The organism is Agrobacterium sp. CMT1, assembly GCF_037203725.1.
Taxonomy (GTDB): Bacteria; Pseudomonadota; Alphaproteobacteria; order Rhizobiales; family Rhizobiaceae; genus Agrobacterium; species Agrobacterium pusense.
This window is the reverse complement of sequence record NZ_JBBCAR010000002.1, coordinates 395574-483678: the sequence shown is the minus strand read 5'-3', so window position 1 is coordinate 483678 and position 88105 is coordinate 395574. Positions and strand designations below refer to the sequence as shown.

Here is an 88105-nt window from a genome sequence, read left to right as displayed (position 1 = left end):
CCCTCTCCCAAAAGAAGGCTTTCTTGCGTTTTGGGCATAGCTCAACGATAGCACAAATCCAGCCCCGAGCACGCGCGCAAGTGGGCGCACCCAAACACAGTCGAACACTCCGAAAACAACCCGGCTTAACAAAGTCCCGGATGCGACCCTGGCCCGAAGCCGTGCAATCTGAAGCCATACAGGAAGCCGCTCGTTCCAGGCGTCCCTCCGGGGAGGACCCGACCGGATGGCTTGTGATGTTGGCGTGCCTCAAGCGGTTTCTGTACGCCAACGCCTGACACCGCTTCTGTCTTAGCGGCCAATTCCACATTCGGGATTGCCATGGAACCGAAACTGGCGATGATGCGCCATCCTCGAGACACAGAAGAAGAAGCCGTGAACGACGATCCGTTGCAAATCCTCAAGACCGTTTACGGCTATGACAGCTTCCGTGGGCGACAGGCGGAAATCATTCGGCATGTCATGGCTGGAAACAACGCCTTCGTGCTGATGCCGACGGGTGGCGGAAAGTCACTGTGTTACCAGATTCCGGCGCTCGCCCGCAAAGGCATGGGGCTGATCGTCTCGCCGCTGATCGCGTTGATGGTCGATCAGGTGGCGGCGCTTCGGCAGGCCGGCGTGCGGGCCGAGGCACTCAACTCCGACCTTTCGCCAGAAGAGCGGCGGGCGCTCTGGCAGGCCATGCGCTCCGGAAATGTCGATATTCTCTATGCTGCGCCGGAAACCCTTCTCAAACCGGAAGTTCTCGAGGCACTTCAATCCATTGATCTGTCGCTGATCGCTGTCGACGAGGCTCACTGCCTTTCGCAATGGGGGCACGACTTCCGTCCGCCCTATCGCCAACTCGATCTGCTTATCGAGCGTTTTCCGAATACGCCGCGCATGGCGCTGACGGCAACAGCCGATGAGCCTACCCGCGCCGAAATCCTCGGCCATCTGGATATCAAAGAGGATGATGCCTTCATCGCGGGTTTCGATCGTCCCAATATCCGCTACGCGATCATGGAAAAGGATAATCCCCGCGCTCAGCTCAAACGTTTTTTGAAAGACCGGGAAGACCAAAGCGGCATCGTTTACTGCCTGTCGAAACGCAAGGTCGAGGAAACGGCCGCCTGGCTGCGCGAAGAAGGACGTGACGCACTGCCTTATCATGCCGGCATGGACAAAGCCGCGCGGGAGGAGAACCAGACCCGTTTCCAGCATGGTGAAGCCGTCATCATCGTTGCGACGGTGGCCTTCGGCATGGGCATCGACAAACCGGACGTACGTTTTGTCGTCCATATTGATCTGCCCGGCAGCATTGAAGCCTATTATCAGGAGACCGGCCGTGCAGGCCGTGACGGTCTCCCCTCCGACGTGCTCATGCTCTACGGTTATGAAGACATTGCGTTGCGTAATCGTTTCATCGAGGAATCGGACGCCGCGGATCAGCGCAAACATATGGAGCGGCAGAAGCTGGATGCGCTGCTCGGTCTTGCGGAGACGGCAAGCTGCCGCAGGCAGATATTGCTTTCCTATTTCGGCGACAGATGCGAGCCGTGCGGCAATTGCGATACATGCACAGAGCCGCCGGATCTGTTCGACGGTGCCATAGCCGCACAAAAACTGCTTTCCTGTATTTACCGCACCGGAGAAAGATTCGGACAAGCCTATGTCATCCGCGTCCTGCTGGGCCTCGAAGACGAAAAGATTTCCCGATTCGGGCATGATCGCATAACCACTTATGGCATCGGTAAGGAGCACGACAATCGCACTTGGCGCGCCATTCTTCGCCAGCTGGTCGCGTTGCGACTGATTGATGTCGATTTGTCCGGACATGGCGGATTGTCCATTTCCGCCGACGGGAGGCAGTTCCTGCGTGAAAAACCGTCGCTGATGCTGAGAATACCATCTGCGCCCCGTGCAGCCCGGCAGCAGGCGCCGCGAAACGCCGCATCTGCCGCCCTGCCAGACGCTGACCGCGGCCTCTTCGAGGTTCTGCGCGCAAAACGCATGGAAATCGCCCGCGCACAGAACGTTCCGCCTTATGTGATTTTTCACGATAAGACGCTCATCGAGCTTGCCGCCGCAAAACCTGTCTCCGTGAAGGATATGGCGCAGATTCCAGGCGTGGGGGATACCAAACTGGAACGTTACGGTCCGGCCTTTCTTGAGGCGATCATGCAGCATGCCGCCAGCGACTGACCGGCCGACACCCAGAGGAAATCCCGTCGGAATAAGTCACATGAGCCGGGTCAACCGGTCGTGTCTTTAAACAGAACGTTCTGATCGATGAGGTAGCGAGAAAACAAGGGCAGGCTGGCGCCACCGATTGCACGCGCCTGGCTGCCGACGGCGCCTTCGACGATCTCCGGCAGCGTGACGCCCTGAAGATCGTGGCGTTTGAGCGCCTCCCGGGTGGCGGCAACGATCCTTGTCCTGACCCAGTCCGGAAAGCCGCCATCAATGATGACGCTGGAAAAATCGATGATGGATGCTGCGGCGATGACAGCCTGGGCTAGGGCTGCCGCAGTTTTTCCGATCCAGCTTTCCAGCGGCTCGCCAAAATCGATCCATTCGTCGGGCGAGAACCAGAGGGGTCGCGGATCGATGCCCCTTTCGCGCAGCATGTTCTCAAGAACGAAGATGGAAGCGATTTTGAGGAGCTGAACGGTATTACCATCCTCCCCTTGGACGGGCAGTGGGCCGATTGCGCCTGCGGTACCGGTCTTTCCGGAAAACAGCGCTGAATTCAGGACCACGCCGCCGCCTATGAAGGAGCCGATAAAGACGTAGAGAAAATCGGTATAGTTCTGGCCGGCGCCAAATACCAGTTCAGCACCGCAGGCGCTGGTTGCGTCATTCTGCAGGAACACCGGGTAGCTGACGTTTTCGGCGATGCCCGCCCGAATATCGACATCCCGCCACCGTTCCATCTCAATCTGCGGCGCCCCGACCTCCTGCGCCCAGTTCCAGAGTTCGAACGGGGCGGCGATACCCACACCGGCTATTTTCTGCCGTTCTGCGGGGGAAAGCTTCGATTCTAGTTCCGCCATACCCTCGATCACGAAGGGTAATATCCATTCCGGCAGCGGATAGGGGTAGGTCCTGCGGAGCTTGAGCCTGATGTGGCCGACAAAATCCATCAACACCAGATCGACGCTGCGCCGGCCGATCTTGACACCGAAGGAGAACACGGCGTCGGGATTGAGGCGCATTGGGGTCGATGGTTGGCCGACCCTGCCGCGCAGCCTTTCGCCGCGAATGAGAAGCCCGTCCTTTTCGAGTGAGCGCATGATAACCGAAACGGTCTGCGCGGACAGACCGCAAAGTCTGGCAATTTCGGCTTTTGACAACCCGCCATGGCGGCGAACGAGGGAGAGCACAAGCCGCTCGTTATAAGCGCGCACACCGATCTGGTTGGCGCCACCGCTCATATCCATGGTAGTGGGCGGCGCTTGCTGCGCCGTCTCGACAGATTGTCTCATAATGTCATCCTCCCGCCTTCCATATCTGCCGCGGCCGATACAGCTGGCTTTATGGCAATCTTGCTATCGCAACGTAAACGTCATTGGCGATATTCCTCCATGCCGGACCTCAGAATGCCACACAGAATTAATAATTCAATCGGATTTATTTATTGACAGCCGTTTCCTTTGGTGGTTCCATCGGAGCTAACGATCATTGTTCTCGGAGGAGACGAGATCGTCGGGTAGCCGAATAGGTGCTCAAATATCCATTGGGAGGATCTCATGAAGACCACTGTTTCCGCTCTTCTGGGCGCGCTTGCGCTTGGCGTTTCTTTCGCTTCCGCCGCTTCCGCCGCCGACACATCTGTTTGCCTCATCACCAAGACCGACACCAATCCATTCTTCGTCAAGATGAAGGAAGGCGCGACCGCCAAGGCCAAGGAGCTTGGTGTGACGCTGAAATCCTACGCAGGCAAGATCGACGGCGATTCCGAAAGCCAGGTCGCAGCGATCGAGACCTGCATCGCCGATGGCGCCAAAGGTATTCTGATCACAGCATCGGATACTAAAGGCATCGTTCCGGCCGTGCAAAAGGCACGTGATGCGGGGCTTCTGGTCATTGCCCTCGACACGCCTCTGGAGCCCGTCGATGCCGCTGATTCCACCTTTGCCACCGACAATCTTCTGGCTGGCGAGCTGATCGGTAAGTGGGCCGCCGGCACGCTGGGCGACAAGGCCAAGGACGCAAAAATCGCCTTCCTCAACCTCACCCCTTCCCAGCCGACTGTGGATGTGCTGCGCAACCAGGGCTTCATGAAGGGCTTTGGCATTGATGTGAAGGACATCAACAAGATCGGTGACGAGAACGACCCGCGTATCGTCGGCCACGATGTCACCAATGGTAACGAGGAAGGCGGCCGTGCGGCGATGGAGAATCTGCTGCAGAAGGACCCGACCATCAATGTCGTCCACACCATCAACGAACCTGCGGCTGCCGGCGCTTATGAGGCGCTGAAGGCCGTCGGCCGTGAAAAGGACGTGCTGATCGTTTCCGTCGATGGCGGTTGCCCGGGCGTCAAGAACGTCGCGGAGGGCGTTATCGGCGCGACCTCGCAGCAATATCCGCTGCTGATGGCGGCGCTTGGCGTCGAAGCCGTCAAGAAGTTTGCGGACACGGGTGAAAAGCCGAAGCCGACAGCAGGCAAGAACTTTGTCGACACCGGTGTGACGCTGGTAACCGACAAGCCGGTCAAGGGCCTCGACTCGATCGATACGAAGGAAGGTCTCAACAAATGCTGGGGCTGATGCCTCACCGTTGAAACCCGCGGGGGCATTCGTGCCCCCGCCCTTGGGCCAGAATGAATATCAGGCACGATCCGGGGGATCGGACAAAGGAACAAACGAGCGCGTTGCGCGCCCTTCGGGGATGACACAGGCCGCTTCAACACTTTGAAATCTACGCATCACTCTCTTTGGAGATAGACCTCGGTGTCAGGGCGGATGCGATGGAGCGATCGGGAGGAAAATCCATGAGCGATCAGCCGGTGCGGGCTCAGCCGCATAATGAATTTGAAAAAGTGCTTTCGGGAAGCTCGACGCAGGTCGCCGCTTTCGATACGCACGACAAGAGCGCGCTGGAAAAATTCCAGCACTTTCTCCATTCCAGCCCGGCGGCCGTGCCGCTTATTGTTCTGGTGCTGTCGCTGATTATTTTCGGCCTGCTCCTTGGCGGCAAGTTTTTCTCGGCCTTCTCGCTGACCCTCATCCTGCAGCAGGTCGCGATCGTCGGCATCGTCGGCGCGGCACAGTCGCTGGTCATCCTGACGGCGGGCATCGACCTTTCGGTCGGCGCGATCATGGTTCTGTCCTCGGTCGTCATGGGGCAGTTCACTTTCCGTTACGGTCTGCCAGCGGAGCTCTCCATTCTCTGTGGTCTCGCCGTTGGCGCATTTTGCGGCTTCATAAACGGCGTTCTGGTTTCGCGCATGCGCCTGCCGCCTTTTATCGTCACGCTTGGCATGTGGCAGATCGTGCTCGCGACCAACTTCCTCTATTCCGCAAATGAGACGATCCGGGCTCAGGACATTGCCCAGCAGGCACCGATCCTGCAATTTTTCGGCGCCAATCTTCGTATAGGCAATGCGGTCTTCACCTACGGCGTCATCGCCATGGTTCTGCTTGTTGCTCTGCTCTGGTATGTCCTGAACCGCACCGCCTGGGGCCGCCATCTTTATGCCGTGGGTGACGATCCGGATGCCGCAGAGCTCGCCGGTGTCAACGTCAAACGTATGCTGACCACTGTTTACACCCTGTCAGGCCTCATCTGCGCCTTTGCCGGTTGGGCTCTCATCGGCCGCATCGGGTCGGTTTCGCCGACTGCTGGCCAATTCGCCAATATCGAATCCATCACGGCGGTGGTTATCGGCGGTCTGTCACTGTTCGGTGGACGCGGCTCCATCATGGGCATGATCTTCGGCGCCCTGATCGTCGGCGTCTTTTCGCTCGGCCTCAGGCTTATCGGGACAGACCCGCAATGGACCTATTTGTTGATCGGCGTCCTCATCATCTTGGCTGTCGCAATCGACCAGTGGATCAGAAAGGTAGCAGGCTGATGACAAAAGAACCCATTCTCACAGCACGCAATCTCGTTAAGCGCTATGGCCGTGTGACCGCCCTCGATCACGCCGATTTCGATCTCTATCCGGGCGAAATCCTGGCCGTGATCGGCGACAACGGCGCCGGAAAATCCTCTCTCATCAAGGCGATTTCAGGCGCGGTTACGCCCGATGAGGGGGAAATCCGGCTGGAGGGCCAGCCTGTGCAGTTCCGTTCGCCGATTGAGGCGCGCAAGGCGGGTATTGAGACCGTCTATCAAAACCTGGCCTTGTCTCCTGCACTTTCCATAGCCGACAATATGTTTCTTGGCCGGGAAATCCGTAAGCCCGGCATACAGGGCAGCCTCTTCCGCGCGCTGGATCGTCCGGCCATGGAAAAATTCGCCCGCGAAAAACTGTCGGAACTCGGCCTGATGACGATCCAGAACATCAATCAGGCGGTGGAAACCCTCTCGGGCGGTCAGCGCCAGGGCGTCGCGGTGGCACGTGCAGCCGCCTTCGGTTCCAAGGTCGTGATCCTCGACGAACCGACTGCCGCGCTTGGGGTCAAGGAAAGCCGCCGTGTCCTAGAACTTATTCTCGACGTGCGTTCCCGCGGCCTGCCGATCGTTCTGATCTCGCATAACATGCCGCATGTTTTCGAGGTTGCCGACCGCATCCATATCCATCGGCTTGGCAAGCGCCTGTGCGTCATCAACCCGAAGGACTATTCCATGTCGGATGCCGTCGCCTTCATGACCGGTGCCAAGGAAGCACCGAAGGAAACGCTCGCCGCATGACGCTGAAGCTTGAGACGATCGTCGAAGAGGTTCTTCAGCGGGCAGAAGGCCACTCCCGTTTCATCGTCGCGATTGCCGGTCCCCCTGGGGCCGGCAAATCCACGTTGGCGGATGCTCTTTGCGACGCCTTGCGCGCACGGGGCGAAACGGCCGCCATTCTGCCCATGGACGGCTTCCATATGGACAATGGCATCCTCGAAGAGCGAGGACTGCTGCCAAGGAAGGGTGCGCCGGAAACATTCGATGTGCGTGGCTTCCTCGATATCGTCTCCGCCGTTCGCAAGGGCGGGCAGGAGGTGCTTGTCCCGGTGTTTGATCGCTCCCGTGAAATCGCCATTGCGTCTGCCCGTGCGATTGCTCCGGAAACACGCTTCATCCTCGCCGAGGGCAATTATCTGCTGCTGAACGAAGCGCCCTGGACAAACCTTTCCGGGAGCTTTGATCTCACTATCTTCGTGGGTCCGTCCGTCGCGGTGCTGGAAGAGAGGCTGCGAAACAGATGGCTGGGTTATGGTCTCGATGCAGCTCAGATCCACGCCAAGCTTTTCGCAAACGATCTTCCCAACGGGAAAAGGGTGATCGAAAACGCCCGTCCCGCCGATATCCACATCGATATCTGGGAATAGATTAACATCTTCATCTCCCACGCGGTGTGTCCGGCCCGCCGTTAAGTCATTGTTGACCATGTGTTGAATCTTTTTGATCCACAGGGCGCGGCTTTTGTGTGTCTATTTATTGACGAGAAAATTTCCTCATATACTATATGTGGTGTTCGAGGTTCTTCCGATTCGCAAGGATTGGGAGCTAAGACGGGAATTCGGTGCGTGACGCCATCGTGGTGAAGCAAGGCCGAAACTGCCCCCGCAACTGTAAGCGGCGAGCATCGTTCCGATTTGAGTCACTGGAGCTGAGCGCTCCGGGAAGGCCGGAATAGATGTTGTGACCCGCAAGTCAGGAGACCTGCCTTGAGCGCAAACGTCCACGGGCGGGGTGTCCGGAGGAAGGTGTAGACGCAGATGATTTGCGTGCGCCCTTTTCTGCCCCCTCCAGAACAAGCTTCGGGGTGAAGTCATGCCAGTGCATATTTTTGAGTTGCTACGCTCGTCTGCGTAGGGAGTGATTTTTCTGCGGCTTTCAGCAGTTCCAGGAGAACCCAGTCGGATTTCCCAAGGAAACTCCGAGAGAGCACGCCCCACCTGAATGACAAAACCACCGCCGCCCGATTGCGATTGCAATCGGCAACGCTTTGCCGCGTCCAAAATGGCTTCGAAAGGGAAATTATGACCATCACCGTTTACAGCAAACCGGCCTGCGTCCAGTGCACCGCCACCTATCGCGCACTCGACCGCATAGGCGTTCCCTATGAGATCGTCGATATTTCCGAAGATGCGGACGCTCTCGATCATGTCCGTGGTCTCGGTTACATGCAGGTTCCGGTGGTGGTTGCCGGCGAACGCCATTGGGCGGGGTTCCGGCCGGACATGATCGGCTCGATCGGCTGAGGCGGCGGGCGATGGGTCTGATCGTCTATTATTCCAGTCGTTCCGAAAACACCCATCGTTTCCTTCTGAAACTGGGGCGGCGGTTGCTTCGCCTGCCGCTCGGCGCTGAGGATGACGTGCCTCAGGTGTCGGAACCCTATGTGCTCGTCACGCCCACCTATGGCGGCGGCGGCACCAAGGGTGCCGTGCCGAAGCCGGTCATCCGGTTTTTAAACGAGCCCTCCAACCGCAATCTCATTCGCGGCGTCATCGCGGCGGGAAACACCAATTTTGGCGCAGCTTTCGCATCCGCCGGAGATATCGTCTCGCGCAAATGCGCAGTGCCGTTTCTCTATCGCTTCGAGCTTCTCGGCACTGAGGAGGATGTCGCCAACGTCAAACATGGATTGGAACGATTTTGGACACGCTGACCGCTAGCGCGCTGCGCAAGGACACCAAACAGCCAACAGCCGCAAGCCAGACGCCGCTCGATGCAGGCCTGGACTACCACGCGCTGAACGCGATGTTGAACCTTTATGACGAGAACGGAAAAATCCAGCTCGACAAGGATCGTCTTGCTGCCCGCCAATATTTCCTCCAGCACGTCAACCAGAACACGGTGTTTTTCCATAACCTCAGGGAAAAGCTCGATTATCTGGTAGCGGAGGGCTACTACGAACAGGAGGTGCTGGACCAGTATTCCTTCAATTTCGTTCGTGACCTCTATGACGAGGCCTATGCCCGAAAATTCCGCTTTCCGACCTTCCTCGGTGCGTTCAAATATTACACCTCCTACACGCTGAAGACCTTCGACGGAAAACGTTATCTGGAGCGTTACGAGGATCGCGTCTGCATGGTGGCGCTTTCCCTTGCGCGCGGTGATGAGCAGCTGGCACGCAATCTGGTCGACGAGATCATTTCCGGCCGCTTCCAGCCAGCGACCCCGACGTTCCTGAACGCGGGCAAGAAGAGCCGCGGCGAGCTGGTCTCCTGTTTCCTGCTGCGCGTGGAAGACAATATGGAAAGCATCGGCCGCTCCATCAATTCGGCGCTGCAGCTCTCCAAGCGCGGCGGCGGCGTTGCCCTTTCACTGACCAATATTCGCGAGGCTGGCGCGCCGATCAAACAGATCGAAAACCAGTCCTCCGGTGTCATACCCGTGATGAAGCTGCTGGAAGATTCGTTTTCCTATGCCAACCAGCTCGGTGCCCGCCAGGGTGCGGGTGCTGTCTATCTGCATGCCCACCATCCCGACATCATGCGTTTCCTCGATACCAAGCGTGAAAACGCCGACGAAAAAATCCGCATCAAGACCCTGTCGCTCGGCGTTGTCATCCCCGACATCACCTTTGAGCTCGCCCGCAACAACGAGGATATGTATCTGTTCTCTCCCTATGATGTGGAGCGGGTCTACGGCGTGCCCTTCACCGAAATCTCGGTGACGGAAAAATACCACGAGATGGTCGCCGACAGCCGCATCCGCAAGAAGAAGATCAAGGCGCGCGAATTCTTCCAGGTGATCGCCGAAATCCAGTTCGAGAGCGGTTATCCCTACATCATGTTTGAGGATACGGTGAACCGCGCCAATCCGATTGCCGGTCGCATCAGCATGAGCAATCTCTGCTCGGAAATCCTGCAGGTCAGCGAAGCGAGCGCGTTCAACGCCGATCTCTCCTATAGTCACATGGGCAAGGATATTTCCTGCAATCTCGGTTCATTGAATATCGCCGCGGCAATGGATTCGGCCGATTTCGGCAAGACCATTGAAACCTCCATCAGGGCACTGACGGCGGTGTCGGACATGAGCCACATCTCCTCCGTTCCGTCTGTTGAAAAGGGAAATGACGAAAGCCATGCCATCGGGCTCGGTCAGATGAACCTGCACGGTTATCTGGCGCGCGAGCGCATCTTTTATGGCTCGGGGGAAGGCATAGATTTCACCAACATCTATTTCTACACCGTGACGTATCACGCTATCCGCGCCAGCAACCGGCTGGCGGTGGAAAGAGGCCAGAGCTTCAAGGGCTTTGAAAACTCCAAATATGCCTCGGGCGAATATTTCGACAAATATACCGACCGGGAATGGTTGCCTGCGACGGAGAAAGTCCGCGACTTGTTCGAAAAGGCCGGTATCGCCATTCCGACGCAGGAAGACTGGAAGGTCTTGAAGCAGGAGGTCATGGCATCAGGCCTCTATAACCAGAACCTGCAGGCAGTGCCGCCGACAGGCTCGATCTCCTATATCAACCACTCCACATCATCCATTCATCCGATCGTTTCGAAGATTGAAATCCGTAAAGAGGGAAAGATTGGTCGCGTTTATTACCCGGCTTCTTATCTCTCGAACGACAATCTCGAATATTACCAGGATGCCTATGAGATTGGCCCGGAAAAAATCATTGATACCTACGCGGCGGCTACCCAGCATGTCGATCAGGGCCTGTCTCTGACGCTGTTCTTCCGTGATACGGCCACGACCCGCGACATCAACCGGGCACAGATTTATGCCTGGAAGAAGGGCATCAAGACCATCTACTACATCCGTTTGCGCCAGATGGCGCTGGAAGGCACGCAGGTTCAGGGCTGCGTTTCCTGCACGCTCTGATTTGAGGGACAAGACAATGAACATCGCCGTAAAACCTGTGTCCCGCATCCGCGCGGTCAACTGGAACCGCATCGAGGACGACAAGGACCTGGAAGTCTGGAACCGCCTGACCTCGAATTTCTGGCTGCCGGAAAAGGTGCCGCTTTCCAACGACATCCCCTCCTGGGGAACACTGAGGCCCGAGGAGCAGAAACTGACGATCCGTGTCTTCACCGGCCTGACATTGCTGGACACAATCCAGAACGGCGTCGGCGCGGTGCGCCTGATGGCAGATTCGGCAACACCGCATGAGGAGGCGGTTCTCTCAAACATTTCATTCATGGAAGCGGTGCACGCCCGGTCCTATTCATCGATCTTCTCGACGCTCTGCCTCACGCCTGACGTCGATGATGCCTATCGCTGGTCGGAGGAAAACGAGTTCCTGCAGCGCAAATCCGCACTCATCATGCGGGAGTATGACAGCGGCGATCCGCTGAAGAAAAAGATCGCCAGCGTCTTTCTGGAAAGCTTCCTGTTCTATTCCGGCTTCTACCTGCCGATGTTCTGGTCAAGCCGCGCCAAGCTTACCAACACGGCGGACCTGATCCGCCTGATCATCCGCGACGAGGCCGTGCACGGCTATTATATCGGCTACAAGTTCCAAAGGGCGATAGACCGTCTTAATGAAAACGAAAGGCATGAGATCAAGGATTTCGCCTTCGACCTGCTTCTTGAGCTTTACGATAACGAGGCAAAATATACCGAGGACCTCTATGACGGCGTCGGCCTGACCGAGGACGTCAAGCAGTTCCTGCACTACAACGCCAATAAGGCCCTGATGAATCTGGGTTACGAGGCACTGTTTCCCGCCGAGGCTTGCCGGGTCAATCCGGCGATCCTTTCAGCGCTCTCGCCCAATGCAGATGAGAACCACGACTTCTTCTCCGGCTCCGGCTCGTCCTACGTCATCGGCAAGGCGGTCGCGACCGAGGACGAAGACTGGGACTTTTGAAACCTTTGGGTAACCCGCAGTATTTTTACTGCGGGTTCACCACCTGGCTGGCAAGCCGGAAGGGGCTCGATACGGTCGCGCCGATAGCATCGAACACGAAAGCGCCCGCACGGCCGATGCCGTTTTGTCCATTGCCGTTGCGGCTTGCCTCCAGCTGCGGCACGAGTGACGCCAAAGCAGCATAGCGGTCGTGGTTGAGCGGGTCGGACGCCTTCAGCTTGGAAATATCCACGAACTGAACGCCCTCCTTGAGGGCGGCGTCCTGCACCTTCGGATCCGTGACGTCAAGTGCGCCGATCCGCGTGACGTCTGCGCCCAGTATGGAGGAGGCTTTCAGGGCGCGGTCGTCCTTGGAAACCAGAACGGTGAGCGGCGGGTTGAGCCGGCCAACCACCTCGATCTGTTTGCGGAAGACATCGGCATCGATGTCGGGCGCGGCAAGAACCACCTGCAGCTTGGCAATAACGTCGCTTCGCCCCTCGAAACGCAATTGGCGTAGCGCTTCCATGACCAGCCAGCCGCCCATGCTATGGCCGAAAACGACAATGTTCTTGCGTGGAGAACGGCGTGTGAGGTCTGTCAGCAGATTGGCGAGTGCGTCACGGGAGTAGGTCGCCGATTCCTTGTCGGCGACGTAGCCGGCGACATTCGCCTGCGAGGGCCAGGAAAATACCAGCGGCACACCATCCAGATTGGCATCGGCTGCCATCTGCGCTGCCCGGAAAAGCGCTTCCTGATAGCTGTAATTATAGCCATGCACGAAAAGCGCAATCTGCTTGCCGGAGCGGGTGATATCTCCGAGGTCATCGTTGAAACGAGCCTTGCTCAACATCTGCGCCCGTGTGACGACAAAATCCTTCTTCGCGTCGGGTTTGCCGGTCGACCACTCAATTTTTCCGCTCTTGTGGGTGGGTGGTATCGAAATGTCGAAGCGGGCATAATTCGGTTCGGCCGCTCTGAGCGCACTGAAGCCCTTTTTGGCCTCCTCGCTTTTTTCGCGCGTGCTTGCCACATAGGCGGTCACGATTTTGGCATCCTTCGCCCTGGTGTCGACCGCTTGCAGCACGTCCGCTCCCGGCCGTCCGGCGCAGGAGGAAAGAAGACCGAGCATGATAAAAAGAGGCAGGAGGAGACGCATGGAAGAGTTACCGGTGATAACGAACCGGCTATAAATAGCCGCCCGCTAAAAAAGTTGCCACTACTGAATAATTCGCATGGTTTCGGCGCTAGGCAATAAACATGGACAAGAGCCGCCTTGCCATCGGGGCAGCTTCGTTTTAGGCCGTAACCATGACGAACAAGGTCTCGCTTTCCCGACTGAAACTCACGGACTTCCGCAACTACGCGGCGGCATCGCTTTCCCTGGATGACCGCCATGTGGTGCTGACCGGCGACAATGGGTCCGGCAAGACCAACCTTCTGGAGGCGGTGTCGTTTCTGTCGCCCGGACGCGGACTTCGCCGCGCGGTTCTGTCCGACGTCACGCGCGTGGGTGCGCAAGCTACCGGCTTTTCGATTTTCGCAGATGTCGATGGCATGGATGGTGAGGTCGCGATCGGCACGGGGATTGAAGGCGATGGCGAGGTGGTGTCGCGCCGGCTGCGGCTGAACGGCACGGCAGTCAAATCCGTCGATGAATTGACCGACCATCTGCGCGTCCTGTGGCTCACCCCCGCCATGGACGGCCTTTTTACAGGCTCATCGTCTGACCGCCGGCGTTTCCTTGACCGACTTGTGCTATCGCTTGATCCCGCCCATGGTCGACGCGCCAGCGATTTTGACAAAGCGATGCGTGGGCGTAACAGACTGCTTTCCGAGGGCCGTTTTGATCCGGTCTGGCTGGATGGTATCGAAAAGCAGATGGCTGAACTCGGCATCTCCATGGCGGTTGCCCGTTATGAGATGCTCGGCCTGCTCCGGAGTTTGATCGAAGGGCGGACGGGCGATGCGGCCTTCCCCTCTGCGACGCTGTCGCTTTCCGGCTTTATGGATGATGGCCTGAACCGTCCCGCCGTCGATCTGGAAGACGAATATGGCTTGATGCTGCGTGAAGGTCGCTACCGGGACGCCGCTGCCGGGCGCACGCTTGATGGGCCGCACCGTGTCGATCTCTTCGTGCGGCATGCGGAAAAGGACATGGAAGCCGAACGCTGTTCGACGGGGGAGCAGAAGGCGCTGCTGGTGGGTCTGGTGCTCGCGCATGCGCAGCTGACCGCCAACATGACGGGTTATGCACCGGTTCTGCTGCTGGATGAGATTGCCGCTCATCTGGACGAGGGCAGGCGGGCGGCATTGTTCGATCTCATCCACGCGCTGGGGGGACAGAGTTTCATGACTGGAACGGATGCGGCCATGTTCTCCGCCCTTGGCGAGCGGGCACAATTCTTCAATATATCCCACGGGAGCATCACCGCATGAAGGCAAAGAGAGGGAGTGCGACATGGACCCGCTGAGCCCGGAAGAAATAGAACGCTACAAACGCCATATCCTGCTACCGGAAATCGGCGGTGCAGGCCAGCAACGGCTGAAGGCCGCGCGCGTGCTGGTCATCGGGGCGGGTGGTCTCGGTGCGCCGGTGCTTCATTATCTCGCCGCCGCCGGCGTCGGCACACTCGGCATGATCGACGATGACGTCGTGTCTCTCTCCAACCTTCAGCGCCAGGTGATCCACGATAGCGGGACGATTGGCGAGCAGAAGACGGAAAGTGCCCGAAAGGCCATTGCTCGCCTCAATCCTCATGTGCGTACAATCGTGTATGAAGACCGCTTTTCGCAGGTCTGGGCGCATGATCATTTGCAATCTTTCGATCTCCTGATTGACGGATCGGACAATTTCGACACTCGATATTCCGCAGCGGACGCGGCGGAAACGGCAAAAAGGCCGCTGGTGACGGGCGCCGTTGGCCGTTTTGATGGTTCTGTGACGGTGCTGAAGCCCTATGAAACAAATGCCGAAGGCACGTTGCTGCCCGGCTATCGTGACCTGTTTCCCGAGCCGCCGCCGCAGGGGCTCATCCCGAATTGTGCGGAAACAGGGATTGTCGGCGCGCTGACCGGCGTTATCGGCACGCTGATGGCCATGGAGGCGATCAAGCTGATCACCGGTGCCGGCGAACCGCTGATTGGCCGTCTGCTCCTCTATGACGCCCTGTCGGCGCGTTTCGAAACAGTGCGATACAAGCGGCGTCAAGGGACAAAGAAAACATGATGGAAATCAAAAGAATTGGCGACGACTTCGACCGCTGGCATGAATTGCTGGCGCTTATCATGACGTCCTTCGCTTACATGGATGGCGTCATCGACCCACCATCTTCAGCCCATCGCCTGACGCCTGAAAATCTTGCCGAAAAGGCAAGGGCGGAGATTGCTTTCGTAGTTTTGGACGGGAATGACCTGCTGGGCTGCCTTTTCTGCAGGCCGGAGCCGCCATCCTGTCTTTACGTCGGCAAATTGTGCGTTTCCCCGAAAGCGCAGGGAAAGGGCATCGGTAAAATGTTGCTGGAGCAAGCCGAGGCCCTGGCCCGTGAACTGGCGCTGCCGGCGCTACGGCTGGAAACCCGGATTGAGCTTGTCGCCAATCATGCAAAGTTCGGGGCTTGGGGTTTCGTCAAGACGGCAGAAAATGCCCATGCGGGATATGATCGCACGACCTCGATCGAGATGACCAAAATCCTCGGCTGAAGCGACTTCCCTCCGGCGCGATTGACAAGAACCGGGAGGTCCGATCTTCGGGCCTCTGTTTCAGTTTCGCCCGGGCAACACCCGGTTCGGCGGGCGGTGACCATCGAACAGCGTGCGGATATTGATGATGACCTTGTCACCCATCTCGATGCGGCCTTCGATTGTCGCTGAACCCATATGTGGAAGCAGCACCACCTTGCCTTCCTTGGCAAGCTTGATGAGCTTGGGGTTCACCGCAGGCTCGTTCTCGTAGACATCCAGTCCAGCGCCGGCGATCTTGCCCTCGCGCAGGCACTGGATCATCGCTGCCTCATCGATGATGTCGCCCCGCGCGGTATTGACGATGTAGCTCGTCGGCTGCATCAGCGCGAGCCGCCGGGCGGAAATAAGGTGATAGGTCGCGGGCGTCGAGGGGCAGTTGACCGAAACGATGTCCACCCGCGCGAGCATCTGGTCGAGACTGTCCCAATAGGTCGCTTCGAGCTCCGCCTCCGTCGCCGGATTGACGCGTTTGCGGTTGTGATAGTGAATGGAAAGCCCGAAAGCCTTGGCGCGCCGTGCCACCGCGGTGCCGATGCGGCCCATCCCGACAATACCGATACGCTTGCCGGAAATGCGCCGTCCCAGCATCCAGGTTGGTGACCAGCCGAGCCACTCATCCGCGCCATTGGCAAGGACGCGTGTGCCCTCGATCATGCGGCGCGGTACGGCCAGCACCAGCGCCATGGTGATATCGGCGCTGTCCTCGGTCAGTACGTTGGGCGTGTTCGTCACGGTGATGCCCTTGCGGGCCGCGGCGTCCACATCCACATGGTCGATGCCGTTGGAGAAACTCGCGATCAGCTTCAGCTGCGGTCCAGCCTGCTCGATCATCGGGGCGGTAATGCGATCGGTGACCGTTGGCACCAGCACGTCCACCCGCTGCATGGCGGCGACCAGTTCTTCCTCGCTGCGCGGGGTGTCATCGATATTGAGTTCTGCGTCGAAAAGTTCGCGCATTCGGGTTTCGACGACATCAGGCAATTTGCGGGTGATATAGACTGTCGGTCTCTTCTTGGGGGTCATCGTTTGCCGCCGCCTTGTTCAGAAGTCATTAACCAGAAAGAGCGATAATTTCTTTCAATCAGGGCGTTTCTACCAGACCCACCGGCGAAGACAAACAAAACTCGCTGAAGCTTGAGGCATGTGGAAACGAGCCTCCTTAAATATCATCCGGTTTGCAGAAGGCGGGAAACGGAAATGGGCATGCGCAGTGTGGTTTCTATTGTTTGCATTGCATTGTCTTTGGGCCTCCTCGGTGCGGCAACCGACGCCATGGCGCAGGGCGCCGCGAAAGGCGCCAGCGGCCTGCCGCTGCCGCGTTTTGTCAGCCTGAAATCCAAACGCGTGAACATGCGCATCGGTCCGAGCACGGATTACGCCGTGTCATGGATGTATCTGAAATCCGGGATGCCGGTTGAGATCATCCAGGAATATGAAAACTGGCGGCGGATCCGTGATGCCGATGGGACGGAAGGATGGGTCAACCAGGCCCTTCTCTCCGGTGAGCGCACGGCCGTAGCAGCGCCCTGGATGCGGGGCAAGGGCAAGGAAGTTTATGTGAACATGCGCCGTGAAGCGCAGTCGGGCGCTGCCGTTGTCGCACGACTTGAGCCGGGCGTGGTCTTCAGGATCGGCGAATGCAATGGGGACTGGTGTCGTGCCGAGGCCGGTCAGGCCTCGGGCTGGGTTTCGCAGGGCGAAATCTGGGGTGCTTACCCGGGTGAAGCCTTTAAATAAGGCCGTGCTTCTCGCCAAGCGCCTTCAGCGATGACATGGGACGAGGCCCGACCTGCTGAATGACAGCGGCAGCCGCAAGGCAGCCAAGCTTGCCGCAATCTTCGAGCGACCGGTCCTGCGTATAACCGAACAGGAAGCCGGCGGCGAAAAGATCGCCCGCACCCGTCGTGTCGACCACGTCATGCACCGGATAGGCATCCACCTTCACGCGTTCCGTGCCGCGCAGGATAACCGCGCCTTCTTCGCTCATCGTCACCGCCGCGATCTTGCAGTCGGCGGCGATCCTGGTCAGCGCAAGCTCGAAGTCGTCGGTTTCATAAAGGGAAAGCGCTTCCTGCTTGTTGGCGAAAACGATATCCACTGTGCCGGAGCGCATCAGATCGAGAAACTCCTCACGGTAACGGCCGACGCAGAAACTGTCGGAAAGCGTCATGGAAACTTCGCGGCCGTTTTCATGAGCAATGCGGGCGCATTCGCGGATCGCATCCTTGGCGCGCGGCGGATCCCACAGATAACCCTCGAAATAGGTGACCTTGGTCTGCGCCACCACGTCATCTTCCACATCCTCAGGGCCCAGATCGACGCAGGCGCCGAGATAGGTGTTCATCGAACGCTCGCCATCTTCGGTCACGAAGATCATCGAACGGGCCGTTGGCGGAAAGGTGCCTTGCGGCTTGGTTTCGAAATAAACGCCCTGAGCGCGGATGTCGTGCTGGAAGATTTCGCCGAGCTGGTCTTCCGCCACCTTGCCGAAATAGGCAGCCTTGCCGCCGAAATTCGCCACACCCGCCGCCGTATTGCCAGCGCTGCCGCCGGAGGCTTCGAGAGCCGGCCCCATCAGCGAATAAAGCAGCTCTGCCCGTTCTGCGTCTATGAGGTTCATCGCCCCTTTGGTAATGGCATTGTCGTTGAGAAAGCGGTCATCGCAGCGGGAAATGATGTCGACGATGGCATTGCCGACAGTCAGTACGTCAAATTTCGTCATTGGCCCTATCCGGTTCGCACGGGGTGTGCGTCTTTTTTTCAAAGGTCTTAAACATTTCTGGCGGCAAGAAAAGCCTAAAGCGGAAATATGCGGTTCTGCGCGAAAGAAGAAAACGCGTCATTTGCCTGTAATATGGTTAAGCTATCTCTGCGACCAGAGCAGAGGTGTGTGAATGCGTACCGAAGTGGAAGACATGAGGTCTTCTGGCTCAACCGTTATCTCCGCCACGGATGTACTGGCGGCATATAACGGACATAAAAGGCGGGGGAGACCCCGCTTTTTCTTTTAGGCAGACGTCACCATCGCATGGGCCGCACGCCCGCCCGGTAGATGTGGTGCGAAGGCTGCCCAGCCTTCCATGCCGCGATTAAAACCGGAACATGAAGCGTTTTCGGATTCCATTCCGGCCGAAAAGGCTCTAAAGCGGAGTATCCTCCCGCAAAAGCCGCGAAAGCTTTCCCTCCATGTCTGCCGTTGCCGCGAATGTCGCCCCGATTTTCATTCTCATCCTGATCGGCTGGCTGACCGTGAGAGCTGGCCTCTTCCGGGCAGACGCAGGAGAGATCTTGAGCGACTTCGTCTTCAAGATCGCCGTGCCGACCTTGATTTTCCGCACCCTTGCGGAAGCGAATTTCCACGGTGCCTCGCCGTTCCGGCTCTGGCTCACTTATTTTGCTGGCGTGGCCGTCACCTGGACAGTCGGGCATATCGTCACCCGCCATGTGTTCAAGCAGGATGTCCGCATCGCCGTCATTGCCGGCATCTCCTCGGCCTTTGCGAATAATATCTTCATTGGCCTGCCTCTTGTCGGTCGCTCCGTGGGCGACGAAGGGCTGGTTGCCCTTTCCATCCTGCTCGCCATCCACCTGCCGGTCATGATGATCGCCGGCACGATCCTGATGGAAAATGCAACGCACAAGGCAATCGGTGGAGAAAAGCGCAGCACGGCCGCGGTCTTCAAGCAGGTCGGCAGAAATCTCGTCACCAATCCTCTTGTGATTGGCCTCGTCATAGGGCTTTCGACCAATGTTTCCGGTCTGGCGCTGACGCCTGTCCTGAAAACAGTGGTGGATCAGATCGCCTCCATGGCAGGACCCGCAGCCCTGATCTCGCTGGGCATGGCGCTGACGAAATACACCATCCGCGGCAATATGGGCATTGCCGTCACCATGACTTTTTTTAAACTGTTGCTCCTGCCAGCCTGTGTCTGGGCCATGGGCCATGTACTCGGGCTAAGCCGTGAATGGACGGCGGCGCTTGTCCTCACCTCGTCGGTGCCAACGGGCGTGAATGCCTGGCTCATCGCCAACCGTTTCGGCATCGGCCACAGCGTTGCGGCCTCAACCATCAGCATATCCACGGCGACCGGTGTCCTTTCCGTGTCGCTATGGGCCTGGCTATTGAGCTGATTTTCTTACTTCTGGGCGCTCAGAATCTTGAAGCGGGCATTTCGGCATACTTCCGCGCTGGTGCGGAATTCTGCTGCCAGCACCGGCTCATAGGGCAGGCCGCGATTGGCGACCATCAGCAACTTGCCACCGCTGCGCAGCGCCCCGGCCGCGGCCTTGATGAAGGCCTGACCCAGCGCCGGCTCCGCCGCCTGTCCACTTGAATGGAAAGGCGGGTTCATGATGATGAGGTCGTATTTCTCCTTCGGCGGCTCGTTCGCCAGATCCTGCCAGAAGAAACGCGCCGTCAGGCGAGGGTTGTTTTCGAGAAGATTGGTCTTGGCGAATTCGAGCGCATTCCAATCCGCTTCGAACAGATCGATACGGGCCGTGCGCGGCGATTTTCCCGCAAGCATGATGGAGAGATAACCCCAGCCGGCACCGAAATCGGCAGCATTGCCGTCGAAATCGGTCGGCAGGCGTGATGCGAGCAGTTCCGAACCATCATCCACGCGGTCATGCGAGAACATGCCGGGCAGGGCAGTGAAGCGGCCTTCCACCGTCACGGGCTTCTGAGCAAGTTTCGACACGACGGCAGAGATATCGTCCGGCCGTTTGAACCACAGGGCGACGCCGTGATATTTCGGCGTCGAGTCCACCTCGATGCCGAGCTTTGTCAGCGTCTTACGCAGCGTCAGAATACCGTCTTCCTTCGATCCGGCTGCGACGATCAGGCCGCCGGCCTTCACCCGGGAAAGCGCTTCAGCGACACGGTTTTCATTTTCGCCGCGGTGTTTGCCGCAAAGCAGCAGCGCCGCATCGTAATCTTCGCCCGAAATATCCGGAGTGACCTTTGCACCCTGAGCTTCAAGAGCGCGATAGAGCGGCCGAAGATGCTGAACCGCGACGATCTCCGCGTCGAAACCGTCGAGCCGCGGACCCGCCTCCGCTCCCAGAAAAAGAACGCGTTCGCCGTCTTTCGGCATGGCAAGCATGTCAGAGGCAAAGGGATGGAAAAGGGTTTTTACGGCGTCACGGCTCATGGGAGCATCCTCACGGTAGAATAGAAAAAAGGCGCGGGCAAAACCCGCGCCTCGACAGGATCTGGTGGCGCGGCCTTATTCGGCAGCGGCTTCACCGTCTTCCTTCTTCTTGTCGGCAACGATTTCCTTGCCGCTTTCCTGGTCGACAACCTTCATGGACAGGCGAACCTTGCCACGCTCGTCAAAGCCCATCAGCTTGACCCAGACCTTGTCGCCTTCCTTGACGACGTCGGAGGTCTTGGCAACGCGCTCGGAAGCGAGCTGCGAGATGTGGACGAGGCCGTCACGGGCGCCGAAGAAGTTGACGAAAGCGCCGAAGTCGGCGGTCTTGACAACCGTGCCTTCATAGATGGCGCCGACTTCTGGTTCCGCAACGATGGAGTGGATCCACTTGCGGGCCGCTTCGATTTCCTTGCCGGAAGAAGAAGCGATCTTGACGGTGCCGTCGTCTTCGATGTTGATCTTCGCGCCGGTCTTTTCGACGATTTCGCGAATGACCTTGCCGCCGGAGCCGATGACTTCACGGATCTTGTCGACCGGGATGTTCATCACTTCGATGCGCGGCGCAAATTCGCCGAGCTGACCGCGGCTCTCGGTGATGGCGTTGGCCATTTCGCCGAGAATGTGCTTGCGGCCACCCTGTGCCTGCTCCAGAGCGATCTTCATGATCTCTTCGGTGATACCGGCGATCTTGATGTCCATCTGCAGCGAGGTGATGCCGTCAGCCGTACCTGCGACCTTGAAGTCCATGTCGCCGAGGTGGTCTTCGTCACCGAGGATGTCGGAGAGAACCGCGAAACGGTCGCCTTCGAGGATGAGGCCCATGGCGATACCGGCAACCGGCTTGGCAAGCGGAACGCCTGCGTCCATCAGCGCCAGCGAGGTGCCGCAAACCGTTGCCATCGACGAGGAGCCGTTGGATTCGGTGATTTCGGAAACGACGCGCAGCGTGTAGGGGAACTGTTCGGCAGTCGGCAGCATCGGACGGATAGCGCGCCATGCGAGCTTGCCGTGGCCGATTTCACGACGGCCCGGAGAGCCCATGCGGCCTGTTTCACCGACCGAGTAGGGCGGGAAGTTGTAATGCAGCAGGAAGCGTTCCTTGTACATGCCGGTGAGGCTGTCGACATACTGCTCGTCTTCGCCGGTGCCGAGGGTCGCAACAACGATCGCCTGGGTTTCACCGCGGGTGAAGAGCGCCGAACCGTGCGTGCGCGGCAGAATGCCGACTTCGGAAACGATCGGGCGAACGGTCGACAGGTCGCGGCCGTCGATGCGGCTCTTGGTGTCGAGAACGTTCCAGCGAACAATCTTGGCTTGAAGGTGCTTGAAGACAGCGCCGATTTCTTCCGGCGTGTACTTGGCTTCGCCTTCCTCCGGCAGGAAGTGCGCCTTCACCTTAGCCTTGACGGCGTCGACGGCGGCGTAACGGGCGGCCTTTTCGGTGATCTTGTAAGCGTCGCGCAGTTCAGCTTCGGCGAGGGCCAGCATCTCGTTTTCGAGAGCGGAAAAATCTTCCGGTTCGAATTCGCGCGGTTCTTTGGCGGCAACTTCGGCGAGCTTGATGATCGCATCGATAACGGGCTGGAAACCGCGGTGACCGAACATGACCGCGCCGAGCATGACGTCTTCGTTCAGTTCCTTGGCTTCCGATTCCACCATCAGGACGGCGTCCTGCGTGCCGGCAACAACCAGGTCCAGAACCGACTCATCCATCTCGTCGAGATGCGGGTTCAGAACATATTCGCCGTTGATGTAGCCAACGCGCGCGCCGCCAACCGGGCCCATGAAGGGAACGCCGGAAAGCGTGAGCGCCGCGGATGTGGCGATCATGGAGAGGATGTCAGGATTGTTTTCCAGGTCGTGCTGGATAACGGTGACGACAACCTGGGTGTCGTTCTTGTAACCTTCAGGGAAGAGCGGACGGATCGGGCGGTCGATCAGGCGCGAGACCAGCGTTTCGTTTTCGCTCGGACGGCCTTCACGCTTGAAGTAACCACCGGGGATCTTGCCGGCTGCGTAGGTCTTTTCCTGATAGTTGACGGTGAGCGGGAAGAAATCCTGACCCGGCTTCGGAGACTTAGCGGAAACCACAGTCGCGAGAACCATGGTCTCGCCGTAGGTTGCGATGACGGCGCCATCAGCCTGACGGGCAACCTTGCCGGTCTCGAGCTTCAGCGGGCGGCCTGCCCATTCGATTTCCACGGAGTGTTGATTGAACATATCTTGTCCTTGGTTGTGGCTGCCCGCCCGGTCATCGTGACCGGCCGTGGCAGCGCTGTGACTCAATCACGGGCAAGACAGCGGGAGGCTTGGACGGGCAAGCATCCGGCAATCCTGCCCCATGACAGGTCTGCGGTTGAAAAAGGCGGCACCGGCCCATCCGGTTCACCCTTATCGCCCGGGGGCCACATCTGCGGCAAACGCCCGGAAAATCATGCGGCCTGAAGGGCCGGAATTAAAAACCGGCGGGCATCATTGAGAAGCCCGCCGGAAACCTTATTAGCGGCGAATGCCGAGAGCACCGATCAGCTTGGTGTAACGGGCTTCGTCCTTCTTCTTCAGATAGTCGAGAAGCGAACGACGGCTCGAAACCAGGGTCAGAAGGCCACGACGCGAGTGGTTGTCCTTCTTGTGATCCTTGAAGTGACCGGTCAGGTTGTTGATCCGCTCGGTAAGGATTGCGACCTGAACTTCCGGCGAACCGGTGTCGCCTTCCTTCGTTGCATATTCCTTGATGAGGGCGGCTTTACGCTCTGCAGTAATCGACATCGGACGATCCTTTCAGTTTTAAGGAAAACGGGACGCCTAGAGCCGGGATGTCGTCCAGCTCTGGCCATGAAAAGCGAAGGCAAAGCCCAAGCTGGCGCTGCCTATAAACTATTCCGGGTGCAATGGAAAGAGGCGATTGACAGCGCTCCGCCACGCGTCAGCAAACGCGTGACGGTCCGACTCAGCCGAAAACCCTCTTCGGGCGAAACTCGCCTTCGCCGATTTCGCCAATGGCGACCAGCTTGCCATGTGCCGTAGCGTAGGCTTCCGGATGGCTGGCCGGCGCATCGCGCCCGCGCAGCAGGATAGGGTTGCCCATCTTCAGCCGGTGCGCCTGGTCGTCATTGATAATAAGGCGGGGAAGGGCGGAAAGCGCTTCGGCCGTGTCGATCAGATAGGCGTCCAGCGCTTCCAGCCGCTCGTCGCGGTCTTCAACGGCTTCAAGCGCGGTGAGCGTTTCGAGCGGCACCATCATGTCTTCGCCGAATGGAGCGACCATGGTGCGGCGCAGTTCCGAGATATGGCCGAAACAGCCGAGATCGCGGCCCATGTCACGCGCAAGCGCCCGCACATAGGTGCCTTTGCCACATTCCACTTCGAAATGGGCCGTATCGGCATCCGGGCAGGCCAGCAACGTCAAGCGATGGATTTCCACCTCGCGTGCGGGAATTTCCACGGTCTCGCCGTCACGTGCCAGATCATAAGCGCGTTCACCGGCGATCTTGATAGCGGAGAATTGCGGCGGGGTCTGCATGATCACGCCGGTATAATTGGGCAGAAGATCGCGGATCGCCTGCTCGTCCGGGCGCTGATCGGAAGATTCGACCACTTCGCCTTCCAGATCGTCTGTCGTGCGCTGCTCGCCCCAGGTCACTGTGAATTCGTAGATTTTCCGGCCGTCCATGACGTAAGGCACGGTCTTGGTGGCGTCACCAAGCGCGATCGGCAACATGCCGGAGGCCAGCGGATCAAGCGTGCCCGCATGGCCTGCCTTCTGGGCATTGAACAGCCACTTGATCTTGGAGACGGCCTCGGTAGAGCCGAAATCGAGCGGCTTGTCGAGGATCAGCCAACCGGAAATCGGACGGCCCTTGGGTTTGCGGTTCTGCTGTTTGCGTGGTTTGGACATGCTTCAGTTCTGTTCGTCGTCTTTTTCGTTTGAAGGTCCAAGATCGCGCTGCACTTCGGGCGAGCGTAGAAGCGCGTCGATCTTCTGATAATTGTCGAAACTCGTATCGTCGCGGAAACGCAGTTCCGGCATGTATTTCATCTGCCGGAGCTGCGGGCCGAGGCGGCCGCGCATGAACTTGGCATGGCGGTTGAGTGCCGTGATGATATCGGTGTGGTCGGCAACGCCGAGCGGCGTCACGTAAGCTGTCGCGATCTTGAGATCGGGAGACATGCGCACTTCCGAAATGGAAATGACGGTGCTTTCGATCAGATCGTCGCGGACTTCCCCGCGCTGGAGAATCTGGGTCAGGGCGGCGCGCACCTGTTCGCCGACGCGCAGCATGCGTTGGGAAGGGGCCGATGATGTAGCTTTTGCCATTGGTTATGCCTCAAACGGAGCGAGCGCCGGTAAGCCGGCGCCCGACAGTAAATTCCTGTTTTGCGGCGAGAACGCTCTTTGTTCTATCGCATTTCCGGACGGAAAACCGGGGGTCCACTTTTCCTGGAAATGCTTTAGAGCGTTCTCGTGATGTGTTCGACGCGGAAGCACTCGATGGTGTCGCCGGCGCGGATGTCTTCGTAGTTTTCGAAGGCCATACCGCATTCCTGACCAACAGGCACTTCGTTGACTTCGTCCTTGAAGCGCTTGAGGGTCTTGAGCTTGCCTTCGTGGATGACGACGTTGTCGCGTACCAGACGAACACCCGCACCACGTTCCACCTTGCCTTCGACGACACGGCAACCCGCGACCTTGCCGACCTTGGTGATGTTGAACACCTCGAGGATTTCGGCATTGCCGAGGAAGGTCTCGCGACGTTCCGGCGAAAGCAGACCCGACATCGCCGCCTTCACGTCATCCACCAGATCGTAGATGATGTTGTAGTAGCGGATCTCGATACCGGCGCGTTCGGAAGCCGTACGTGCCTGTGCATTGGCGCGAACGTTGAAGCCGATGATTGCGGCGTTGGAGGCCTCGGCAAGCGAGATATCCGATTCCGTGATGGCACCAGCACCCGAATGAACGATACGAGCGCGGACTTCGTCGGTGCCGAGCTTGTCGAGCGAAGCGATAATGGCTTCGACCGAGCCCTGCACGTCTGCCTTGATGACCAGCGGGAATTCCTTCATTCCCGACGTTTGCAACTGGCTCATCATCTGTTCCAGCGAACCGCGCTGGCCGGTCTGACGTGCGACAGCCTTGTCGCGTGCCAGACGCTGGCGGTACTCGGAAATCTCGCGAGCACGGCTTTCGTTTTCGACAACCGCGAAACGGTCACCGGCCGACGGCGTCCCGGAAAGACCGAGAATCTCGACCGGCATGGCCGGACCGGCTTCCTTGACATGTTCGCCCTTGTCGTTGACGAGCGCGCGCACACGGCCCCACTGATCACCGGCAACGATGATCTGGCCGGGCTTCAGCGTGCCCTTCTGAACCAGAACCGTGGCAACGGCGCCGCGGCCGCGGTCGAGCTCGGCTTCGATGACCGTACCTTCCGCCGTGCGGTTCGGGTCCGCCTTGAGGTCAAGGATTTCGGCCTGCAGCAGGATCGCTTCAAGCAGCTTGTCGAGGTTGAGCTTGTTCTTGGCCGAAACTTCGACGTCAAGAACTTCACCACCCATCGATTCCACGAAGACTTCGTGCTGCAGAAGCTGCTGGCGAACCTTTTCAGGGTTGGCCTCATGCTTGTCGATCTTGTTGATCGCAACGACGATCGGAACACCCGCCGCCTTGGCATGGTTGATGGACTCGATCGTCTGCGGCATCACGCTGTCGTCTGCGGCAACCACCAGAACGGCGATATCCGTCGCCTGCGCCCCACGGGCACGCATGGCGGTGAAGGCGGCGTGGCCGGGGGTGTCGATGAAGGTGATCTTCTGACCGTTCTTCTCGACCTGATAGGCGCCGATATGCTGGGTGATGCCACCGGCTTCGCCGGCAACAACGTTCGCCTGACGGATGGCGTCGAGAAGCGAGGTCTTGCCGTGGTCGACGTGACCCATGATCGTCACGACGGGCGGACGCGGCAGCATTTCGCCTTCGTCGTCCGCCTGGTTGAAGATGCCTTCTTCCACGTCGGATTCGGAAACGCGCTTGACGGTGTGGCCGAATTCGACCGCAATCAGTTCCGCCAGATCGGCGTCGATCACGTCGCCCGGCTTCATCATCTGGCCTTCCTTCATCAGGAACTTGATGACGTCGACGGCACGTTCCGACATGCGCTGCGACAGTTCCTGAATGGTGATGGTTTCCGGCAGGATCACTTCGCGCATTACCTTTTCACGGGTCTCCTGCATCTGGCTGCGGCGGAACTTTTCCTGCCGGCGGCGCATGGATGCCATGGAGCGGCCACGCGGCGTACCGTCTTCATCCAGGTTGGACGAGGTAACGGTCAGCTTGCCACGGCGGCGTTCTTCTTCTGTCTTCAGGCGTGCAGCCGGCTTGGCCGGCGCCGGCGCTGCAACCTTGCCACGGACTGGCAGGTTACCACGGCGTGCACCGCGATCGTCCTCCTCGTCGCCGTCAGTGCGGCGACCGCGCGGAGCGGCAGTTTCGGTGGCCGGGCGTGCAGGGGCAGCGGCGGGCTGAGGACGAGCCTCGGCGCGCGGCGCCGGCTGAGCGGCAGAAACCGGCTTTTCAGCGGCCGGTTCGGATTTCGCTTCCGCGGCCGGCTGGCTTGCCGCGAGCTTTGCTGCTTCAGCCTCCTCGGCGGCGCGGCGGGCGGCCTCTTCCTTTTCCGCGGCAATGCGGCGTTCTTCTTCCACCTTGCGGCGAGCCTCTTCTTCGGCGCGCTGCTTGGCTTCAATGACGTCACGGGCCTGCGCTTCCATCAGTGCGCGGCGACGGGCTTCCATTTCACCGGCGGAAAGGTCATGCAGAACATTGCCGCGCGGACGCTCCGGCTGGCGCTGCTGGGGCGCAGACGAGCCGGGACGCTGCTGCTGCGAAGGGGAAGAACCCGGACGCTGCTGCTGGTTGCTGGGCTGGTGGATGCGTGGCTGCGGAGCCTGTGGACGCGGCGCTGCTGCGGCGGGAGCCGCCGGCTTCGGAGCGGGGGCCGCAGCCGAATGTACCTGCTTCTCGTCTTCGGGACGCATGGGGCGGCGCTTGCGTGTTTCCACGACAACCGCGTTGGTGCGACCTCGACCCATATCCTGCCGCACGGTGCCCTGATTCATCCCGCCCGGCTTCAGGGTAAGAGTCTTCTTGGCAGGCGCGTTGAGTGTCTTGTCGTCGTTGTTGTCGGTCATTCCGTTCCCGTTCCTTCGGACGAGAACCGGATGACGTTCATCAGGTCTCGTCGTTCAATTGCTGCATCGGAACGCGGCGACCGTTCATATCGGGCAACCGCGTCATTGTTCTGTCCGGGCAGCGTCGCGTTCCGCATGAGCCCGACCGCCATTGCGGTACTGCTCAAGCATCGTTGCGCGCTTCACTACACCCTCACCCGCCTGCCCTGCAAGCGCGCAGGCATGGATAAAAGCATTCTGGCCCATCAACTCGTCCATTTCGGCTTCGCTAAAGAGCCGGAAGGACGGAATTTCATTGCCGGCATCGCTGCCGAGTGCCCAGGCCTTGCGGGCCTGGTCCAGTTTTCTGACGCCATCGGCCGCAGCGTCGGTCGCGTGAAACACGGCGATCGCGTTCCCGGACCGGACGGCAGCATCGACCTTCGTCGCGCCGCTGATGAACTGGCCCGCCTTGCGCGCCATGTTCATCATGCCAGCCACATGCTGCGCCATCAGACGGTCGAGAAGAGCGAGAAGCTCAGGCCCGGCCTTGACGTCACGTTTCAGAGCCCGCGCGAAGAGCTTCTTCGCGATGGCTTTCTCGATCAGGGCGCGCTCGGGTGTCACCCAGCAGCCGCGTCCCGGCAATTGGCGTTTCAGGTCCGGAACGACGTCGCCGTCCGGGCCTGCGACGAAGCGGATCAGCTCATCTGGCGATCCGCTCTGCCGTGTCACAATGCACATACGTCCATTGACGTCGCCTTTGATCCGCCCGTCATCGTCAGTCTCGGGCAGCTCGTCCGGCTCATGCGCCTGCGATGTCATTCCTGCTCGGCGGTATCCGCCTCCTCGGCAGCTTCCGCATCGGCTTCCTGTTCGGAAGCGAGCTCTTCGGCGGTGATCCAGCCTGCCAGAAGGCGAGCCTGCACCACCATGTTCTCGGCCTCGACGCGCGAAACATCGAGCTTGGAGAAGATGCCTTCGAACTTCTTCGTCTCGCCGTCCTTGCGCTCGCTCCAGCCAACGAGATCGTCCGCTGCACAGCCGGCAAAGTCTTCGATGGTCTTGATGCCGTCTTCGCCGAGCGCAACCATCATCTGCGAGGTCAGGCCGTCGATCTGGCGCAATTCGTCGGAAACGCCGAGTTCCTTGCGCTTGGCATCCATTTCGGCTTCCAGGCGTTCCAGATATTCGCGGGCGCGGGTCTGGATTTCATCGGCGGTGTCTTCGTCGAAGCCATCGATCGAGGAAATTTCGTCGAGATCGACATAAGCCAGTTCTTCAACCTGCGCGAAGCCTTCCGAAGCCAGAACCTGGCCGACCATTTCGTCGACGTCGAGCGCTTCCATGAACAGGGCCGTACGCTCGTTGAATTCCTTCTGGCGACGCTCGGATTCTTCCTGCTCGGTCATGATGTCGATGTCCCAGCCGGTTAGCTGCGATGCCAGACGCACGTTCTGACCGCGGCGGCCGATGGCGAGCGACAGCTGCTCGTCGGGAACAACCACTTCGATACGCTCGGATTCTTCATCCAGAACGACCTTGGCGACTTCCGCCGGCTGGAGGGCATTGACGATGAACGACGCCGGCTCCTGGCTCCATGGAATGATGTCGATCTTCTCACCCTGGAGTTCGCCGACGACGGCCTGAACGCGCGAACCGCGCATACCGACGCAGGCGCCGACCGGGTCGATCGAGCTATCGTTCGAGATGACGGCAATCTTGGCGCGTGAGCCAGGATCACGGGCAACCGACTTGATCTGGATGATGCCGTCGTAGATCTCAGGCACTTCCATGGTGAAGAGCTTCACCATGAACTGCGGATGGGTACGCGACAGGAAAATCTGCGGGCCACGCTGTTCGCGGCGAACGTCGTAGACGTAGGCGCGTACGCGATCGCCGTAGCGCATGTTTTCGCGCGGGATCATCTCGTCACGACGGATAATGCCTTCGCCACGGCCGAGATCGACGATGACGTTGCCGTATTCGACGCGCTTGACGGTGCCGTTGACGATTTCGCCGATACGGTCCTTGAACTCGTCATACTGGCGGTCACGCTCGGCCTCGCGCACCTTCTGCACGATGACCTGCTTGGCGGACTGGGCAGCGATACGGCCGAAATCCATTGGCGGCAGCGGATCTGCAATGAAGTCGCCGAGCTTGGCGTCCGGGTTGCGGTCGCGGGCAAGCTCCAGCGGGATCTGGGTCGAATAGTCCTCAGCCGCTTCGACAACTTCCAGAAGACGCTGCAGGCGGATTTCGCCGGTCTTGGAGTTGATGTCGGCGCGGATATTGGTTTCCGAACCATAGCGCGAGCGGGCGGCTTTCTGGATAGCGTCGGCCATTGCGGCAAGCACGATTTCGCGGTCGATGACCTTTTCGCGCGCCACAGCATCGGCGATCTGCAGAAGCTCAAGCCGGTTAGCACTCACTGCCATTTTTTTATCTCCGTAAGTCGCATAATTGCGGGGATCGCCCGTTTTCCGGGCTTTACGTTGGAATTAGTCTTCGTCTGCTTCGTTTTCGTCGTTCTGGTTTGCGGCAGCGGCCTTGGCCGCCTTGTCTGCCCGCAGCGCATCACGAATAAGGTCGTCCGTCAGAATGAGCTTCGCATCGGAAAGCGCAGTGAACGGAATAACGACTGTCGGCTCTTCGCCATAAGCGATCTGGTCGCGTTCCAGCTTGAAACCGTCAGCATCAACCTCAACGATCTTGCCGCGAAACCGCTTGCGGTTCTCGACCAGAATGGAGGTTTCGACCTTCACCAGATGGCCCTGCCAACGGGTGAAATCCGATTTGCGAACCATCGGCCGGTCGATGCCGGGCGAGGAAACTTCAAGATGATACGCTTTATCGACCGGATCTTCCACATCAAGAACCGGTGAAATGGCCATGGAAATGGCTTCACAGTCCTCAACGGTCATCGTGCCGTCTTCCCGTTCCGCCATCACCTGCAGCGTCATGCCGTTCTGATTGGAAAGCCGCACGCGCACCAGAACATAGCCCATACCCGTCAGAACGGGTTCGATGATCTCGGCAATACGCTGGTCGATGCCGGTTTCGGTTATAAGTCGCGGTTCGTGTGCGGTGTCTGCCATCTGGCCTTCCGGTTTTGGATTGTCGCCGGGCTTTCAGCCCTCTGTTTCCGGTTCGCCTAACGAAAAAGAGCGGAGCCTTGCGGCCCCACTCTTCATCAAGCGATCAAGAATTTCAGTGGTCATATAGACCCATCGGTGCAGGATTGCAAGGTTTTCGCGGGTAGACTCGCTTCCGCTGCGCCCTCGGCCATATTTTCACCCTTCCCGTGCGGGAAAGGCTGGCATGATTTTCGGCACTGTCTATAGTTGCCGTTTGATAAATCGCAGTTGCATCAAGTGGACAGAGCGTGCCTGACCGTAAATCGCCACTCGCGCCTTTAAGGCATTTGACTTACAGACGAATCTGGATCGCGAGCCTTGCCTCGAATTTCGGCGGACTGATCCAGGCGGTGGGCGCCGCATGGATGATGACCTCGCTTTCAAGTTCGGAAAACATGATCGCGCTGGTGCAGGCCTCCACCTCATTGCCGATCATGCTGTTCTCGCTGATTTCAGGCGCGCTGGCCGATAGTTTCGACCGCCGCCGCATTATGATTTCGGCGCAGCTTCTGATGCTGACGGCCTCCGTGCTGCTGACGGTCTTTGCCTGGTCCGGCTGGCTCACGCCGTGGCTTCTGCTCTTCTTCACCTTCATGATCGGCTGCGGCACCGCGCTCAACAATCCGTCCTGGCAGGCCTCCGTCGGCGAAATGGTGCCGCGCGAGGATTTGCCCGCCGCCGTCACGCTGAACAGTGTCGGCTTCAATATTACCCGCAGTGTCGGCCCGGCCATCGGCGGTATCATCGTCGCCGCCGCCGGTGCGGCCGCCGCATTTTTCGTGAATGCGCTGAGCTATTTCACGCTGATCTACGCCCTGTTTCGCTGGCAGCCGCCCAAATATGCCTCGACCTTGCCGCGGGAGCAGCTTCTGGCCGCCATTTCGGCCGGCATGCGTTATGTGGCGATGTCGCCCAATATCGGCAAGGTGCTGGTGCGCGGCTTCCTTTTCGGCCTTTCAGCCAGCGCCATCCTCGCCTTGATGCCCATCGTCGCCCGCGACCTGGTGGAGGGCGGCCCGCTGACCTATGGCGTCATGCTGGGTGCCTTCGGCGTCGGCGCGATTGGCGGTGCGCTGATCAGCGCGAGATTGCGCGAGGTGCTGTCCAGCGAATGGATCGTGCGCGTCGCATTTCTAGGCTTCGCCTTCAGCGCCGGCGTAACGGCGGTGAGCACGAGCGCGATCATCACGTCACTGGTGCTGACCGTTGCCGGCGCCTGCTGGGTGCTGGCACTGTCGCTTTTCAATACCATTGTCCAGCTCTCCACCCCGCGATGGGTGGTTGGCAGGGCGCTCTCGCTTTACCAGACGCTCACCTTCGGCGGCATTGCGGTCGGCAGCTGGCTGTGGGGTGAGCTGGCGGAAGATTACGGCATTTCCTATTCGCTGCTCTGTTCCTGCGCACTGATGCTGCTCGGTGTCGTCGTCGGCCTCAAACTCGCCATGCCAGCCTTCGCCTCGCTCAATCTCGATCCGCTCAACCGTTTCGTGGAGCCGCCGCTGAGACTGGACATCAAGCCGCGCAGCGGGCCCATCGCCATTCTCATCGATTATGAAATCCATGACGAGGATCTCGGCGAATTCCTGCCGCTGATGGCCGAGCGCCGCCGCATTCGCATTCGTGACGGCGCGCGCAACTGGAACCTGATGCGCGATCTCGAAAACCCCGACATCTGGACGGAAAGTTACCATGTGCCGACCTGGGTGGAATATGTCCGCCATAATCACCGCCGCACCCAGGCAGATGCAGAGGCCTGGGACCGGCTGCTGGAGCTTCACCGCGGCAAGACGCGGCCACGGGTGCACCGGATGATCGAGCGGCAGACCATCCCGCCGACCGACGATATCTTTCACAAGCCTCATACCGATCAGCATTGAGAGACGATGGGTAAGTGAGTGGCGATGCCCTTCCCACACTCTCCCCGTCATCCTCGGGCCTGTCCCGAGGATCCAAACACCTATCATTAAATCAATCGGTTGCAGATGCTCGGGACAGGCCCGAGCATGACGGAGGAGAGGTTTTCACACGTTGCCAGCAACGCTACTTCAGCTTCGCCTTCAACGTCGCATCGGGAAAGCAGGTTGGAGCGAGCCCGTTTTTCGACTGCCAGTCCCCAAGCGAGCGGCGCGTCTTGAAACCGGCGAGGCCATCTGCCTTGCCGACATCATAGCCCTTGGCGACCAACGCCTTCTGCATTGCCAGAACATCCGAGCGCAGCATCGATCCGACATTGCCCCATTCCCCCTGGAACGGCCCCGCGCCGTGGGCGATGCGGTCAGCGAGATTGCCGATGAAAAGCGCATAGAGATCGGAATTATTATATTCCTTGATGACGTAGAAATTCGGCGTCACCACGAATTCCGGCCCATGCCGCCCAGCCGGGACCAGCATCATGCCATCGGCAGAGAGGTCATTGGCCGGGAAGGCTTTTCCGGAAATGCGTGTGATGCCCATTTTCGCCCAGTCCGCCACAGGTCGTGCGAGATCAGGCCCTTCCTGCGCGCAGGAAACATTGGCGGGGATCGAGACTTCGAAACCCCAGTCGCGATTGCGTTGCCAGCCGCGCTGAGAAAGATAGTTAGCTATGGATGCCAACGCGTCCGGCACGGAGTTCCAGATGTCACGGTGGCCGTCGCCATCAAAGTCCACGGCATACTTCAGATAGCTCGACGGCATGAACTGCGGCTGACCGAGCGCACCGGCCCAGGAGCCCATCATGCGAGAGGCCACGATATCGCCACTCTCGACGATCTTCAGCGCATCGATCAACTCGGCGCGAAACATCTCCTTGCGGGTAGACATATAGGCTTTTGTAGCCAGCACATCGACCACGGAATGCGGCAGCTTGGCTCGGCCGAAACCGGATTCGCGGCCCCAGATCGCAACGACGATATCACCCGGCACACCGTATTTAGCCTCTATCCGGCGCAGCGTCGCCGCGTGGGTGGAAGCAAGCGAACGCCCGGTGGCGGCAAGACCCTGCAGCCGCTTTTCCGAGAAATAGGCGCCGGGCGAGGAAAATTCCGCCTGGCTCTGGCTCTGCTCCTTTGGCGGCTTCTGGCCGGGAATGACGAGATCGGGCAGGTTCCAGCTGATGGAGAGACCGCCGAGCGTGGCCTCAAGCGTCCTTTGCGAAATGCCGGCCTTGCGCGCTTCCGGCCAGATTTCCTTTTTCAGCCAGGCATTAAATTCGGCATCATATCGGGCTGCCGCTGCTCCTGTCGGTGCCGATTGCGCCAACGCCGTCGTTGCTGAAAAAACGGAAAGAAGGGCAGCCAGCGCCTTCGGGGCAAAACGGTTTCGCATTCGGTCTCCTCTTTGAATGACGGGGAGGGAGGGGGACTTCAGATTGTCGTTCGCGCCCGAAGCGCGGCCGTCAAGGTGCCCTCGTCGAGATAATCGAGCTCACCGCCCACCGGCACGCCATGCGCAAGCCGGGTGATCTTGATGTCGAGACCGGAGAGGCGGTCGGTGATGTAATGGGCGGTTGCCTGCCCTTCCACCGTCGCATTGACGGCGATGATGAGCTCGCGGATGCCGCCGGCGCTCACACGGTCGATCAGGCCCTTGATGTTCAGGTCCTCCGGCCCGACCCCGTCGAGCGGCGACAGAGTGCCCCCCAGCACGTGATAGGCAGTGTTCATCGCACCCGTCCGCTCCAGCGCCCAGAGATCAGACACATCTTCCACCACGATGATGACCGACTGGTCGCGCCGGTCGTCGGCGCAGACGGTGCAGGGGTCTATCGTATCGACGTTGCCGCAGCAGGAGCAGATCTTCACCTTGTCATAGGCCTCGCCCATGGCATGGCCCAGCGGCCCGAGAAGCTGTTCCTTCTTCTTGATGAGATGCAGTGCTGCCCGCCGCGCCGAGCGGGGCCCAAGCCCCGGCACTTTTGCCAGGAGCTGGATCAGTTTTTCGATTTCGGGGCCGGTGACTCGTTTTGCCATGAGCGCTTTCTACTGCATAAATCGGGAAACGGGAATCATGAAGCGCAAAGGGTTGTTCATGAAAATCAGGGCGGTGTGCCGGGGCGAGGCGAAAAGGCTGCCGGGAAAGACCACGAAGACGGGCATCTTCAAACACGCCGTGCAGGGTCCCGTCATGGTCGATGCGGAAGGCATCGTCAGTGACGCCGTCTGCAATCGCAAACATCACGGCGGGCCGGATCAGGCGATTTACGTCATGGGCTCCGCCGATCTCGACTTCTGGTCCCGCTCTCTGGGCTTTGCGGTCGAACCCGGGTTTTTTGGTGAGAACCTCGTTCTTGATGGTGTCGACAGCGCAAAACTCCACGTTGGCGACAGGTTCTTGGCAAATGACGTTGAGCTGGAAGTGACCGCCGCCCGCATTCCCTGCGCCACCCTGTCGGTTCGCATCGGCGATCCCGATTTCGCACTGCGTTTCCGTCGGGCGGGCCAACCGGGATTCTACTGCCGGGTGCTGAAAGGCGGCATGTTGGCTGCCGGGGAGGATATCGTATTCAAACCCTATCGAGGATTGAAGCTGCCAATACCGACCATTCTGCAGCGCTTTCGCCCCATGCAGCTCAACGCAGCCGAACGCCGGGCCTTTCTGGAAACGCCGCTGGCGAGCCGGTTTCGCGCGATGCTGGAAGCTTGAAGCCGGCCATGGGACAAGGAGGGCGCCCGCTCCATGCGCTTCGCCCTCTCTTCAGATCGGTTATATCAGAACGGCAGTTTCATGCCGGGCGGGAGCGGCAGGCCGGCGGTCAGCCCAGCCATCTTTTCCTGCGCCTGCGCTTCGCCTTTCTGCTTGGCATCCTTATGCGCTGCGACGATCAGGTCCTCAAGGATTTCCACCTCGTCTTCCTTCAACAGCGAGGGATCGATTTTCAGGCCGCGCATTTCGCCCTTGCCGTTCAGAATGACGGTCACCAGACCGCCGCCAGCACGCCCCTCGATTTCGAGCGCAGCGATTTCTTCCTGCACCTTCTCCATCTTGGCCTGCATTTCCTTGACCTTGCCCATCATGCCCATGATGTCACGCATGTGCCAATCTCCTGTTCTTTTTGTTTAAAACTCGATGTCGTCGCCAGGAAGGATGTCGCCTTCGCTCGATTCGGCAACCGATGGCGGCGCGATCTCTTCAGCCTCATCCTGTGCGGCGGCGCGGATGCGCACGTCGGTAATTTTTGCGCCGGGAAACTGCGCCAGGATGGCAGCCACATCAGGGTCCTGGCGTGCATCGACGAGACGCGCGTCCCGTGCGTTGCCCTCAGCCTCGACAAGGGTCGGTTCCCCCTGCTCCTTGCTGAGGCTGATGATCCAGTGGATGCCGGTCCATTCCTTGAGCTTGACGCCAAGTTCGCCGGGCAGGGAGCCGGGGGCACCTTCCCCGAGGCGCATATCGAGCCGGCCGGGCTCCAGCCGTACCAGCCGTACAAAGTTGCGCACTTTCGCCCGCATGACGGGATCGCGGTTCTTCTGACACAGATCGGCAATATCCTGCACGGAACTGACGGGAACTTTCGGCTCCGGCCGCTCCTCCGTTTTCGGTGCTGCGACCTGCATCTCCTGCGGGCGGCTATCTGGAACGGCGCGCAGTATGGCGGAGGTCTGTGGCGTTGCCTGGCGCTGGTTGGGAAGATCGACAGGTCGTCCCGCGGCCACGGTCTGTGCTGACGAATAGGCGCGCGCACCGCCGCCATTGCCACCGCCGGAAGGTCCGCCATTGGCGTAACCCCCGTCACCGTTCGAAAGCTCCAGCAAGCGCCGGGCAGCATCTTCGGGTGCGGGAAGATTGGCAGCGTGCGCCAGCCGGATGAGAACCATTTCGGCAGCGCCGGCCGGGCGCGAGGCGTTTTCCGTTTCCGGTATGCCCTTCAGCAACATCTGCCAGATCCGCGAAAGCGCGGTGACCGCAATCGTGTCGGCAAATTCTGCACCGCGCACGCGCTCTATTTCAGAAAGCGAGGGATCTTCCGCTGCATCCGGCACATATTTCATGCGGGTCACGAGATGGGTGAAATCGGCGAGATCGTTAAGGACCACAACCGGGTTCGCGCCCGCCTCATATTGACCGTTAAATTCCGACAGAGCGGCCGCGACATCGCCTTTGACGACATGCTGGAAGAGATCGACGATGCGGGCCCGGTCGGCAAGACCGAGCATGCCGCGTACCGCTTCAGCTTCCACCCGGCCACCACCATGGGCGATTGCCTGATCGAGCAGCGACAGGCCGTCACGGGCAGACCCTTCCGCCGCGCGGGCGATCATCGAAAGCGCCTGCGGTTCGGCTTCGAAACCTTCCTTGCCGGCGATGGCGGTAAAAAGGCCGACGAGATCGGCGGCGCTGATGCGGCGCAGGTCGAAACGCTGGCATCGTGACAGAACCGTGATCGGAACCTTGCGGATTTCCGTTGTGGCGAAGATGAACTTCACATGCTCCGGCGGCTCTTCCAGCGTCTTGAGCAGGCCGTTGAAAGCCTGCGTCGACAGCATGTGCACTTCGTCGATGATATAGACCTTATAACGCGCCGAGACAGGGCGATAACGCACCTGTTCGATGATTTCGCGAATATCGTCGATGCCGGTATGGGAGGCGGCATCCATCTCGATCACGTCGACATGGCGACCTTCCATGATCGCCTGACAATGTTCACCGGGAATGCGCAGATCGATGGTCGGCTTGTCGATGGTGTCGGTTTTGTAATTCAGCGCTCGGGCGAGAATGCGGGCCGTGGTCGTTTTGCCCACGCCGCGGACGCCGGTCAGCATATAGGCCTGCGCAATACGTCCGGTCTCGAACGCGTTTGTCAGCGTGCGGACCATCGGCTCCTGTCCGACCATCAGATCGGAAAAATCCTTCGGGCGATATTTGCGCGCCAGTACCCGATAGCCGGTCCCGACCTGGGATTCGCTTGATGTGGTGGGTACGCTGTCGTTCATCGCCTCGCCAGTTTGTTTTGCCAGTTTGTCTTGGGGCGCTGAACTGGCCCGGCGAAAGCTGAGCACGTCTTTTAAAAGGTGGGAGGCTGGCACGGCGACCCGTGCCGGGCTCGTTAGGGCTGCTTCCTTCCGGACCTGACCCGGTTGGCGAGTGGCTCGTCCACCACCAACCTCCCGGGGCCACATATCGGCAATATCGACAGCAAATGCAAGCCAAGCATTCAAAAAACTGCTATCACAATGAAAACAAACATGGAGGACACCTTGGAGACATTCCAGCTGGACGAAAGACTGGCGCGCGATAGCGTGCTCGTGACGCGTTTGGGGCTATGTGAACTGCGTTTGCAAAATGACAGCCGCTGGCCATGGCTGGTGCTGGTGCCGCAGCGAGAGGGCGTCAGCGAGCTGTTCGATCTTACTCCGCTTGATCAGGCCGTTCTGACATTCGAGACCAATCTTGTCGCGTCCGCCTTGAAAGAAATTACCGCGGCCACCAAGATCAATGTGGGCGCTCTGGGCAACATCGTCCGGCAACTGCATGTCCATATTATCGCCCGCAATGAAGGCGACACCTGCTGGCCCGGCCCCATCTGGGGTCACGGGACGCCCGTGCCTTATGCCGCGGGCGAAAAGGAAACTTTGATGAAAAAAATCTCCGGCGCACTCTGATGATTTCCATGAAAATTTTTGAAACCACTGCCCCCCATCCCGAAGCAAGTCTGCTGACGGCTTTTTCCAAAAATGCCCTCGATCGTTTCGCGGAAAAGCGGACGGAGGAATGCGTTGCCGATGCCCTGAAAGTCGACGGCACTCATATTTTTGCCTTTTCGGGCAGCCGGCTTGTCCTGAAGCATGACGAACAGGTCATCGACCCCCTGTTTTCCGCCTATGAGCTGGCCGAATTGCAGCCGGATTTCGACAATGCCGTCCTGCTTGGATATCGGGAGACCGGCGAACCGCGAATCGCCGTTCCGGTTGCCGTGGCCGAAGACCAGCTGGCGAGCCACTACAAGCTCGCCGACGCCCGCACGCTTTATCGCGATCACCTGCTGGAAGAGGAATTGCTGAGCGAGGTCGCCCAGGCCGTCAGCCTCACACATTGGAACGCCGACAACCGCTTTTGCGGGAAATGCGGTGGGGCCATGGAGCAGCGAATCGGCGGCTACAAGCGCATCTGCGCCGCCTGCAGCCACACTATTTTTCCACGCACTGATCCCGTCGTCATCATGATGACGATCGATATCGAGCGCGATCTGTGCCTGCTTGGCCGCGGAGCGCATTTTGCGCCGGGCATGTATTCGTGCCTCGCCGGTTTTGTGGAACCGGGTGAGACCATCGAACAGGCTGTTCGCCGTGAAACGCACGAGGAATCCGGCGTCGAAATCGGCCGCGTCCGTTATCACGCCTCCCAGCCTTGGCCGATGCCGCATACGCTGATGATCGGCTGTTATGCCGAGGCGTTGTCTTTTGAGATCGCACGCGATGAGGTCGAGCTTGAGGATTGCCGCTGGTTCACGCGGGAAGAGGTGGCAAAGATGCTGGAGGCCCCGGCGGGCGAAGGTCTTTCTGCGCCGCCCATGGGAGCCATCGCGCATCGCCTGATGCGCGACTGGGTGGAATGGCCAAGGTAGGAGATCGCGGCAGGCTCAGCTCTGGTTGAGCTTGCCGCGCATCGCATGGCCCTTGTAGACGCCGAGAATGCGGACTTTTTCAGAGAAGAAGCGCAGCTCGTCCAGCGCATGCCGCACGGGTTCGTCATCGGGATGGCCTTCAATGTCGGCATAAAATTGCGTCGCCACGAATTTGCCGCCGAGCTGGTAGCTTTCGAGCTTCGTCATATTGATGCCGTTCGTCGCAAAGCCACCCATGGCCTTGTAGAGTGCCGCGGGAATGTTGCGGACGTTGAAAACGAAGGTCGTGACGACGATTTCTTCGCTCGACTGGCGCTTGGCCCAGTTTTCATCGCGGGAAAGCACTACGAAGCGCGTGACGTTGTTTTCCGAATCCTCGACATTCTCGGCGAGAATATCGAGACCGTAAAGGCTGGCGGCAAGACGCGGCGCAAGCGCCGCCATGCTGCGGTCGCCCGTTTCGGAAACGAGCCTTGCCGATCCTGCCGTATCGCCGGCGATGACGGGTTTCCAGCCGTTGGAACGAATGATCTTGCGGCACTGGCCAAGTGCGTGGATGTGGCTGTGGACGGTGCGGATTTCGTCCTTTTTCACGCCCGGCATCACCATCAGCTGAAAGCGGATCGGCATGAAATATTCGCCGATGATATGCAGGCGCGATTCCGGCAGCAGGTGATGAATATCCGCCACGCGGCCGGCCAGAGTGTTTTCGATCGGGATCATGCCGAGATCGGCTTCGCCGTTTTCAATGGCGTTGAACGCATCCTCGAATGTCGGACACGGCAATGGTTCCATGTTCGGAAACATGTCGCGGCAGGCCATGTCGGAGTTCGCGCCGAATTCGCCCTGAAAGGCAATGCGATTGGTGATCAAGCTCATGGGACTGTCCGTTAAAGGGTTCTGCTTGCAAGAATTTTGCGGGCTTTTTCGAGATCGTGCGGCGTATCGACACCGAGCGGTACGGAGCGGACGATCTCGGCATCAATGCGCATGCCCGCTTCGAGAGCACGCAGCTGCTCCAGCCGCTCGCGCTTTTCCAGCGGTGAGGGCGGTAGACTCACGAATGTCTCGAGCGCAGCACGGCGATACGTGTAAAGCCCGATATGATGATAAAGCGGCCCCTCGCCGTAAGGCGCGGTGGTGCGGGTGAAATAAAGCGCGCGCAGACGGGTTTCGGAAAGTGGGCTGCCCACAACTTTCACTACGTTCGGATTGGTTTTTTCTTCCTCGTCGGTGATTTCGACCGTCAGTGTCGCAATGTCGACGGCGGCGTTCTCCAGCGGGCGCAACGAGGCGCGTATAGTTTCCGCCTCGATGGTTGGAAGGTCGCCCTGAACATTGATGACATATTCCGCCTTGCCATAGGGGTCTGCCTTCTGCAGCGCTTCGAAAATGCGATCCGAACCGGATTGATGGTCGTCACGCGTCATCATCACGTCGAAACCGGCATTTTGAACCGCCGAAAATACCTGTTCGTCATCGACCGCGACGACGATTTGCTCCGCGCCGGCCTCACGTGCCCGCTGCGCAACCTGCACGATCATCGGCTTGCCACCAATGTCGGCAAGCGGCTTGCCGGGCAGGCGCGTGGAGGCCATCCGCGCCGGTATGAGGACGACAGCTTTCTCGAAATCCCGATTATTCATCCGACACCCTTCAAATCCCGCCCGAAAAGTGTCAAAACGTCACGGTGTGGGGAGCATTATTCAAGTTGCGCAGGCTGTGCAAAAGCCATAGCTTTCGAGCAATTTCAAGATGCCCGTTATATCGAGCGGATGCGAGGGAGCGCGTTTAGATGAATTCTTATGTTAATATGGGCGTTGGGGCGTTTCTGGGTACAGTATTCGTCCTGATGTCGGTGTCGATTGCGTCCGAGGGCATTTTCCATGCGCCCGCGCCCGAAAAGGAAGGTTACGCCATCGTCGCGGAAGAAAGCAGCGGCGGAACGGGCGGCGGAGAAGCGGCGGCTGCGGCCACCCCGATCGCACAGTTGCTCGCCAGCGCGGACGCCGCCAAGGGCGAAGCGGTCTTCAAGAAATGTACGAGCTGTCATACCGGAGAGAGTGGTGGTGCAAACAAGGTCGGCCCCAATCTCTTCGATGTCGTCAACCGGCCGATCGCCAGCCACGAAGGTTTCAGCTACTCCGCAGCGATGAAGGATTTCTCCAAGGGTGGAGCCGAGCACTGGGATTACGATCATCTCAACTATTTTCTCGAAGCCCCGAAAAAGCACGTTCCAGGCACGGCCATGGGCTTTGCGGGTGTGAAGAAAGAAACGGAAAGAGCAGATCTTATTGCCTATCTCCGCACGCTGTCTGCGAACCCGGCGCCGCTGCCGGATCCGGCTGCAGCTCCCGCGCCGACAAATTGAAGGTGACGACAGTTCATGAGAAAAGCCCGGCAGAGATGCCGGGCTTTTCTTTTCGCAATCTTGCCTTGCCTCTTGAAGATCAGAAGCCCTTGCCGCCCCGCAACTCGGAAATCACCGTTCCGACCATGATCCTGACATCCAGCCAGACCGAAAAATTTTCGACATAATAAAGATCGGAAACGATGCGTGCCCTTGCCTTGTCGCTGCGATCCGTTGGCCCGCGCAGGCCCCGCATCTGGGCAAGTCCCGTGATGCCTGGCCGCATCCGGTGCCGCAGGTGATAGTGCGGAACCAGCTCCTCGTAGAGACGGCCGGCCGCCAGCATGCCGATGGCATGGCAGCGCGGTCCGACCAGCGACATGTCACCCTTGAGCACATTGATGAGCTGTGGCAGCTCATCAATATTCGTGCGCCGGAGAATGGCGCCGATGCGGGTTATTCTCGGGTCATCCTTCACTGTTTGCGCCACGCCGGTAGCGTCGCACATGTCTGTTCTCATTGAGCGAAATTTATAGACGCGAATCTTCCGTCCATTCATGCCCCAGCGGACCTGCGAGAACAGGACCGGCCCGCGGCTGTCGAGTTTGACGAGCGCTGCCACCGTCAGCAGGACGGGAGCCAGTGCGACGAGGGCGATGGACGCCCCCGCAATGTCCATCGTTCTTTTGAGCGCGAACTGGCCGCGTTGTAGTGGAGATACCCGTTTCTCAAAAATGCAGGGCTGCGTTTCCGGTGTCTCGAAAGTGATGGCCGAGGAATAGGGATCGCCGAAAAAAACGGCATGGGATGAGCCTTTAGTACCCAACATAATATAGGATCCTGAAAAACTTATTTTGATAGAAGAAATTTAATTTATATGAACGATTAATAATTCATTTACCCTAAAAAGTCATCCGAAATGTAGCCGTGTCTGGGCAAATATCAATCTAAAGTTAACGTATGCACGCAGGTGTTGCACTTCAGGTGCCGATTCGCCGCCCTGGATGGGGCGGCGGCCGGTTCGGCCACCGAAAAGCGTGAAACGAAAGGGATGAAGGACGTGGACCTCGGTCGCTTCGTCCTTCGTTACCGGGACTTGGCGACGATTTAAAAACCTGTCAGCGACCCATCAGAATGTCGAGCAGGGTGGTTTGTTTCGGTCCCGACACGTCAGGCGCTTCACCGCCAATATCGGCCGGCGGCACAGGGCCGTTGCCGGTGGAATAACGGGGTTCGATATCCCGCGAAGGAATATTAGCCGGCGGCGTCAGCCCTCCCGGCTGCCCATCTGGCTGATTCGGTGTGGGTGATGCCGGCGCCGCGGGATAGGCGCGGTTATCAGTCGTTCCGCCGCCCAGCGCGTTGGAAATGATGTCGCCAATGGAGGAGGGCGCATTCTCCGGCGCCGGTTGCTGCATATCCATGAGCGGCGGCACGCCGCCTGCACCAAGACCGAAGAGGGGCGAAGGCGAAAGACCGGAATGAGCCGCGGTCATGAACTCTTTCCACGCCCTTGCAGGAAGGCCGCCGCCCGTGACCTTTTTCATGGAGGTGCCGTCGTCGTTTCCAAACCAGACGCCGGTCGTCAGATTGCTCGTATAGCCAACAAAGAGCGCATCGCGAAAAGACTGCGTGGTGCCGGATTTCCCCGCTGCCTGCCAGCCCTGCAGGCGCGCGGCCTTGCCGGTACCTTCGGTGATGACGCGCGACAGCATGCCGTTCATCGTGGCGGCAATTTCTTCGCTCAGCACCCGTGGCGGATTGTCATATTTGTTTTCATAAAGCACCTTGCCATCGGCATCGGTGATACGCTTCACGATGTGCGGCGTGGCTTTATAGCCGCCATTCATGAAGGGGGCATAAGAAGCTGTCAGTTCCATCAGCGACACTTCCGAAGTGCCGAGCGCGATGGAGGCATTGTTCTGCAGCTCCGATTCGATGCCCATGCGATGCGCCACCTGTGTCACCCGCTCGGGACCGACCTCCATCACCAGCTGGGCGGCGATGGTGTTCAGGGAGTTGGCCAGCGCCGTGGCCAGTGTCACTTCGCCGCGAAATTTCTTCTCATAATTTTCCGGGGTCCAGTTGCCGATACGAACAGGCCCGTCATTACGAATGGTATAGGGCGTGAGCCCGGATTCGAGGGCGGCGACGTAGACGAAGGGCTTGAATGCCGAGCCGGGTTGCCGTTTTGCCTTGGCGGCGCGGTTAAACTGGCTTTCGGCATAATCCGCACCGCCCACCACGGCCCTGATCGCCCCCGTACCGTCGATGGAAACCAGTGCCGCCTGGGAGGCGCCCTGTTTTTTGCCGTCGCCCTGCAGCACGTGGGTCAGCGCCTTTTCGGCATCGCGCTCGAGATCGGGATCGATTGTCGTATCGACGACGATATCCTGCTTGACCTCGCCAACCAGGCCGCGCACCTCTTCCAGCACCATGTCGGCGGCGTAATGTTCGGCACCGGACCAGAAGCGTTTCGCTTTGGTCGGCGGCTGCGACATGGCGGTCTTGATCTCATCATCGGTAATGAAACCGACGTCGCGCATGGATTGCAGCACGACCTGCGCCCGTTCTTCCGCTGCCTGTGGGTCCCGTGCCGGCGAAAGGCGCGAGGGCGCTTTGAGAAGCCCGGCAAGCATTGCCGCTTCGCCCAGATTGACGTCGCGGGCGGATTTGTTGAAGTAGCGCCGCGAGGCCGCCTCGACGCCATAGGCGTTGGATCCGAAATAGACGCGATTGAGGTACATCGCCAGGATCTGATCCTTGGTGAACTTGTGCTCCAGCCAGAAGGACAGCAGCACTTCCTGAACCTTGCGTTCGAGGGTCCTGTCCGGCGAAAGGAAAAGGTTTTTCGCCAGCTGTTGCGTCAGTGTCGAGCCGCCCTGCACGGTTCGCCCCGTCAGCACATTCGTGACGATGGCACGTCCGAGACCAAGCGGATCGACCCCGAAATGGGAATAAAACCGCCGGTCCTCAATCGCCATCACAGCCTGTGGAATATAGGGCGACATGTCTTCCAGCGCGAGCGCCTCGCCGCCGGTCGTGCCGCGGTTTGCAAGCACGCTGCCATTCACGGAAACGATCTTCACATTCGGCGGACGTTCTGGAATGGACCAGCTGCTGGCACTCGGCATGCGCGCGCCATAATAAAGCACAAGTCCGGCAATCCCGATACCGCCCCAAATGCCCAGCACGATGCACCAATAGACGAGGGACCGGATGAAACCCGTCGCCCCCCGACCTGTGCCGCGGGCGCGCTTTTCGTTTTTCGTCTTGGGTCGGCGTGAAGCCTGTTTCGGTTTCTTCGGCGACTGTTTTGCAGTGCCGCTGATGCGCTCGCTGGCGTCAAGACGCAGATCGTCACCGGACTCGTGGAAATCCCCGAAGGAGGGTTCTACCCGTTCGCGTGATCTACCCTTGCCTGCCATCCAGCCGAAATCGCTCCTTTTGGGGGACCGCCTGTGCCTTGTCGGTCTCAGGCGTCTATGCCTGCGCGATCCTTAATCCAGGATGAAGAGTTTAAATGCGGCAATTTAAGGCGGGGTTAAGCCCAGGCCGGATCAAATCGGCGTCATTGGCAGACGTCGACCCATTCAGCTTTAGTCAGTTCGGCCATCACATGGGGAGAAATCCGCACCGCTGCATTGGTAGCGCCGGCTGCCGGAACCACTTCAAGATAATCTCTCAGCGATATGTCGCAAAACACCGGCAAAGGCGACGGCAAGCCGAAGGGGCATACACCGCCGACAGGATGGCTGGTCACCGCAACCACCTCGTCCGCCCCCAGCATGCGCGGTTTCGTTCCGAAATGATCACGGAATTTCCTGTTGTCGAGGCGTTTCGTACCCGCGGTGACAACGAGCAGAATTGCATCGCCCGCCTTGAGGCAGATCGTTTTGGCGATCTGGTCTGGCTCGACGCCATGTGCTTTAGCGGCGAGCGCAACGGTTGCCGAACTGGCTTCCGTTTCAATGATCGTCACCTCGGGTGATTTTTCGGCAAAAAATGCTCTGACGGATTGAATAGACATGCGTATTTGTTAGGCGGTTAGAAATGGTTGTTCAAGATGTCACGCTTCAGCTATGCAATAATCGCAATGCTGCGCTGCGATAGAATGTCTGTTTTTTGAGCGGCGATGTTGTATGTTCAAAACATCGAAGCGACGCACTCCTCCTCCCAGCGTCGCCCGATTGGACTGACAATACTCCTCCTCCCAATTGTCAGTCAGTTTCAAGAACCCGGCGCACCTCCTCCCGCGCCGGGTTTTTGCTATTTGGCGCTTCCCTTTTTCGAGCCCTGGCGGACCCTTGATGCGATAGTTTCGTTCAAAGAAACTTGACTTTCAGCCCCTTCCAACCTAGTTACTTCGCCATCGATATTTGTTTGACGACCAGAGCTTCGGCGTCTTTCCAGACGCTCACGACGATCTTTTCCTTCAAATTCGACCCCAAGACCGCGCTGCTCGCAGCGCAAATACAATTGCCAACGGAAGGAAATCGTTATGGCGACTGGTACAGTAAAGTGGTTCAACGCAACCAAGGGCTACGGCTTCATTCAGCCGGACGACGGTTCGCAGGACGTATTCGTTCACATCTCGGCTGTTGAGCGCGCAGGTCTGACCGCCCTCAACGACGGCCAGAAGCTTTCTTACGAGCTGATGCAGGACCGCCGCTCTGGCAAGATGTCCGCAGGCAACCTCGTCGCTGCCTGATACGCAACAGGCCCGAAAGGGTTTCTTGCATGAACTGAAAGGCCGGATTTTTCCGGCCTTTTTCTTTGGAAGGAAGTCCGGCGGGCGGGGTCTTGAAAACGGCGGTACGTATACCGATATAGGGTTCAACAGTGTTTCAGATGAAAACTGTCAGGGGCGTCTTAAGATGCCGCTGTTGTTGCGTTAACCAAAGATTAACCAAAGCAGATGATCCTGATTGTGAAAGCAGCGTCGGAAATCGACGCGCTCTGAAACATCAGACCGTTGAACCGCTTTGACCACGGATGTACTGGCATTGACGGAAAACGGATGGAAAGGTCGGGCTTGCCCGGCCTTTTTGTTTTTGGAGTGAGCGGAGGCGCCCGACCAGTGGCGCCTCCTCTTTTTTATTTCGCGGCCAGTGCGTCGAGAATGCGGATCCAGGAGCGAATGCCCTTGTGGAAGGACTGCAGGTCGTATTTTTCATTCGGCGAATGAATGCGATCGTCCGTCAAGCCGAAACCGACGAGCAGCGAATCCATGCCGAGCATCTTCTGGAAATCGCCCACGATCGGGATAGAGCCGCCCATGCCGATCACGACGGCCGGTTTGGGCCACTCTTCCGAAAGGGCGTTCTTCGCCTTGGTCAGGACGGGTGAATCGTATGAAAGCTGGATCGCCGGCGATGCGCCATGCTCGTGGAATTCCACGGAGCAATCAGCCGGAATTTTCGAGCGTACATAGGCCCGGAAGTTTTCGCGAATGGCGGCGGGGTTCTGTTCGCCGACAAGGCGGAACGACACCTTGGCGGAAGCTTTTGCTGCAATAACGGTCTTGAAGCCATCACCGGTGTACCCGCCTATGATGCCGTTGACCTCCGCTGTCGGCCGCGCCCAGGTCTGTTCCAGCACGGAGCGGCCCTTTTCACCCGAGGGAACCGAAAGGCCCACTTCACCGAGGAAGGTTTCTGCGGTGCGGCCCAGCGTTTCCCAGGCAGCCTTGATATTGGCGGGCGTTTCTTCCACGCCGTCATAGAAGCCGTCGAGCGTCACGCGGCCGGTCTCGTCGTGCAGGCCAGCGAGAATGTCGGTCAGGATGTGGATGGGGTTTGCGGCGGCACCACCGAAAAGACCCGAATGCAGATCGCGATCGGCGGCGGTGATGACGATTTCTTCGCCGACCAGACCACGCAGCGCCGCGGCAATGGCGGGCGTATCCCGGTCCCACATGCCGGTATCACAGACCAGGGCATAATCTGCCTTCAGCTCTTCCGCATTCGCTTCGAGGAACGGCTTCAGTGAGGGCGAACCGGATTCTTCTTCACCTTCAAAAAGAATGGTGACGCGCACCGGCAGGCCGCCATTCACGGCCTTGTAGGCGCGGCAGGCCTCCACGAAGGTCATCAACTGGCCCTTGTCATCCGCCGTACCGCGTCCTGTAATCACCTGACGGCCTGCGCCGATATCTTTGACGGCGGGTTCGAAAGGATCGTTTTCCCAGAGATCGAGCGGATCGACCGGCTGTACATCATAATGGCCGTAGAAAAGCACATGTGGGGCGTCTTCATTGGCCGCATCGTGATGCGCCACCACCATGGGGTGACCGGCTGTATCGCGAACGGAGGCGGTAAAGCCGAGCGCTGAAAGCGTTCTCACGAGCCATTCCGCCGCCTTGCGGCACTCGGCCTTGTAAGCGGGGTCCGTGGAAATCGACGGAATGCGAACGAGTTCGAACAGTCGCTCGAGGCTGGAGGTGAGATTGTCATCGGCAGTGGAAAGAATGGGGGAAACGTCTGTCATCGCTGATCCTGTCATGTCTGTCGTGACCCGGCGATAAGACGAAACATCCGGGCATCGCGCATCGCGGGAAACAAGGGCCGGCGTGTCGTGAATCGGCAAACGCGCGGCCGCGGGAACGATAGAGCAGTTCAGGAAAACTGCGAAGCGGTTTCGAGTTGGAAGCGCTATTTTGCTTTTTTTGCGCTCTCGATGGCGCGGCGCATATATTCCAGCAGAAGCTGGCGTTCAAAACGCCGGAAATCCGCAAGCAACATGTCTTCGGTGGCCTCAGAAGCGGCAATGGCATTCGCTTCCAGGTCCCTGCCGCGCTGCGTCAATTCGATGATCTGGGCGCGGCGGTCACCGGGATGCGTCTTTCGCACGATCAGCCCGTCGCGCTCCATGCGTGAGAGCGTGTTAGCAAGCGTTGCCTGTTCGACATCGATTCTGTCGAGCAACTGCCTTTGTGTTAGCCCTTCTTCATGCCAGAGCTCGATGAGAATGGGGAATTGGCCGGGAGAGAAGCCCAATGCGGCGGCTCTTTTCTGCAGCGCCATAGTGAACTCCCGCGCCATTTTGGCGGCGAGATAGATGGCCGATTCATCCCGGGAAAACCCCATTCCTCCGTCCCTCAGACAGTTTGGCCAGGCGGCGCCGGCAATTCAATAGTGCGATATATATCGCACGATATGTTTTTGCCAGCCGGTAACAGGCGCAAAATAAAACCGCCATGGCCTGGAGGGGACGGCCATGGCGGTCATATTGGAGGACAAAGGCCCGGAGAGGGGGAAAGGCCTTTGTCCGGTCTGACGCGGCGGGGGACGAGCCAGCTATCAGACTACGGCGTGATCAGGCGCCGTCCTCTAAGAAATGTGTCTGCAAATGCGGCTTTTCAAGGGAAAGATGGATTACAAATCGGTAAGGTATGAGCCGGCGTTTCAAAACTCTCGCCTCCTGCGCTCAACGTAAACAATCAGCGCAAAACCCACTCCAGCAAGCGCAGCTGTTGTAAATAAAAAAAAGAGTGCCTGACGGCCGACGCCAAGCTCTGAGGGCAAAATGGCCAGAACGAGAAACGCGGTAAAAAGTGCTGCGTTGGCGACAAGATAAAGGGCCGTTCCAGCGGGGCTTTGCAATGCTACGGCGGAAAAACTGCTGAGCCCTTGGATAGCCGTGCAATACATCATGGCTAGCAGCCCGTGATGAAAAATCTCCGTTGCATCACTTCCTCCAAACCAAGAGAGGAGAACAGTGGCGGCGGTCAATGAGATCCCACCTGTTAATGCTGATACTATACGGTCGCGCAAGGTAGGCTCCCTAACTCCGGGAAATTTTTAAAGTGATATCTATTTAACGGTTCTCACCATGTCTGCTTCTCTGAAGCGTTCCCAAAGCAAAATTCGCGCCGCCTACGACTATGACGAACAGGCAGAAATAGAGGATCTGACCGCGCAGATCGTTGGGCAATGGATCAATGACAATTAGCAAGAATATACCGAGAACTGCCGCTTCGAGAGCATGATACTCGAGCATCGTCAAAATGCCACGGCGGTGGTCTCGTTCTCTTGGAAAAAAATGGCGCAGTCCCGTCGTCGCCAGAAGATAAAGTGGTGCAAGCAGGGACTTCTGAAAAATAGCAACCCCATCCTCACCATTGAACCACACGAAAAGACCTGTGGCAGTGGCGAATAAAAGCGCTCCAAAATAAGTTTGTAAGATAGCATTTTTCGACATCGGCTTTTCCCTAGAAATCATCAAAGATATAGCCTCGCATCCGATCTCGACGATAGACCTTTCGCCTCTGGCGCGCTATCCATGCTACCCATGAAAAAAGGCGATCATCTCTTCCTCGTTGACGGGTCCGGTTTCATTTTCCGGGCCTTCCATGCCATCCCGCCGCTGAACCGCAAGTCGGACGGGCTGCCGGTCAACGCCGTTTCCGGCTTCTGCAACATGTTGTGGAAGCTCCTGAAGGATGCGCGCAACACCGATGTCGGCGTGACGCCCACGCATTTTGCGGTAATTTTCGATTATTCATCAAAGACATTCCGCAATGAGCTTTATGATCTCTATAAAGCCAATCGCACGGCGCCGCCGGAAGATCTGGTGCCGCAATTCGGGCTGATACGGGAGGCGACGCGCGCCTTCAACCTTCCCTGCATCGAGACGGAAGGCTTCGAGGCGGACGATATCATCGCCACCTATGCCCGGCAGGCGGAGGCCATTGGGGCCGATGTCACCATCATCTCCTCCGACAAGGATCTGATGCAGCTCGTCACTGCCAATGTCCACATGTACGATGCGATGAAGGACAAGCAGATCGGCATCCCCGATGTCATAGAGAAATGGGGCGTGGGTCCCGAAAAGATGATCGACCTGCAGGCGATGACCGGCGATTCGACCGACAATGTTCCGGGCATCCCCGGCATCGGTCCAAAGACGGCCGCGCAATTGCTGGAAGAATACGGCGATCTAGATACGCTGCTCGCCCGGGCAGGTGAGATCAAGCAGCAGAAGCGTCGGGAAAATATCATCGCCAATGCGGAACTTGCTCGTATTTCCAGACAGCTCGTGGCCCTGAGGACCGACGTGCCGCTGGATCAGCCGCTTGAAGCACTGGTGCTGGAACCTCAGAACGGCCCGAAACTCATTGCCTTCCTGAAGGCGATGGAATTCACCACGCTGACGCGGCGGGTTGCCGAAGCGACAGAGACCGATGCTTCCGCCATTGAGGCCGCCAATGTGCCGGTTCAGTGGGGCGCTGACGCCCATGGTCCCGATCTCGATGCGCCGGGCGCTCCGGCTGCGGGTGAAGCGGCTGCTGGCGTAACGGGCACTGCGGTTTCGCCCGCTATTCCGGCGCGGAAAGGTGTCGGGGAGGGCAGCGCGCCGGCTGATCTTGCCACCGCCCGCCAGACGCTTTTTGCCGCCGCCAAGATCGACACGAGCGCCTACACGACGATCAGGGATCTTGCGACGCTGGACCTCTGGGTTGCGGCGGCGCGGGAAACGGGGGTCGTCGCCTTCGATACGGAAACGACCTCGCTTGATCCGATGCAGGCGGAACTCGTCGGGTTTTCGCTGGCAATCGCCGATAATGGCAAGGATGCCTCGGGCAGCGATATACGCGCCGCCTACATTCCCTTGACGCACAAGACTGGCTCCGGCGGCGATCTATTCAGCGATGGTATCAGGCTCGCCGAAGGCCAGGTGCCCTTTGACGAAGCACTGGTCCGTCTCAAGGACTTGCTTGAAGACGAGGCCGTGCTGAAGGTCGCGCAAAATCTCAAATATGACTATCTGCTCATGAAACGCCATGGCGTCGTCATGCAGAGTTTCGACGATACGATGCTGATCTCCTATGTGCTTGAGGCTGGCAAAGCGACGCACGGCATGGATTCGCTGTCCGAACGTTGGCTCGGCCATACGCCGATCCCCTATAAGGACGTGGCGGGATCGGGCAAGTCGAGCGTTACCTTCGATTTTGTCGACATCGACAAGGCGACGGCATATGCAGCGGAGGACGCTGACGTCACCTTGCGGCTGTGGATGGCGCTGAAGCCGCGGCTTGTTTCAGAACGGCTGACCAAGGTTTACGAGCGGCTGGAACGTCCGCTTGTGCCTGTTCTGGCGCATATGGAGGAGCGTGGCATCACCGTCGACCGGCAAATCCTCTCACGTCTTTCCGGCGAACTCGCCCAGAAGGCGGCAGCGTTTGAAGAGGAAATCTACGAGCTGGCCGGCGAGCGTTTCAACATCGGCTCGCCAAAGCAGCTCGGCGACATCCTGTTCGGCAAGATGGGCCTGCCGGGCGGCTCCAAGACCAAGACCGGCCAATGGTCGACCTCAGCACAGGTGCTGGAGGATTTGGCAGCGGAAGGTATTGAACTACCCCGCAAGATCGTCGACTGGCGGCAGCTGACGAAGCTGAAATCCACCTATACGGATGCTTTGCCGGGATATATCCACCCGGAGACGAAACGTGTGCATACATCCTATGCGCTGGCCTCCACCACAACAGGCCGTCTGTCGTCCTCGGAACCGAACCTTCAGAACATCCCCGTCCGCACGGCGGAAGGGCGAAAAATCCGCACGGCTTTCATCTCCACGCCCGGCCACAAGCTTCTTTCCGCCGACTACAGCCAGATCGAACTGCGCGTGCTGGCCCATGTCGCCGATATTCCGCAGCTTCGAAACGCCTTCGAAAACGGCATCGACATTCATGCCATGACGGCTTCGGAAATGTTTGGCGTGCCTGTCGAAGGCATGCCCTCGGAAGTGCGCCGCCGCGCCAAGGCCATCAATTTCGGCATTATCTACGGTATTTCGGCTTTCGGTCTCGCCAACCAGCTCGGTATCGCCCGTTCTGAAGCCGGCGAATATATCAAGAAATATTTCGAGCGTTTTCCCGGCATCCGCGACTACATGGAGGCGACAAAGGCTTTCGCCCGTGAGAACGGTTATGTCGAGACGATTTTCGGCCGCCGCGCCCATTATCCGGAAATCCGCTCGTCCAACCCTTCCGTGAAGGCCTTCAACGAGCGCGCCGCCATTAACGCCCCGATCCAGGGCTCCGCGGCGGATATAATACGGCGCGCCATGGTCCGTATCGAACCGGCGCTGGAGGCTGAAAACCTGTCCGCCCGCATGCTGTTGCAGGTGCATGACGAACTCATCTTCGAGGTCGATGAAGCGGAAATCGAGAAAACTCTGCCCGTCGTCGTCTCGGTCATGGAAAATGCGGCCATGCCGGCAATCTCCATGAAGGTGCCATTGCAGGTGGATGCCCGCGCGGCTGACAACTGGGACGAGGCGCATTGACCGGCTTTTGGCCGGTCCATGTCATGGCTGTGTCGCGTGCACGGATTAGAGGAAACGCTTCACGAGGAGTTTCCCATGCACGCCCCGCTCGTCTCGAAAGATCTCGGCTATATTTCTGCTGCCTGTCATGATCAGCCGCCGCGCCATCTCGGCAGCCGCTTTAATGAGAATGGTGAGTTTCTGCCTGAGCCGGGCAATACGGTCGTCTGCCATCTTGTCGGGGGCTCGCAGACCGAAAACGCAATCATTGCGACGCGTCAGCGCTTCCTGGATATGCCGGAGGCATCCCAGCTTGCTTTCACACCGGCTTCCAGCCTGCACATGACGGTGTTTCAGGGCATCATCGAGTTTCGGCGTGCTCTGCCCTATTGGCCGCAGACAATGCCGCTTGATACACCGATCGACACGATGACGGACTATTATCGCGACCGCCTTTCTGCTTTTCCGGCGCTGCCGGGATTCAACATGCAGGTCACCGGTTTACGGCCGGTAGGTCTGGTCCTGACGGGAGCCACGCCCGAGGATGATCGCATTGCGGCCCTGTGGCGGGATACATTCGCCGATTTCTTCGGCTATCGCCATCCTGATCATGACAGCTACGAGTTTCACATCACCCTGTCCTACATCATCAGCTGGTTCAAGCCTGAGTGCCTGCCGCGCTGGCAGGCGATGCTTGACGAGGAACTGGAAAAGCTGCGTGCCGCGGCGCCAGTTATGGAGATGCGTCCGCCGGCTTTCTGTGAATTCAGGGATATGAACCACTTCAAGGAGCTGGTTGTTTTCGATAGAAGGTGAAGCATGATTGGCATTGCCTGAGGGCAGTTTGCCGCATGGTTTTTGCCGAATCGGAAAAAATGCGCGTCAGGGCTGGTCAAAGCCCGTTTGGGCATGTATAAGCGCGCCAAATTTCCGATATCGAGACATCCGACATTCGGCCTTTGGTTCTGGCCGGTTCCGTTGTTTCGCCGCTTAAGTGGAGTAACAAAAATGGCTGTACCAAAAAGAAAAACAAGCCCGTCCAAGCGTGGCATGCGCCGCTCGGCTGACGGTCTCAAGTCTGCGACCTATGTTGAAGACAAGAACTCCGGCGAACTGCGCCGTCCGCACCATATCGATCTGAAGACCGGTATGTATCGCGGCCGTCAGGTTCTGACGCCGAAGGAAAGCGCATAAGCTTTTCCGACGTGACTTTGCAAAAACCGGCCCTCGTGGCCGGTTTTTTGTTTTTAGCGAGCTATAACGGTGTCCAGCGCTCACTTGGAAAATCTCGTCACTCCTCCTACACTCGCTTCGGGAGAGCGGGTTAGATGCCTGCCGCGTGAGGGGAGTTTCGGTGAAATATCGCTGGATTTTGTTGATGATGCTCGGTCTTGGCCTCGGTTACGGCGCCGTGACAAAAGGAAGCGGCGTCATTGCAGAAAGCTATTTCGGTGAAATGTCCGAGCAGGGGCGCACGACGCTCCGGCTTGCCGTCTCCGCCCTTGGCGGGCTGTTGAACCGTTACGAGCCGCTGCCTGCCTTGATTGCAGATCATGATGACATTGAGGAGCTGGTCGCACATCCCAAGGATGAAGCCCTGCGACAGCGCGCCAATGTTTACCTCAAATCCATCAACACCCTGCTGGAATCCTCCGATATCTACATCATTACGCTGGATGGCGAGACAATCGCGGCCAGCAACTATGATGGTCCGACAAGCTTCGTCGGTGAGAATTTCAGCTACCGTCCCTATTTTCAGGATGCGGCGAAGGGCCTGCAGTCGCGGTTCTTCGCGCTCGGCACGACCTCGCACAAGCGCGGATATTATTTCTCCGCGCCTATTCTCTTCAATGCGGAAATAAAGGGCGTCATCGTCTTCAAGGTCGACATCGAAGGCATAGAGGCCTCCTTCGGCGATGGCGAAAACCGTATTCTTGTGTCGGATCCCGAAGGCATCATTTTCATGACCGGCACGCCGCAATGGCTTTACTCCGGCCTGATGCCGCTGACGCCCGAAAGACTGGCGCGTACCGAGGCCTCACGCCGTTACGCCAATGCCACACTGAAGGAACTGCCGCTGAAACACGGCAGTTTCGGCTCGCATCAGCTGATGACGATTACCCAGAATGAGGGGGACAGGGAATATATGGTCCTGTCTCAGCCGATGGCGGATGCAGGATGGACCGTCAGCGTGCTGATGGATACCGGTTCATTGCGGACACAGGTGAAGACGGCAATGATCGCGATCATCCTGTGCCTGTGTCTGGCAGCCGCGCTCATTGCGGCGATGCTGCAGAGACGGCGACGGCTGCGTGAACGGCTGACCCATCAGGCAGAAGCCCAGGCGGAGCTGGAACGGCGGGTCGAGGAACGCACTGCCGATCTGGCGCGTGTGAACCAGGAGATCGAACACGAAATTGCCGAACGCCGCCAGACGGAAAAACAATTACGTAAGATGCAGAATGATCTGGTGCAGGCGGGCAAGCTTGCGGCGCTCGGACAAATGTCGGCGGCCTTGTCGCATGAAATCAACCAGCCGCTTGCCGCAGCCAAGAATTATGCCGAAAACGCGTCGCTTCTTGTAGAGCGCGGGCGGCTGGACGAGGTCAGGGAAAACCTCAGGCGCATTTCGGGGCTGATCGATCGCATGGCCTCGATCAGCAGGCACCTCAGGAATTTCGCCCGAAAGCCGAACGAAAAAATGACTGCGGTCAGCCTGGAAACCGTGCTTCGCGACACGCTTGAAATCGTCGGTGCCCGGTTGAAGGCCGCCAATGCGGTGCTGGATGTCAATCTCGGCCCGGTGCCACTTGCGGTGAAAGCTGGTCCGGTGCGGCTGCAGCAGGTGCTCGTCAACATCATTTCCAACGCGGCGGACGCCGTGGAGGGGCGCGAGGATCGGCGCATCGCGCTCGAGGCCGTACAGCACGGCCAGACGGTTTCCGTCTTCATCCGCGACCGGGGACCAGGCGTTCCGCCGGCAATTTCGGATCGCATCTTCGATCCGTTTTTCACCACAAAGGGTGTGGGGCGTGGCCTCGGCCTCGGGCTTTCCATCTCCTATAACATCATCAAGGATTTTGGCGGCCAGTTGCGGGTGAGAAATCATGAGGAAGGGGGCGCGGAATTCGAGATCGAATTGCCCGCCGCCGCCTGGCGCATGGAGGCGGCTGCGGAATGACCATGTCGCGGGTTTTGCTGATCGATGACGAAGAGGAACTGCGCTTCTCCACTGCCCAGGCGCTGGAGCTTTCCGGTTTTGCCGTCACCATGCTGGCGAGCGCCGAACACGCGCTCGAACTCATCGGCTACAGTTTTGATGGTGTCGTGGTCAGCGACATCCGCATGCCCGGCATGGACGGCATGACGCTGCTGCAGAAGGTGAGGGAGCTCGATGCGGAAATACCTGTGATTCTGATGACGGGTCACGGGGATGTTCAGCTGGCGGTCAACGCCATGCGCAATGGCGCCTATGATTTCATCGAGAAGCCGTTCACACCGCAATATCTCGCGGGCATCATCAAGCGGGCCAATGACCGGCGGGCGCTGGTGCTGGAAAATCGCCGTCTCAAGGCGGTGGCGGGCAAGCATGACGATCTCGAAACGCGCCTGCCGGGCAGAACCCAGGTGATGGTCGATCTGCGGTACCGCATTCGCGCCATCGGTGCGACGGATGCCGATACATTGATCGTCGGAGATACAGGCGCAGGCAAGGAGGTGGTTGCGCGGGCATTGCACGATATCAGCAGCAGAGCCAACCGGCCCTTTGTCGCGATCAACTGTGCGGCGCTTCCGCAGACATTGATTGAGAGCGAGTTGTTTGGTCACGAGGCCGGCGCCTTTCCGGGCGCGCTGCGCCCACGTTATGGCAAGTTCGAACACGCGCGCGGCGGCACCATTCTGCTGGATGAAATCGGCTCTATGCCTTTCGAACTGCAGGGCCGATTGCTTCGCGTGCTGCAGGAAAGAGTGATTACCCGTCTCGGCTCGAATGAAACGGTCGAACTCGACGTGCGCTTCATTGCCACCAGCAAGGTAGATCTGGAACAGGAAGTTGCGGCTGGCCGTTTTCGCGCCGACCTTCTTTACCGCCTCAACGTCGCGACAATTCTCGTGCCATCGCTCTCGCAGCGCAGTGCGGATATTCCGCTGCTCTTCCTCCATCTGGTACGGGAAGCTGCCGCCCGCTACGGGCGGGAGGATATGGAAGTGCCGCAGCACCTGCTCTCCGCTGTTTCGCTCAGGGAATGGCCGGGCAACGTCCGGGAATTGCGCAACGCTGCGGACCGCTTCGCGCTGGGCCTGGAAACCGACGTGTCCGATGCGTCGCCGGCGTTTCAGGATGATGGCAGGTCGGCTCTTGCCCCGAGGGTCGCGGCATATGAAAAAAGCCTGATTGCGCAGGCCATCGCAGCCCATGGGGGAAATCTGAAATCCGTTTATGAGAACCTCGGCATCTCCCGCAAAACCCTTTACGAGAAGATGCAGAAATACGAGCTTCACCGGCATATGACCGAGATCTGATGGGTGGATTTCCACCCATCTTTAGGCCGTCATGGGTTGAAATCCACCCATTATCTTTGGTTACACGGATAAAACTGCGTTTCATCGCAACAGTGCCGTTGCTGAATGTCACTTCGGGATCGCAAATATCGTCACCCCGGCCGCCATGGAGGAGCATGCGCGGCTGAAGTGGCGATCATTTTCATCCGGGAGGAATCGATGAAAATACTGAAGACAGTTTCCGGCCTTGCTGCCGCCGCTGCCGTTTCCCTTTTCGCGCTGTCCGCATCCGCTCAGACCTATCCCGAGCGTAACATCACCATGGTCGTGCCTTTCTCGGCTGGCGGCCCGACGGACACGGTGGCGCGTCTTGTGGCTGAATCCATGTCGAAGGATCTTGGCCAGCAGATCATCGTGGAAAATGTCGGCGGCGCCGGCGGCACGCTTGGCGCTGGCCGCGTTGCCTCCGCAGATCCCGATGGTTACACCATCCTTCTCCACCACATCGGCATGGCGACTAGCGCCACGCTCTATCGAAAGCTCGCTTACGACACGACAAGTGCTTTCGAATATGTTGGTCTGGTCACGGAAGTGCCGATGACCATCCTGTCGCGCAAGAACCTTGAGACCACGGACCTCAAGGGGCTGATCGATTACGCCAAGGCGAACAAGGACAAGGTCACCGTTGCCAATGCCGGCATCGGCGCGGCCTCTCATCTGTGCGGCATGCTGTTCATGAGCGCCATCGAGACGCCGCTCGTTACCGTTCCCTACAAGGGCACCGGTCCTGCCATGACCGACCTGCTCGGTGGCCAGGTGGACATCATGTGCGACCAGACCACCAACACCACCAAGCAGATCCAGGGCGGCACTGTGAAGGCTTACGCCGTAACCTCGCCGAAGCGGCTGGATGTGCTGAAGGACGTGCCGACAGTTGCCGAAGCTGGCTTGCCCAAACTCGAAGTCGGCATCTGGCACGGCATCTACACGCCGAAGGGCACGCCTGCGGAAATCAACGAAAAGCTCTCCAAGTCGCTGCAGATCGCGCTGAAGGACAAGAATGTCGCGGCGCGTTTTGCGGAGCTCGGCACTACGCCGTCGCCGGAAAGCGATGCGACACCGGCGGCGCTGAAGGCCAAGCTTGAGAGCGAAATCGCCCGCTGGAAGCCGGTGATTGAGGCTGCCGGCCAATATGCCGACTGATGAACGCGGAAAGACCGGCGGTTTCCTGCCGCCGGTCGACCGTGATCAACTTTAACAGGCGAACCGGCTGAATGTCGGGCGCCGTGGAGGGGCATCTTTCATGAAGTCGTTATTTAATGACCCTGCCGAAGCAGTCTGCGGGGCAATTTTTATGGGGCTTGGCGTCTTTTTTGCCTTGCAGTCCTATGGTCTGGAAATCGGAACCGCCTTCCGTATGGGGCCGGGCTACTTCCCGCTGGTACTCGCGATCATCCTGATCCTGCTTGGCGGCGTCATATTCCTGCGCGCAACCCGGCCGGCTGGCGAGGGCATCGGCGCAATCGCCTGGCGCGGCATATTTTTCATCCTGCCCGCGCCGATCTTTTTCGGTTTCACTGTTCGGGGCCTGGGTTTTGTGCCGGCGCTGTTTTTCAGCGCGCTCATTGCGTCCTTCGCCTCACACAAGATGAGCCCGTTGATGGCGGTCGTTCTTTCCGCGGCTATCACTGTCTTTTCCGTCGCTGTTTTCAATTATGGTCTTGGCCTGCCTTTCCAGCGCTTCGGCCCCTGGCTCAACTTCTGAGGTATAGCGATGGATTTGCTCGATAATCTTGCGCTCGGTTTCGTCACCGCCTCGTCGCTGGCAAACCTCTTTTTCTGCCTGATCGGCGTGCTGCTTGGCACCCTCATCGGCGTTCTGCCCGGCATCGGCGCGACGGCGACGATCGCCATGTTGCTGCCGATCACCTTCCAGCTTGAGCCCGTCTCGTCGCTGATCATGCTCGCCGGCATCTATTACGGTGCGCAATATGGTGGATCGACCACGGCGATCCTGATCAACATGCCCGGCGAATCGTCCTCTGCCGTCACCGCCATCGATGGTTACCAGATGGCACGCAAGGGCAAGGCGGGTGCGGCGCTTGCCATCGCCGCCATCGGATCGTTCTTCGCCGGCACGGTGTCAACCTTCCTCGTCGCAATCTTCGCGCCGCCGCTCACGGCAATCGCGCTGGAATTCGGCGCGGCGGAATATTTCTCGCTGATGGTCGTCGGCCTCGTGTCGTCCATCGCGCTCGCCCATGGCTCCATCGTCAAGGCGTTGGCCATGGTCGTGCTTGGCCTGCTGCTCGGTCTCGTCGGCACGGATATCTATAGCGGCACGCCGCGCTTCACCCTTGGTATCCGCGAATATGCCGATGGCCTGAATTTCGTGGCTGTGGCTGTGGGTGTCTTCGGTATCGCCGAAATCCTGCGCAACCTCGAAAACGAGCGGACCCGTTCGGTGCTGATCGCCAAGGTTAGCGGCTTGATGCCGACCAAGGATGATTTCAAGCGCATGGTAGGGCCGGTTCTGCGCGGCACGGCCATTGGTTCGGCTCTCGGCATCCTGCCGGGTGGCGGGGCGATCCTTGCCGCCTTTGCCTCCTACACCGTGGAGAAACGTGTCTCCAAGAACCCGGAAGAATTCGGTCATGGTGCGGTCGCCGGTGTGGCCGGTCCGGAATCGGCCAACAATGCCGGTGCCCAGACGTCGTTCATTCCGCTGCTCACGCTCGGCATTCCGGCCAATCCGGTGATGGCGCTGATGATCGGCGCGATGATCATTCAGGGCATCGTTCCCGGTCCGAATGTGGCGACCGAACAGCCGGCACTGTTCTGGGGCATCATCGCCTCCATGTGGATCGGCAATCTGATGCTCGTCATCCTCAACCTGCCGCTGATCGGCCTGTGGGTGAAGCTGCTGACGGTGCCCTACTACGTGCTCTTCCCGATCATCATGGCCTTCTGCGCCATCGGGGTCTACAGCGTCAATTCAAACGTCTTCGATCTCTATGCCGTCGCCTTCTTCGGCTTCATCGGCTACGTGCTGGTGAAACTGCGCTGCGAACCTGCCCCTTTGCTGCTCGGCTTCGTGCTCGGTCCGCTGCTGGAGGAGAACCTGCGGCGCGCCATGATCCTGTCGCGTGGCGATCCGTCGACCTTCGTGACCCGGCCGATCAGCGCCACCCTGCTTTTCATTGCGCTCGCCGTGCTGATCATCGTCTTCCTCCCCAGCGTGAAAAAGAAGCGCGAAGAGGTTTTCGTAGAAGAAGACTGAGAATGCGATAAACTCAAAAGGCCGGCGATGTCTCCATCGCCGGCTTTTCTGTCTCTGTTTCCGCCATGCCGAATTCGCTTCACGAAAGCGACATATAGTTGACTCGCGAGCCTTTAGGCCCAAGGAAGGGCTGGAAAGAGAGGTCACCATGACGTCGGAAACCGAAGAACGGATCATCGCGCTCGAGGAAACGGTCGCGCATCAGTTGAAGGTGATAGAGGAACTGTCCGACCAGCTGGCGGAGCAGTGGAAGGTTGTTGAACAGACCCGCGCCAAGCTTGATCGCCTGACAGAGCGGTTCCTGAGCCTTGAGGAGCAATCGCTGGACGCGCCTGCCATCACAAGGCCACCGCATTACTGACGGGAGAACAGGATGAAAAACGACACAGCCAAGCTCGCTGAAGAAATCGTCGACTTCTGGAAGAAGGCTGGCCCGGAAAAATGGTTCGACAAGGACGCCGCCTTCGACAGTCACTTTCACGACCGGTTCCGTGACGCTCATTTCGCTGCCGCGAGGCGGGAACTGGATGGCTGGCTGGAGGGTGCAGAAAGCAGCCTCGCCTTGATGCTGCTGCTGGATCAGTTTCCGCGCAACTGCTTTCGCGACACGGCGCACATGTATGCGACCGATCCTCTGGCGCGGCTTTTGGCCGATGAAGCCATCCGGCGCGGACATGATCAGGCGGTGAGTGAGGATCTGCGGGTCTTCTTCTATCTACCGTTTTCTCACGCAGAAGATCTGGAGGCGCAGCACCGGGCGTGCCGTCTCAATCGGCCGCTTGGCGGGCTTTATCTGCATCACGCCGAAGAACATCGCGAGATCATCGAACGTTTCGGCCGCTTTCCGCACCGTAACAAGATATTGTTGCGGGAAACGACACCGGAGGAGCGGCGATATCTGGAAGAGGGCGGCTTTTCAGGCTGACCCCAAAAAGAAAACGCCGCCAGTCCAAGGGATGGCGGCGTTTCTGATGGTGAAGAACGGCGGCACTCAGCCGTCGAAGAATTCCTTCATCCGGGCGAAGAAGCCCGTCGATTCCGGATTATTCTCCTTGGAAGACAGCTGCTCGAACTCCTGCAGCAGCTCGCGCTGTCGCTTGCTGAGTTTCTGCGGCGTCTCGATCTGAATCTGGATATAGAGATCGCCCGTCTGCGCCGAACGCAGCACCGGCATGCCCTTGCCCTTCAGACGGAACTGCTTGCCCGGTTGGGTGCCTTCCGGAACCGTGACGCGCGACTTCGTGCCATCGAGCGTCGTGACATCGAAGGTGCCGCCAAGCGCTGCCGTCGTCATCGAGATCGGCACGGTGCAATAGAGATCGGCACCGTCGCGCTGGAAGAACTCATGCGGACGCACGGACAGGAAGATATAGAGATCGCCCGCCGGACCGCCACGCATTCCGGCTTCGCCTTCGCCCTGCAGACGAATGCGTGTGCCGTCCTCGATGCCTGAGGGAATATTGACCGAGAGCGAACGCTCTTCCGTTACACGGCCCTGACCATGGCACTTGCCGCAGGGGTCGGAGATCGTCTGTCCACGGCCATGGCAGGTGGGGCAGGTGCGCTCCACCGAGAAGAAGCCCTGAGCGGCGCGCACGCGGCCTGAACCCTGGCAGGTGGCGCATGTCTTCGGCTGCGTGCCGGGCTTGGCGCCCGAGCCGGAACAGACGTCGCAGGTGATCGAGGTCGGAACCCTGATCTGCGCCGTCTTGCCGGTGAAGGCTTCTTCCAGCGTGATTTCCATGTTGTAGCGAAGATCGGCACCGCGTTCGCGACCGCCGGAAGATCGGCGCGCGCGACCGCCGCCCATCATCTCGCCGAAGATGTCTTCGAAAATATCCGAGAAGCCGCCATTGGCGAAACCGCCGCCGCCAAAGCCGCCACCGCCGCCCATGCCGCCATTTTCAAAGGCCGCATGGCCGAAACGATCGTAGGCCGCGCGCTTCTGCGGATCCTTCAACGTTTCGTATGCTTCGTTGATTTCTTTGAATTTCCGTTCGGAATCGGCATCATCAGGGTTTTTGTCCGGATGGTACTTCATCGCGAGTTTGCGGAAGGCGCTTTTCAGCTCTTTTTCGTCCGCAGTCTTGCTGACGCCGAGTGTTTCGTAAAAGTCTGCTTTCGCCATTCAGTTAACAAGCCCCGCAAATGGATTTCCGGCTGCACGCGGCAGCCGGATGTCTTGCATAAATTGTCAGGAGACGGAAAGTCGCGCGATTATGCGGACTTCTTGTCGTCCTTGATTTCTTCGTAGTCAGCGTCGACGACGTCATCCTTGCCGCCTTCGGAAGCATCGCCAGCCTCGGCCTGCTGCGCTTCATAGATGGCCTGACCGAGCTTCATGGACACTTCCATGAGAGTCTGGGTCTTCGCCTGGATGTCGTCGGCGTCAGGCTCGGAAGCCTCAACCGCGGTCTTCAGGGCGGCAATGGCGTCTTCGATCGCCTTGCGGTCGGTTTCGGAAACCTTGTCACCATATTCCTTCACCGACTTCTCGGTGGAGTGGATGAGGCTTTCAGCCTGGTTCTTGGCTTCCACGCCCGCACGACGCTTCTTGTCGGCCTCAGCATTGGCTTCGGCGTCCTTGACCATCTTTTCGATGTCGGCGTCAGAAAGGCCACCGGAGGCCTGGATGCGGATCTGCTGTTCCTTGCCGGTGCCCTTGTCCTTGGCCGAAACCTGGACGATACCGTTCGCGTCGATATCGAAGGTAACTTCGATCTGCGGAACACCACGCGGTGCCGGCGGCAGGCCAACGAGGTCGAACTGACCAAGCAGCTTGTTGTCCTGCGCCATTTCGCGCTCACCCTGCGAGACGCGGATGGTCACGGCCGACTGGTTGTCTTCGGCGGTCGAGAAGGTCTGGCTCTTCTTCGTCGGGATCGTCGTGTTGCGATCGATCAGACGCGTGAAGACGCCACCCAGCGTTTCGATGCCGAGCGACAGCGGGGTCACGTCGAGCAGCAGAACGTCCTTGACGTCGCCCTGCAGAACGCCAGCCTGAATGGCCGCGCCCATGGCAACAACTTCATCAGGGTTCACGCCCTTATGCGGCTCCTTGCCGAACAGCTGCTTGACGACTTCCTGCACCTTCGGCATGCGGCTCATGCCACCGACGAGAACGACTTCATCGATCTCGGAAGCGGAGACGCCGGCGTCCTTGAGCGCTGCCTTGCAAGGTGCAACGGTGCGCTGCACGAGGTCGTCGACCAGGCTTTCGAACTTCGCACGGGTCAGCTTCAGCGTCAGGTGCTTCGGACCGGAAGCGTCAGCCGTGATGAACGGCAGGTTGATTTCGGTCTGCTGCGAGGACGACAGTTCGATCTTCGCCTTTTCAGCAGCTTCCTTGAGGCGCTGCAGAGCGAGCTTGTCGTTCTTCAGATCGATGCCCTGATCCTTCTTGAACTCGCCGGCCAGATACTCGACCAGACGCATGTCGAAGTCTTCACCGCCAAGGAAGGTATCGCCGTTGGTGGACTTCACTTCGAAGACGCCGTCGCCGATTTCCAGAACGGAAATATCGAAGGTGCCGCCGCCAAGGTCATAAACGGCGATCGTCTTGCCGTCCTTCTTGTCGAGGCCGTAAGCGAGTGCTGCCGCGGTCGGCTCGTTGATGATGCGCAGAACATCAAGGCCGGCGATGCGGCCGGCATCCTTGGTTGCCTGGCGCTGCGCGTCGTTGAAGTACGCCGGAACGGTGATGACGGCCTTCTCGACCTTTTCACCGAGATAGGCTTCAGCGGTTTCCTTCATCTTCTGCAGGATCATCGCGGAAATCTGCGAAGGGGAATAATTCTTGTCCTGCGCCTTCACCCAGGCGTCGCCATTGTCGCCCTTGACGATCTCGAAGGGAACAAGAGCCTTGTCCTTCTCGACGGTCGGGTCTTCATAACGGCGGCCGATCAGGCGCTTTACCGCAAACAGGGTGTTCGTCGGATTGGTGACCGCCTGGCGCTTGGCCGGCTGGCCGACAAGGCGTTCGCCGTCATCGGAAAATGCCACCATGGACGGCGTGGTACGTGCGCCTTCCGCGTTTTCAATAACTTTCGTGTCCTTGCCATCCATCACTGCGACGCAGGAGTTGGTTGTGCCAAGGTCGATACCGATTACTTTTGCCATGCTCTTCTCTCCTTGAAGCGCGCTGTCTGAACCCCGTGAGGCATTCCTTTGACAGCACCTTGACTTGGATTTGCAGCCTTCGCTGCTGTTATGCGGCGTATATAAGGAGCGATTTTTGCGGCTGCAAGGCGCAAGAGCAGGGGAAAGGCAGCAAAAAAGCGCCGGAAACTCTTTCTTTGCAGATGCATAGCCATCAAGGCTTGCGTAAGCCGAAAAACGCGACTTTGACGCTATGCTGCGCAGTCGTCCGGCGCCGCAGGCACAAGGACTTCCGGGATGCCACTATAATGGTTTGAAGTGGGCGAAATGGCGGACAGGGTGGGATTCGAACCCACGGTACGCTTTCACGCACACACGCGTTCCAGGCGTGCGCCTTAAACCACTCGGCCACCTGTCCTTTTTCAAGTCTGCATGTCATGAAGAATGCAAATCACTGGAACGGCGCGATATATACCGATGAATTCGCAGGGATCAACACGAATCTGACAGTTTTTTGAATTGTCGGCAATTTCATGCCTTTCGATGCGATTGCAATCGCGTTTTCCGGCCTTTATCCATGCAGGAAATGTTTCAAAATGTGGCTGCCGTAAGCGGCAGACCGTGAGCGAGGTATCCCAATGAAAGCTTTTTTGCGTTTTTTGAGCTTTCTTTTCCTCGCCGCAGCGATTTTTCTGGGTGTGCTCGATTCGATCCGCTCTGTTTCCACGTCATCAGTCACCATCACCGGCATATTGTCAGTCTGGAACTATCTTCTTCCTGCTTCGCGAACCATGGTGGAAGCGTCTCTGGCTCACTATATTCACCCTGAAGCGTGGCGCTTCATAGAAAATGCCCTGTCGGCACTGCCTGCATTTGCCTTTTTCCTCGCTCTGTCCCTCCTCTGCTGGATGGCCGGTTACAGAAAATACAAGGCGACGAGACGTTTGGCGGTCTGACGGGGCTGGCGCCCGCGGATGTGAACCGTGAGAAGCGGCGGAACTGGCCGCATGGAGGACCGAATGTTCCTGTTCGATACGCTTTCTAAAAAAACGACGATGCCGACCGAAGAGACGGCGTTGCCTGGCCGTGAAGAGGCTCTCGTTGTGCCGGAACTTCACTTCGTCAACGGCAGACCTCTGAAGGGGCCTTATCCGGATGGCTTCGAGACCATCTATCTCGGCATGGGTTGCTTCTGGGGCGCGGAGCGGTTGTTCTGGAAGACGCCCGGCGTTTGGGTGACGGCGGTCGGTTATGCCGGCGGCTTTACCCGCAACCCGACCTATCAGGAAACGACGACGGGTCAGACGGGCCATGCCGAGGTGGTCAAGGTTGTCTACGATCCGGCGGTGATCTCGCTCGGGGCGCTCTTGAAGATATTTTTCGAGGAGCATGATCCCACTCAAGGCATGCGGCAGGGCAACGACATCGGCACGACCTATCGTTCCGCCATTTATGCAACGACGGAAGGGCAGCTGCAGCAGGCGCAGAAAGCTCGAGACGCATTTCAGCAGGCTCTGGAAGAGGCTGGCCATGCCGGCGCCATCACCACCGAGATCGGGCCGCTTGAAACCTTTTATTACGCTGAGGACTATCACCAGCAATATCTTGCCAAGAACCCGAGTGGCTACTGCGGCCTCAGGGGAACCGGCGTAAGCTGTAATATCGACTAGTTTTTTTGCAGTTCTGCCCGGTGGAAAGACTAAAAAATCGCCAGATCAAAGTTTTTCCACCGGGTCAAAAAAACCGGATGAATTTTTCATTGAGCCATGCAAGGATATGAGGCAAGCACAGCCGGTATAACGGCTGGCGGTTCCGCAGACATTCCCGGGAAACGGGATTGCGGGAGGACCCTTAAAATATCAATTGCAACAACAGGGCTGCACAATGAAAAAATCCCTTCTGACGCTTTTTGCGCTTGCCGCAATGTCGGCCTCCGCGCTCGCCGCGGATATCAAGCCTGCGCTGGTCTATGGCACGGGCGGCAAGTTCGACAAGTCGTTCAACGAGGCCGCTGCGGCCGGCGCTGAAAAGTTCAAGGCGGAAACCGGCATCGAATTCCGCGATTTCGAACCGACCAGCGACACGCAGGGCGAACAGGCCATCCGCAACTTCGCCAGCAAGGGTTTCAACCCTGTCGTCGCCGTATCCTTCGCCTGGACCTCGGCCATGGAAAAGGTTGCCGCCGAATTCCCCGACACCAAGTTCGTGATCGTCGATTCCGTCGTTGAACTGCCGAACGTCCGCTCGGTCGTCTACAAGGAGCACGAAGGTTCTTACCTCGTCGGTCTGCTGGCCGGCATGGCTTCCAAGACCGGCAAGGTCGGGTTTATCGGCGGCATGGACATTCCGCTGATCCGCAAGTTCGCTTGTGGTTACGCTCAAGGCGCCAAGGCTGCCAACGACAAGATCGAAGTCTTCCAGAACATGACCGGCACCACCGGCGCTGCCTGGAACGACCCTGTGCGCGGCGGCGAGCTTACCAAAAACCAGATCGATCAGGGCGCGGACGTGATTTACGCGGCAGCCGGTGCGACCGGTATCGGCGTGCTCCAGACTGCCGCCGACAACAAGAAATTCTCGATCGGCGTCGATTCCAACCAGAACCACCTGCATCCCGGTTCGGTTCTGACCTCGATGGTCAAGCGCGTCGATCTGGCCGTTTACAACGCCTATAAGGACGCCAAGGATGACAAGTTCACGCCTGGCATCGTTGCTCTCGGCGTCAAGGAAGACGGCGTTGCCTACGCGCTCGACGATAACAACAAGGCGCTCATCACGCCTGAAATGACTGCTGCCGTGGACAAGGCCAAAGCCGACATCATCTCCGGCGCCGTCAAGGTCCATGATTACATGGCGGACAATTCCTGCCCGAAATGATATGATATGTGGCTGGGGCGCATGATGTTTTTCATCTTGCGCCCTTTTCATATCCAGCCTTCGGAGAGGTTTCGGTTTGAATATGGACCCTGCAATCGAACTCGTGGGCATCGACAAGAAATTCGGTGCCGTACACGCCAACAAGAACATCAATCTGACAATTGCCAGGGGTACGATCCACGGCATCATCGGGGAAAACGGTGCCGGAAAGTCGACTTTGATGTCGATCCTCTACGGTTTTTACCAGGCGGATGCCGGTGAAATCCGGGTGAACGGCACGCCGGTTTCGATCCGCGACAGTCAGGCCGCCATCAATGCCGGTATCGGCATGGTGCATCAGCACTTCATGCTGGTCGAAAATTTTACCGTGCTGGAAAATGTCATGCTGGGCGCAGAAGGCGGTGCGCTGCTGGCCAATGGCCGGGCTGGTGCACGCAGGGAGCTGAAGCGCCTGGAAGACGATTATGGACTGGAAGTCGATCCCGATGCGGTGATCGAGGAATTGCCAGTCGGCCTCCAGCAGCGCGTCGAAATTCTGAAAGCCATGTATCGTGGCGCGGAGATCCTGATCCTTGACGAGCCAACCGGCGTTCTGACGCCGGCAGAGGCCGATCACCTGTTCAAGATCCTCGGCGTGTTGCGTGATCAGGGCAAGACAGTCATTCTCATCACCCATAAGCTGCGCGAGATCATGGCGATCACGGACTCCGTCTCCGTCATGCGTCGTGGCGAGATGGTGGCGACCCGGAAGACCTCCGAGACGAGCGTCGAGGAGCTGGCCGAACTGATGGTCGGCAGACGGGTGCTGCTGCGGGTGGAGAAGGGCGAAACGACGCCGGGCGACGTTCTTCTGTCGATCCGCAATCTCACCGTCAAGGATAGCCGCGGCGTCACCATGGTCGATGACGTTTCGCTGGATGTCCGAGCAGGTGAAATCGTCGGTATAGCCGGTGTCGCAGGCAACGGCCAGTCGGAGCTGCTGGAAGCCATCGCTGGCATCCGAAAGCCCTATTCCGGCGAAATCTGGGTGGACGGAAAGAAGGTGGATCGCCCCGATCCCGCAATTTTACGCAGGCTTGGCCTCGCCCACATCCCGGAAGACCGCCATCACATGGGGCTGGTGCTGAAATTCGAGGAATATGAAAACTCCATCCTTGGTTATCATCACGACGAACGTTACGGCAAAGGGCCGTTCCTCAACCCCGAGGCCATTCGCAGGGATGCGGTCGAGAAGATCGAGAAATACGATATCCGCCCGCCAAACCCGCAGCTGAAGACCGCCAACTTTTCCGGCGGCAACCAGCAGAAGATCGTTGTCGCCCGTGAAATCGAGCGTGACCCCAAGATGCTGATCATCGGCCAGCCGACACGCGGCGTGGATATCGGCGCGATCGAATTCATTCATCGCCGCATCATCGAAATGCGCGATGCTGGCAAGGCGATTTTGCTGGTTTCCGTCGAACTCGATGAAATCCGGTCGCTGTCGGACAGGATCATGGTCATGTTCGCAGGCCGGGTCGTCGGAGAAAAAACGGCGGAAGCCGAAGAACAGACGCTGGGCCTGATGATGGCCGGCATCGCCGCATGAGGCATGAATGAGCACCGCTTCCGTACCGCTGCCAAACTGGATTACTTACGGCCTCCTGCCGTTTCTCAATGTCGTTACCGCCTTTCTGATTTCCGGCCTCGTTGTCTGGTCCATCGGTGAAAACCCGCTGGCGGCGCTGCGCCTGCTGATCGAAGGGGCGCTCGGCCGTGGTGATGCCATCGGCTTTACGCTGTTTTATACGACGAGTTTCATCTTCACCGGCCTCTCCGTCGCCGTCGCCTTCCATGCCGGGCTCTTCAACATCGGCTCCGAAGGTCAGGCCTATGTCGGTGGCCTTGGCGCGGCGCTGGTGGCGCTGGCGCTCGATCGTTATGTGCCATGGTACGTGACGATGCCCTTCGCCGTCATCGGCGCTGCTGTTTTTGGCGCCGCCTGGGCCTTCATTCCGGCTTGGCTGCAGGCAAAACGCGGGAGTCACGTGGTCATCACCACCATCATGTTCAACTTCATTGCTGCGGCCTTGATGGTTTACCTGCTGGTGAACGTGCTGATCGTGCCCGGCAAGATGGCGCCGGAAACCCGCACTTTTCTGCCGGGCGGCCAATTGCCGAAACTCGACTGGCTGATGGCTCTCTTCGGCCTGAAGCTTGGTCCGGCGCCGTTTAACGTCTCCTTCCTGATAGCGTTGGTGATGTGTTTTCTGGTCTGGGTGCTCATCTGGCGCACCAAGCTCGGTTATGAAATGCGCACGCTCGGCATCAGCCCCTCCGCCGCCATTTATGCCGGTATTCCCTATGCACGCACCGTCATCATCGCCATGCTCATCTCAGGCGGTCTGGCGGGCATGATGGCGCTGAACCCGGTTATGGGCGCGTCGGCCCGTCTGCAGGTGGAATTCGTCGCCGGTGCGGGCTTCGTCGGTATCGCCGTGTCGCTGATGGGCCGAAGCCATCCGCTCGGCATCATCTTCGCGGCATTGCTTTTCGGCATTCTCTATCAGGGCGGCGCAGACCTTTCCTTCGAGATGCCCAACATTACCCGCGAGATGATCGTGGTCATTCAGGGTCTTGTGATCCTTTTCGCCGGCGCGCTGGAATATATGTACCGGCCTGCAATCGTCCGCATTTACCAGCGTCTGGCAAAGGGGTGAGCTGACATGGATTTCTTCGATATGCTGGTCAGCATTCTGGGCTCGACCGTTCGTCTCACCATTCCGCTTCTCTTTACCGCACTGGCCGGGCTCTTTTCCGAGCGGGCCGGCGTGTTCGATATCGGCCTTGAGGGCAAGATGCTGGCAGCGGCCTTCGCTTCCGCCTGCGTTGCCTATATCACGGCGAACCCCTGGGCTGGCCTCTTGGCCGGTATTGCCGTCTCGATCCTGTTCTCGCTGATCCACGGCTTTGCTGTCATCACCAATCGCGGCAACCAGATCGTGTCGGGCGTGGCGTTGAACTTCATTGCCGCCGGCCTGACCGTGGTGCTGGGACAGGCCTGGTTCGGCCAGGGCGGACGCACACCGCAGCTTCCGGGCGAGGGGCGTTTTGCCCCGATCATCCTGCCCGGTGCTGATGCCATGCGCGAGGTTCCCTTCATCGGCCCGCTCTATGCAAACGTCATTTCCGGCAACAACATCCTCACCTATCTTGCCTTCCTGGCGGTGCCGCTGTCCTGGTGGGTGCTTTACCGAACGCGTTTCGGCCTGCGCCTGCGCGCGGTCGGTGAAAATCCGGGCGCTGTCGATACGGCTGGTATTTCGGTGACGTGGATGCGCTTCCGCGCTGTCATTGTCGCCGGTTTTCTCTGCGGTTTTTCGGGCGCCTATCTTGCTGTGGCTCAATCCGCTGCCTTCATCGCCAACATGTCGGCGGGCAAGGGCTACATCGCGCTCGCAGCGTTGATATTTGCGAAATGGAAGCCGGTGCCGGTCATGTTCGCCTGCCTTCTGTTCGGTTTTCTGGATGCTGTCGCGAACTTCATGCAGGGTAAATCCGTGCCTGGCATCGGCGAAGTGCCGGTGCAGATATTCCAAGCCATGCCCTATATTCTGACCTGCATCCTGCTTGCGGGTTTCATCGGCGTTGCCAAGCCCCCGAAGGCCGGTGGCGTTGCTTATGCGAAGGAGCGTTAACCCCATGTCCTCCGACCCGAAATCCGATCCGCAGGCCCATGCCCTGTTTGAGGCGGCAGTAGAGGCCATGGCCTTCGCCCATGCCCCCTATTCAAAATTTCCGGTCGGTGCGGCAATCCGCGCCGAAGACGGCAAGATCTACAAGGGCGCCAATATCGAGAACACCTCCTTCCCGCAGGGCTGGTGCGCAGAACCATCAGCCATCAGCGCCATGATCATGGGCGGGGCGAAAAAGATCAATGAAGTCGCCGTTATCGCCGAGAAGCTGCCGCTCTGCTCTCCTTGTGGCGGCTGCCGCCAGAAGATCGCCGAGTTCGCCACGCCGGAGACAAAGATCTATCTTTGTGACGAAACCGGCGTCCAGAAGGTCATGACCATGGAAGAGCTGCTACCCTCCGTCTTCAAGACCGAGCTGCCCTGATGACCGACGGTTTGATCGACATTCTGGTGGACCGCCTGAACGGCCTCATGCCGCGCGTCGCCATCGTGCTTGGCTCCGGCCTGGGATCGCTGGTGGAAGAGGTGAGCGAGCCGATCGGCATTCCCTATGCCGAGCTGCCCGGCTTTCCCGCCGGCGGCGTTTCCGGCCATGCGGGCGAACTGGTGGCCGGTTATCTCGGCGGTGAGCCCGTCATGATGCTGTCGGGTCGGGTCCATTTCTACGAAAAGGGTGATCCCGCAGCGATGCGCCCGGTCATCGAAGCGCTCGCCGGCCTGGGCGTGCAGTCGCTCATCCTCACCAATTCGGCGGGCTCGGTCAGGCAGGATATGCCACCCGGCTCCGTCATGCAGATCACCGATCACATCAATTATTCCGGCATGAACCCGCTGATCGGTGAGGAAAGCGACCGCCGCTTCGTCGGCATGACGACGGCTTATGATCCTGATCTTATGCTTGCCATGCGCAATGCCGCCATCCGTGCGACGGTGCCATTGTTCGGCGGTGTCTATATGTGGTTCTCTGGCCCCAGCTTCGAAACACCGGCGGAAATCCGCATGGCGCGTCTGCTGGGGGCGGATGCCGTGGGCATGTCTACCGTGCCGGAAGTCATCCTTGCGCGCTTTTTCGGGATGCGCGTCGCTGCCGCATCGGTTATTACCAATTACGGTGCCGGCATGACCGGCGCGGAACTGAGCCATGAAGAAACCAAGGACATGGCTCCCGTGGGTGGCAAAAGGCTTGCCGCCATTCTGAAGGAAATGATCGCAGGAGGAGCGTGACCATGGAACTCCAGCGTCCGCGCGAAGCGGCTGCCCTCACTTTGTCCTTGCTGGACCTCACCAACCTCAAGGAAGACTGCACGCCACAGCAGATCGCCGCGCTCTGCCAGCGGGCGCATACGGAGTTTGGCAATACGGCCGCCATCTGCATCTGGCCGCGTTTCGTGGCGCAGGCGCGCGCCGCCTTCGGAAAGGACCACACGATCCGCATTGCAACGGTCGTCAATTTTCCGTCGGGTGATCTTGATGTCGCAACCGTGGTCGCGGAAACCGGGGTGGCGATCCGCGACGGTGCGGATGAAATCGATCTTGTCATTCCCTATCGCAAATTCATCGCGGGCGATGAAACCGCGGTTTCCGACATGGTGGCCGCCGTTCGCAAGGCCTGCGCTACACCCGTGCTGCTCAAGGTCATTCTCGAAACCGGCGAGCTGAAGGACAAGGCCCTGATCCGTCGGGCTTCCGAAATTGCCATTGCCGAAGGCGCCGATTTCATCAAGACCTCGACAGGCAAGGTTGCCGTCAACGCCACGCTGGAGGCGGCTGACATCATGTTGCAGGCGATCCGCGACAGCAAACAGAAGGTGGGCTTCAAGCCGGCCGGCGGGATCGGTACCGTGGAGGACGCGACACTTTACCTGCGGCTGGCGGAAACCATCATGGCGCCGAACTGGGCCATGCCTTCGACGTTCCGTTTCGGCGCTTCAGGTCTCCTTGACGACGTGCTGAACGTTCTGGCCGGCGGAGAGCCCGCCAGGACCGCCAGCGGGTATTGAGCTTGATCCCGCAGGAAACCATCCGCCGCAAACGCGATGGCCTGGCGCTCTCGCCGCAGGAGATCGCCGCATTCGTCGAAGCGCTGTCGAAAGACGGCATCTCGGAAGGGCAGGCGGCGGCTTTTGCCATGGCGGTGTTTTTCCGTGGCATGAACCGAGATGAGATGGTGGCATTGACACTTGCCATGCGTGACAGCGGTGATGTCCTGTCCTGGAGCGATATCGGCAGGCCGGTTGCCGACAAGCACTCGACCGGTGGCGTTGGAGACAATGTCTCTCTGATGCTCGCCCCGATCGTAGCCGCCTGTGGTCTCGCTGTGCCGATGATTTCCGGCAGGGGCCTTGGACATACCGGCGGCACGCTGGACAAGCTGGAAGCGATTCCCGGTTACAATGTCATGCCGGACGAGGCTCTGTTTCGCCGGGCGGTGAAGACGGTCGGCTGTGCCATCATCGGTCAGACGGGTGACCTCGCCCCCGCTGACAGACGCCTCTATGCCATTCGCGATGTGACCGCGACGGTCGATTCCATACCGCTGATTACGGCTTCCATCTTGTCGAAGAAGCTGGCGGCCGGGCTGCAGACGCTTGTGCTTGATGTCAAAGTCGGCAACGGCGCCTTTATGCAAAGCATTGACGATGCACGAACGCTCGCCCGCGCGCTGGTCGATGTGGCTGTTGGCGCAGGTTTGCCGACAACGGCGCTGATAACAGATATGAACCAGCCGCTTGGCGATGCCGCCGGCAATGCCGTTGAAATCGTCAATTGTCTCGATTTTCTGGCTGGTCGCAAGGCTGGCAGCCGTCTGGAAAACGTGGTTCTGTCTTTCGCGGCGGAAATGCTCGTGCAGGCTCAAAAAACGGCCACACTGGAAGAAGGCGCAGCACTGGCATCGGCCGCCCTCTCCTCCGGCCGGGCAATGGAAATTTTCGCGCGAATGATTTCGGCATTGGGCGGGCCGACGGATTTCGTTGAAAATCCTTCCCTTTATCTGCCGTCCGCGCCAGTCACTCTTCCGGTCCAGGCCGCGAGCAGCGGCTGGCTGACATCCTGCGCAACGCGCGAACTCGGCATCGCCGTCGTCGGACTTGGCGGCGGCAGACGAAAACCCTCGGACAGGATCAATCCCGCCGTTGGTATTTCGAATATCCTGCCGCTTGGGATGAAGGTGGAAAAGGGAGAACCGATTGCCATTGTCCATGCAGCGTCCGGAGAAGACGCAGCCTACGCCATTAAAGCGATAACGGCCTGCTATGGAATCAGCGACGACGCGCCGGAAGTCGCTGCACCCGTTATCGAGCGGATCACCTGACCAGCCGCATTTCGCCGCCAGAAACCTTGAACGACGATAATTGCTTCAGGAAGCTCATGCCGACCAGCATGTTGCTCAGTGCATTGTCCTTCAGCACCATGGCGTCGACATTCTGCACGCGGATCGTGCCTATCTCCACCCGGTCGAGCTTCACATAGGCGGCCATGGTCTGACCGTTGGCGGTTGAGATCGCGTATTTGAAATCCAGACTGTTGACGCCGTATCCGAGCCGACGTGCAATCGTCTCATTGATGGCAACCGTTGAAGCACCGGTGTCGATAAGTCCGTCGAATGATTTGCCGTTGATACGAAAGGTGGCGTTGAAGTGGCCGCGGGCGTCAGCTTTCAGATTGACTCCGCCCAACGAAGCAGGCTGGGGTTTGGCTGCTTCGGCCACAATTTCGGTTTTTGCTACGCTGCTTTCCGGGCGCGGCTGAAATTTGTCCATCAGAATGGGTATTTGCGTGGCGCCGATGGAAAGGCCAACAAGCAGAAAAATCGCGCGCGCCAGCAAGTCTTCACTCCTCCGAGGGCCGGTTACCCCTGGCAAGAATAGACGCAAAACATGCCGAAATCTTAAAAGAAAAAGCCACCCGCCGCTGATCGGGCGGCGAATGGCGTAAAAGGTTAAGCGATGATGAATGGTTACTTGGTGCCGTACATGCGGTCGCCGGCATCACCGAGGCCGGGGACAATGTAACCCTTCTCGTTCAAATGCCTGTCGATCGCGGCGGTGTAGATCGGCACATCGGGATGTGCCTCACGGAAATTCTTGATGCCTTCGGGGGCTGCCAAAAGACACAGGAAGCGGATGTTCTTCGCACCACGCTCCTTTAGCTTTTCCACGGCGGCGATGGAGGAGTTGCCGGTCGCCAGCATGGGGTCGACAACGATGACCAGACGGGCATCGAGGCTTTCGGGAGCCTTGAAATAATATTCGACGGCCTCGAGCGTATCGTGGTCGCGATAGACGCCGACATGGGCAACGCGCGCCGAAGGCACCAGTTCGAGCATGCCTTCCAGAAGGCCGTTGCCGGCGCGCAGGATGGAGGCGAAAACCAGCTTCTTGCCTTCCAGCACCGGTGCCTGAATGGTCTCGAGCGGCGTATCGATGGTTTCCATCGTCATTTCAAGATCGCGCGTCACTTCATAGCAGAGCAGCGTCGAAATCTCCCTGAGCAGGCGGCGGAAGCCGGCTGTGGAGGTTTCCTTCTTGCGCATGATGGTGAGTTTGTGCCGCACCAGCGGATGTTCGATGACTGTGACGCCGTCCATGAAACTGGCCTTCCTTTTTTCTTGTGCCCCTGTAATTGACCGAAAGTCGGCTTTTCGCAAGCCTTCTTCGTGGTTTTACCCTACCAACAGCTGCATCAGGCGCCGTCGAGTTTTTTAAGCAGCCTTCCGCGCGTTGCCTCGTCAACGAAGGCACATTCCAGTGCGGTGCGGGTCATGCTGTTTATCTCGCCATCGCTGAAGCCGAACTCGTCGGCGGCCAGCGCATATTCCCGTGCAAGTGAGGTAAAGAAGAATGGCGGGTCGTCGGAGTTGATGCAGACCCGCACTCCCGCGTCGCTGAGGGCTCTCAGCGGATGGCTGGCGAAGTCGGGATAGACCTTGAGCGCAATATTGGAGCCGGGGCAGACTTCAAGGACTGTTCCGGTTTCGGCGAGCCGTGCAACGAGACCGGCATTCTCGATTGCCCGCACGCCATGCCCGATGCGGGATGGTTTGACGAGATCGAGTGCATCGGCCACGCTTTCCGGCCCGCAAACCTCGCCGGCATGAATGGTCAATCCAAGGCCGGCATCGCGTGCGATATCGAAGGCGCGCGCATAATCGGCGACGCGGCCCATGCGCTCCTCGCCCGCCATGTTGAACCCCGTCACCAGCGGATGTTGGGTGCGCGCCGCATATTCGGCCGCGGCGATCACCCGCTCCGGACCGAAGTGCCGCTCGCCTGTGACGATGATGCGGGTTTCGATACCCGTCTTGTCCCTTGCAATCCGGATTCCTTCGGCAATGCCAGCCAGATAAGCGTCGGCGCCAAGCCCGATGCGGTCGCCATGGTCGGGCGAAATGATCAGTTCGCTATAGATCGTATTGGCTTCCGCGAGTTCGGTCAGATAGGCCTCGGTGAGAACGGCATAATCCTCATCCGTCTTGAACACCTGTGCCACCGCATCATAACAACGGATGAATTCGGCGAAATCCGACCATACATATTGGCCGTTCCGCAGAAAGCTGCTGGTGTCGATTCCGTATTTTTCAGACTGTTTCGCGACGAGGGCGGGCGGGGCCGCACCTTCGATGTGGCAGTGAATTTCCGCCTTCAGCAAATGCGATGTCAAATGAAGCTCCTGCCGTGAGAACCGGCCTCGATACCTAGATGGTGGGCGATGCTTTCGCCGATATCGGCGTAGCTTGAACGAATGCCGACATCGCGCGAGCGAATGCCCGGGCCGAATGCCATGATCGGCACTCTTTCCCGTGTGTGGTCCGTGCCCCGCCATGTGGGGTCGCAGCCGTGATCGGCGGTCAGAAGAGCGATATCCCCAGGCGCCATCTTGCGGTGGATTTCGGGGATTCGCGCATCGAAAGCCTCAAGGGCGGCGGCGTAACCGGCGACGTCGCGGCGATGGCCATAAAGCATGTCGAAATCGACGAAATTGGTAAAGACGAGATCGCCGTTTTCCGCCTCGTCGATAGCCTGCAGCGTCGCATCCATCAGGGCGGCGTTGCCGTTTGCCTTGATAACGCGTGAAACGCCCTGGTGGGCATAGATATCGCCGATCTTGCCGATGGCGTGCACTTTTCGGCCGGCCTCCACAAGCCGGTCGAGCAGAGTAGGCTCCGGTGGCAGCACGGAAAAATCGCGGCGGTTGCCGGTGCGTTCGAAGGTCGCGACCGTTTCGCCAACGAAGGGGCGCGCGATGACGCGGCCTATGTTCAGCGGATCGAGCAGCTTGCGTACCGTCTCGCAGAGCGCGATGAGCCGCCCCAGGCCAAAATGCGTTTCGTGTGCGGCAATCTGGAACACGGAATCCGAAGATGTGTAACAGATCGGCTTGCCGCTCCGGATATGTTCTTCGCCGAACCGCGCGATGATCTCGGTGCCGGAAGCATGGCAATTGCCGAGAATACCCGGAAGATCCGCCTCCTCGCAGATCGCTGTCACCAGTTCCGGCGAAAACGCATCGCCCTCCGTCGGAAAATATCCCCAGTCGAACGTCACCGGCGTTCCCGCGATCTCCCAGTGACCGGACGGAGTGTCCTTGCCCTTCGAAACTTCGCTGGCGCAGCCATGCAGGCCAAAAATGCGTTCCGGCGCCTCCATGCCGGCGGGAATGTCACCACTTGCCTGCCTTGCGATCTCCAGCAGGCCGAGCGAACACATGTTCGGCAGCTTCAGCGGTCCGGACCGTAGTCCCGTTCTGTCAGCTGCACCGGCAGCGCAGAATTCCGCGATGTGACCGAGCGTATTCGCTCCAAGATCGCCATAGTGCTCCGCATCGGGCGCACCGCCGACGCCGAAGGAATCCAGAACGAGAAGAAATGCTCTTGCCATAACTCACCGAAACGAAGCTGCGCCGACGGGCATGTCAGGCCGAACTGTCGTTATAGATCAGCAAAACGTGAAGAAGGAAGGGGTTTTGTGAACCATTCGGTAAAATCGGCCGCTCAATCCTTGCCCTGCTTTGACCTCGGGGCGTTCAGATTGCGCAGCACATACCAGCCCGCCGCGACGACCATGGCCGCGAGAATGTTCCAGGTAATGGCGTAGGAGAGATGGTTGTTGGGGAAGGTAAGCATTGTCTTGCCGCCGACCGGCAGACCGCCGGGATTGGGTGCCGCATCGGCATCGACATAAAACGGTGCGACGCCCGAAAGGCCGGAGGCCTGCGATATCTGCGGAATATTGCGGGAGTACCAGCGTCCATTTGTGGGGTCATTGGTGCGGAGGAAAAGCCCGCCTGTTTCGGGTGCACGCATCAGCCCGATGACCTCCGCGCGGCCTGTCGGCTGACCTTCCTTTCGCGATGACGGGTCTCGCCTGTCGGACGGGACAAAGCCGCGATTGACGATGATGCTCGTGCCATCATCTCGTCTCAGCGGTGTCATGACCCAGTAACCCGGGCCGAGATCGGTAACTGTATAGACCTGGACCTCTTTGTCGTTGAGGAATGTGCCCGAAAGTCTCACACGGCGATATTCGTACTCCGCTGGCTCGCCGAGCGCCGGCCACTGCCCGGCGGCGGGCGCATCGGTGGGTTCCGCGTGCACACGGGCCTCGACACGCTCAATCAGGTCGAGCTTCCAGGAAAGTCTTTTGACCTGCCAGGTTCCAAGAGCCAGCAGCAGCCCTGTCAGGGCGACGGTCAGAAACAGAACGACGATGGCTGCGGGGCGAATGCCGCGCTTGGGGGGCGTTGTTTTGGTCATGTCACGGTCCTTGAGAAGCATGTCTGGCGGAGGTGTCGTCCACCTGACCGGGCCTCATCGCCCCGAATGCGCTTCTTCCAGCAGATAACCCCATAAATCGCGCCACGATTCATGGGGTTATGTGTTGGCGCGGAAGTCGGCCTGCCGGGCTTCCGGCAGGCCGCAATTTCTGATCAAGGCAGGTTTTTCACATCTTCGATGTGCAGCGGCATCATGTTCTTGTTCATGTTGTACATGACCCACAGCGAACCGGAGAGCGTGATCAGCAGCACCACGACGGTGAAGATCAGCGCCATGAAGGTCCAGCCGCCTTCCGACTTGGTGTCCATGTGCAGGAAATAAATCATGTGCACGAAGATCTGGATGACGCCGAGGCCCATGATGGCGATGACGAGCAGCGTCTTGTTTTCAAGGACGTCGCCCATGACCAGCCAGAAGGGGATCGCCGTCAGAATGACCGAAAGGATGAAGCCGATCATGTAGCTTTTGAACGTGCCGTGGCTCGCGCCATCATGGTGATGATGGTCGTCGCCATGCGCGTCGTGATGTGCGTGTGCTTCGGAACTCATCAAAGAACTCCCATGAGGTAAACGAAGGAGAAGACGCCGATCCAGATGACGTCGAGGAAGTGCCAGAACATCGACAGGCACATCAGGCGACGCTTGTTCGCCGCGATCAGGCCATGCTTGGCGACCTGCACCATCAGCGTGACGAGCCAGATGATGCCGAAGGTGACGTGCAAACCGTGGGTGCCGACCAGCGCGAAGAACGACGACAGGAAAGCCGAACGGTGCGGACCGGCTCCTTCTTCGATCAGGTGATGGAACTCGTAAAGTTCGACGGCAAGGAAGGCGAGGCCGAAGAGACCGGTGATTCCGAGCCAGACCAGGGTCGTCTTCACCTTCTGCTTTTCCATTTCCAGCATGGCGAAGCCATAGGTGATGGAGGAGAAAAGCAGGAAGCCGGTGTTGATGGCGACGAGCTTGAGATCGAACAGATCCGCGCCCGAAGGTCCGGCCGCATAGCTGCGGCCGAGGACGGCGTAGGTGGCAAAGAGCACGGCGAAAATCAGGCAGTCGCTCATCAGGTAGAGCCAGAAGCCGATCGAAGTGCCGTTCTCCGGATGATGGTCTTCCTTCAGGTAAAAGACCGGTGGTTCAGCGCCATCGACGCTTTGTGCAGGTGTATGAGCCATGTTTCGTTACGCCTGTTTCGCGAGCAGCTTGGTACGCTCCGCCTCAACCGTGGAGACGTCGGAGGCTGGAATGTAGTATTCGCGATTGTAGTTGAAGGTATGGGCGATCGAGACCGCGACGATGCCGATGAACGACAGAACTGCCAGCCACCAGATGTGCCACACCAGGGCAAAGCCCAGCACCACGCTGATGGCGCTGATGATGACGCCCGAGCCGGTATTCTTCGGCATGTGGATTGGGATGAAGCCTTCCAGCGGGCGGCTGTAACCGCGCTTCTTCATGTCCGTCCAGGCGTCAACATCATGAATGACGGGCGTGAAGGCGAAATTATACTGCGGCGGCGGAGAAGACGTCGACCATTCCAGCGTGCGGCCATTATAGGGGTCGCCGGTGACGTCACGCAGCTTGTCGCGCTTCAGGAAGCTGACGATGAGCTGGATGACGAAGGAGGCGATGCCGAGCGCGATCAGGAAGGCGCCGAAGGCGGCAATCAGGAACCAGATCTGAAGAGAGTTGTCTTCGAACTGGCTGAGGCGGCGGGTAATGCCCATCAGGCCGAGAATATAGAGCGGCATGAAGGCAAAATAGAAGCCGGTGAACCAGAACCAGAAGGACAGCTTGCCCCAGAACGGATCGAGACGATAGCCGAAGGCCTTCGGGAACCAGTAGACGATGCCGGCGAGAACGCCGAACACCACGCCGCCGATGATCGTGTTGTGGAAGTGGGCGATCAGGAACAGCGAGTTATGCAGCACGAAGTCCGCTGGCGGTACGGCGAGAAGGACGCCGGTCATGCCGCCGATGACGAAGGTGATCATGAAGCCGATCGTCCACAGCATCGGCACGTCGAACTTGATGCGGCCCTTATACATGGTGAAGAGCCAGTTGAAGATCTTTGCACCCGTCGGAATCGAGATGATCATCGTCGTGATGCCGAAGAAGGCATTGACGTTTGCGCCCGACCCCATGGTGAAGAAGTGGTGCAGCCAGACGATATAGGACAGGATGGTGATGACGGCAGTGGCGTAGACCATCGACGCGTAACCGAAGAGGCGCTTGCCCGAGAAGGTGGCGACGATTTCGGAGAAGATACCGAAAGCCGGCAGTACCAGAATATAAACTTCGGGATGGCCCCAGATCCAGATGAGGTTGACATACATCATCGGATTGCCGCCGAGGTCGTTGGTGAAGAAATTCGTACCAGCGTAGCGGTCAAGGGTCAGAAGCGCGAGCGTTGCGGTCAGGATCGGGAAGGATGCCACGATCAGGATGTTCGAACACAGCGACGTCCAGACGAAGATCGGCATACGCATCATGGTCATGCCCGGCGCGCGCATCTTGATGATGGTCACGATTAGGTTGATGCCTGACAGCGTCGTTCCGACACCCGCGATCTGCAGACCCCATATATAATAGTCGACCCCCACTCCCGGGCTTCCGTCGATGCCGGAAAGCGGCGGATAGGCAAGCCAGCCCGTCTGCGCATATTCACCGATGAACAGCGAGATCATGGTGATGACGGCGCCAGCCGTGGTCATCCAGAAGGAGAAATTGTTGAGGAACGGGAATGAAACGTCGCGGGCGCCGATCTGCAGCGGCACTACGAAGTTCATGAGACCGGTGATCATCGGCATGGCCATGAAGAAGATCATGATGACGCCGTGGGCGGTGAATATCTGGTCGTAGTGATGCGGCGGAAGATATCCCTCCGATCCGCCGGAGGCGATGGCCTGCTGCACGCGCATCATGATGGCGTCGGCAAAACCGCGCAGAAGCATGATAAGCGCCAGAATGATGTACATGATACCGATCTTCTTGTGATCGATGCTCGTGAACCATTCATTCCAGAGGTAGCCCCACAGCCTGAAATAGGTGATGGCGCCGACGACGGCGATGCCGCCCAGAGCCACGGCCGCGAAGGTGGCGACAAGAATGGGCTCGTGAAGCGGGATTGACTCCCAGGTTAGCCGTCCGAACAGGAACGACGTTTGATCGGAGTTGACGACCATTTTAGCCTCTTGCGATTCAAAGACGTAAATTCGGCGCGGACAGGCCGCGCCGCAGAATGCCGGGACGTATCGTCAGCCAGCGACTTGTTTGGTTTCCGGCAGCGCCGCAGGTTCGAAAGTCTGGCCTTCGATAGCAGCCGGAGTGGATTGTGGACCGCTGGCGACGCCATAAGGCGCAAGCGGGGTGCAGACGACGGAGTTAAGCGCCTTGGCGATGTCGATGCCTTCCTTGCCGCCGCCGCCATTGGCGTCGATATGCATCATGTCACGCATGCAGAGCTTGTTGGGCTCCACACAACGGTTGAGGATGGCGCTGTAGAGTTCCGGATCGACCGAAGCGAAATATTGCACCGGCTCGCGCTCCGAAGGCTTGGCGAATTCGAGATATTCCTGGCGCCCGAAGCCCTTGCCGCCTTCCTTTGCCTTGGCCACCCACTGGTCGAAGCCCTGCTGGCTGAGGCCGTGGAATTTGAAGCGCATATGCGAGAAGCCGGGGCCGGAGAAGTTGGCCGAGAAGCCGTCATAGACGCCTTCCTTGTTGATCACGGCATGCAGCTTGGTCTGCATGCCGCCCATGGCATAAATCTGGCCGGCCAGTGCTGGAACGAAGAAGGAGTTCATCGCCGTCGTGCCGGTGATCTTGAAATTGATCGGAACATCGACCGGAGCGGCGAATTCATTGACGCTGCCAATGCCGAGTTCAGGGTAGAAGAAAAGCCACTTCCAGTCCATGGCCACAACTTCGACGGTGATCGGCTTGATATCGGCGGTGACCTGACGGTTCTCGTCGATGCGCTCCAGCGGCCGATAAGGGTCGAGTCGGTGGGTGGAAATCCAAGTCACGGTACCGAGCATCAGAATGATCGCGACGGGTGCCGACCAGATCACCATCTCAAGGCGCGTGGAATGGTGCCACTCGGGATCGTAATCCTCGGCCTTGGCCGACTCGCGGTACTTCCATGCGAAGAACAGCGTCAGGGCAATGACGGGAACGATGATCAGCAGCATCAAGACCGTGGACGTGATGATAAGATCGCGCTGCTGGATGGCGACGTCGCCCGAAGGATTCATGACAACAAGGTTACAGCCGCTGAGCAGCAGCATTGCCGGAATTGCCAGGAGGGCGGATGGGAGTTTTTTGATCATGCGCACGTTCTTTGAACTCGTACAGTTTGGATTATGCCGCGAATAATTGCCGAACATCATTTTTCAAATGAGGTATATTGTCGCGGTGCAGCGAAATCTTTGCGATGCACCATGTGGCGGTCAAAGCTGCGTTTACAGGCGGAGCGCGTGCATTATCGCATAGGAAGCCCGTGGGGCAAGCCTTTCTTCTCAAACTTCAATTGACGTTACGTAGGGTGCGTGTGACAATCCGTCGCATCGTAACGCAACGGAAGAGGAGCCTGCGCGTTACATGAAATGGTTCGTCCATGACGCAGGAGGAATATTATGAGTTATACGAATGCTGCTCCATCTTTTGGGCAGGCGCCAGAGGCGAACGGACACGGTGCCGGCCCCGTAAAGGTCGATCCGGATCGCATTACGATTGCAGTCATTCTTGCGAGAATGACGGAGTTTTTTGATTTTTTCATTTACGCCATCGCCTCCGCGCTCGTTTTTCCGCATGTCTTCTTCTCTTATGTGGATCCGCTGACGGCCACGCTTTATTCCTTCGCTGTCTTCTCTCTCGCTTTTATCGCAAGGCCGATCGGTTCTCTGATCTTCCTCCAGATCGACCGCAGGTTCGGCCGCGCCGTCAAGCTGATGGCCGCGCTCTTCACGCTCTGCGGTTCCACCATGGCGATCAGCTTCCTTCCATCCTATGCCGAGGCTGGCATGCTGGCTCCCTGCCTGCTGGCGGTTTTCCGTATCGGCCAGGGCCTTGGCCTCGGCGGCGCCTGGGATGGCCTTGTCTCGCTGCTCGCCATGAACGCTCCGCCGAGGCAGCGCGGCTGGTACGCCATGATGCCGCAAATCGGGGCGGCCATGGGTTTTGGCCTCGCCAGCGCCTTCTTCATCGTTTTCGTCACGCAGCTTTCCAGTGCAGAGTTTTTGGCCTGGGGTTGGCGTTTCCCCTTCTTCGTGGCGCTGGCGCTGAATGTGCTTGCGCTCTTTGCCCGCCTTCGCATGATCGTGACGCCGGAATTCCAGGCCATGCTGGAACAGCATGAACTGGAGCCGCGTCCCATGTTCAGAATGCTGCGGTCGCAGTTCCCGGTGGTTGTCACCGGCGCTTTCGTGCCGCTGGCGAGCTTTGCGCTCTTCCATCTCGTCACCGTCTTCCCGCTGAGCTGGGTTTCTCTCAACACCAGCCAGCGCGTGTCGGACTTCCTCTTCGTGCAGTTCGTCAGCGCCATCATTGCCGGCGGCATGATTGTCGTTTCGGGCATTCTGGCGGATCGCATAGGGCGGCGGAAACTTCTGGCCATCGCGGCGGTCCTGATTGGTCTCTTCAGCCTTGTGGCCCCCGTTCTCCTCAGTTCCGGTGATATCGGCCGTTATCTTTTTGTGCTGATCGGCTTCTCGCTGCTGGGCCTGTCCTTCGGTCAGGCGGGTGGCGCGCTCGCCTCCCGCTTCAGCCGCGAGTACCGCTACACCGGCGCATCTTTGACCTCGGACATTTCCTGGCTGATCGGTGCCGGCTTCGCGCCGCTCGTGGCGCTCGGATTTTCGTCCAAATTCGGCCTTTTCGCGGTCGGCATCTACCTCATGTCGGGCGCCCTGTGTACGCTTATTGCCCTCTGGTTTAGCCGCACGCTCGAAATGCCGTCTGAGTGATCTGGGCAATTTAAAAAACTCCTGAAGCAGTCACGCCGCGGAATCCTGTCGGATTTCGCGGCGTTTTTGTTTTTTTATTGCGCCGTATCGATTTTAATCTTGACTTTCCTAATCATGAAATATTACGTAAGCAATACTGACGTAATTCGGCGTATTTTTTGCGCTTGAAAATCGAACATTAGGGAACGCGATGCGAACGAACACGATCATTATTTGCGAAAATGCGGCGATTGCCGCCCAGCCGTTTGACGGCCGCAAAACGACCGTTCGCGCCATCAAACGCCGATAAGCAGAAGAAGAGGAGCAGCCAGGTCGCCTGCGGCTCCGCCCGCAGAGCGCCGGCTGACGCGCCGGATTCGGGAAAAAGGCGATGCCGCGCGAATTTCGCAATGAGAGGAGAGAGCCTTGAGCGTGACGGAGCAAAAATTCGGCCTTTACGATGCCGCTTTTGAAAAAAGCAGCTGTGGCGTTGGTTTCATCACCCGCAAGGACGGCGTGCAGACTCACGATGTGTTGAAGCGCGGCCACGAGGCGCTCTGCGCCGTCCCGCATCGCGGCGGCATGTCGGCGGAAGGTGTCGGCGATGGTGCCGGGGTGTCCCTGGACTTGTCGCTCTCCTTCTTTCGGAAATTGACTGGCGAACACGGTTTGCAGGCGGGCCGTTTCGGCGTCGGTAATTTTTTCCTGCCGCAGAACTTCGCGTTCCATCATGAGGCTGTTGGCATTATCGGCAGCGCGCTGCAGGAACAGGGATTTTCGGTCCTCACCGTCCGTGATGTACCGGTAAATGACGCGGCCATCCGTGCTGCCGCCATCCCTTACCAGTTGCCGATCCGCCAATGGGTTTTCTCTGCTCCGGCCGAATGCGCAACTCTGGCGGAATTCGACTGGCGTATCCACAAGGCACTGATTGCCATCGAGGCGCTTGCGTATAGCGTGCCTGATCTCGGCGGCTTTTATCCGCTCTCGCTCAGCGCCCGCACGCAGGTCCTGAAGGGCCGCCTGAACTCCCATGAGGTGATGCCCTATTTCTGCGACCTGACGGATCCGCGCCATGAAGTGCATACGATGTATTTCCACACGCGGTTCTCCACCAATACCGATCCGCACCCATCCATGGCGCAGCCTTTCCGCCTGATGGCGCATAATGGCGAACTCAACACCGACAAGAAGAACCGCCTGTCGGAAGCGGCAGTCGCCCTGGCGAAGAATGCCAGCATCGTCAGGCCGAAAGGCCAGTCCGATAGCTGCCGTCTGGACCAGACCTTGCAGGCGCGGGTTATGGAGGACGGTCTTGACCTCGTTACCGCTGTGGTCTCGATGATGCCGCCAGCCTGGGAAAACGACGACACCCTGTCGCCGGACGTGAAGGCGATGCTGGAATATTTCTCTCTCTATGAGGAGAAAAATGATGGTCCGGCCGCGCTGATCTTCGGCGACGGCATTATTGTCGGCGCGCGCCTCGATCGGCTTGGCCTGCGCCCGCTGCGCACCGTCGAGACGGACGAATATCTCTGCGTCATGTCGGAGGCCGGGCAGATCGCCTTTCCGGCGGAGAGCGTTATCCGGCGCGGCCGCATCGAGGCGGGCGGCATGCTTTATTACGACCACGCCGCGCGCCGCGCCTTTTCCACCGTCGAGGCGCTCGAGCTTCTCGCCGCGCGCCGCGACTATTCATCCCTGCTGCGCGAAGCCCGTGTCATGCTGGAGGATCTGCCGGAAGTGCCAGCGGAAAAGCAGGGCTCACCGCTGCGTTATAATGGTGATCTCGAACGTCACCAGCGTTACGTCGCCTATTCGCACAATCAGGAAAGTTTCAAATTCCTGATGGACCCGATGCTGGCTTCCGGTTCCGAAAAAATTTCGGCGATGGGATACGGCAATGCCATCAACGCGCTTTCCGATCAGGAAGGTGGGGTCGCCAAGTATTTTTCGCAGCGTTTCGCGCAGGTCACCAATCCGCCGCTAGACAGTATTCGCGAAGCTGATGGCATGACGCTACGGGTGGCCCTGGGTGCCAAGCCGAACAGCGGCGCTAAGAAGGCCCGCCAGATCGTCGTGCGCTCGCCAATCCTTAGCCACCTGGATATGCTGCGCATCCGCGAGCAGACCGAGACGCCGGTGCGCCGTTTCGAAATGCTCTATGCGCCCGTCTTCGATACAGGGGAGGCCAATGAAGCGGCATTGAGAGAGGCGATAGACGGACTGTGCGCCGAGGTCGCCGCTTTTGCCGCTGGCGAAGGTGGCATTGCCGTGATCACTGACCGGCATGTTTCCGCGCGTCGTGCCGCTTTGCCAATGATCATGGTCGTTTCCGCCATCAATCAGCGGCTGATCGAGGAAGGCCTCAGGCTGCGTGTGTCGCTGATCGTCGAAAGTGGACAATTCTCCTCTTCCCATCACATTGCAGCCGGTCTCGGCTTTGGCGCTTCGGCGGTCTATCCGCTCGCCGTGCAGTTCCGCGCCGAGGAGAAATTCGGCAGCGAAGCCGACAAGGCCTTCAAGCGCTTCGCCAAGGCGGCGGAAAAGTCGCTGATGAAGACCATGGGCAAGGTGGGCCTGTGTACGGCGGAAAGCTATATCGGGGGCGAGTTCTTCGAGCCGAACTTCCTCGATACGGAAGATGACGTGCTGAAGCGTTATTTCCCGAATGTGAAAACGCCGGTCGGCG

79 protein-coding genes, 1 tRNA gene, 1 other RNA gene and 1 riboswitch (1 of these 82 running past the window's edge) are annotated in these 88105 nt (G+C 58.9%); of the genes, 42 read left to right on the top strand and 39 right to left on the bottom strand.

What is annotated here, in order from left to right:
- Positions 1-375: 375 nt before the first annotated feature.
- Positions 376-2184 carry a DNA helicase RecQ gene (recQ, locus tag WA845_RS05015; protein WP_337322215.1) on the top strand — a complete coding sequence of 603 codons (1809 nt, stop codon included), beginning with the start codon at positions 376-378 and terminating at the stop codon, positions 2182-2184.
- Between the two features lie 50 nt (positions 2185-2234).
- Here the strand turns inward: recQ and WA845_RS05010 are convergent, their stop codons facing one another.
- On the bottom strand, positions 2235-3467 hold the full coding sequence (locus tag WA845_RS05010) for an ROK family transcriptional regulator (protein ID WP_004439004.1): 1233 nt from the start codon (positions 3465-3467) through the stop codon (positions 2235-2237).
- A gap of 264 nt (positions 3468-3731) precedes the next feature.
- On the opposite strand from WA845_RS05010, the gene WA845_RS05005 reads away from it, so the two are divergent.
- The 8 genes from WA845_RS05005 (at position 3732) to nrdF (ending at position 11920) form a co-directional block, all read left to right on the top strand.
- Positions 3732-4754 (top strand): sugar ABC transporter substrate-binding protein, encoded by a 1023-nt coding sequence (locus tag WA845_RS05005; protein WP_004439006.1) that lies wholly within the window; start codon positions 3732-3734, stop codon positions 4752-4754.
- Positions 4755-4978: 224 nt separating this feature from the next.
- The gene (locus WA845_RS05000; RefSeq protein WP_004439008.1) at positions 4979-6061 is read left to right on the top strand and encodes an ABC transporter permease; all 1083 of its coding nucleotides are present in this window, start codon (positions 4979-4981) and stop codon (positions 6059-6061) included.
- Complete coding sequence (locus tag WA845_RS04995) at positions 6061-6843, top strand: ATP-binding cassette domain-containing protein (protein WP_004439010.1); 783 nt, start codon at positions 6061-6063, stop codon at positions 6841-6843. Before WA845_RS05000 ends, WA845_RS04995 begins: the two co-directional genes overlap by 1 nt.
- A complete protein-coding gene (locus WA845_RS04990) occupies positions 6840-7469 on the top strand; it encodes a nucleoside triphosphate hydrolase (protein ID WP_022555336.1) in 630 nt (209 codons plus the stop codon). Before WA845_RS04995 ends, WA845_RS04990 begins: the two co-directional genes overlap by 4 nt.
- Before the next feature lie 132 nt (positions 7470-7601).
- Positions 7602-7825: riboswitch (cobalamin riboswitch) on the top strand.
- Positions 7826-8123: 298 nt separating this feature from the next.
- Positions 8124-8345, top strand: a complete 222-nt coding sequence (nrdH, locus tag WA845_RS04985) for a glutaredoxin-like protein NrdH (protein WP_004439013.1) — start codon at positions 8124-8126, stop codon at positions 8343-8345.
- A gap of 11 nt (positions 8346-8356) precedes the next feature.
- Complete coding sequence (gene nrdI / locus WA845_RS04980; protein ID WP_004439016.1) at positions 8357-8755, top strand: class Ib ribonucleoside-diphosphate reductase assembly flavoprotein NrdI; 399 nt, start codon at positions 8357-8359, stop codon at positions 8753-8755.
- Positions 8743-10929 carry a class 1b ribonucleoside-diphosphate reductase subunit alpha gene (gene nrdE / locus WA845_RS04975; RefSeq protein WP_112556114.1) on the top strand — a complete coding sequence of 729 codons (2187 nt, stop codon included), beginning with the start codon at positions 8743-8745 and terminating at the stop codon, positions 10927-10929. The genes nrdI and nrdE overlap by 13 nt, the downstream gene beginning before the upstream one ends.
- A gap of 16 nt (positions 10930-10945) precedes the next feature.
- On the top strand, positions 10946-11920 hold the full coding sequence (nrdF, locus tag WA845_RS04970; protein ID WP_112556112.1) for a class 1b ribonucleoside-diphosphate reductase subunit beta: 975 nt from the start codon (positions 10946-10948) through the stop codon (positions 11918-11920).
- Positions 11921-11945: 25 nt separating this feature from the next.
- Here the strand turns inward: nrdF and WA845_RS04965 are convergent, their stop codons facing one another.
- Positions 11946-13058, bottom strand: coding sequence for an alpha/beta fold hydrolase (locus WA845_RS04965; RefSeq protein ID WP_112556110.1), 1113 nt, complete (start codon positions 13056-13058; stop codon positions 11946-11948).
- Between the two features lie 152 nt (positions 13059-13210).
- Between WA845_RS04965 and recF the strand changes: the two genes are divergently transcribed.
- The 3 genes from recF to WA845_RS04950 are packed head-to-tail and all read left to right on the top strand — an operon-like array spanning position 13211 to position 15601.
- Positions 13211-14338 (top strand): DNA replication/repair protein RecF, encoded by a 1128-nt coding sequence (recF, locus tag WA845_RS04960; protein WP_112556108.1) that lies wholly within the window; start codon positions 13211-13213, stop codon positions 14336-14338.
- 22 nt (positions 14339-14360) lie between these two features.
- Positions 14361-15128 (top strand): molybdopterin-synthase adenylyltransferase MoeB, encoded by a 768-nt coding sequence (locus tag WA845_RS04955; protein WP_037089577.1) that lies wholly within the window; start codon positions 14361-14363, stop codon positions 15126-15128.
- The gene (locus WA845_RS04950; protein WP_337322211.1) at positions 15125-15601 is read left to right on the top strand and encodes a GNAT family N-acetyltransferase; all 477 of its coding nucleotides are present in this window, start codon (positions 15125-15127) and stop codon (positions 15599-15601) included. Before WA845_RS04955 ends, WA845_RS04950 begins: the two co-directional genes overlap by 4 nt.
- A 60-nt stretch (positions 15602-15661) precedes the next feature.
- Here WA845_RS04950 and WA845_RS04945 read toward each other — a convergent pair whose 3' ends face one another.
- Entirely contained in the window at positions 15662-16666 is a 1005-nt protein-coding gene (locus WA845_RS04945) for a 2-hydroxyacid dehydrogenase (RefSeq protein WP_004439034.1), read from the bottom strand.
- A gap of 180 nt (positions 16667-16846) precedes the next feature.
- On the opposite strand from WA845_RS04945, the gene WA845_RS04940 reads away from it, so the two are divergent.
- Positions 16847-17380: an SH3 domain-containing protein gene (locus WA845_RS04940; RefSeq protein WP_034496360.1), complete on the top strand. Its 534-nt coding sequence runs from the start codon at positions 16847-16849 to the stop codon at positions 17378-17380.
- Here WA845_RS04940 and WA845_RS04935 read toward each other — a convergent pair.
- Entirely contained in the window at positions 17373-18365 is a 993-nt protein-coding gene (locus WA845_RS04935; protein WP_004439040.1) for an adenosine kinase, read from the bottom strand. The genes WA845_RS04940 and WA845_RS04935 overlap by 8 nt on opposite strands.
- 464 nt (positions 18366-18829) lie before the next feature.
- On the opposite strand from WA845_RS04935, the gene WA845_RS04930 reads away from it, so the two are divergent.
- A complete protein-coding gene (locus WA845_RS04930; protein WP_004439041.1) occupies positions 18830-19774 on the top strand; it encodes an AEC family transporter in 945 nt (314 codons plus the stop codon).
- Positions 19775-19779: 5 nt separating this feature from the next.
- Here WA845_RS04930 and WA845_RS04925 read toward each other — a convergent pair whose 3' ends face one another.
- From WA845_RS04925 to rimP, 9 genes are all read right to left on the bottom strand, one after another.
- Positions 19780-20796 carry a class I SAM-dependent methyltransferase gene (locus WA845_RS04925; protein ID WP_022555343.1) on the bottom strand — a complete coding sequence of 339 codons (1017 nt, stop codon included), beginning with the start codon at positions 20794-20796 and terminating at the stop codon, positions 19780-19782.
- Positions 20797-20871: 75 nt separating this feature from the next.
- Entirely contained in the window at positions 20872-23019 is a 2148-nt protein-coding gene (gene pnp / locus WA845_RS04920; protein WP_006699832.1) for a polyribonucleotide nucleotidyltransferase, read from the bottom strand.
- A 279-nt stretch (positions 23020-23298) separates the two neighbouring features.
- Positions 23299-23568 (bottom strand): 30S ribosomal protein S15, encoded by a 270-nt coding sequence (gene rpsO / locus WA845_RS04915; protein WP_004439050.1) that lies wholly within the window; start codon positions 23566-23568, stop codon positions 23299-23301.
- Positions 23569-23749: 181 nt separating this feature from the next.
- Positions 23750-24697 carry a tRNA pseudouridine(55) synthase TruB gene (gene truB, locus WA845_RS04910; protein ID WP_004439053.1) on the bottom strand — a complete coding sequence of 316 codons (948 nt, stop codon included), beginning with the start codon at positions 24695-24697 and terminating at the stop codon, positions 23750-23752.
- 3 nt (positions 24698-24700) lie between these two features.
- Positions 24701-25117 carry a 30S ribosome-binding factor RbfA gene (gene rbfA, locus WA845_RS04905; protein WP_004439055.1) on the bottom strand — a complete coding sequence of 139 codons (417 nt, stop codon included), beginning with the start codon at positions 25115-25117 and terminating at the stop codon, positions 24701-24703.
- 134 nt (positions 25118-25251) lie between these two features.
- Positions 25252-27987, bottom strand: coding sequence for a translation initiation factor IF-2 (gene infB, locus WA845_RS04900; RefSeq protein ID WP_004439058.1), 2736 nt, complete (start codon positions 27985-27987; stop codon positions 25252-25254).
- Positions 27988-28089: 102 nt separating this feature from the next.
- Positions 28090-28791 carry an RNA-binding protein gene (locus WA845_RS04895; protein WP_004439062.1) on the bottom strand — a complete coding sequence of 234 codons (702 nt, stop codon included), beginning with the start codon at positions 28789-28791 and terminating at the stop codon, positions 28090-28092.
- A complete protein-coding gene (nusA, locus tag WA845_RS04890; protein ID WP_003524306.1) occupies positions 28788-30404 on the bottom strand; it encodes a transcription termination factor NusA in 1617 nt (538 codons plus the stop codon). The genes WA845_RS04895 and nusA overlap by 4 nt, the downstream gene beginning before the upstream one ends.
- A gap of 63 nt (positions 30405-30467) precedes the next feature.
- Positions 30468-31064, bottom strand: a complete 597-nt coding sequence (rimP, locus tag WA845_RS04885; RefSeq protein WP_004439068.1) for a ribosome maturation factor RimP — start codon at positions 31062-31064, stop codon at positions 30468-30470.
- A gap of 287 nt (positions 31065-31351) precedes the next feature.
- Between rimP and WA845_RS04880 the strand changes: the two genes are divergently transcribed.
- Entirely contained in the window at positions 31352-32980 is a 1629-nt protein-coding gene (locus WA845_RS04880) for an MFS transporter (protein WP_004439071.1), read from the top strand.
- A gap of 163 nt (positions 32981-33143) precedes the next feature.
- On the opposite strand, the gene WA845_RS04875 is transcribed toward WA845_RS04880, so the two are convergent.
- The gene (locus WA845_RS04875) at positions 33144-34409 is read right to left on the bottom strand and encodes a lytic murein transglycosylase (protein ID WP_112556106.1); all 1266 of its coding nucleotides are present in this window, start codon (positions 34407-34409) and stop codon (positions 33144-33146) included.
- Positions 34410-34447: 38 nt separating this feature from the next.
- Positions 34448-35053: a recombination mediator RecR gene (gene recR, locus WA845_RS04870; protein WP_003507177.1), complete on the bottom strand. Its 606-nt coding sequence runs from the start codon at positions 35051-35053 to the stop codon at positions 34448-34450.
- 37 nt (positions 35054-35090) lie between these two features.
- Between recR and WA845_RS04865 the strand changes: the two genes are divergently transcribed.
- On the top strand, positions 35091-35726 hold the full coding sequence (locus WA845_RS04865) for an MOSC domain-containing protein (RefSeq protein ID WP_162719270.1): 636 nt from the start codon (positions 35091-35093) through the stop codon (positions 35724-35726).
- A 65-nt stretch (positions 35727-35791) separates the two neighbouring features.
- Here WA845_RS04865 and WA845_RS04860 read toward each other — a convergent pair whose 3' ends face one another.
- From WA845_RS04860 to ffs, 3 genes are all read right to left on the bottom strand, one after another.
- Complete coding sequence (locus WA845_RS04860) at positions 35792-36115, bottom strand: YbaB/EbfC family nucleoid-associated protein (protein ID WP_004439084.1); 324 nt, start codon at positions 36113-36115, stop codon at positions 35792-35794.
- Between the two features lie 24 nt (positions 36116-36139).
- Positions 36140-38014, bottom strand: a complete 1875-nt coding sequence (locus tag WA845_RS04855; RefSeq protein ID WP_112556104.1) for a DNA polymerase III subunit gamma/tau — start codon at positions 38012-38014, stop codon at positions 36140-36142.
- Positions 38015-38092: 78 nt separating this feature from the next.
- Positions 38093-38189: signal recognition particle sRNA small type (ffs, locus tag WA845_RS04850), an RNA gene on the bottom strand.
- 65 nt (positions 38190-38254) lie between these two features.
- On the opposite strand from ffs, the gene WA845_RS04845 reads away from it, so the two are divergent.
- The gene (locus tag WA845_RS04845; protein WP_006699828.1) at positions 38255-38683 is read left to right on the top strand and encodes an HIT domain-containing protein; all 429 of its coding nucleotides are present in this window, start codon (positions 38255-38257) and stop codon (positions 38681-38683) included.
- On the top strand, positions 38683-39645 hold the full coding sequence (gene nudC / locus WA845_RS04840) for an NAD(+) diphosphatase (RefSeq protein WP_112556102.1): 963 nt from the start codon (positions 38683-38685) through the stop codon (positions 39643-39645). Before WA845_RS04845 ends, nudC begins: the two co-directional genes overlap by 1 nt.
- Positions 39646-39660: 15 nt before the next feature.
- Here nudC and WA845_RS04835 read toward each other — a convergent pair whose 3' ends face one another.
- Positions 39661-40524, bottom strand: a complete 864-nt coding sequence (locus tag WA845_RS04835; RefSeq protein WP_004439096.1) for a prephenate dehydratase — start codon at positions 40522-40524, stop codon at positions 39661-39663.
- A gap of 11 nt (positions 40525-40535) precedes the next feature.
- On the bottom strand, positions 40536-41291 hold the full coding sequence (locus tag WA845_RS04830; RefSeq protein ID WP_112556100.1) for a 3-deoxy-manno-octulosonate cytidylyltransferase: 756 nt from the start codon (positions 41289-41291) through the stop codon (positions 40536-40538).
- A 149-nt stretch (positions 41292-41440) separates the two neighbouring features.
- Here WA845_RS04830 and WA845_RS04825 point away from each other — a divergent pair, with 149 nt between their 5' ends.
- Entirely contained in the window at positions 41441-42016 is a 576-nt protein-coding gene (locus WA845_RS04825; protein WP_004439101.1) for a c-type cytochrome, read from the top strand.
- Positions 42017-42095: 79 nt separating this feature from the next.
- Here WA845_RS04825 and WA845_RS04820 read toward each other — a convergent pair whose 3' ends face one another.
- The 3 genes from WA845_RS04820 to WA845_RS04810 form a co-directional block, all read right to left on the bottom strand.
- Positions 42096-42824, bottom strand: a complete 729-nt coding sequence (locus tag WA845_RS04820; RefSeq protein WP_072493781.1) for a sugar transferase — start codon at positions 42822-42824, stop codon at positions 42096-42098.
- Positions 42825-43113: 289 nt separating this feature from the next.
- Positions 43114-45423, bottom strand: a complete 2310-nt coding sequence (locus WA845_RS04815; protein ID WP_112556098.1) for a PBP1A family penicillin-binding protein — start codon at positions 45421-45423, stop codon at positions 43114-43116.
- A gap of 143 nt (positions 45424-45566) precedes the next feature.
- Positions 45567-46025 (bottom strand): YbaK/EbsC family protein, encoded by a 459-nt coding sequence (locus WA845_RS04810; RefSeq protein ID WP_077986525.1) that lies wholly within the window; start codon positions 46023-46025, stop codon positions 45567-45569.
- 471 nt (positions 46026-46496) lie between these two features.
- Here WA845_RS04810 and WA845_RS04805 point away from each other — a divergent pair, with 471 nt between their 5' ends.
- Positions 46497-46706 (top strand): cold-shock protein, encoded by a 210-nt coding sequence (locus tag WA845_RS04805; RefSeq protein WP_003492998.1) that lies wholly within the window; start codon positions 46497-46499, stop codon positions 46704-46706.
- Positions 46707-47092: 386 nt separating this feature from the next.
- Here the strand turns inward: WA845_RS04805 and WA845_RS04800 are convergent, their stop codons facing one another.
- The 4 genes from WA845_RS04800 to WA845_RS04785 all read right to left on the bottom strand — a co-directional run bounded on the left by WA845_RS04800 (position 47093) and on the right by WA845_RS04785 (position 50197).
- Positions 47093-48484: a dipeptidase gene (locus tag WA845_RS04800; protein WP_006699824.1), complete on the bottom strand. Its 1392-nt coding sequence runs from the start codon at positions 48482-48484 to the stop codon at positions 47093-47095.
- A 164-nt stretch (positions 48485-48648) separates the two neighbouring features.
- The gene (locus WA845_RS04795; RefSeq protein ID WP_022555354.1) at positions 48649-49083 is read right to left on the bottom strand and encodes a MarR family winged helix-turn-helix transcriptional regulator; all 435 of its coding nucleotides are present in this window, start codon (positions 49081-49083) and stop codon (positions 48649-48651) included.
- Positions 49084-49401: 318 nt separating this feature from the next.
- Positions 49402-49770: a hypothetical protein gene (locus WA845_RS04790; RefSeq protein WP_162719269.1), complete on the bottom strand. Its 369-nt coding sequence runs from the start codon at positions 49768-49770 to the stop codon at positions 49402-49404.
- Positions 49771-49813: 43 nt separating this feature from the next.
- Positions 49814-50197, bottom strand: a complete 384-nt coding sequence (locus tag WA845_RS04785; protein ID WP_112556094.1) for a hypothetical protein — start codon at positions 50195-50197, stop codon at positions 49814-49816.
- A 90-nt stretch (positions 50198-50287) separates the two neighbouring features.
- On the opposite strand from WA845_RS04785, the gene polA reads away from it, so the two are divergent.
- From polA to WA845_RS04735, 10 genes are all read left to right on the top strand, one after another.
- Entirely contained in the window at positions 50288-53284 is a 2997-nt protein-coding gene (gene polA / locus WA845_RS04780; protein WP_048902635.1) for a DNA polymerase I, read from the top strand.
- Positions 53285-53359: 75 nt separating this feature from the next.
- Positions 53360-54079: a DUF1868 domain-containing protein gene (locus WA845_RS04775; RefSeq protein ID WP_022555358.1), complete on the top strand. Its 720-nt coding sequence runs from the start codon at positions 53360-53362 to the stop codon at positions 54077-54079.
- Positions 54080-54271: 192 nt separating this feature from the next.
- On the top strand, positions 54272-54457 hold the full coding sequence (gene rpmF / locus WA845_RS04770) for a 50S ribosomal protein L32 (RefSeq protein WP_003507205.1): 186 nt from the start codon (positions 54272-54274) through the stop codon (positions 54455-54457).
- Positions 54458-54617: 160 nt separating this feature from the next.
- Positions 54618-56444 (top strand): sensor histidine kinase, encoded by a 1827-nt coding sequence (locus WA845_RS04765; protein ID WP_081093458.1) that lies wholly within the window; start codon positions 54618-54620, stop codon positions 56442-56444.
- Entirely contained in the window at positions 56441-57787 is a 1347-nt protein-coding gene (locus WA845_RS04760; protein ID WP_004439142.1) for a sigma-54-dependent transcriptional regulator, read from the top strand. Before WA845_RS04765 ends, WA845_RS04760 begins: the two co-directional genes overlap by 4 nt.
- Positions 57788-57985: 198 nt before the next feature.
- Positions 57986-58969: a tripartite tricarboxylate transporter substrate-binding protein gene (locus WA845_RS04755; protein ID WP_006699819.1), complete on the top strand. Its 984-nt coding sequence runs from the start codon at positions 57986-57988 to the stop codon at positions 58967-58969.
- Positions 58970-59069: 100 nt separating this feature from the next.
- The gene (locus WA845_RS04750; protein WP_004439147.1) at positions 59070-59531 is read left to right on the top strand and encodes a tripartite tricarboxylate transporter TctB family protein; all 462 of its coding nucleotides are present in this window, start codon (positions 59070-59072) and stop codon (positions 59529-59531) included.
- Positions 59532-59540: 9 nt separating this feature from the next.
- Entirely contained in the window at positions 59541-61046 is a 1506-nt protein-coding gene (locus tag WA845_RS04745) for a tripartite tricarboxylate transporter permease (RefSeq protein ID WP_004439149.1), read from the top strand.
- A 148-nt stretch (positions 61047-61194) separates the two neighbouring features.
- Positions 61195-61407, top strand: a complete 213-nt coding sequence (locus tag WA845_RS04740) for a SlyX family protein (protein ID WP_004439151.1) — start codon at positions 61195-61197, stop codon at positions 61405-61407.
- Positions 61408-61419: 12 nt separating this feature from the next.
- Positions 61420-61971 carry a DUF924 family protein gene (locus WA845_RS04735; protein WP_072493789.1) on the top strand — a complete coding sequence of 184 codons (552 nt, stop codon included), beginning with the start codon at positions 61420-61422 and terminating at the stop codon, positions 61969-61971.
- A 66-nt stretch (positions 61972-62037) separates the two neighbouring features.
- Here WA845_RS04735 and dnaJ read toward each other — a convergent pair whose 3' ends face one another.
- The 3 genes from dnaJ to WA845_RS04720 all read right to left on the bottom strand — a co-directional run bounded on the left by dnaJ (position 62038) and on the right by WA845_RS04720 (position 65562).
- The gene (gene dnaJ, locus WA845_RS04730; RefSeq protein WP_004439156.1) at positions 62038-63174 is read right to left on the bottom strand and encodes a molecular chaperone DnaJ; all 1137 of its coding nucleotides are present in this window, start codon (positions 63172-63174) and stop codon (positions 62038-62040) included.
- 89 nt (positions 63175-63263) lie between these two features.
- Positions 63264-65165, bottom strand: a complete 1902-nt coding sequence (gene dnaK / locus WA845_RS04725) for a molecular chaperone DnaK (protein WP_112556090.1) — start codon at positions 65163-65165, stop codon at positions 63264-63266.
- Between the two features lie 307 nt (positions 65166-65472).
- A tRNA-Ser gene (locus WA845_RS04720) sits at positions 65473-65562 on the bottom strand.
- Positions 65563-65782: 220 nt separating this feature from the next.
- On the opposite strand from WA845_RS04720, the gene WA845_RS04715 reads away from it, so the two are divergent.
- The 10 genes from WA845_RS04715 to deoA all read left to right on the top strand — a co-directional run bounded on the left by WA845_RS04715 (position 65783) and on the right by deoA (position 75008).
- Complete coding sequence (locus WA845_RS04715) at positions 65783-66100, top strand: hypothetical protein (protein ID WP_006699814.1); 318 nt, start codon at positions 65783-65785, stop codon at positions 66098-66100.
- Between the two features lie 63 nt (positions 66101-66163).
- Positions 66164-66814 carry a peptide-methionine (S)-S-oxide reductase MsrA gene (gene msrA, locus WA845_RS04710; protein WP_112556088.1) on the top strand — a complete coding sequence of 217 codons (651 nt, stop codon included), beginning with the start codon at positions 66164-66166 and terminating at the stop codon, positions 66812-66814.
- Between the two features lie 214 nt (positions 66815-67028).
- Positions 67029-68021: a BMP family lipoprotein gene (locus WA845_RS04705; RefSeq protein WP_004439166.1), complete on the top strand. Its 993-nt coding sequence runs from the start codon at positions 67029-67031 to the stop codon at positions 68019-68021.
- Between the two features lie 82 nt (positions 68022-68103).
- The gene (locus WA845_RS04700) at positions 68104-69609 is read left to right on the top strand and encodes an ABC transporter ATP-binding protein (protein ID WP_034496172.1); all 1506 of its coding nucleotides are present in this window, start codon (positions 68104-68106) and stop codon (positions 69607-69609) included.
- Positions 69610-69616: 7 nt separating this feature from the next.
- On the top strand, positions 69617-70720 hold the full coding sequence (locus WA845_RS04695) for an ABC transporter permease (protein ID WP_004439171.1): 1104 nt from the start codon (positions 69617-69619) through the stop codon (positions 70718-70720).
- 6 nt (positions 70721-70726) lie between these two features.
- Positions 70727-71698, top strand: coding sequence for an ABC transporter permease (locus WA845_RS04690; protein ID WP_004439173.1), 972 nt, complete (start codon positions 70727-70729; stop codon positions 71696-71698).
- Positions 71699-71702: 4 nt separating this feature from the next.
- Positions 71703-72119 carry a cytidine deaminase gene (locus WA845_RS04685; RefSeq protein WP_337322210.1) on the top strand — a complete coding sequence of 139 codons (417 nt, stop codon included), beginning with the start codon at positions 71703-71705 and terminating at the stop codon, positions 72117-72119.
- A complete protein-coding gene (locus WA845_RS04680) occupies positions 72119-72919 on the top strand; it encodes a purine-nucleoside phosphorylase (RefSeq protein ID WP_112556084.1) in 801 nt (266 codons plus the stop codon). The genes WA845_RS04685 and WA845_RS04680 overlap by 1 nt, the downstream gene beginning before the upstream one ends.
- Positions 72920-72921: 2 nt before the next feature.
- Positions 72922-73695, top strand: a complete 774-nt coding sequence (gene deoC, locus WA845_RS04675; RefSeq protein ID WP_112556082.1) for a deoxyribose-phosphate aldolase — start codon at positions 72922-72924, stop codon at positions 73693-73695.
- A complete protein-coding gene (gene deoA, locus WA845_RS04670) occupies positions 73692-75008 on the top strand; it encodes a thymidine phosphorylase (RefSeq protein ID WP_337322209.1) in 1317 nt (438 codons plus the stop codon). Before deoC ends, deoA begins: the two co-directional genes overlap by 4 nt.
- On the opposite strand, the gene WA845_RS04665 is transcribed toward deoA, so the two are convergent.
- From WA845_RS04665 to cyoA, 9 genes are all read right to left on the bottom strand, one after another.
- On the bottom strand, positions 75001-75522 hold the full coding sequence (locus WA845_RS04665; protein ID WP_045533136.1) for a TIGR02281 family clan AA aspartic protease: 522 nt from the start codon (positions 75520-75522) through the stop codon (positions 75001-75003). The two genes, deoA and WA845_RS04665, sit on opposite strands and share 8 nt — an antisense overlap.
- Before the next feature lie 131 nt (positions 75523-75653).
- The gene (gene upp, locus WA845_RS04660) at positions 75654-76283 is read right to left on the bottom strand and encodes a uracil phosphoribosyltransferase (protein WP_004439188.1); all 630 of its coding nucleotides are present in this window, start codon (positions 76281-76283) and stop codon (positions 75654-75656) included.
- 95 nt (positions 76284-76378) lie between these two features.
- Positions 76379-77356 (bottom strand): adenosine deaminase, encoded by a 978-nt coding sequence (locus tag WA845_RS04655; RefSeq protein WP_112556078.1) that lies wholly within the window; start codon positions 77354-77356, stop codon positions 76379-76381.
- Positions 77353-78573, bottom strand: coding sequence for a phosphopentomutase (locus WA845_RS04650; RefSeq protein WP_112556076.1), 1221 nt, complete (start codon positions 78571-78573; stop codon positions 77353-77355). Before WA845_RS04650 ends, WA845_RS04655 begins: the two co-directional genes overlap by 4 nt.
- A gap of 113 nt (positions 78574-78686) precedes the next feature.
- Entirely contained in the window at positions 78687-79448 is a 762-nt protein-coding gene (locus WA845_RS04645; protein WP_337322208.1) for an SURF1 family protein, read from the bottom strand.
- Positions 79449-79621: 173 nt separating this feature from the next.
- Positions 79622-80017 (bottom strand): cytochrome o ubiquinol oxidase subunit IV, encoded by a 396-nt coding sequence (cyoD, locus tag WA845_RS04640; protein WP_004439196.1) that lies wholly within the window; start codon positions 80015-80017, stop codon positions 79622-79624.
- On the bottom strand, positions 80017-80643 hold the full coding sequence (gene cyoC, locus WA845_RS04635; RefSeq protein ID WP_006699805.1) for a cytochrome o ubiquinol oxidase subunit III: 627 nt from the start codon (positions 80641-80643) through the stop codon (positions 80017-80019). The genes cyoD and cyoC overlap by 1 nt, the downstream gene beginning before the upstream one ends.
- Positions 80644-80649: 6 nt before the next feature.
- Entirely contained in the window at positions 80650-82653 is a 2004-nt protein-coding gene (gene cyoB, locus WA845_RS04630; RefSeq protein WP_004439200.1) for a cytochrome o ubiquinol oxidase subunit I, read from the bottom strand.
- Between the two features lie 72 nt (positions 82654-82725).
- The gene (cyoA, locus tag WA845_RS04625; RefSeq protein ID WP_034496355.1) at positions 82726-83799 is read right to left on the bottom strand and encodes a ubiquinol oxidase subunit II; all 1074 of its coding nucleotides are present in this window, start codon (positions 83797-83799) and stop codon (positions 82726-82728) included.
- 306 nt (positions 83800-84105) lie between these two features.
- Between cyoA and WA845_RS04620 the strand changes: the two genes are divergently transcribed.
- Entirely contained in the window at positions 84106-85434 is a 1329-nt protein-coding gene (locus tag WA845_RS04620; RefSeq protein ID WP_004439203.1) for an MFS transporter, read from the top strand.
- A gap of 405 nt (positions 85435-85839) precedes the next feature.
- Positions 85840-88105, top strand: partial view of a glutamate synthase-related protein gene (locus WA845_RS04615; protein ID WP_112556069.1) — the start only. Its footprint extends 3239 nt past the window's final position; only the first 2266 of its 5505 coding nucleotides appear in the window; its start codon is at positions 85840-85842; the stop codon falls past the right edge of the window.

Excerpts from the sequence above, each read along its gene's own strand:
- nrdF (WP_112556112.1), top strand. The coding sequence starts at position 10,946 with ATGAACATCGCCGTAAAACCTGTGTCCCGCATCCGCGCGGTCAACTGG.
- WA845_RS04835 (WP_004439096.1), bottom strand. The coding sequence starts at position 40,524 with ATGAGCTTGATCACCAATCGCATTGCCTTTCAGGGCGAATTCGGCGCG.
- WA845_RS04950 (WP_337322211.1), top strand. The coding sequence starts at position 15,125 with ATGATGGAAATCAAAAGAATTGGCGACGACTTCGACCGCTGGCATGAA.
- dnaJ (WP_004439156.1), bottom strand. The coding sequence starts at position 63,174 with ATGGCGAAAGCAGACTTTTACGAAACACTCGGCGTCAGCAAGACTGCG.
- WA845_RS05010 (WP_004439004.1), bottom strand. The coding sequence starts at position 3,467 with ATGAGACAATCTGTCGAGACGGCGCAGCAAGCGCCGCCCACTACCATG.
- cyoA (WP_034496355.1), bottom strand. The coding sequence starts at position 83,799 with ATGATCAAAAAACTCCCATCCGCCCTCCTGGCAATTCCGGCAATGCTG.
- WA845_RS04680 (WP_112556084.1), top strand. The coding sequence starts at position 72,119 with ATGACCGACGGTTTGATCGACATTCTGGTGGACCGCCTGAACGGCCTC.
- WA845_RS04690 (WP_004439173.1), top strand. The coding sequence starts at position 70,727 with ATGGATTTCTTCGATATGCTGGTCAGCATTCTGGGCTCGACCGTTCGT.
- WA845_RS04795 (WP_022555354.1), bottom strand. The coding sequence starts at position 49,083 with ATGGGGTTTTCCCGGGATGAATCGGCCATCTATCTCGCCGCCAAAATG.
- WA845_RS04740 (WP_004439151.1), top strand. The coding sequence starts at position 61,195 with ATGACGTCGGAAACCGAAGAACGGATCATCGCGCTCGAGGAAACGGTC.
- WA845_RS04925 (WP_022555343.1), bottom strand. The coding sequence starts at position 20,796 with ATGAGCCGTGACGCCGTAAAAACCCTTTTCCATCCCTTTGCCTCTGAC.
- WA845_RS04965 (WP_112556110.1), bottom strand. The coding sequence starts at position 13,058 with ATGCGTCTCCTCCTGCCTCTTTTTATCATGCTCGGTCTTCTTTCCTCC.
- nusA (WP_003524306.1), bottom strand. The coding sequence starts at position 30,404 with ATGGCAGTGAGTGCTAACCGGCTTGAGCTTCTGCAGATCGCCGATGCT.
- WA845_RS04800 (WP_006699824.1), bottom strand. The coding sequence starts at position 48,484 with ATGACAGACGTTTCCCCCATTCTTTCCACTGCCGATGACAATCTCACC.
- WA845_RS04705 (WP_004439166.1), top strand. The coding sequence starts at position 67,029 with ATGAAAAAATCCCTTCTGACGCTTTTTGCGCTTGCCGCAATGTCGGCC.
- nrdI (WP_004439016.1), top strand. The coding sequence starts at position 8,357 with ATGGGTCTGATCGTCTATTATTCCAGTCGTTCCGAAAACACCCATCGT.
- deoC (WP_112556082.1), top strand. The coding sequence starts at position 72,922 with ATGGAACTCCAGCGTCCGCGCGAAGCGGCTGCCCTCACTTTGTCCTTG.
- WA845_RS04830 (WP_112556100.1), bottom strand. The coding sequence starts at position 41,291 with ATGAATAATCGGGATTTCGAGAAAGCTGTCGTCCTCATACCGGCGCGG.
- WA845_RS04785 (WP_112556094.1), bottom strand. The coding sequence starts at position 50,197 with ATGTCGAAAAATGCTATCTTACAAACTTATTTTGGAGCGCTTTTATTC.
- WA845_RS04935 (WP_004439040.1), bottom strand. The coding sequence starts at position 18,365 with ATGACGAAATTTGACGTACTGACTGTCGGCAATGCCATCGTCGACATC.
- WA845_RS05005 (WP_004439006.1), top strand. The coding sequence starts at position 3,732 with ATGAAGACCACTGTTTCCGCTCTTCTGGGCGCGCTTGCGCTTGGCGTT.
- WA845_RS04750 (WP_004439147.1), top strand. The coding sequence starts at position 59,070 with ATGAAGTCGTTATTTAATGACCCTGCCGAAGCAGTCTGCGGGGCAATT.
- cyoD (WP_004439196.1), bottom strand. The coding sequence starts at position 80,017 with ATGAGTTCCGAAGCACACGCACATCACGACGCGCATGGCGACGACCAT.
- WA845_RS04685 (WP_337322210.1), top strand. The coding sequence starts at position 71,703 with ATGTCCTCCGACCCGAAATCCGATCCGCAGGCCCATGCCCTGTTTGAG.
- WA845_RS04990 (WP_022555336.1), top strand. The coding sequence starts at position 6,840 with ATGACGCTGAAGCTTGAGACGATCGTCGAAGAGGTTCTTCAGCGGGCA.
- WA845_RS04855 (WP_112556104.1), bottom strand. The coding sequence starts at position 38,014 with ATGAACGACAGCGTACCCACCACATCAAGCGAATCCCAGGTCGGGACC.
- nrdH (WP_004439013.1), top strand. The coding sequence starts at position 8,124 with ATGACCATCACCGTTTACAGCAAACCGGCCTGCGTCCAGTGCACCGCC.
- cyoC (WP_006699805.1), bottom strand. The coding sequence starts at position 80,643 with ATGGCTCATACACCTGCACAAAGCGTCGATGGCGCTGAACCACCGGTC.
- WA845_RS04760 (WP_004439142.1), top strand. The coding sequence starts at position 56,441 with ATGACCATGTCGCGGGTTTTGCTGATCGATGACGAAGAGGAACTGCGC.
- WA845_RS04995 (WP_004439010.1), top strand. The coding sequence starts at position 6,061 with ATGACAAAAGAACCCATTCTCACAGCACGCAATCTCGTTAAGCGCTAT.
- WA845_RS04865 (WP_162719270.1), top strand. The coding sequence starts at position 35,091 with ATGAAGCGCAAAGGGTTGTTCATGAAAATCAGGGCGGTGTGCCGGGGC.
- WA845_RS04845 (WP_006699828.1), top strand. The coding sequence starts at position 38,255 with ATGAAAACAAACATGGAGGACACCTTGGAGACATTCCAGCTGGACGAA.
- WA845_RS04955 (WP_037089577.1), top strand. The coding sequence starts at position 14,361 with ATGGACCCGCTGAGCCCGGAAGAAATAGAACGCTACAAACGCCATATC.
- pnp (WP_006699832.1), bottom strand. The coding sequence starts at position 23,019 with ATGTTCAATCAACACTCCGTGGAAATCGAATGGGCAGGCCGCCCGCTG.
- truB (WP_004439053.1), bottom strand. The coding sequence starts at position 24,697 with ATGTCCAAACCACGCAAACAGCAGAACCGCAAACCCAAGGGCCGTCCG.
- WA845_RS04805 (WP_003492998.1), top strand. The coding sequence starts at position 46,497 with ATGGCGACTGGTACAGTAAAGTGGTTCAACGCAACCAAGGGCTACGGC.
- WA845_RS04875 (WP_112556106.1), bottom strand. The coding sequence starts at position 34,409 with ATGCGAAACCGTTTTGCCCCGAAGGCGCTGGCTGCCCTTCTTTCCGTT.
- WA845_RS04860 (WP_004439084.1), bottom strand. The coding sequence starts at position 36,115 with ATGCGTGACATCATGGGCATGATGGGCAAGGTCAAGGAAATGCAGGCC.
- WA845_RS04620 (WP_004439203.1), top strand. The coding sequence starts at position 84,106 with ATGAGTTATACGAATGCTGCTCCATCTTTTGGGCAGGCGCCAGAGGCG.
- WA845_RS04700 (WP_034496172.1), top strand. The coding sequence starts at position 68,104 with ATGGACCCTGCAATCGAACTCGTGGGCATCGACAAGAAATTCGGTGCC.
- WA845_RS04695 (WP_004439171.1), top strand. The coding sequence starts at position 69,617 with ATGAGCACCGCTTCCGTACCGCTGCCAAACTGGATTACTTACGGCCTC.
- WA845_RS04810 (WP_077986525.1), bottom strand. The coding sequence starts at position 46,025 with ATGTCTATTCAATCCGTCAGAGCATTTTTTGCCGAAAAATCACCCGAG.
- WA845_RS04735 (WP_072493789.1), top strand. The coding sequence starts at position 61,420 with ATGAAAAACGACACAGCCAAGCTCGCTGAAGAAATCGTCGACTTCTGG.
- WA845_RS04755 (WP_006699819.1), top strand. The coding sequence starts at position 57,986 with ATGAAAATACTGAAGACAGTTTCCGGCCTTGCTGCCGCCGCTGCCGTT.
- polA (WP_048902635.1), top strand. The coding sequence starts at position 50,288 with ATGAAAAAAGGCGATCATCTCTTCCTCGTTGACGGGTCCGGTTTCATT.
- recR (WP_003507177.1), bottom strand. The coding sequence starts at position 35,053 with ATGGCAAAACGAGTCACCGGCCCCGAAATCGAAAAACTGATCCAGCTC.
- WA845_RS04895 (WP_004439062.1), bottom strand. The coding sequence starts at position 28,791 with ATGACATCGCAGGCGCATGAGCCGGACGAGCTGCCCGAGACTGACGAT.
- nudC (WP_112556102.1), top strand. The coding sequence starts at position 38,683 with ATGATTTCCATGAAAATTTTTGAAACCACTGCCCCCCATCCCGAAGCA.
- WA845_RS04820 (WP_072493781.1), bottom strand. The coding sequence starts at position 42,824 with ATGTTGGGTACTAAAGGCTCATCCCATGCCGTTTTTTTCGGCGATCCC.
- WA845_RS04825 (WP_004439101.1), top strand. The coding sequence starts at position 41,441 with ATGAATTCTTATGTTAATATGGGCGTTGGGGCGTTTCTGGGTACAGTA.
- cyoB (WP_004439200.1), bottom strand. The coding sequence starts at position 82,653 with ATGGTCGTCAACTCCGATCAAACGTCGTTCCTGTTCGGACGGCTAACC.
- WA845_RS04930 (WP_004439041.1), top strand. The coding sequence starts at position 18,830 with ATGTCTGCCGTTGCCGCGAATGTCGCCCCGATTTTCATTCTCATCCTG.
- WA845_RS05000 (WP_004439008.1), top strand. The coding sequence starts at position 4,979 with ATGAGCGATCAGCCGGTGCGGGCTCAGCCGCATAATGAATTTGAAAAA.
- WA845_RS04650 (WP_112556076.1), bottom strand. The coding sequence starts at position 78,573 with ATGGCAAGAGCATTTCTTCTCGTTCTGGATTCCTTCGGCGTCGGCGGT.
- rpsO (WP_004439050.1), bottom strand. The coding sequence starts at position 23,568 with ATGTCGATTACTGCAGAGCGTAAAGCCGCCCTCATCAAGGAATATGCA.
- rimP (WP_004439068.1), bottom strand. The coding sequence starts at position 31,064 with ATGGCAGACACCGCACACGAACCGCGACTTATAACCGAAACCGGCATC.
- rpmF (WP_003507205.1), top strand. The coding sequence starts at position 54,272 with ATGGCTGTACCAAAAAGAAAAACAAGCCCGTCCAAGCGTGGCATGCGC.
- WA845_RS04745 (WP_004439149.1), top strand. The coding sequence starts at position 59,541 with ATGGATTTGCTCGATAATCTTGCGCTCGGTTTCGTCACCGCCTCGTCG.
- msrA (WP_112556088.1), top strand. The coding sequence starts at position 66,164 with ATGTTCCTGTTCGATACGCTTTCTAAAAAAACGACGATGCCGACCGAA.
- WA845_RS04945 (WP_004439034.1), bottom strand. The coding sequence starts at position 16,666 with ATGACCCCCAAGAAGAGACCGACAGTCTATATCACCCGCAAATTGCCT.
- upp (WP_004439188.1), bottom strand. The coding sequence starts at position 76,283 with ATGGACGGCGTCACAGTCATCGAACATCCGCTGGTGCGGCACAAACTC.
- WA845_RS04940 (WP_034496360.1), top strand. The coding sequence starts at position 16,847 with ATGCGCAGTGTGGTTTCTATTGTTTGCATTGCATTGTCTTTGGGCCTC.
- WA845_RS04715 (WP_006699814.1), top strand. The coding sequence starts at position 65,783 with ATGAAAGCTTTTTTGCGTTTTTTGAGCTTTCTTTTCCTCGCCGCAGCG.
- WA845_RS04815 (WP_112556098.1), bottom strand. The coding sequence starts at position 45,423 with ATGGCAGGCAAGGGTAGATCACGCGAACGGGTAGAACCCTCCTTCGGG.
- recF (WP_112556108.1), top strand. The coding sequence starts at position 13,211 with ATGACGAACAAGGTCTCGCTTTCCCGACTGAAACTCACGGACTTCCGC.
- dnaK (WP_112556090.1), bottom strand. The coding sequence starts at position 65,165 with ATGGCAAAAGTAATCGGTATCGACCTTGGCACAACCAACTCCTGCGTC.
- WA845_RS04645 (WP_337322208.1), bottom strand. The coding sequence starts at position 79,448 with ATGACCAAAACAACGCCCCCCAAGCGCGGCATTCGCCCCGCAGCCATC.
- WA845_RS04775 (WP_022555358.1), top strand. The coding sequence starts at position 53,360 with ATGCACGCCCCGCTCGTCTCGAAAGATCTCGGCTATATTTCTGCTGCC.
- infB (WP_004439058.1), bottom strand. The coding sequence starts at position 27,987 with ATGACCGACAACAACGACGACAAGACACTCAACGCGCCTGCCAAGAAG.
- rbfA (WP_004439055.1), bottom strand. The coding sequence starts at position 25,117 with ATGGCAAAAGCTACATCATCGGCCCCTTCCCAACGCATGCTGCGCGTC.